The organism is Pantoea sp. B9002, from assembly GCF_013385945.1.
Taxonomy (GTDB): domain Bacteria; phylum Pseudomonadota; class Gammaproteobacteria; order Enterobacterales; family Enterobacteriaceae; genus Pantoea.
The window spans coordinates 57,090-172,432 of the sequence record NZ_JACAPA010000059.1 but is presented as its reverse complement, the minus strand read 5'-3'; the positions used below and the strand labels follow the sequence as shown (position 1 = coordinate 172,432).

The 115,343-nt window shown below is 57.4% G+C and carries 90 protein-coding genes, 3 tRNA genes and 1 other RNA gene (2 of these 94 cut by a window edge); 71 read left to right on the top strand and 23 right to left on the bottom strand.

Going from position 1 to position 115,343, the window contains the following annotated elements; genetic code table 11:
* Positions 1-1,108, top strand: the 3' portion of a protein-coding gene (serA, locus tag HX773_RS24030) for a phosphoglycerate dehydrogenase (protein WP_176973613.1). It extends 131 nt beyond the left edge of the window; 1,108 of the gene's 1,239 nt are visible here — the last part of the coding sequence; its start codon lies beyond the left edge, outside the window; its stop codon occupies positions 1,106-1,108.
* Positions 1,109-1,146: 38 nt separating this feature from the next.
* On the opposite strand, the gene HX773_RS24025 is transcribed toward serA, so the two are convergent.
* The 3 genes from HX773_RS24025 to zapA all read right to left on the bottom strand — a co-directional run bounded on the left by HX773_RS24025 (position 1,147) and on the right by zapA (position 2,370).
* Positions 1,147-1,743 carry a 5-formyltetrahydrofolate cyclo-ligase gene (locus tag HX773_RS24025; protein WP_176973612.1) on the bottom strand — a complete coding sequence of 199 codons (597 nt, stop codon included), beginning with the start codon at positions 1,741-1,743 and terminating at the stop codon, positions 1,147-1,149.
* Between the two features lie 74 nt (positions 1,744-1,817).
* Positions 1,818-2,001: non-coding RNA, 6S RNA (ssrS, locus tag HX773_RS24020), on the bottom strand.
* Between the two features lie 39 nt (positions 2,002-2,040).
* Positions 2,041-2,370, bottom strand: coding sequence for a cell division protein ZapA (gene zapA / locus HX773_RS24015; protein ID WP_007890288.1), 330 nt, complete (start codon positions 2,368-2,370; stop codon positions 2,041-2,043).
* 170 nt (positions 2,371-2,540) lie between these two features.
* Between zapA and HX773_RS24010 the strand changes: the two genes are divergently transcribed.
* From HX773_RS24010 to HX773_RS23970, 9 genes are all read left to right on the top strand, one after another.
* Positions 2,541-3,122, top strand: coding sequence for a YecA family protein (locus HX773_RS24010; RefSeq protein WP_176973611.1), 582 nt, complete (start codon positions 2,541-2,543; stop codon positions 3,120-3,122).
* Positions 3,123-3,172: 50 nt separating this feature from the next.
* The gene (gene pepP, locus HX773_RS24005; protein WP_101761949.1) at positions 3,173-4,495 is read left to right on the top strand and encodes a Xaa-Pro aminopeptidase; all 1,323 of its coding nucleotides are present in this window, start codon (positions 3,173-3,175) and stop codon (positions 4,493-4,495) included.
* A complete protein-coding gene (gene ubiH / locus HX773_RS24000) occupies positions 4,492-5,670 on the top strand; it encodes a 2-octaprenyl-6-methoxyphenyl hydroxylase (RefSeq protein ID WP_176973610.1) in 1,179 nt (392 codons plus the stop codon). The genes pepP and ubiH overlap by 4 nt, the downstream gene beginning before the upstream one ends.
* Before the next feature lie 20 nt (positions 5,671-5,690).
* Positions 5,691-6,893, top strand: coding sequence for an FAD-dependent 2-octaprenylphenol hydroxylase (ubiI, locus tag HX773_RS23995; protein ID WP_176973609.1), 1,203 nt, complete (start codon positions 5,691-5,693; stop codon positions 6,891-6,893).
* 545 nt (positions 6,894-7,438) lie between these two features.
* Entirely contained in the window at positions 7,439-8,536 is a 1,098-nt protein-coding gene (gene gcvT / locus HX773_RS23990) for a glycine cleavage system aminomethyltransferase GcvT (protein ID WP_176973608.1), read from the top strand.
* A 22-nt stretch (positions 8,537-8,558) separates the two neighbouring features.
* Positions 8,559-8,945 carry a glycine cleavage system protein GcvH gene (gcvH, locus tag HX773_RS23985; protein WP_064738103.1) on the top strand — a complete coding sequence of 129 codons (387 nt, stop codon included), beginning with the start codon at positions 8,559-8,561 and terminating at the stop codon, positions 8,943-8,945.
* A 99-nt stretch (positions 8,946-9,044) separates the two neighbouring features.
* On the top strand, positions 9,045-11,918 hold the full coding sequence (gene gcvP, locus HX773_RS23980; protein ID WP_176973607.1) for an aminomethyl-transferring glycine dehydrogenase: 2,874 nt from the start codon (positions 9,045-9,047) through the stop codon (positions 11,916-11,918).
* A gap of 184 nt (positions 11,919-12,102) precedes the next feature.
* A complete protein-coding gene (locus HX773_RS23975) occupies positions 12,103-12,846 on the top strand; it encodes an SDR family oxidoreductase (RefSeq protein ID WP_176973606.1) in 744 nt (247 codons plus the stop codon).
* Between the two features lie 245 nt (positions 12,847-13,091).
* Complete coding sequence (locus HX773_RS23970) at positions 13,092-13,745, top strand: hemolysin III family protein (protein WP_176973605.1); 654 nt, start codon at positions 13,092-13,094, stop codon at positions 13,743-13,745.
* Between the two features lie 60 nt (positions 13,746-13,805).
* Here the strand turns inward: HX773_RS23970 and ygfZ are convergent, their stop codons facing one another.
* Positions 13,806-14,789 (bottom strand): tRNA-modifying protein YgfZ, encoded by a 984-nt coding sequence (gene ygfZ / locus HX773_RS23965; protein ID WP_176973604.1) that lies wholly within the window; start codon positions 14,787-14,789, stop codon positions 13,806-13,808.
* A gap of 218 nt (positions 14,790-15,007) precedes the next feature.
* Between ygfZ and sdhE the strand changes: the two genes are divergently transcribed.
* Together sdhE and HX773_RS23955 are read left to right on the top strand one after the other, a co-directional pair.
* Positions 15,008-15,274, top strand: a complete 267-nt coding sequence (sdhE, locus tag HX773_RS23960) for an FAD assembly factor SdhE (protein ID WP_061719865.1) — start codon at positions 15,008-15,010, stop codon at positions 15,272-15,274.
* The gene (locus HX773_RS23955; protein ID WP_176973603.1) at positions 15,249-15,668 is read left to right on the top strand and encodes a protein YgfX; all 420 of its coding nucleotides are present in this window, start codon (positions 15,249-15,251) and stop codon (positions 15,666-15,668) included. Before sdhE ends, HX773_RS23955 begins: the two co-directional genes overlap by 26 nt.
* On the opposite strand, the gene fldB is transcribed toward HX773_RS23955, so the two are convergent.
* Positions 15,665-16,183 carry a flavodoxin FldB gene (gene fldB / locus HX773_RS23950; protein ID WP_176973602.1) on the bottom strand — a complete coding sequence of 173 codons (519 nt, stop codon included), beginning with the start codon at positions 16,181-16,183 and terminating at the stop codon, positions 15,665-15,667. The two genes, HX773_RS23955 and fldB, sit on opposite strands and share 4 nt — an antisense overlap.
* Positions 16,184-16,283: 100 nt before the next feature.
* On the opposite strand from fldB, the gene xerD reads away from it, so the two are divergent.
* The 3 genes from xerD to recJ are packed head-to-tail and all read left to right on the top strand — an operon-like array spanning position 16,284 to position 19,647.
* Entirely contained in the window at positions 16,284-17,177 is an 894-nt protein-coding gene (gene xerD, locus HX773_RS23945) for a site-specific tyrosine recombinase XerD (RefSeq protein ID WP_176973601.1), read from the top strand.
* A 22-nt stretch (positions 17,178-17,199) separates the two neighbouring features.
* Positions 17,200-17,913 carry a bifunctional protein-disulfide isomerase/oxidoreductase DsbC gene (dsbC, locus tag HX773_RS23940; RefSeq protein ID WP_176973600.1) on the top strand — a complete coding sequence of 238 codons (714 nt, stop codon included), beginning with the start codon at positions 17,200-17,202 and terminating at the stop codon, positions 17,911-17,913.
* A 6-nt stretch (positions 17,914-17,919) separates the two neighbouring features.
* Positions 17,920-19,647 (top strand): single-stranded-DNA-specific exonuclease RecJ, encoded by a 1,728-nt coding sequence (gene recJ, locus HX773_RS23935; protein WP_176973599.1) that lies wholly within the window; start codon positions 17,920-17,922, stop codon positions 19,645-19,647.
* A 100-nt stretch (positions 19,648-19,747) separates the two neighbouring features.
* On the opposite strand, the gene HX773_RS23930 is transcribed toward recJ, so the two are convergent.
* On the bottom strand, positions 19,748-22,510 hold the full coding sequence (locus HX773_RS23930; RefSeq protein WP_176973598.1) for an autotransporter domain-containing protein: 2,763 nt from the start codon (positions 22,508-22,510) through the stop codon (positions 19,748-19,750).
* Between the two features lie 554 nt (positions 22,511-23,064).
* On the opposite strand from HX773_RS23930, the gene prfB reads away from it, so the two are divergent.
* The 9 genes from prfB (at position 23,065) to HX773_RS23885 (ending at position 31,189) form a co-directional block, all read left to right on the top strand.
* A protein-coding gene (prfB, locus tag HX773_RS23925) for a peptide chain release factor 2 (RefSeq protein WP_110867985.1) occupies positions 23,065-24,163 on the top strand; the annotation gives its coding sequence in 2 pieces (ribosomal slippage) (positions 23,065-23,139 and positions 23,141-24,163; 1,098 coding nt in all).
* Positions 24,164-24,172: 9 nt separating this feature from the next.
* A complete protein-coding gene (gene lysS, locus HX773_RS23920; RefSeq protein ID WP_101761966.1) occupies positions 24,173-25,693 on the top strand; it encodes a lysine--tRNA ligase in 1,521 nt (506 codons plus the stop codon).
* Between the two features lie 274 nt (positions 25,694-25,967).
* Positions 25,968-26,819, top strand: coding sequence for a MurR/RpiR family transcriptional regulator (locus tag HX773_RS23915; RefSeq protein ID WP_176973597.1), 852 nt, complete (start codon positions 25,968-25,970; stop codon positions 26,817-26,819).
* Between the two features lie 263 nt (positions 26,820-27,082).
* The gene (locus tag HX773_RS23910) at positions 27,083-27,919 is read left to right on the top strand and encodes a transporter substrate-binding domain-containing protein (RefSeq protein WP_176973596.1); all 837 of its coding nucleotides are present in this window, start codon (positions 27,083-27,085) and stop codon (positions 27,917-27,919) included.
* A gap of 2 nt (positions 27,920-27,921) precedes the next feature.
* Positions 27,922-28,554, top strand: a complete 633-nt coding sequence (locus HX773_RS23905; protein WP_176973595.1) for a DUF1989 domain-containing protein — start codon at positions 27,922-27,924, stop codon at positions 28,552-28,554.
* Positions 28,538-29,185, top strand: coding sequence for an urea carboxylase-associated family protein (locus tag HX773_RS23900; protein ID WP_176973594.1), 648 nt, complete (start codon positions 28,538-28,540; stop codon positions 29,183-29,185). The genes HX773_RS23905 and HX773_RS23900 overlap by 17 nt, the downstream gene beginning before the upstream one ends.
* A gap of 3 nt (positions 29,186-29,188) precedes the next feature.
* The gene (locus HX773_RS23895; protein WP_176973593.1) at positions 29,189-29,839 is read left to right on the top strand and encodes an amino acid ABC transporter permease; all 651 of its coding nucleotides are present in this window, start codon (positions 29,189-29,191) and stop codon (positions 29,837-29,839) included.
* On the top strand, positions 29,839-30,504 hold the full coding sequence (locus tag HX773_RS23890) for an amino acid ABC transporter permease (protein ID WP_176973592.1): 666 nt from the start codon (positions 29,839-29,841) through the stop codon (positions 30,502-30,504). Before HX773_RS23895 ends, HX773_RS23890 begins: the two co-directional genes overlap by 1 nt.
* A gap of 13 nt (positions 30,505-30,517) precedes the next feature.
* On the top strand, positions 30,518-31,189 hold the full coding sequence (locus HX773_RS23885; RefSeq protein WP_176973591.1) for a DUF1989 domain-containing protein: 672 nt from the start codon (positions 30,518-30,520) through the stop codon (positions 31,187-31,189).
* A gap of 276 nt (positions 31,190-31,465) precedes the next feature.
* Here HX773_RS23885 and HX773_RS23880 read toward each other — a convergent pair whose 3' ends face one another.
* On the bottom strand, positions 31,466-32,092 hold the full coding sequence (locus HX773_RS23880) for a serine protease (protein ID WP_176973590.1): 627 nt from the start codon (positions 32,090-32,092) through the stop codon (positions 31,466-31,468).
* A gap of 362 nt (positions 32,093-32,454) precedes the next feature.
* On the opposite strand from HX773_RS23880, the gene HX773_RS23875 reads away from it, so the two are divergent.
* Positions 32,455-33,618 (top strand): MFS transporter, encoded by a 1,164-nt coding sequence (locus tag HX773_RS23875; protein ID WP_176973589.1) that lies wholly within the window; start codon positions 32,455-32,457, stop codon positions 33,616-33,618.
* Here the strand turns inward: HX773_RS23875 and HX773_RS23870 are convergent.
* A complete protein-coding gene (locus HX773_RS23870; protein ID WP_176973588.1) occupies positions 33,615-34,535 on the bottom strand; it encodes a LysR family transcriptional regulator in 921 nt (306 codons plus the stop codon). The two genes, HX773_RS23875 and HX773_RS23870, sit on opposite strands and share 4 nt — an antisense overlap.
* 110 nt (positions 34,536-34,645) lie before the next feature.
* Here HX773_RS23870 and lysA point away from each other — a divergent pair, with 110 nt between their 5' ends.
* Together lysA and HX773_RS23860 are read left to right on the top strand one after the other, a co-directional pair.
* Positions 34,646-35,899, top strand: a complete 1,254-nt coding sequence (gene lysA, locus HX773_RS23865) for a diaminopimelate decarboxylase (protein WP_176973587.1) — start codon at positions 34,646-34,648, stop codon at positions 35,897-35,899.
* Positions 35,899-36,348: a GNAT family N-acetyltransferase gene (locus HX773_RS23860; protein ID WP_176973586.1), complete on the top strand. Its 450-nt coding sequence runs from the start codon at positions 35,899-35,901 to the stop codon at positions 36,346-36,348. Before lysA ends, HX773_RS23860 begins: the two co-directional genes overlap by 1 nt.
* Positions 36,349-36,503: 155 nt before the next feature.
* Here the strand turns inward: HX773_RS23860 and galR are convergent, their stop codons facing one another.
* Entirely contained in the window at positions 36,504-37,505 is a 1,002-nt protein-coding gene (galR, locus tag HX773_RS23855) for an HTH-type transcriptional regulator GalR (RefSeq protein ID WP_176973585.1), read from the bottom strand.
* A 196-nt stretch (positions 37,506-37,701) separates the two neighbouring features.
* Here galR and HX773_RS23850 point away from each other — a divergent pair, with 196 nt between their 5' ends.
* The 12 genes from HX773_RS23850 (at position 37,702) to lplT (ending at position 61,205) form a co-directional block, all read left to right on the top strand.
* Positions 37,702-39,963 carry a molybdopterin-dependent oxidoreductase gene (locus HX773_RS23850; RefSeq protein WP_176973584.1) on the top strand — a complete coding sequence of 754 codons (2,262 nt, stop codon included), beginning with the start codon at positions 37,702-37,704 and terminating at the stop codon, positions 39,961-39,963.
* A gap of 273 nt (positions 39,964-40,236) precedes the next feature.
* Positions 40,237-41,967, top strand: coding sequence for a penicillin-binding transpeptidase domain-containing protein (locus HX773_RS23845; protein WP_061719881.1), 1,731 nt, complete (start codon positions 40,237-40,239; stop codon positions 41,965-41,967).
* Positions 41,968-42,372: 405 nt separating this feature from the next.
* Complete coding sequence (locus tag HX773_RS23840; protein ID WP_101761981.1) at positions 42,373-42,561, top strand: toxin-antitoxin system HicB family antitoxin; 189 nt, start codon at positions 42,373-42,375, stop codon at positions 42,559-42,561.
* A gap of 304 nt (positions 42,562-42,865) precedes the next feature.
* On the top strand, positions 42,866-44,002 hold the full coding sequence (locus HX773_RS23835; RefSeq protein ID WP_176973583.1) for an efflux RND transporter periplasmic adaptor subunit: 1,137 nt from the start codon (positions 42,866-42,868) through the stop codon (positions 44,000-44,002).
* A gap of 9 nt (positions 44,003-44,011) precedes the next feature.
* Positions 44,012-47,122 (top strand): efflux RND transporter permease subunit, encoded by a 3,111-nt coding sequence (locus tag HX773_RS23830; RefSeq protein WP_176973582.1) that lies wholly within the window; start codon positions 44,012-44,014, stop codon positions 47,120-47,122.
* A gap of 119 nt (positions 47,123-47,241) precedes the next feature.
* A complete protein-coding gene (locus HX773_RS23825; RefSeq protein ID WP_176973581.1) occupies positions 47,242-48,642 on the top strand; it encodes an efflux transporter outer membrane subunit in 1,401 nt (466 codons plus the stop codon).
* A 142-nt stretch (positions 48,643-48,784) separates the two neighbouring features.
* Positions 48,785-50,032, top strand: coding sequence for an MdtA/MuxA family multidrug efflux RND transporter periplasmic adaptor subunit (locus tag HX773_RS23820; RefSeq protein ID WP_176973580.1), 1,248 nt, complete (start codon positions 48,785-48,787; stop codon positions 50,030-50,032).
* Entirely contained in the window at positions 50,029-53,181 is a 3,153-nt protein-coding gene (locus HX773_RS23815; protein ID WP_176973579.1) for an MdtB/MuxB family multidrug efflux RND transporter permease subunit, read from the top strand. The genes HX773_RS23820 and HX773_RS23815 overlap by 4 nt, the downstream gene beginning before the upstream one ends.
* Positions 53,178-56,282 carry an efflux RND transporter permease subunit gene (locus tag HX773_RS23810; protein ID WP_176973578.1) on the top strand — a complete coding sequence of 1,035 codons (3,105 nt, stop codon included), beginning with the start codon at positions 53,178-53,180 and terminating at the stop codon, positions 56,280-56,282. Before HX773_RS23815 ends, HX773_RS23810 begins: the two co-directional genes overlap by 4 nt.
* A complete protein-coding gene (locus HX773_RS23805) occupies positions 56,283-57,677 on the top strand; it encodes an efflux transporter outer membrane subunit (RefSeq protein WP_176973577.1) in 1,395 nt (464 codons plus the stop codon).
* 190 nt (positions 57,678-57,867) lie between these two features.
* On the top strand, positions 57,868-60,018 hold the full coding sequence (gene aas / locus HX773_RS23800) for a bifunctional acyl-ACP--phospholipid O-acyltransferase/long-chain-fatty-acid--ACP ligase (RefSeq protein WP_176973576.1): 2,151 nt from the start codon (positions 57,868-57,870) through the stop codon (positions 60,016-60,018).
* Positions 60,015-61,205, top strand: coding sequence for a lysophospholipid transporter LplT (gene lplT / locus HX773_RS23795; RefSeq protein WP_176973575.1), 1,191 nt, complete (start codon positions 60,015-60,017; stop codon positions 61,203-61,205). The genes aas and lplT overlap by 4 nt, the downstream gene beginning before the upstream one ends.
* 120 nt (positions 61,206-61,325) lie before the next feature.
* Here the strand turns inward: lplT and HX773_RS23790 are convergent, their stop codons facing one another.
* From HX773_RS23790 to mutH, 3 genes are all read right to left on the bottom strand, one after another.
* On the bottom strand, positions 61,326-62,366 hold the full coding sequence (locus tag HX773_RS23790; protein WP_176973574.1) for an NADP(H)-dependent aldo-keto reductase: 1,041 nt from the start codon (positions 62,364-62,366) through the stop codon (positions 61,326-61,328).
* Positions 62,367-62,510: 144 nt separating this feature from the next.
* A complete protein-coding gene (locus HX773_RS23785) occupies positions 62,511-62,729 on the bottom strand; it encodes a YgdI/YgdR family lipoprotein (RefSeq protein ID WP_176973573.1) in 219 nt (72 codons plus the stop codon).
* A 104-nt stretch (positions 62,730-62,833) separates the two neighbouring features.
* Complete coding sequence (gene mutH, locus HX773_RS23780; protein ID WP_176973572.1) at positions 62,834-63,520, bottom strand: DNA mismatch repair endonuclease MutH; 687 nt, start codon at positions 63,518-63,520, stop codon at positions 62,834-62,836.
* A gap of 682 nt (positions 63,521-64,202) precedes the next feature.
* Between mutH and rppH the strand changes: the two genes are divergently transcribed.
* The 12 genes from rppH (at position 64,203) to recD (ending at position 82,488) form a co-directional block, all read left to right on the top strand.
* Positions 64,203-64,730 (top strand): RNA pyrophosphohydrolase, encoded by a 528-nt coding sequence (gene rppH, locus HX773_RS23775; protein WP_007890933.1) that lies wholly within the window; start codon positions 64,203-64,205, stop codon positions 64,728-64,730.
* A 12-nt stretch (positions 64,731-64,742) separates the two neighbouring features.
* The gene (gene ptsP, locus HX773_RS23770; protein ID WP_008109260.1) at positions 64,743-66,989 is read left to right on the top strand and encodes a phosphoenolpyruvate--protein phosphotransferase; all 2,247 of its coding nucleotides are present in this window, start codon (positions 64,743-64,745) and stop codon (positions 66,987-66,989) included.
* A gap of 94 nt (positions 66,990-67,083) precedes the next feature.
* On the top strand, positions 67,084-67,965 hold the full coding sequence (gene lgt, locus HX773_RS23765) for a prolipoprotein diacylglyceryl transferase (RefSeq protein ID WP_008109262.1): 882 nt from the start codon (positions 67,084-67,086) through the stop codon (positions 67,963-67,965).
* Positions 67,962-68,756 carry a thymidylate synthase gene (gene thyA / locus HX773_RS23760; protein ID WP_176973571.1) on the top strand — a complete coding sequence of 265 codons (795 nt, stop codon included), beginning with the start codon at positions 67,962-67,964 and terminating at the stop codon, positions 68,754-68,756. The genes lgt and thyA overlap by 4 nt, the downstream gene beginning before the upstream one ends.
* 212 nt (positions 68,757-68,968) lie before the next feature.
* A complete protein-coding gene (locus tag HX773_RS23755) occupies positions 68,969-69,439 on the top strand; it encodes a prepilin peptidase-dependent protein (protein ID WP_176973570.1) in 471 nt (156 codons plus the stop codon).
* Positions 69,430-69,969, top strand: coding sequence for a prepilin peptidase-dependent protein (locus HX773_RS23750; RefSeq protein WP_176973569.1), 540 nt, complete (start codon positions 69,430-69,432; stop codon positions 69,967-69,969). Before HX773_RS23755 ends, HX773_RS23750 begins: the two co-directional genes overlap by 10 nt.
* On the top strand, positions 69,966-70,388 hold the full coding sequence (locus HX773_RS23745) for a DUF2509 family protein (RefSeq protein WP_176973568.1): 423 nt from the start codon (positions 69,966-69,968) through the stop codon (positions 70,386-70,388). Before HX773_RS23750 ends, HX773_RS23745 begins: the two co-directional genes overlap by 4 nt.
* Positions 70,321-70,662 (top strand): prepilin-type N-terminal cleavage/methylation domain-containing protein, encoded by a 342-nt coding sequence (locus tag HX773_RS23740; RefSeq protein WP_110867962.1) that lies wholly within the window; start codon positions 70,321-70,323, stop codon positions 70,660-70,662. Before HX773_RS23745 ends, HX773_RS23740 begins: the two co-directional genes overlap by 68 nt.
* Before the next feature lie 69 nt (positions 70,663-70,731).
* Entirely contained in the window at positions 70,732-74,112 is a 3,381-nt protein-coding gene (gene recC / locus HX773_RS23735) for an exodeoxyribonuclease V subunit gamma (RefSeq protein WP_176973567.1), read from the top strand.
* Between the two features lie 107 nt (positions 74,113-74,219).
* On the top strand, positions 74,220-77,117 hold the full coding sequence (ptrA, locus tag HX773_RS23730) for a pitrilysin (protein WP_176973566.1): 2,898 nt from the start codon (positions 74,220-74,222) through the stop codon (positions 77,115-77,117).
* Positions 77,114-80,653, top strand: coding sequence for an exodeoxyribonuclease V subunit beta (gene recB / locus HX773_RS23725; RefSeq protein WP_176973565.1), 3,540 nt, complete (start codon positions 77,114-77,116; stop codon positions 80,651-80,653). Before ptrA ends, recB begins: the two co-directional genes overlap by 4 nt.
* Complete coding sequence (recD, locus tag HX773_RS23720; RefSeq protein ID WP_176973564.1) at positions 80,650-82,488, top strand: exodeoxyribonuclease V subunit alpha; 1,839 nt, start codon at positions 80,650-80,652, stop codon at positions 82,486-82,488. Before recB ends, recD begins: the two co-directional genes overlap by 4 nt.
* A gap of 155 nt (positions 82,489-82,643) precedes the next feature.
* Here recD and argA read toward each other — a convergent pair whose 3' ends face one another.
* Positions 82,644-83,972 carry an amino-acid N-acetyltransferase gene (argA, locus tag HX773_RS23715; protein WP_007891884.1) on the bottom strand — a complete coding sequence of 443 codons (1,329 nt, stop codon included), beginning with the start codon at positions 83,970-83,972 and terminating at the stop codon, positions 82,644-82,646.
* 233 nt (positions 83,973-84,205) lie between these two features.
* Between argA and amiC the strand changes: the two genes are divergently transcribed.
* Positions 84,206-85,441 (top strand): N-acetylmuramoyl-L-alanine amidase AmiC, encoded by a 1,236-nt coding sequence (amiC, locus tag HX773_RS23710; RefSeq protein WP_176973563.1) that lies wholly within the window; start codon positions 84,206-84,208, stop codon positions 85,439-85,441.
* A 73-nt stretch (positions 85,442-85,514) separates the two neighbouring features.
* Here amiC and HX773_RS23705 read toward each other — a convergent pair.
* From HX773_RS23705 to HX773_RS23695, 3 genes are all read right to left on the bottom strand, one after another.
* Positions 85,515-85,591 (bottom strand) — tRNA-Met (locus tag HX773_RS23705).
* 51 nt (positions 85,592-85,642) lie between these two features.
* Positions 85,643-85,719: transfer RNA gene (locus tag HX773_RS23700), tRNA-Met, on the bottom strand.
* Positions 85,720-85,772: 53 nt separating this feature from the next.
* Positions 85,773-85,849, bottom strand: a tRNA-Met gene (locus HX773_RS23695).
* A 204-nt stretch (positions 85,850-86,053) separates the two neighbouring features.
* Between HX773_RS23695 and mltA the strand changes: the two genes are divergently transcribed.
* The gene (gene mltA, locus HX773_RS23690) at positions 86,054-87,202 is read left to right on the top strand and encodes a murein transglycosylase A (RefSeq protein ID WP_176973562.1); all 1,149 of its coding nucleotides are present in this window, start codon (positions 86,054-86,056) and stop codon (positions 87,200-87,202) included.
* 28 nt (positions 87,203-87,230) lie between these two features.
* Complete coding sequence (tcdA, locus tag HX773_RS23685; RefSeq protein ID WP_176973561.1) at positions 87,231-88,037, top strand: tRNA cyclic N6-threonylcarbamoyladenosine(37) synthase TcdA; 807 nt, start codon at positions 87,231-87,233, stop codon at positions 88,035-88,037.
* On the opposite strand, the gene csdE is transcribed toward tcdA, so the two are convergent.
* Together csdE and csdA are read right to left on the bottom strand one after the other, a co-directional pair.
* On the bottom strand, positions 88,025-88,480 hold the full coding sequence (gene csdE, locus HX773_RS23680) for a cysteine desulfurase sulfur acceptor subunit CsdE (RefSeq protein WP_176973560.1): 456 nt from the start codon (positions 88,478-88,480) through the stop codon (positions 88,025-88,027). The two genes, tcdA and csdE, sit on opposite strands and share 13 nt — an antisense overlap.
* 4 nt (positions 88,481-88,484) lie before the next feature.
* Positions 88,485-89,690 carry a cysteine desulfurase CsdA gene (gene csdA, locus HX773_RS23675; RefSeq protein WP_176973622.1) on the bottom strand — a complete coding sequence of 402 codons (1,206 nt, stop codon included), beginning with the start codon at positions 89,688-89,690 and terminating at the stop codon, positions 88,485-88,487.
* Positions 89,691-89,896: 206 nt separating this feature from the next.
* Between csdA and HX773_RS23670 the strand changes: the two genes are divergently transcribed.
* The 4 genes from HX773_RS23670 to rlmM all read left to right on the top strand — a co-directional run bounded on the left by HX773_RS23670 (position 89,897) and on the right by rlmM (position 92,910).
* Positions 89,897-90,121, top strand: a complete 225-nt coding sequence (locus HX773_RS23670; RefSeq protein ID WP_008109575.1) for a YgdI/YgdR family lipoprotein — start codon at positions 89,897-89,899, stop codon at positions 90,119-90,121.
* A gap of 333 nt (positions 90,122-90,454) precedes the next feature.
* Positions 90,455-91,372 (top strand): transcriptional regulator GcvA, encoded by a 918-nt coding sequence (locus tag HX773_RS23665; RefSeq protein WP_154155407.1) that lies wholly within the window; start codon positions 90,455-90,457, stop codon positions 91,370-91,372.
* Positions 91,373-91,421: 49 nt separating this feature from the next.
* A complete protein-coding gene (locus tag HX773_RS23660; RefSeq protein ID WP_008109570.1) occupies positions 91,422-91,817 on the top strand; it encodes a DUF423 domain-containing protein in 396 nt (131 codons plus the stop codon).
* On the top strand, positions 91,810-92,910 hold the full coding sequence (gene rlmM / locus HX773_RS23655) for a 23S rRNA (cytidine(2498)-2'-O)-methyltransferase RlmM (protein WP_176973559.1): 1,101 nt from the start codon (positions 91,810-91,812) through the stop codon (positions 92,908-92,910). Before HX773_RS23660 ends, rlmM begins: the two co-directional genes overlap by 8 nt.
* A 245-nt stretch (positions 92,911-93,155) precedes the next feature.
* On the opposite strand, the gene xni is transcribed toward rlmM, so the two are convergent.
* The 3 genes from xni to queF all read right to left on the bottom strand — a co-directional run bounded on the left by xni (position 93,156) and on the right by queF (position 96,345).
* A complete protein-coding gene (gene xni, locus HX773_RS23650; RefSeq protein WP_176973558.1) occupies positions 93,156-93,914 on the bottom strand; it encodes a flap endonuclease Xni in 759 nt (252 codons plus the stop codon).
* A gap of 38 nt (positions 93,915-93,952) precedes the next feature.
* The gene (gene ppnN, locus HX773_RS23645) at positions 93,953-95,317 is read right to left on the bottom strand and encodes a nucleotide 5'-monophosphate nucleosidase PpnN (RefSeq protein WP_008101375.1); all 1,365 of its coding nucleotides are present in this window, start codon (positions 95,315-95,317) and stop codon (positions 93,953-93,955) included.
* Positions 95,318-95,499: 182 nt separating this feature from the next.
* Positions 95,500-96,345, bottom strand: coding sequence for an NADPH-dependent 7-cyano-7-deazaguanine reductase QueF (gene queF / locus HX773_RS23640; RefSeq protein ID WP_176973557.1), 846 nt, complete (start codon positions 96,343-96,345; stop codon positions 95,500-95,502).
* 62 nt (positions 96,346-96,407) lie between these two features.
* On the opposite strand from queF, the gene syd reads away from it, so the two are divergent.
* From syd to HX773_RS23620, 4 genes are all read left to right on the top strand, one after another.
* Entirely contained in the window at positions 96,408-96,956 is a 549-nt protein-coding gene (gene syd / locus HX773_RS23635) for a SecY-interacting protein (protein ID WP_176973556.1), read from the top strand.
* 592 nt (positions 96,957-97,548) lie between these two features.
* Entirely contained in the window at positions 97,549-97,875 is a 327-nt protein-coding gene (locus tag HX773_RS23630) for a YqcC family protein (RefSeq protein WP_176973555.1), read from the top strand.
* Entirely contained in the window at positions 97,875-98,654 is a 780-nt protein-coding gene (gene truC / locus HX773_RS23625; protein WP_176973554.1) for a tRNA pseudouridine(65) synthase TruC, read from the top strand. Before HX773_RS23630 ends, truC begins: the two co-directional genes overlap by 1 nt.
* A 12-nt stretch (positions 98,655-98,666) precedes the next feature.
* Positions 98,667-99,113 carry a flavodoxin gene (locus HX773_RS23620; RefSeq protein WP_176973553.1) on the top strand — a complete coding sequence of 149 codons (447 nt, stop codon included), beginning with the start codon at positions 98,667-98,669 and terminating at the stop codon, positions 99,111-99,113.
* Between the two features lie 70 nt (positions 99,114-99,183).
* Here the strand turns inward: HX773_RS23620 and garD are convergent, their stop codons facing one another.
* A complete protein-coding gene (gene garD / locus HX773_RS23615; RefSeq protein WP_176973552.1) occupies positions 99,184-100,743 on the bottom strand; it encodes a galactarate dehydratase in 1,560 nt (519 codons plus the stop codon).
* Between the two features lie 509 nt (positions 100,744-101,252).
* On the opposite strand from garD, the gene HX773_RS23610 reads away from it, so the two are divergent.
* The 6 genes from HX773_RS23610 to HX773_RS23585 all read left to right on the top strand — a co-directional run bounded on the left by HX773_RS23610 (position 101,253) and on the right by HX773_RS23585 (position 108,245).
* Positions 101,253-102,599 (top strand): MFS transporter, encoded by a 1,347-nt coding sequence (locus HX773_RS23610; RefSeq protein WP_008101389.1) that lies wholly within the window; start codon positions 101,253-101,255, stop codon positions 102,597-102,599.
* A gap of 9 nt (positions 102,600-102,608) precedes the next feature.
* Complete coding sequence (locus HX773_RS23605; RefSeq protein ID WP_176973551.1) at positions 102,609-103,949, top strand: enolase C-terminal domain-like protein; 1,341 nt, start codon at positions 102,609-102,611, stop codon at positions 103,947-103,949.
* A 16-nt stretch (positions 103,950-103,965) separates the two neighbouring features.
* Positions 103,966-105,297: a glucarate dehydratase gene (gene gudD / locus HX773_RS23600; RefSeq protein WP_110868303.1), complete on the top strand. Its 1,332-nt coding sequence runs from the start codon at positions 103,966-103,968 to the stop codon at positions 105,295-105,297.
* A gap of 52 nt (positions 105,298-105,349) precedes the next feature.
* Positions 105,350-106,117: a 2-dehydro-3-deoxyglucarate aldolase gene (gene garL, locus HX773_RS23595; protein WP_061719917.1), complete on the top strand. Its 768-nt coding sequence runs from the start codon at positions 105,350-105,352 to the stop codon at positions 106,115-106,117.
* Positions 106,118-106,136: 19 nt separating this feature from the next.
* A complete protein-coding gene (gene garR, locus HX773_RS23590) occupies positions 106,137-107,021 on the top strand; it encodes a 2-hydroxy-3-oxopropionate reductase (RefSeq protein ID WP_064738030.1) in 885 nt (294 codons plus the stop codon).
* Positions 107,022-107,105: 84 nt separating this feature from the next.
* The gene (locus HX773_RS23585; protein WP_176973550.1) at positions 107,106-108,245 is read left to right on the top strand and encodes a glycerate kinase; all 1,140 of its coding nucleotides are present in this window, start codon (positions 107,106-107,108) and stop codon (positions 108,243-108,245) included.
* A 95-nt stretch (positions 108,246-108,340) separates the two neighbouring features.
* Here HX773_RS23585 and barA read toward each other — a convergent pair whose 3' ends face one another.
* On the bottom strand, positions 108,341-111,070 hold the full coding sequence (gene barA / locus HX773_RS23580; RefSeq protein WP_176973549.1) for a two-component sensor histidine kinase BarA: 2,730 nt from the start codon (positions 111,068-111,070) through the stop codon (positions 108,341-108,343).
* A 90-nt stretch (positions 111,071-111,160) separates the two neighbouring features.
* On the opposite strand from barA, the gene rlmD reads away from it, so the two are divergent.
* The 3 genes from rlmD to mazG form a co-directional block, all read left to right on the top strand.
* Positions 111,161-112,477: a 23S rRNA (uracil(1939)-C(5))-methyltransferase RlmD gene (gene rlmD, locus HX773_RS23575; protein WP_176973548.1), complete on the top strand. Its 1,317-nt coding sequence runs from the start codon at positions 111,161-111,163 to the stop codon at positions 112,475-112,477.
* 32 nt (positions 112,478-112,509) lie between these two features.
* Positions 112,510-114,741, top strand: coding sequence for a GTP diphosphokinase (gene relA, locus HX773_RS23570; protein WP_176973547.1), 2,232 nt, complete (start codon positions 112,510-112,512; stop codon positions 114,739-114,741).
* Between the two features lie 111 nt (positions 114,742-114,852).
* Positions 114,853-115,343: the 5' portion of a nucleoside triphosphate pyrophosphohydrolase gene (mazG, locus tag HX773_RS23565; RefSeq protein WP_176973546.1), read on the top strand. Its footprint extends 301 nt past the window's final position; 491 of the gene's 792 nt are visible here — the first part of the coding sequence; its start codon is at positions 114,853-114,855; its stop codon lies beyond the right edge, outside the window.

Genomic DNA, 115,343 nt, shown 5'->3' with positions numbered 1-115,343 from the left:
GGAGTCGCTGAAATCCTCCATCCGCGATGCGCACTTCATTGGTATCCGTTCCCGTACCCAACTGACTGAAGAGATCTTTGCTGCTGCAGAAAAGCTGGTAGCAGTCGGCTGCTTCTGTATTGGTACTAACCAGGTTGATCTTGCTGCTGCGGCGAAACGCGGTGTTCCGGTGTTCAACGCGCCGTTCTCCAACACCCGTTCTGTTGCAGAGCTGGTGATTGGCGAAATGCTGCTGATGCTGCGTGGCATTCCGGAGGCCAACGCCAAAGCGCACCGTGGCATCTGGAATAAAGTCGCCAACGGTTCGTTCGAAGCACGCGGCAAGAAACTGGGCATCATCGGTTACGGCCATATCGGCATGCAGCTGGGTGTGCTGGCAGAAAGCCTCGGTATGCACGTGTTCTTCTACGATATCGAAAGCAAGCTGCCGCTCGGTAACGCGACTCAGGTGCGTCATCTCTCCGATCTACTCAATATGAGCGACGTAGTGAGCCTGCACGTTCCTGAAACGCAATCCACTCAGAACATGATTGGTGCGGAAGAGCTGGCGCTGATGAAGCCAGGCTCGCTGCTGATCAACGCCGCGCGCGGTACCGTGATCGATATTCCGGCGCTGTGTGATGCCCTGGCGAACAAACATCTGTCCGGTGCCGCCATCGACGTCTTCCCGGTTGAGCCTGCGACCAACAGCGATCCATTCAACTCTCCGTTATGCGAGTTCGATAACGTGATCCTGACGCCACACATTGGTGGTTCGACCCAGGAAGCGCAGGAAAACATCGGTATCGAAGTGGCTGGCAAGCTGGCGAAATACTCCGACAACGGTTCTACGCTGTCTGCGGTTAACTTCCCGGAAGTCTCGCTGCCGATGCACGCGGCAAGTGCTAGCCGCCTGCTGCACATCCATGAAAATCGTCCGGGTGTGCTGACCGCCATCAACCAAATTTTTGCCGAGCAGGGCATCAACATCGCCGCACAGTATCTGCAAACCACGCCTATTATGGGCTACGTGGTAATCGATATTGATGCTGAGCAGGATGCAGCGGATAAAGCGCTGCAGGCGATGAAGGCGATTCCGGGCACCATCCGCGCCCGTCTGCTGTACTGATTAAACAGGGCGCCATTGGCGCCCTTTGTTTTTCCTATTTACGCTTCCCATTGCCACAGTTTCGCTGGCGTCAGTATCGCGGGAAGCGGCACATCCCATGCGGCAACCGGCAGCGCTTCTACGCGCTGACAATCATGTGCGATGCCCACCGGAAGAAAACCATGCTGCTGCCAGTTTTGCAGCGTGCGATCGTAGAATCCGCCACCCATTCCCAAACGTTGACCGGCATGGTCAAACGCCACCAGCGGCACCAGCATCACATCTAATTGATCCAGCGTTGCCAGTTGCGTGATGTCTAAAGGCGGTTCCGGAATACGCAGCTTATTTGGCGTGAGTGACGTTTCTGGCGTGTAACGGATAAACAGCAGATTGCCAGGCGAGAAGGGATGAAGCACCGGTAAGTAAACCTGCTTTTTTTGCTGCCACAATTTGGCGATCAGCGGGCGGGTGTTGATCTCTCCATCGACAGACAAAAACAGTGCAATGCGTTGGGCATTGGCAATCGGCGCAATGTTGATAGCGTGTTCAGCCAACTGATCGGCGGCCTGTTCTTGTTGCTCAGACGTGAGATTGCGGCGCAAATGGCGCACATGCTGACGGATGTCTTGACGGTCGAGAAATGAGGGTGCTGACATGATATCCCCGGCAGATTGGGCTGTTGCCAGCCACTATATCATGCGAACCGGGGGATACAGATTGGAACTAAATGGAGATCTCCGAGATGCCGCCGCAGGCTGTAACCCTTGAACCCTTGGTTCAAGGTGAACATGCCGTCACAACTATTAGGCTTCTCGGACGGACCGAGCATGCGCACAAATTGTGGAGCGTCACATTCTGTTGGTATGAAATATCGGCTCAGGGGACTGGCCCGCTTGCAAACATCTCAGAGAAAATTTACTTCACCGTCACTCTAGCATGAGGACCATGAAGCTTTATTCAAAATTAGGGCCCTGGCGGTCAGTTATGCGACCTTGCTCTACTAACGCTTGTTCAATGGTCTGCTGCAGCATGCGGATACGTTGTTCCATGTTTGCTGCATAGTCGCGCGTCTTACCTTTCTCTTGTGCCAACTCGTGGCAGATGTTTAACGCGGCGATGAACACCAGTTGCTCTGTATTGGTGACTCTAGTGCGAACTTTTAAATCTTGCAACCGTTGATTGAGATCCTCTGCGGCCAGATTCAGCGCATCTTGCTGTTCAGGCGGGCAATTCACTCTCAACGAACGACCAAAAATTTGAATATCTACTGGTTGTGCAGACATGCCACCATCCTAACTGATTACTTCGATCGCATCTCCCTTACCGGTCAATGGGTTGGGAGGTGCGAAACTATATATACCCGAGTTATAAGTTACAACCCCTTTTCTGGAAACCCAGAGGCACCTGGTGGTAGCATAACACGAACTTATTCTGCCAACGACGACCAAAGCTTATGTCTTTACAGAACGCAACGCCGAGTTACAACACGCTGGCCGCGGCCCTTTCACAGCAGGGCGTGGGCATGACGCCAGCCGAAATGCACGGTCTCCTTTCCGGGATTCTGTGCGGCGGCAATCAGGATACCAGCTGGAAAACCATGGTTCACGATCTCACCAACGAAGGCATGGCGTTTTCGCAGAGCCTGTCTCAGCCGTTGCAGGCACTGCATGAAAGCCTGGCGACCACGCTGGAAGACGAAGGTTTTATGTTCCAGCTGATGTTGCCGGAGGACGATGACATCACGGTATTCGATCGCGCGGATGCGCTGGCCGGTTGGGTAAACCACTTCCTGCTCGGTTTGGGCGTCACGCAGCCGAAACTGGAGAAAGTGACCGGCGAAACCGGTGAAGCGATTGACGATCTGCGCACCATCGCACAACTTGGCTATGACGAAGATGAAGATCAGGAAGAGCTGGAGCAGTCACTTGAAGAGGTGATTGAGTACGTGCGCGTTGCCGCTCTGCTGTGCCACGACACCTTCACGCGTCCGCATCAGCCAACGGCACCAGAAGTACAAAAACCTACGTTACACTAAGCGCGTCAATGCGGGTGCGTTGTGGCCCGTCTTCAACAGGGAGTGCAAACATGATTACCTTGGATACGTTTCAACAACGTCGTCAGGCGCTGATTGCCCGCATGGCGCCAGGCAGTGCGGCGTTAATTTTTGCTGCACCTGAAGTGACGCGCAGCAACGACACCGAATACAGCTTTCGTCAAAACAGTGACTTCTGGTACTTCACCGGCTTTAACGAACCGCAGGCGCTGCTGGTATTAATCAAAAGTGATGATAAGCACAACCACAGTGTGCTGTTCAATCGCGTGCGTGACCTGACAGCCGAAATCTGGTTTGGTCGCCGCCTTGGTCAGGATGCCGCACCGGCGAAACTGGGTGTCGATCGTGCTTTGCCGTGGGATGACATCGGCGAGCAGTTGCATCAACTGCTTAACGGCCTGGATGTGGTTTACCACGCGCAGGGCGAATACGCAGAAGCAGATCAGCTGGTGTTCAGCGCGCTGGACAAACTGCGTCGCGGCTTCCGTCAAAACCTCAGCGCGCCCGACACGGTTACCGACTGGCGTCCGTGGGTGCACGACATGCGCCTGTTCAAAAGCGCAGAAGAGATTGAGATTCTGCGCCGCGCCGGCAAAATCAGCGCGCTGGCGCACACGCGAGCGATGCAAGCCTGTCGTCCGGGCATGTTCGAATATCAGCTGGAAGGCGAAATTCATCACGAATTCAATCGCCACGGCGCGCGTTTCCCCTCATACAACACCATTGTCGGTTCCGGCGAAAACGGCTGCATTTTGCATTACACCGAAAACGAATCGGAAATGCGCGATGGCGACTTAGTGCTGATCGACGCAGGCTGTGAATTCCACGGCTACGCCGGCGATATCACTCGCACCTTCCCGGTCAACGGCACCTTCAGCGAGCCGCAGCGCGCCATCTACGATATTGTGCTGGCTTCGCTCTACAAAGCGTTGTCGATGTTCCGTCCGGGCATCAGCATCCATGACGTCAACGACGAAGTGGTGCGCATTATGATTACCGGCCTCGTCGATCTCGGCATTCTGGATGGCAACATCGATACGCTGTTTGAAGAGCAGGCGCATCGTCCGTTCTTCATGCACGGTTTGAGTCATTGGTTGGGGCTGGATGTGCACGATGTCGGCCATTACGGCACGCCAAGCCGCGACCGCGTGCTCGAGCCGGGCATGGTGCTGACGGTTGAGCCTGGCTTGTATATCGCGCCAGATGCCAAAGTACCGCCACAATATCGCGGTATTGGCATTCGCATCGAAGATGACATCGTCATCACCGCCGACGGCAACGAAAATCTCACCGACAGCGTAGTGAAAGACGCCGACGCGATTGAAGCCTTGATGGCGGCGGCACGTCACGCATGAGCATTTTGATTGCCGGCGGCGGCATGACCGGTGCGACTCTGGCGCTGGCGATTTCACATCTGACGCAAGGCCAGCTGCCGGTTACCCTGATTGAGCGCAGCCAGCCCGACAGCCGCGCACATCCCGGCTTCGATGGACGCGCGATTGCCCTGGCGGCTGGCACCTGTCAGCAGTTAGCGGATATCGATCTGTGGCGCTCGCTGGCCGATTGCGCCACGCCTATCACCGATATTCACGTTTCCGATCGCGGTCATACCGGCTTCGTTTCGCTCAAAGCACAAGATCATCAGGTGCCCGCGCTCGGTCAAGTGGTCGAACTTTTTGATGTCGGCCAGCGGCTGTTTCAACGCCTACAGAAAGCGCCGGGCGTCACGCTGCGCTGCCCGGATCACGTTACCTCGGTAGCGCGCACCGCAGATAACGTGCAGGTCATGCTGAACAGCGGCGAAAAGTTGGAAGGCGCATTACTGGTGGCCGCCGATGGTTCGCGTTCACCTTTAGGCGCGTCCTGCGGCATCACCTGGCAGCGCGACGATTATCAGCAGTTGGCGGTTATCGCCAATGTGTCGACGCAGTTGCCGCATCAGGGCCACGCCTTTGAGCGCTTTACCGAACACGGCCCGCTGGCGCTGTTGCCGATGTCCGGCAACCGCATGTCGCTGGTGTGGTGCCACCCGCTTGAGGCGCAAGCAACGATTAAGCAGTGGGACGATGCGACCTTCCTGCAAGCACTGCAGCGCGCATTTGGCTGGCGTCTGGGACGCTTCACGCATACCGGTCAACGCGAGCATTATCCGCTGGCGCTGCAAACCGCCGAACGTCAGGTGACACATCGTCTGGCGCTGGTGGGCAACGCGGCACAAACGCTGCATCCGATTGCCGGACAAGGCTTCAATCTGGGTCTGCGCGATGTGATGTCGCTGGCGGAAACGCTGGCGGGCGCTTATCGTCAGCAGCAAGATCCCGGCAGTTTCGCGGTATTACAGCATTTTGCCGCGCGACGTCAGCCCGATCGTGCCGCCACTGTTGGCGTCACTGACGGTTTAGTCCGACTGTTTGCTAACCGCTATGCGCCGTTGGTAGCAGGACGAAATCTTGGGCTGGTGGCGATGGACCATCTGCCTTGGCTACGAAATCCACTTGCCGCGCGCACGCTCGGCTGGGTTAAGCGTTAAGCACGAATTAAGGGGCAGCAATGCAAACTTTTGATGTGGCAATTGCCGGAGGCGGCATGGTGGGTTTGGCCGTCGCCTGCGGACTACAAGGCAGCGGCTTACGCGTTGCCGTGCTGGAAAAAGCACCCGAGCCACAGTTTGATCCGGCGGCCAATGCGTCGATTCGCGTCTCCGCCATCAACGCTGCCAGCGAACGTCTGCTGCAAAAGCTCGATGTCTGGTCGAGCATTCTGGCGCTGCGCGCCAGCGCCTATCACGGCATGGAAGTGTGGGATCAGGACAGCTTCGGCTCGATCAGCTTTGATGACGAGCAGCAGGGTTTATCGCATCTCGGCCATATTGTTGAAAACGAAGTGATTCATAGCGCATTGTGGCAGCGCGCCAGTCAGAGCAGCGATATCACGCTGTTTGCTCCGGCGCAGCTGCAGCAAGTGGCGTTTGGCGACAACGAAGCCTTTATCACCCTGCAAGATGGCAGCATGATGAGCGCACGTTTGCTGGTGGCTGCCGACGGCGCGAATTCGTGGCTGCGCGACAAAGCGGATATCCCGCTGACCTTCTGGGATTACGAGCATCACGCGCTGGTGGCGAACATCCGCACCGATATGCCGCATGATGCCATTGCACGTCAGGTGTTCCACGGCGACGGTATTCTGGCATTCCTGCCGATGCAGGATCCGCACTTATGCTCGATTGTCTGGTCGCTCTCGCCGCAGGAAGCGGCGCGTGTGCAATCGATGCCGGAAGCGCTGTTCAATCAGCAGCTGTCGGTGGCGTTTGATATGCGTCTTGGCCTGTGTCAGGTCGAGAGCGAACGCAAAACCTTCCCGCTGACGGCGCGGTATGCGCGTAACTTTGCCGCGCACCGTTTGGCGCTGGTCGGCGATGCCGCCCACACCATCCATCCGCTGGCCGGGCAGGGCGTGAATCTTGGCTTTATGGATGCAGCTGAATTAATTGGTGAAATTCGTCGGCTACATCAGGAAGGCAAAGATATTGGTCAGCATCTCTATCTGCGTCGCTATGAGCGCAGCCGCAAGCACAGCGCAGCGATGATGCTGGCAGGAATGCAGGGTTTCCGTGAGCTGTTTGCCGGCACCCATCCCGCAAAAAAGCTGCTGCGTGATGTCGGCCTCAAGCTCGCCGATACCTTACCAGGCGTTAAACCACTGATGCTGAAACAGGCGATGGGGCTAAACGATCTCCCCAGCTGGATACGCTAATCACCTAAGCAAAAAATCCCAGGTGCGCATCAATGCGCGCCTCCCGCCAAATCCGTAGGGTCGCCATTCATGGCGACCGATTCACGCTTAACATCCGTAGGGTCGCCATTCATGGCGACTGTTCAACTGACACCCATTACGCCCAACTGGGCGCTATTTTTCTTCTCTGCACCGCAATAATGCAACGCTGCACCGTAATCGCGCCTCGTTTGATTTATTCTAATTTCACCCCTTAATTCGCATTAGATTAATTCATGCTATAGCCCTTTGCATGCCGGACCATTTCTTAATCCTGCGGCGTGTATTCCCTCAATTTGCTGCATGAAAGTAATTTAGTCGTATTTTGTGCGAGGCTAATCACAATAATGCAGTGATTTATGCTGAGCGCTGTTCGATGACTTGATGAAAGGTGGTAGTGTTTCGCCCTCGTTTTCCTCATGGTTAATTGCCGCATTAGGTGATAACTTCAGCACAAAGAGAACGTTTGCGTCAGCCGCTTTAGGCGACGCAGGCGCGTCACACTCACTTGTATTCACAGGATGGTTATGACTCAGCAAACGCCTCTATTCGAACAGCATCAGGCAAGCGGTGCGCGCATGGTGGACTTCCACGGTTGGATGATGCCGCTGCATTACGGCTCGCAAATGGATGAGCATCACGCGGTGCGTAACGATGCCGGCATGTTTGATGTTTCCCACATGACCATCGTCGATCTGCGCGGCGCACGTACCCGCGAATTCCTGCGCTATCTGCTGGCGAACGATGTCGCCAAGCTGACCCAGCCGGGCAAAGCCCTGTATACCGGCATGTTGAATGCCTCCGCTGGCGTCATTGATGATTTGATTGTTTACTTTATGAGCGAAGATTTCTTCCGTCTGGTGGTGAACTCCGCCACGCGTGAGAAAGATTTAGCCTGGATTAAACAGCATGCGCAGCCGTTTGGCGTGGAGCTGACCGAGCGTGACGATCTGGCGCTGATTGCGGTGCAAGGTCCAAACGCGCAGCAGAAAGCACAAACGCTGTTTAGCGCCGCTCAGCGTGATGCCGTTGCCGGCATGAAACCCTTCTTTGGCGTGCAGGCAGAAAACCTGTTTATCGCGACCACCGGTTACACCGGCGAAGCGGGTTATGAGATTGCCATGCCAGCGACTGAAGCCGCCGCATTCTGGCAGCAGCTGTTGGCCGCAGGCGTCAAACCGGCTGGTCTCGGTGCGCGTGACACGCTGCGTCTGGAAGCGGGCATGAATCTGTACGGTCAGGAGATGGATGAAGGCGTTTCGCCGCTCGCCGCCAATATGGGCTGGACCATCAGCTGGGAACCTGCCGATCGTGATTTCATTGGCCGTGATGCCCTGCAGGCGCAGCGCGAGCACGGCACCGAAAAGCTGGTTGGCCTGGTGATGACCGAAAAAGGGGTGTTGCGTAACGGGTTAACGGTGCGCTTCACCGATCAACAAGGTCAGCCGCAGCAAGGTATTATTACCAGTGGTTCCTTCTCACCAACCCTGGGTTACAGCATCGCGCTGGCGCGTGTGCCAGCCGGAATTGGTGAGCAGGCGATTGTGGAAATCCGCAACCGTGAAATGCCAGTGAAAGTCACTAAACCGATTTTTGTTCGCGCCGGTAAACCGGTCGCCCAGTAATTTTTTTCAGGAGAAATGGCCAATGAGCAATGTGCCAAGTGAATTGAAATACCGCGATAGCCACGAATGGGTCCGTAAAGAAGCCGACGGCACCTTCACTGTGGGTATCACCGAACACGCACAGGAACTGCTGGGCGATATGGTGTTTGTTGATCTGCCAGACGTCGGTGCCACCTTCGCGGCCGGTGATGACTGCGCCGTTGCGGAGTCGGTGAAAGCGGCTTCAGACATCTACGCGCCACTGAGCGGTGAGATTGTTGCCGTGAATGACCAGCTGGGCGATTCGCCAGAGCTGGTGAACAGCGCGCCGTACGCCGATGGTTGGCTGTTCCGCATCAAAGCCAGCGACGAATCAGAACTCGACGCGATGCTGGATGCCGATGCATACAAAGCCGCGATCGACGAGTAACCGGTAGTGGCAGAAGGTGGCGCGCTGCGTCACCTTCTTTTTTATCTGCCTGATTTAACGCCATTTTTGTAACCCAGCCCGATTCAGGATTCACTGCAAATGACCCAGACTCTCAGCCAGCTTGAACACAACGGTGCTTTCATTGAGCGCCACATCGGTCCTACGCCGGAACAACAGGCCTTAATGCTGGAAGCGATTGGTGCCAGTTCGCTCTCCTCATTAATCAGTTCTATCGTGCCTGCCGACATCCAGCTGCCAGGCCCGCCTGCAGTGGGCGACGCCGCGACCGAGCAGCAAGCGCTGGCAGAGCTGAAAGCCATTGCCAGTCAGAACCAACGCTACAAATCCTGGATCGGCATGGGCTACAGCGCGGTGATCACGCCGCCCGTCATCCTGCGCAATATGCTGGAAAATCCAGGCTGGTACACCGCGTATACGCCGTATCAGCCAGAAGTGTCGCAGGGTCGTCTTGAGGCGCTGCTCAACTTCCAAACCCTGACGCTGGATCTGACCGGGCTGGACATCGCTTCCGCGTCACTGCTGGACGAAGCGACCGCCGCTGCCGAAGCGATGGCGATGGCCAAGCGCGTCAGCAAACTGAAAACCGCCACCAAATTCTTCATCGCCAACGACATCCATCCACAGACGCTGGATGTGGTACGCACCCGCGCAGAAACCTTTGGTTTTGAACTGATTATTGATAGTGCTGACAAGGCGCTGGATCACGACGATCTGTTCGGCGTGTTGCTGCAACAGGTGGGTACGCACGGTGAAGTGCACGATTACCGCTCACTGATTGCCGAGCTGAAAAGCCGCAAAGTGGTGGTGAGCGTAGCCGCAGATTTCATGGCGCTGGTGCAGTTAGAAGCGCCAGGCAAGCAGGGTGCAGATATCGTCTTTGGTTCTGCCCAGCGTTTCGGCGTGCCGATGGGTTACGGCGGACCACACGCCGCGTTCTTCGCCAGCCGCGACGAGCATAAACGCTCGATGCCAGGCCGCATCATTGGTGTATCGCGCGATGCCGCCGGTAACACCGCGCTGCGCATGGCGATGCAAACCCGTGAGCAACATATTCGTCGTGAGAAAGCCAACTCCAACATCTGTACATCGCAGGTGCTGCTGGCGAATATCGCCGGTCTCTACGCGGTGTATCACGGTCCGGTTGGCCTGAAGCGCATTGCCTCACGTATTCACCGTCTGACCAGCATTCTGGCCGCGGGCCTGCAAAACGGTGGCCTGAAGCTGCGCCATAACAGCTGGTTCGATACGCTGACGGTTGAAGTGGCCGATAAAGCGGCGGTGCTGAACCGCGCGCAGAGCTTCGGCGTCAACCTGCGCAGCGATATCCACAATGCTGTCGGCATTACGCTGGATGAAACCACCGCACGTGAAGATGTGCTGGCGCTGTTCGCCATTCTGCTAGGCGATGCGCACGACCAGGACATTGATGCGCTGGATGCCGCCGTTGCAGCGGAAAACAGTGCGATTCCGGCTGGTCAGGTGCGTGAAAGCGCTTTCCTGACGCATCCGGTGTTCAACCGTCATCACAGCGAAACTGAGATGATGCGCTACATGCACAGCCTGGAGAAAAAGGATCTGGCGCTGAACCAGGCGATGATCCCACTCGGTTCGTGCACCATGAAACTCAACGCCGCGGCGGAAATGATTCCGATCACCTGGCCGGAATTTGCCGAGCTGCATCCGTTCTGCCCGGCTGAGCAGGCGTCGGGTTATCTGCAAATGATTGGCCAGCTGTCGCAATGGCTGGTGCAGCTGACCGGCTACGATGCGCTGTGCATGCAGCCCAACTCGGGTGCGCAGGGCGAATACGCCGGTCTGCTGGCGATTCGTCGTTACCACGAAAGTCGTAACGAAGGCGGCCGTAATGTTTGCCTGATCCCAAGCTCGGCGCATGGCACAAATCCGGCATCGGCGCAGATGGCGGGCATGTCAGTTGTGGTGGTGGCGTGTGATAAACAAGGCAACATCGATCTCGGCGATCTGCGTGAGAAAGCCGCACAGGTCGGTGAGCAGCTGTCGTGCATCATGGTGACCTATCCGTCAACGCACGGCGTTTATGAAGAAACCATCCGCGAAGTGTGCCAGATCGTGCATCAGCACGGCGGCCAGGTATATCTCGATGGCGCTAACATGAATGCGCAGGTCGGTATCACCACGCCAGGTTACATCGGCGCGGATGTATCGCACCTTAACCTGCACAAAACCTTCTGTATCCCGCACGGCGGTGGCGGTCCGGGTATGGGCCCAATCGGTGTGAAAGCGCATTTGGCTCCGTTCGTGCCAGGTCATAGCGTAGTGCAAATTGATGGCGTGCTGACACAGCAGGGCGCAGTTTCTGCCGCACCGTTTGGTAGCGCATCGATTCTGCCAATCAGCTGGATGTATATCCGCATGATGGGCGCAGAAGGTCTGAAGCAAGCGAGTTCAGTGGCGATCCTGAACGCCAACTACATTGCCAGCCGTCTGCAATCGGCCTATCCGATTCTGTACGCAGGCCGCGATGGCCGCGTGGCGCACGAATGTATTCTCGACATTCGTCCACTGAAAGAGCAGACCGGTATCAGCGAGCTGGATATTGCTAAACGTCTGATCGATTACGGTTTCCACGCGCCAACCATGTCATTCCCGGTTGCGGGAACGCTGATGGTTGAACCAACGGAATCGGAAAGCAAAATCGAGCTGGATCGCTTTATCGATGCGATGCTGGCTATCCGCATGGAAATCGATCGTGTTGCCGATGGCGAATGGCCGCTGGAAGATAACCCGCTGGTGAATGCACCGCACACGCAGACAGAAATCGTCGGCGACTGGGCGCATCCGTACACCCGCGAGCTGGCCGTATTCCCGGCCGGCAGCGCCAACAAATACTGGCCGACGGTGAAACGTCTGGATGATGTATTTGGCGATCGCAATGTATTCTGTTCGTGTGTACCAATGAGCGAATACCAATAATTTAGCCGTCATACTTTGAGCCACAGCGGCGTTGGCTGCGCTCATTCACCCCGGTCACTTACTGATGTAAGCTCCCGGGGATGAACGAACTTGCCGCCTTGCTGCATCTCAAATTATTTAGGCTAAAGTGACGGGTAGTATTTATGAAGGGCCGATTATTCGGCCCTTTTTATTGGAGGCAAAAATGGATCTGGCTTTGATTACCGGCGGCAGTCGCGGCATTGGGCGCGCAACCGCGTTATTGCTGGCGCAGGCGGGTTATCGCGTGGCGATCAACTATCGCCAGCGTGCAGCCGAAGCGGCAAGCGTGGTGGCAGAGATCGAAGCGCAGGGCGGCAATGCGTTTGCGCTGCAGGCCGATATTGCCGATGAAGCGCAGGTCATACGTATGTTTGCCGAATTGGATCAGCAAGAGGGCGCGCTGCGTGTGCTGGTGAATAATGCCGGTATTTTGTTTACCCAATGTCGGGTGGAAGATCTGGATGCCGAACGTATTCACCGCGTGTTCGCCACCAACGTCACCGGCACGTTCATCTGCTGTCGTGAGGCGGTGAAACGCATGGGCACGCATCATGGCGGCAAAGGTGGCGCCATCGTCAATGTGTCATCCGCCGCGTCACGTCTCGGTGCGCCAGGCGAATGTGTGGATTACGCCGCCTCAAAAGGGGCGATGGATACGCTGACCAAAGGGTTGTCGCTGGAAGTGGCATCGCAGGGCATTCGCGTCAACAGCGTGCGACCTGGCCTTATTTATACCGACATGCACGCCGATGGCGGCGAGCCGGGTCGAGTCGATCGCCTGGCGAGCGCATTGCCAATGGGACGCGGCGGTCAGGCCGAAGAGGTTGCTGCAGCGATTGTCTGGCTGGCGAGCGATGCCGCGTCTTACGTGACGGGCACCTTTATCGATGCGGCTGGTGGACGATAATTAACCAGGTTGGCATAAATGCCGCCCCTACAAAACCTGATCCGATTTTCGTCTAAACGTCGATCATTTACGCCTAAAACCCCCGTAGGGTCGCCATTCATGGCGACCGATTTAATCAAACTCGCGCCTGTCATACCCGCTCACAGATTTATTTTAGCGTACATGTGTACTCTGAAAATTATCCCGGTTACTCTGGTTGCTCAGAAATAGCACACTCGCTTTTTCCGTTGTTCAGGAATCACCTCATGGTACAAACCCCAGTTATTGCCCAGGGCTACTCATTGGCAGAAGAGATCGCCAATAGTATCAGCCACGGAATTGGCTGCATTTTCGGCATCATCGGCCTGGCGTTAATGTTGACACAAGCCGTTGAATCCCAAGCTAACGTTACCGCGATCACCAGTTACAGCCTGTATGGTGGCAGTATCATTTTGCTCTATCTCGCCTCAACGCTGTATCACGCCATTCCCCATCAAAAAGCCAAATACTGGCTGAAGAAATTCGACCACTGCGCCATCTATCTGTTGATTGCCGGCACTTACACGCCGTTCTTGCTGGTAGGGCTCAATTCGCCGCTGGCACAAGGCTTGATGGTGGTGATCTGGAGCCTGGCGCTGGCCGGTATTCTGTTTAAAATCGCCTTTGCCCACCGCTTTGAAGCGCTGTCGCTGGTGACCTATCTCGGTATGGGTTGGTTATCGCTGGTGGTGATTTATCAGCTGGCGATTAAGTTGTCGCCGGGGGGGATTTGGCTGCTGGCTGCCGGTGGGATTGTCTATTCGCTGGGGGTGATTTTCTACGTCTCGCGCCGTATTCCTTACAGTCACGCCATCTGGCACGGTTTTGTGCTCGGCGGTAGCGTGTTGCACTTCTGCGCGATTTATTTTTATGTGATGTAAGCTCGATACAGGTCGCCATGAATGGCGACCCTACGTGTTTAGTGCCGACCTGGCCCGCAATTATTCTGTCAATGAATACGGCAGTGGCTGAATGGTTAATTTGCCACTTTCGTCGCCTTCCACGCGCAATACGCTATCCGGCTCCAAATCGTTGTTCATCACCACCTGCACCCAAACGCTGCCGTCATCCAGCTGCACGCCGCTTAATACGGTGCCGGTGCGACGCCATTTATCGCCCATCTGCAGCTCCATCGAACCGCCAACCTCCGGCACTTTGCTGGCTTTACCCGCCAGCCAATAGAGTGCGCGTTTGTTCGCGCCGCGGAATTTGGCGCGTGCCACCATCTCCTGGCCGGTGTAGCAGCCTTTTTTGAAGCTGATGGCATCCAGCGCCTGCAGGTTAGTGGCTTGTGGAATCAACTGCGCGCTGGTGGCGCTTTCAATCACCGGAATGCCCGCTTCGATATCCAGCGCCAGCCATTGCAGGCTGTCGTTGAACTGCGCTTCGCCCGCCAGTTTCTCTTTCAACGCATTCGCCTGTTCTGGCGTGGTCACCAGCAGGAAACGCTCAGCTGGTTGGGCAAACCACAGCAGCGTGCTTTCACCTTGCTGTACTACCGGCGTTTCGGCATCCGGCAGCGTGCTGAACACGCCCGCCAGCGCGGCGCGCGCCTGGAAACCAGCAACGCCCAGCAGCACCGCTTCATCATCAGCGACGATGGTGACTTTGGCGAACACCGCGTATTTCTTCAGTTCGGTAAGCTGCTGCTCACGCAGGTTGCGACGCACCACGTAAGCGTAACCTTCGGTGCGATGGAACAGACGAATGTTGCTCCACATTTTGCCTTTGGCATCGCAGTGCGCGGCGGGACGATGCTGCGTCTCGCCCATCGCCGCGACATCCAGCGTCAGCTGACCTTGCAGATAAGACGTGCTGTCATTGCCCTGCACCTTAACCAGCGCCCATTCGTCGAGCGAAATCAGGGTTAAAGGCAGGCGTGACGATGCAGCAGGCTGGCGAGGTGGAAGGGTAAAAATCGACATGTCTCTTTCCTGATTAATGAGGTAATAGGTAGCAATGGTAAAAGAGCAGTGCGGCTTTGCAACCTGTTTACTGAATATGGCGCACAAATCGCGTGATACCCATTGCAAATTGGGGGATGTAATGCCGAGGCATTGCACAGGGATAACCACAGCGCCTGCAGCGAGAAAAAAAAGCAGGTACACTGAGCGCCACTGTTTTTAGTCATGGAACCCGAGACATGGAAATTAACGACAAAGCCCGCGTCCAATGGGCATGCCGCCGCGGCATGCTGGAGCTGGATATCGCTATCATGCCATTTTTCAAATTTGAATATGATTCGCTGGACGACACCGATAAGCAGGTTTTTATCGCGCTGTTAAAGAGTGACGATCCCGATCTGTTCAACTGGTTGATGAATCACGGTGAACCGGTTGATCCCGAGTTCAAACGCATGGTGAAACTGATTCAGCAGCGCAACCGTGAACGCGGTCCGGTGGCAATGTGATCTGCGAGCGTCACGCAGTGCGCGCGCACTGAATGTGACGCTCTCGCTGCTGTGCGCCGGTTTGCTGCTGGCGCTTGAGTGGCCTGACGTGTGGGCGTGGAGCAAAGCGCCGGTGTTAGTGCTGCTGCTGGCGGAGTGCTGGCGCAACGAGCGCCGTCTGGTGCAGCGCGTAGGTCGTCTGGCGCTGGACGTGAAGGGCAATTGGCTGTGGCGCGGCGTGCGCTGGCGAGCGGAACGCAGGGCGGATTGGTTGCCGTATGGCGTTTTGCTGGTGCTGCGCAATCAGCAGGGGAAACGCTGGCGGCTATGGTTAATGCATGACAACCTGCCGCCCGGTGAATGGCGCACGTTACGCGCCTGCTGTTTTCTGCGAGACGGGCAAACGCTGCCTTAAAGCAGCGCTGCGGTTTCCGTCAGAATCTGTTCGCACCACTGTTCGACGCGCTCATCGCTGAGTTCGAACTGGTTAACATCGTCGAGCGCCAGGCCGACAAACTGCGTGCCATCGGCGGTTAGCGGTTTTTTGCTGGTAAACTCATAGCCTTCCAGCGGCCAGTAACCCACAAACTGCACGCCCATCGGCTGCAACAGTTCGTGCAGCATGCCCAGCGCATCAAGGAACCATTCGGCGTATTCGCCCTGATCGCCCATGCCGTAAAGCGCCACGATTTTCCCGCGCAGATTCAGCCCGGGGATTTGCTGCCAAATCGCTTCCCAGTCTTCCTGTAACTCACCGAAATCCCACGTTGGAATGCCGAGGATCAGCAAATCGTACTGCTCCATCAGCGACGGATCGTCATCTTTCAGATTGTGCAGCGTGACTAATTCTTCACCGATAAAGTCGCGAATCTTTTCCGCTGTCATCTCGGTGTAACAGGTACTTGAACCGTAAAACAGACCAATATTCATGCAATTAATGCTCTGACAGAAACTGACACCGGGGCAATTGTACCAGAAGCAGGCTATTTTCAGGCATAATGAGCACGATTTCACACGGGCGGAGAGTACAGTGCAGGACAGCGATCTGATTGAACAGTTTCTGGATGCGCTTTGGATGGAGCGTAATCTGGCGCAGAACACGCTCTCGTCCTACCGGCAAGATCTGCACACCCTCACTGGCTGGCTGCATCACCACGATCGCACGCTCATCACGCTGGAAGCGCTGGATTTGCAGCAGTTTCTCGCTGAACGCGTCGAGGGCGGCTATAAAGCCACCAGTTCGGCGCGCACGCTCAGCGCCATCCGCCGCTTGTGCCAATATCTTTATCGCGAAAAGCTGCGCAGCGACGATCCCAGCGCGTTACTGTCAGCCCCAAAATTGCCGCAGCGCCTACCCAAAGATCTCAGCGAAAATCAGGTGGAACGGCTGCTGCAAGCGCCGAGCATTGATATTCCGCTTGAACTGCGCGACAAGGCGATGCTGGAACTGCTTTACGCCACCGGTTTGCGTGTGACGGAGCTGGTGAGTTTGACCATCAGCGATCTCAGTTTGCGTCAGGGCGTAGTGCGGGTGATCGGTAAGGGCAACAAAGAGCGCCTTGTGCCGTTAGGTGAAGAAGCGGTTTACTGGATTGAATATTATATGGAACATGGTCGGCCGTGGTTGCTCAATGGGCAAACGCTGGACGTGATGTTCCCCAGTCTGCGCGCGCAGCAAATGACGCGGCAGACCTTCTGGCATCGCATCAAACACTATGCGACGCTGGCCGGCATTGATAGCGAAAAGCTGTCGCCACACGTGTTACGCCACGCATTTGCCACACATTTACTGAACCATGGCGCGGATTTGCGCGTCGTACAGATGTTGCTGGGCCACAGCGACCTCTCGACCACTCAAATTTATACGCACGTCGCCACTGAGCGCCTGCGTCAGTTACATCAACAGCATCATCCGCGCGCTTGAGATGCGGTAACAAGGACTTAAGATGAAAAAGCAGCTAACGATGCTGGCTCTGCTGGTCAGTGCCTTCACTGGACTGGCGCATGCCGATGACAATGCCATTCAGCAAACGCTGAAAAAACTTGGTCTGGAAAAGGCGGAAATCCAGCCTTCACTGCTGCCGGGCATTAAAACCGTGCTGACCGAAAGCGGCGTGCTGTACGTATCTGAAGACGGCAAGCACATGATTCAGGGGCCGCTTTACGATGTCAGCGGCACCCAGCCGGTAAATGTCACCAATCAGTTGCTGGACAAAAAAGTATCCGCACTGGCGCCAGACATGATTGTCTACAAAGCGCCGAAAGAGCAGCACGTGATCACCGTGTTCACCGACATCACCTGCGGCTACTGCCGCAAGCTGCATGAGCAGATGGCCGACTACAACGCACTCGGCATCACCGTGCGCTATCTGGCCTTCCCGCGTGAAGGTCTGAATGGTCAGGTAGAAAAAGCCATGCGCGCCATCTGGTGCAGCGCCGATCGTAACAAAGCCTTCGATGCAGCGATGAAAGGCGATGCGCCGCAGATGGATGCACCGGCAACTTGCAAAATCAATATCGAGCAGCAGTACAAACTCGGCATCCTGTTTGGCATTCAGGGCACGCCAGCCATTCTCACTGATAGCGGCATGATGATTCCTGGCTATCAGGGACCGCAAGAGCTGAAGCAGGTGCTTGACGGCCAGAAGCGTGGCGGTTAACGCACAGTGATTCATTCTGTTGAATTACGTCGGCGCGAAGCCGAGACCGAAGCCAGCTTACCCGCTGATTTGCCCCCATTGCTGCGCCGCTTGTATCTGCAACGCGGCGTGAAACAGGCGCTGGAACTGGAACGCGGCGCTAAACATCTGCTGCCGTGGCAAACGCTGGGCGGCATCGAAGCCGCCGTAACGCTGCTGCATCAGATGCTGCTGGCGGGCAAACGCATTGTGGTGGTAGGCGATTTCGATGCCGATGGCGCCACCAGCACCGCGTTAACCGTGCTGGCGCTGCGCAGCCTCGGCGGTAACGTTGATTATCTGGTGCCAAACCGTTTCGAAGATGGCTACGGTTTGAGTCCGGAAGTGGTTGAGCAGGCTAAAGCGCGCGGTGCGGAGATGATCCTCACCGTCGATAACGGCATCTCATCACATGCCGGTGTGGATACCGCGCATCAGCACGGCATTCCGGTGCTGGTTACCGATCACCACTTGCCGGGCGAAACCTTGCCCGCCGCCGAAGCGATTGTGAACCCGAACCTCAACGACAGCGAATTCCCTTCACGTTCGCTGGCGGGTGTTGGCGTGGCCTTCTATCTGATGCTGGCGCTGCGTGCGCATCTGCGTCAGCAAAACTGGTTCAGTGATAGCCGCGCCGAGCCAAATCTGGCGGAACTGCTGGATCTGGTGGCGCTGGGCACCGTGGCCGATGTGGTGCCGCTGGATGCCAACAACCGCATTCTGGTGTGGCAAGGTTTGAGCCGTATCCGCGCAGGCAAATGCCGCGCCGGGATTCGTGCGCTGCTGGAGATTGCCAACCGTGATGCGCGTCAACTTGCTGCCAGCGATCTTGGTTTTGCCGTGGGTCCGCGCCTCAACGCCGCCGGTCGTCTGGATGATATGTCGGTTGGCGTGGCGTTGCTGCTCACCGAAGATATTTCCCAGGCGCGTATGCTGGCGAATGAACTTGATGCACTGAATCAGACGCGCAAAGAGATTGAGCAGGGCATGAAGAGCGAAGCGCTGGCGCTGTGCGATGAGCTGGAGCGTCAGCATACCGATCTGCCGCTGGGCCTGGCGTTCTACCATCCCGAGTGGCATCAGGGCGTGGTTGGAATTCTGGCGTCGCGGCTGAAAGAGCGCTTCCATCGCCCGGTGATCGCTTTCGCCCCCGCCGGAGACGGCACGCTGAAAGGTTCTGGCCGCTCAATTGCTGGTTTGCATCTGCGCGATGCGCTGGAGCGTCTCGACACGCTGTTCCCGGGTTTGATGATCAAATTTGGTGGTCACGCCATGGCGGCCGGATTGTCACTGGAAACCGCGAAGTACGAGGAGTTCCGTGAGCGATTTGCCGCGTTGATTGATGAGTGGCTGGATGGCGAAGCGTTGCAGGGCGTGATTTGGTCGGACGGCGAACTGCATGCGCAGGAGTTTACGCTGCACACCGCCGAAATGCTGCGCGAAGCCGGTCCGTGGGGCCAGGCGTTCCCGGAGCCAGTGTTTGACGGCAAGTTCAAGCTGCTACAACAGCGGTTAGTGGGCGAGCGGCATTTGAAAGTGATGGTCGAGCCGCTCGGCGGCGGCCCGCTGTTAGATGGAATTGCCTTCAACGTGGATACCACGCTGTGGCCAGACAGCAGCGTGCGTCAGGTGCAATTGGCCTACAAGCTGGATATCAACGAATACCGCGGCAATCGTTCGGTGCAGCTGATTATCGATCACATCTGGCCGATGTAGTTCACTACCAAAAACGCGCAATGAATTGCGCCGCTACCAAAATGTGCACGTATCCGTAGCGGCGCGATTTATCGCGCTCTGTTGACCTTTAAAATGTTTATCAGAAACTCACATCCACACCGCCGCGCAGCACTTTCTCGTCACCGCGATCGGCGAAGTGCTGATCGGCGCGCAGGAACAGGCGCGCGCGTGACGTCTGCGCCACATCCAACCGCACGCCTAACCACTGCGAACGGCGATCGAGCTGCATGCCGGGAATCGTAAAACGGTTCTGGTCATCGCCAAATCCGCCCCAGCGCGCGCTCACATCCATCGACGGATTGTTGAACGCGTACTGATATTCGCCATACAGACTCAGCATGCTCCACAAGCCAGCCGACCAATCCTGCCGTGCGCTGAGACTCAAACCGCTATATCCCACGCTGCGTCGATAGCTGTCGCCGTCGCCGCTCAGACCGAACGCGCTGCCTTTATCTTCAAACGCACCGGTATCCAGCCCGGTTTCACGCCAGCCGAGATAAGGTTCGAGGCGATAATTATCCTCAATCGTCCAGCGATAGCCGCTTTGCAGCGCCGCCTGCCAGCTGTTGCTGCTGGTGGTCGATGAGACCGGCGAAGCTTCATCCAGCAACACCAGACGCTTCAACTCATCGCGACCATGTTGATAGCTGAGATTGCCCTGCAGATACCATTCTGGCGTCAGATCGTAGCGGCCATACAGCATCGCACCTTGCAGGCGATTACGGCTGGTGCCGCCGGTTTGGTCGTAGGTGGAGTCGATCTGATTCTGCGTCCAGGCCACGCCCACGCGTAGACCGGAAACGCCTAAATCGCTATCCACGCCCAATGCGGTAAGCGTGTTGCGGTAATCGGTGCCGAGGTAGCCCGCTTGATCCAGTGAACCGCGCAGCTGACCGCTCTCCAGCCAGAAACCGTAACGATTGTCAGCGCTGGCATCGGCGATGCGGTTGCTCAACAGGCGGCTTTGATAATCCAGCGCGTTAAACAGCACCGCGTTACTGGAAGCGTGCGCCTGACCGGAAAGCGAATTGATGGCGGCCTGCGCACTGCTGGCATCCGCCAGCGCCTCAAACGCGCCGGCCGCGCCCAGCGCCGACTGCTGCGCACTGCTCAGCGATCCCTGTTGCTGCCAGCTATCCGCCACGCTAAATGCCTGCTCAAGATTCGCGGCCGTTTGCTGAGTGCTGGCGCCGTTCATGCCCAGCGCTGCCACTGCTGCTGCGGTGTTTTTACGCGTCAGCTGGCCGGTGACGCTGTTGGCGTTGTAGCTGACCGAACCATCAAGAAACACGCCAGTATTGACCTGACTGAACTGGCCACTGACGCCCGCATCGCTGGTCAGCAGCGTTTCCTGCTGTTTCACCACATAGGTCGATGACGGTGGCGCGAGGTTCAGCGTGCCGTCCAGCGTCGAATGACCCGCGACACGCAGCGGACTGTTCAGCGCGATATTCAGCACGCCATTGCTGCGTTGCTGGTAATCGCCTTGCACCTGCAAGCCGCCGTTGACCGATCCCTGATTGAGTAAGCTGCCGCCAATCACACCGCTGCCGCCCAGGGTGCCGCTGCCGCTGACGTTGGCACTGCCGGCAATCGCACCATCAATCAGCAACGTATTGGCTGCAACGCTGGTCTGGCCGAGGTAACTGTTGTTGGCGGTTAACTGCAGCACGCCGCCACTATTCGCGCCGTCGAGAATCAGGCCACGATCGCCGCTGATGGCATTCGAGAAGACATAGCTGCCCGCATCCAGGCTGGCGTGAAAATCATTGGCCCAGAACATTGCCGGACCGTTGAGCGCTTTTGCCTGGTTGAGATCGCCCCAGCCAAAGGTGTTGTTGTAAGGCCGTCCGTTGGCGCTATCCGCCGCGCCTGCGTAAGTATCGCTGCGATAAGTGGCGGTGGTCAGCAGCGTTTGTTGCAGGTTGTAGCCGCTCATCCACGGAAAGCGCTGCAACACTTGTGAAGCCGCCGCAGCGGCGCGCGGTGCGGCAAACGAGGTGCCGTAGCTACGCGCATTCACCCAGGTTCCATCGGCGTTCTGAAAGCGATAATCGGTGTATCCCGGCGCGCTCAGGCACCATGCGGCAGCGTTGCCGCAGGCATCAAACGGCCCGGTTAACGCCGCGCGGTTCGCCGTGTCGTATGAGGTGCTGTCCATCACGCCGGTGACGGCCAACATATTCTTTTGCAACGCGCTGTCCTGATAAATCAGCGGCAGCTGCGCATTAGGCGACGGTGTTGCGGTGCCGCCGTTGCCGGTGATCACCACCGCCAAACCGTTAGCCGCCGCAATCTCACGCATGCTTTGCACCAGCACCTGATAGTGCGGCTGCGCATCGGATAGCGCCTGCGCGGTAGTTAAGCGTTCGCTGGAGGCGTACGACATATTGAAAACCCGCACGCCCTGGCTCAGCAGGCCGCTCACTGCACGCGCGGTATCGTCGTATTGAAAGATATTGTTCTGCGATGCCTGCGCCACATACAGCGAGCTGCCCGGCGACAGGCCCAATAACGTTAGCGCCACCACGGTGCCATGACCGTTAATGCCCTGATTATCATTCAAACTGCTGCCGCCGCCGACGTAGCTGGTGAACTGCACGTTGGCGTAATTGATTTCACTGCGATCGGGCGATAATCCCGAATCAACAATGCCGACTTTGCTGGCATTGCCTGAAGCGCTGGGCTGGGCAGGCGTGGGTGGCACAGGCGTGCCGGCGGTGGGCGAGGTTGCCGCGCCACCACCGCCACCACCACCTCCGCCGCCACCGCAGGCAGCAAGTAACAAAGGCATTAACAAGGCAAGCAGGCGCGGTGAGGTGCGCAAACCGGGAATAAACATCGATACTCCTTCATGTCTCTCAGGACATGTTGTGCCCGCTCACGTTTACGGGCGCTGATTACTGTGTCATTCCCTGTCGAAGCTGCGCATTCCTGGCGATCGTGGTGACAAACGGTCTGGACGTTAGTGATGTCCATCGGGGGGATAGTCACTGAGCAAAATGATAAAAGGGCGCTAACAAATCGATAGGCTGAATATCAGCTGCTTAATGGCGTTATTTGAGACGCGTCTGCTTTCTTGCAGGAAATTTCTCACAAGGCAATTCTTAATGATTTATCTTTATAAATCATGATCTTTAATGACGTCTTTCAGCGCTAATTGCCCAATCTTTGCAGGAAAATTCCTAAGAAGGTTCTGAGGGTGAGGTGTTTACGGAGGCGTTTTGGAAAGCGTAACGAGTAAAGCTTTCCAAAAGGATGAGAACTTTTTTTCTCGCGGCGGATGCGCGCTCACTCAGGCCGCGTGCAATGCTACAAAGTGCGCACACTTTCGGGTAAACTAGCGCGTTAGTTTTTATCTCCTTTCACCGAATCGTCAAAAAAGACTGAAAAGCCATGTTTGAAATTAATCCGGTCAAAAATCGTATCCAGGACCTCAGTGAGCGCAGCGACGTTCTTCGGGGGTATCTTTGACTACGATGCCAAGAAAGAACGCCTCGAAGAAGTAAACGCCGAGCTGGAGCAGCCTGACGTCTGGAATGAACCTGAGCGCGCGCAAGCGCTGGGTAAAGAACGTGCTTCACTGGAAGCGGTGGTGGAAACCTTAGATCACATGACGCAAGGCCTGGAAGATGTGCAAGGCCTGCTGGATCTGGCGGTGGAAGCCGACGACGAAGAGACTTTCAACGAAGCGGTTGCCGAGCTTGATGCACTGGAAGTGAAGCTGGGCGAACTGGAATTCCGTCGTATGTTCTCAGGCGAATATGACAGCGCCGACTGCTACATGGATATTCAGGCCGGTTCCGGCGGCACCGAAGCGCAGGATTGGGCCAGCATGCTGCTGCGCATGTATCTGCGCTGGGCGGAAGCCAAAGGCTATAAAACCGAAATTATCGAAGAGTCAGACGGTGAAGTGGCCGGAACCAAATCCGCCACCATTAAAATCATCGGCGACTACGCGTTTGGCTGGCTGCGTACCGAAACCGGCGTTCATCGCCTGGTGCGTAAGAGCCCGTTCGATTCCGGCGGCCGTCGTCACACCTCATTCAGTTCGGTGTTTATCTACCCGGAAGTGGATGACAACATCGATATCGATATCAATCCCGCCGATCTGCGTATCGACGTTTACCGCGCCTCCGGTGCGGGCGGCCAGCACGTTAACAAAACCGAGTCTGCGGTGCGTATTACCCACTTGCCGACCAACATTGTGGTGCAGTGCCAGAACGACCGTTCACAGCACAAGAACAAAGATCAGGCCTTCAAGCAGTTACGCGCCAAGCTTTACGAATATGAGATGCAGAAGAAAAACGCGGACAAGCAGGCAGCGGAAGATAACAAATCTGATATCGGCTGGGGCAGCCAGATCCGTTCTTATGTTCTCGACGATTCACGCATCAAGGATCTGCGTACCAGCGTAGAAACCCGCAACACCCAAGCGGTGCTGGATGGCGATATCGATCGTTTTATTGAAGCAAGTTTAAAAGCAGGGCTATAAGGAACCGACATGTCTGAACAACAACCGCAGAGCGCTGATGCCGCCCTTGAGTTAAACAACGAACTGAAAGCGCGTCGCGAAAAACTCAGCGCGCTGCGTGAAAAAGGCGTGGCGTTTCCTAACGATTTCCGCCGCGATACCACGTCCGATGTGCTGCACGCCAGCTATGACGCGAAAGAGAATGAAGAGCTGGAAGCGCTGGGCGTTGAAGTGAGCGTGGCCGGTCGTATGATGACGCGCCGCATCATGGGTAAAGCGTCATTTGCGACCCTGCAGGATGTCGGCGGCCAGATTCAGATCTACGTCTCACGCGACGATCTGCCAGAAGGCGTCTACAACGAGCAGTTCAAGAAGTGGGATCTCGGCGATATCCTCGGTGCGCGCGGTAAGCTGTTCAAAACCAAAACCGGTGAGCTGTCGATCCACATCACTGAGCTGCGTCTGCTGACCAAAGCGCTGCGTCCGCTGCCGGACAAATTCCACGGCCTGGCCGATCAGGAAACCCGTTATCGTCAGCGTTATCTCGATCTGATCTCCAACGACGATTCGCGCAAAACCTTTAAAATTCGCTCACAAATCATGGCCGGCATTCGTCAGTTCATGGTTAACCGCGACTTTATGGAAGTGGAAACCCCGATGATGCAGGTGATTCCTGGCGGCGCGTCTGCGCGTCCGTTCATCACCCATCACAATGCGCTCGACATCGATATGTACCTGCGTATTGCGCCAGAACTGTATCTGAAGCGTCTGGTGGTTGGCGGTTTTGATCGCGTGTTCGAGATCAACCGTAACTTCCGTAACGAAGGGATTTCGCCACGCCATAACCCAGAGTTCACCATGATGGAACTCTATATGGCGTATGCGGATTACAAAGATCTGATCGAACTGACCGAAAGCCTGTTCCGTACGCTGGCGCAGGATGTGCTGGGCACCACGGAAGTGCCGTATGGCGATCACAGCTTCGATTTCGGTAAGCCTTTTGAGAAGCTCACCATGCGTGAAGCGATCAAGAAATACCGTCCGGAAACCGACCTGAGCGATCTGGAAGACTTCGATAAAGCGGTAGCGATTGCCCAATCGCTGCACATCAAAGTCGAGAAGAGCTGGGGCCTGGGCCGCGTCGTTACGGAGATCTTCGAAGAGACCGCTGAAGCGCACCTGATTCAGCCAACCTTCATCACCGAATACCCGGCTGAAGTGTCACCGCTGGCGCGTCGTAACGACGAGAACCCGGAAATCACCGACCGCTTTGAGTTCTTTATCGGCGGCCGTGAAATCGGTAACGGCTTCTCGGAGCTGAACGATGCAGAAGATCAGGCTGAGCGTTTCCTGCAGCAGGTGAATGCGAAAGAGTCTGGCGATGACGAAGCGATGTTCTACGACGAAGACTACGTCACCGCGCTGGAACACGGCCTGCCGCCAACCGCTGGTTTGGGCATTGGTATCGACCGTATGGTGATGCTGTTCACCAACAGCCACACCATCCGCGACGTGATCCTGTTCCCGGCACTGCGCCCGACCGGTAAGTAATACGGAGCTGCTGTCCCCCATCCCGGTCCGTGCTGGCTGTCCACGTCCTCGGTCCGTGCTGGTTGTCCCCCTCCTCGGTCCTCCCCCATAAATGGGGGAGGAAGATGCTGCTAAATGTTAGTTCTGAAGCTGCATGTGGCAGCGTCTCCTTCCCCCGCTAGCGGGGGAAGGCCGGGATGGGGGACAGCAAGCACTTCTCCCCCAACACAAAATTCCTGATGACAACCCGGCACGCTCTGTGCAGGATGGTTTTTTTCATTTTCAGGGAATCACCATGAGTGCAAAAGCGGCAACGTTAGAGGGCCGGATTCGTCAGCACTGGGATCAACTCTCCAGCCACGAGCAGCGACTTGCCGATGTGCTACTCGCCGCACCGGGCCAGTTAGCCATGAACACCGCCACCGAGCTGGCACACAGCGCGGGCGTGTCCAAAGCCACCACCACGCGCTTCTTCCGCCATCTCGGTTACGAAAGTTATGAAGCCGCACGTCGCCAGGCGCGTGACATGCAGAGCAGCGGTTCACCGCTCTATTTGCAACCGGCACCCAGCGCGTCGCCGTTGGCCAGCATCATGCAGCAGCATCTGGAAAAAGAGATCGCCAACCTGGTTAACAGCTATCGCACGCTGGACAGCGAACAGCTGCAGCAGGCGGTCAGCGCCATCAGCCAGGCGCGGCGCGTGGTGGTAATGGGTTGGCGCCACAGCCAAACCATCGCGCATCTGATCTATCGCGATCTGATCCATATTCACTCCGATGTGCGTCTGCTGCCGCGTCCCGGCGATTCGCTGGCGGAGCATATAGCGGCGTTGACCGCCGAGGATGTGGTGATCTGCGTTGGTCTGCGTCGGCGCATGCCCGCGCTGGAGGCGGCGATGAACGCGCTGGCCGAGCGCAACGTGCCGATGCTGTATATCGCCGACGTGCTCTCCGGCAAACCGGCGCGCCATGCGCAGTGGGTAATCCGCTGTCACACCGACAGCAGCCTGATCTTCGATAGCACCGCCGCGCTCTCCGGCGTGTGTAATCTGCTCTGTTCACTGGTGGCCCGACAAATGGGCAAAGCCAGCAACGATCATCTTGCGCAAATCGAAGCGCTGCACCAATCCCTCGACGAACTGGAATAATGCGCCGTGCTGGCGCAGGGTGCGCCAGAAAAATCACCAAAACGGTGCAATTTTGTCCAACTCTCGCCAAGACACTCATCCCCATCCTGCACCGAGTGAAATCATAGAAATTAAAAATAAAAAACAAGAAACAAATGTTTCCAGTTGATTTTATTAAACAAAGCTTAAGTTAGTTCTGGTTACCACTGCGCAGTGGTGAAAAAGCTGGCACAAAATGTGCTCAGTAGAAAAAGACATTTCACCAACACCAGGGAAACACCATAATGAAAAAAACAGCACTGCTGATTGCCGCACTTCTCTCCGTAGGCACCGTGGCGCAGGCGCAAGCCGACACGCTAGCCGACATCAAAAGCAGCGGCAAAATCACCGTCGGTATCGATCCAACCTTTCCTCCTTACGAATACACCGATGACAAAGGTGAGATCACCGGTTACAGCGTGGCGATCATGCAATCCTTCGCCAACGATCTCGGTGTGAAACTGGAGTTTCAGAAAACCGCCTTCAGCGGCATTCTGCCGGGCCTGATTTCGGGCTCCTTCAATGCCGAGGGTTCATCCCTGAACGTCACGGCGGATCGCGCGAAGAAAGTGCTGTTTACCGTGCCGTACAGCAAAACCGTCAACGGCGTGCTGGTGCGTGAAGCCGAGGCGAAAACCTTCAGCGGTAAAACCCTGAGTCCGGAAAGCTTGTCGGGTCTGCGCGGCGCGGTGAAAACCGCCAGTGTGCCAGAGCAGCTGCTGAAGGGTTTCAACGAGCAGTTGAAGAAAGAGGGTAAAAAACCGATCACCATCATCAACGTCGATTCACTCGATCAAACCGTCAGCACGCTGATGACCAAACGCGCCGACTTCGTTTATGACGACATCTCGGTACTGGCGCCGGTAGCAAAAAAATATGCCGGTAAAGTGGCGCAGGTCGGCGAAGTTGGCCCGTCGCAGTGGATGGGTTGGGCGACACGTAAGGAAGATGGCAGCCTGAACAAAGCCATTAGCGACCACATCCTGGCGATGCAGAAAGCGGGCGAACTGACCAGGCTGCAGCAGCAGTATCTCGGCACCACCTTTACCGTGCCCGCCAGCGACTTCATTCCGCAGGAGTAATTATGTGCCACTCCAACCTGACGGTGCCTGCCGGCTTTGGCAAAACCTTCCGCGTGCGCAAGGGCCAGTTTATTACCGTGATTGATAGTGAAGGGCAGCAGGCGGCCGATTTCGTCGCGGTCAATGCCGATGACCTGAACGAGAAACTGTCGCCGGTGCACACGCGTCAGCAGCTGCGCTCGCTGTTCTTCAAGCCGGGCGACGCGTTGTGGTCGAGTGAGAACCGCCCGATGCTGCGCATTCTTGCTGACAGCATCGGCATCCACGACGCCAACGTGCCGGCCTGCGATCGCACCCGTTTCAGCATCGATTTCGGTGTCGAAGGGCATCGCAATTGCGTGGATAACCTGCTGGAAGGGATGAAGGCGTTTGGCGTCACCTACTTCTCGCTGCCGGAGCCGTTCAACCTGTTCCAGAACGGCCCGGTTACCGCCGATGGCCGCATGGAAGTGACCGATCCCAACAGCAAAGCGGGCGATAGCATCACCTTTGAAGCGCTGTGCGATCTGATTTGTGCGGTCTCATCCTGCCCGCAGGACATCATTCCCGGCAACGGCCTGCAGGTGACGCCAATCGACATCCTGGTCAGCGACCATTTTCACGCTCAGGAGATGAATCATGCTGCTAATGCGTGAAAATTATCAGGAAACCGCCGTGCGTACGCTGGCTGAACCGGTGCCGGTTGCGCCGGGCAGCATCGGTTCGATTCGCGTGCTGCGCGGTCAGTTGCTGCGCATCACCGCTCAGGGCGACGGCGCGGTGGCTTCGCTGTTTGGCTTCAGCCTGGCCGATCCCGCCGTGTGGCTGTCGGTGCACCACACGCGGGTGTTCAGCAACAGCTACCTGCTCGGTTCCGGCATGCGTCTGGTGAATAACCGTCGCCGTCCGATGATGGTGCTGGGCAAAGATAGCGTGAAGCGTCACGACCTGTTGCTGCCGGCGTCCACCACGGCGTTTCTCGCTGAGCGCGGTTATCCGGGCGAAGGTTGCCTCGATGCGCTGCGCGGCGAGCTGGCGCGTCTGGGCATGGTGGTGCCGAAGCTGCCGGACCCCATCAACCTGTTTATGCACGTCAAGCTGACGCGGGAAGGCGAGATTCTGCCGGAAACCAACCTGACCAAAGCCGGTGACAGCATTACCTGTCGCGTGGTGGTGGACACGCAGTTCATCGTCTCCGCCTGCAACACCGGCATTGAGGGCAACGATCGTCCCGCGCCGCTGCTGCTGTCGGTGGCGGAAAACCTGCACGACTTTAACGCGGAGTAACGCATGGGGCTGGATCAACAGGTAGTGGCCGCGCTGCCGGAACTCGGACACGGCCTGCTGATGACGGTGGTGCTGACCGTGCTGGCGTCGTTAGTCAGCGTGGTGATGGGGCAGCTCGGTTGCTTCCTGCAGCTGCGTCGTGCCTGGATCTGGCGCGCCATCGGGCGTTTCTATGTCAGCGTGATGCGCGGAACGCCGGCGATTGTGCAGCTGTTTGTGGTGTTTTTCACCTTGCCGCGGCTGGGATTGGGCGGTCAGCCGATGCTGGCTGCGGTGATTGCCATTGGCCTCAACAGCGGCGCGTACGTGGCGGAAATCCTGCGCGTGAATCGCAGCCTGGTAACGCGCGGACAACTGGAAGCGTCGCGCACGCTGGGCCTGAGCCGCTTGTTGACGTGGTGGTACGTCATCAATCCACAGGTAATGCGCGCCAGTCTGCCGATGCTGGTGAATGAGTTCACCATTCTGCTGAAAACCACGCCGCTGGCGTCGGTGGTGGCGCTGACCGAACTGACCTACGCCGGACAGATCGTCATCGCCCGCACCTACGAAGCCACGCAGGTGCTGCTGCTGGTGGCGGCCGGTTATCTGCTGATCGCCATGCCGTTAATTGCGGCGGCGCGCCGTTTAGAAGCGAAACGGAGGTTGGCGTAATGGATTGGCAGGCAATTATCACCTCTTTGCCGTCGCTCGGTGACGGCCTGATCGCCACTTTGCAGCTCTGTCTGGTGGCGGCGCTCTGCTCGCTGCTGTGGGGCGCGCTGCTGGCCGTATTGCTGATGCGCGCCTCGCGGTTCTGGCTGCGTTTGCTCAATCTTTACAGCGGCTTAACCCTCGCACTGCCGCTGCTGGTGGTGATCTATCTGCTCTACTTTGTGCTGCCGGAATATGACATCACGCTGTCATCGCCGGTGGTGGGTGTGCTGGCATTGACGCTCTATTACGCGCCATACATTGCGCAGGTGATCCGCTCCGCCATTGATGCGCTGCCGCAAGGGCAGTGGGAAGCGTGCCGCGTGCTCGGCCTGAGCCGCAGCGAACAACTGCGCGACGTGGTGCTGCCGCAAACGCTGCCGCAGATGCTTTCGCCGCTGGTCGGGCTGATGATCGGTTTGATTAAAGACTCCGCGCTGCTGTCGATTGTCTCGGTGCAGGAGTTTATGTACGCCGCCAAACAGGCGATTTCGGATACCTACGCGCCGCTGGAGATCTATCTCACGGTGGCGCTCTGTTACTGGTTGCTCAACAGCGTCATCGACTGGCTGGCGCGCGGCCTTGAATCTCGCATGACGCGCTATCGTCGTGCCATGCAGCATTAATCAGGAGAACAACATGTCGGCTGAATTTCAGCATCGTGAAGCGATGACCATCCCGGCGCGCTACGGCAAAGCGGTGCGGCTGAAGCAAGGTGAAGCGGTACAGGTGATTAACCTGCACGGCACGCAGGTGGTGGATTGCTGGGCGTACAACGCTGAGGATGTGAGTGAATATATGTGTATGGAGGCGACGCGCGTGTGGAATCAGCGTCTCAATCCCAAAGTGGGTGACAGCTTTATCACCAGCCAGCGCCACCCGATTTTGACGCTGGTGGCGGATACCTCGCCAGGCGTGCACGACACCTTTATGGCGGCCTGCGACGCGCGTCGTTATGAGCTGCTCGGCTGCACCGAACCGCATCGCAACTGCCATGACAATCTGTTTGAAGGCATGCGTGAGTTGGGCGTAACGCTGCCGCATGGCAATCTTGCTTCGTTTAATATCTTTATGAATATTCAGGTTCAGCCGGATGGCATCACATTGAAGACGCTGCCGGTGGTGACGAAGCCGGGCGACTATATTGTGCTGCGCGCCGAGATGGACTGTTTTGTGGCGTTTTCCGCCTGTCCGCAGGATATCGTCAGCATTCAGGGGCAGGGCGACAACACCCCGCGCGATGCCGAGCTGCGTATTCTGACCAGCGGATTCCCGCAAGTGCAGTTGCAGGGGGCGTGGGTTCCGGCTTGATGGTGCATGCTGTCTTCGTGCACGCTGTCCCCCATCCCTGCCTTCCCCCATGAATGGGGGAAGGAGACGCTGCCACATGCCACTCCTAACTCGCATATTGCAGCATCTTCCTCCCCCATTTATGGGGGAGGACCGAGGAGGGGGACAGCCAGCACCGACCGAGGAGGGGGACAGCCAGCACCGACCGAGGAGGGGGACAGCCAGCACCGACCGAGGAGGGGGACAGCCAGCACCGACAGCCAGCACCGACCAGAATGGGGGACAGCAGGCACAATCCTAAGACTTCACCACCCCATCCAGCCACGCCTGAAACCGTGCATACGGCACATACAGCGCCACATTCTTAAACAGCGTCTTGCCGCTTTTATTGTCATCAATCTGGCTGCTGTAACCGACAATCACGCCCGCCAGCGTATCATCGCTGGCGTTATACACCGCGCCGCCGGACATGCCTTTCACCACGCCGGCATTGGCCGCCACCACCACACAGCTGGCTTTGTTCCAGTCATTCGCCAGCGTGGTATTGATCAGATTCTTGCCGCTCGACGCCACCGGCATCGCCGAAACAAAGCTGTAACCATACAGATTCACGTCGTCGCCGATATGGCTATTGCGGAACGGCGGCGGCAGATTGGCTTCGCTGTTTTTGTGGTACACCACAGCGATATCGCATTCGGGATGCCAGGCTTTCACCCGATAGAGCGAATACTTCGCCACGTGAGCCGCCGTCAGGCTGTATTCGGGCGTGAGAGGAATGGTGGTGCCAAGCGCACCAATGCCCAGCACCGTTGGAATGCCGGTGACGGTCATATCGACGCGTTTTGCTGCTTCTTTGCTGTATTCGTAATGCCCAACAGAGCAGCCGCTTAGGCAGCCAACCGTTAGCGCGATGAGCCATCGCATACGCTTTCCCCTCGATTTTTGACACCACATAACCGGGCAATCCATTGAGGTATCGGCAGTGCACGTCCATCCTTTACTGATTGATTTTGCGTCAAAAGCTGACTGGCTGTGATAACGATCACATCCTTTTCAAGCGTAGCGCGGAAACATCAATCTGTCTCAATGGTTAGTCAGTGACATTTTCGCGTGCGGGGATTATTGCTGCGGGCGCAAAATAGCCTTGCGGCGCGCGGGCTGGTTGGCATGGAAGGGCTATGCTTTAATAACAGTGTGACGCAGTTCAAATTTTAATAAGCGTCTGTTGTAACCGTACTGCGCTCGCAGTGCGGCCCGCCTGCAAAAAATTATTGGGAGAGTGTGTTATGCCTGTTGCATTACTGGCGCTGGCGCTGAGTGCGTTCGCCATCGGCACCACGGAATTCGTCATTATGGGATTGCTGCCCGAAGTGGCGGGCGATCTGCAAGTGACCATTCCTTCTGCGGGATGGCTGATCAGCGGTTACGCGCTGGGCGTCGCCATCGGCGCGCCGATCATGGCGTTGCTGACCGCCAAACTGCCGCGTAAACGTACTCTGATTTTGCTGATGATCATCTTTATCATCGGTAACGTGCTCTGTGCATTGGCCTACACCTACAACCTGCTGATGCTGGCGCGTGTGGTGACGGCGCTGTGTCACGGTGCGTTCTTCGGCATCGGCGCGGTGGTGGCAGCAAGCCTGGTCGCGCCGGGTAAACAAGCTTCTGCTGTGGCGCTGATGTTCACCGGCCTGACGCTGGCCAACGTGCTCGGCGTGCCGCTCGGCACCTGGTTTGGTCAGATGTTTGGCTGGCGCGCCACCTTCTGGGGCGTGGCGATCATCGGCATCTTGGCCTTTATCGCGCTGATTGTGAGCCTGCCGACCAACAAAGAAGAGAAGCCGGTGCATCTGGCGAGTGAAATCAGTGCGCTGGCCAACGGCAAACTGTGGCTGTCGCTGCTGATGACGGTGTTCTTTGCGGCGGCGATGTTTGCGCTGTTTAGCTACATTGCCCCGCTGCTGTTGCAGGTGACCGGCATCTCGGATCGTGGTGTCAGCTGGACGCTGTTCCTGATTGGCGCGGGTCTGACGGTCGGCAACATCCTCGGCGGCAAGCTGGCTGACTGGAAAGTGTCGTTCAGCCTGATCCTCAGCTTTGTGCTGATTGCGGTGTTCTCGCTGCTGTTCAGCTGGACCAGCCATGCGCTGTGGCTGGCGGAAATCACGCTGTTCCTGTGGGCGATGGCGACCTTCGCCACCGTGCCGGGCTTGCAGATTAACGTGGTACGCCACGGCAAAGATGCACCGAATCTGGTCTCCACGCTGAATATCTCCGCCTTTAACGTCGGCAATGCGCTCGGCGCGTGGGTCGGTGGCGCGGTGATCGAGAAAGGTTATGGCCTGACGTCAGTGCCGGTTGCCGCTGCTGCGCTCGCCGCGGTCGGCCTGGTGATCTGCCTGATCACCTTCCGCAAATCGGGCGGGCAGGGCAAAGCGGTCAACGCTTAAGCCAGCCGCTCGGCAATACGTTGTGGAAACGCGGCCACGTGCTGTTGCAGGTGGTCGCAGAAGTGATCGACCAGCGCCGAAGCCGGTCGATGCTGCGGCCGCACCAGACTCACGGTGAAAGGCACAGCAATACTGAAGCGACGCATCACCACACCGCTGTCGGCGTAATCCAGCGCTGTCAGCGGATTCACAATCGAAATCCCCACGCCCGCGCGCACCATCGCGCACACTGACGCCGCGCTGTGCGTCTCCAGCACCAGACGACGCTCCACATTCTGCTCATGAAACAGTGAATCCAGCAGCTGACGATAGCTATCGCTGCGCGACAGGCTGACGTAGTTTTCACCGTGGAAATCCTGCGGCGTCAGCACCTCGCGCTGACACAGCGGATGCTGTGGCGGCAGCACGCACACTTCGTCACAGGTCAGCAGCGGTAAGCGTTCGGTGCCCGCCGGAGCGTGTTGGGTTTCGGTCAGGCCGAGATCGTAACGCTGCGCCGAGAGCCACTCTTCCAGCAGCGGCGACTCCTGCGGAATGATATTCAGGCTGACCTGCGGATAGCGCTGAAGAAAGGGCTGCAGCAGCGGCGGCAACAGCGACTGCGAAAACACCGGCAGGCAGGCGATCGACAATTCGCCCTGACGAAACTGACGCAATCCTTCAGCGGCATCCATGATGCGATCCAGTCCGTACCACGAGCGCTGCACCTCTTCATACAGCCGCAAGCCTTGCACCGTCGGCTGCAGGCGGCCGCGCACCCGTTCGAACAGCTGCAGGCCGAGCTGCTGCTCCAGGCGCGCCAGTTCGCGGCTCACCGTGGGCTGCGAGGTATGCAGCAGCGTCGCCGCCTGCGTCAGGTTGCCGCTGGTCATCACCGCGTGAAAAATTTCGATATGTCGCCAGTTAATTTTTGCCATCATCTCCTCCGCTGATCCCATATCATATTTGTATAGATGTCGCTAAAAAAGATATTTTTCTGAATTGATGCGCTGTGGCTAAATAGCCTCAATGACACAGGAGAATTGACATGCCACGCCCACTCAACAACACCGAAACCGCGTTAACTGCCGCCAACTTACTGCCGCTGGCGCAGCGTTATGCCGGCCCATTCTGGGCTTACGATGCGGCGATTATTCAGCAGCGCATTGCACAACTCGGCGCCTTTGACGTGGTGCGTTTTGCACAGAAAGCCTGCTCCAATATCCACATTTTGCGTCTGATGCGCGCGGCGGGCGTCAAAGTCGATTCGGTGTCGCTGGGTGAAATCGAGCGTGCCATTGCCGCCGGTTATCAGCCGGGCGGCGAAGATATCGTCTTCACCGCTGATGTGTTCGATCAGCCAACGCTGACGCGCATCGCCGAGCTGAAAGTGCCGGTCAATGCCGGTTCGGTGGATATGCTGCATCAGTTGGGCGAGCTGTCGCCGGGCCACGCGGTGTGGCTGCGCATCAATCCTGGTTTTGGCCACGGTCACAGCCAGAAAACCAACACCGGCGGTGAGAACAGCAAACACGGCATCTGGCACAGCGATCTGCCGCTGGCGCTGGCGGCGATTCAGCAGCACGGCCTGCGTCTGGTCGGCCTGCATATGCATATCGGTTCCGGCGTGGATTACGGCCATTTGCAGCAAGTGTGTGACGCGATGGTCGATCAGGTGGTGGCGTTTGGTCAGGATCTCGAGGCGATTTCTGCCGGCGGTGGTCTGTCGATTCCGTATCGTTTTGGCGAAGAAGCCATTGATACCCAGCACTATTACGGCTTGTGGAACGGCGCGCGTGAGCGTATCGCCGCGCATCTCGGTCATGCGGTGAAACTGGAGATCGAGCCAGGTCGTTTCCTGGTTGCCGAATCGGGCGTGCTGGTGTCACAGGTGCGCGCAGTGAAAGAGATGGGCAGCCGTCACTTTGTGCTGGTCGATGCCGGTTTCAGCGATTTGATGCGTCCGTCAATGTACGGCAGCTATCACCATATTTCTCTGCTGCCGGTCGATGGCCGCACGCTGGGCGACGCCACTGTCGAGAGCGTGGTGGCCGGTCCGCTGTGTGAATCGGGCGACGTGTTCACGCAACTGGAAGGCGGCAAAGTGGAAACCCGCGCGCTGCCTGCGGCGCAGGTCGGCGATTATCTGGTGTTCCACGATACCGGCGCGTACGGCGCGTCGATGTCGTCGAACTACAACAGCCGTCCGCTGATTCCGGAAGTGCTGTTCGAGAATGGCGCGGCGCGTGAAATTCGTCGTGCGCAGACCATTCAGGAGCTGCTGGCGCTGGAGCTGATCTGATGAAGATCATCGCGCTCAGCGAAGTGCCGCATCACGCCACGCAGATCACCGATTGGCTGTGGCAGGCATTTGGCGACGGTACGTCGCGTGAGTTTTACCACAGCATTGTACGCAGCAGCCTCAACGGCGCCGATTTCCCGGTGACCTTTGTGGCACTTGATGGCGATATACCGCTCGGCACGGTGGGATTCTGGCGCTGCGATTTGATCAGCCGTCAGGATCTCACGCCGTGGGTCGCGGCGCTGTATGTTGAGGAATCGGCGCGCGGCCAGGGATTGAGCGAGGCGTTGCAGCAGCATGTGATCGCCTTCGCCGCTGAGCGCGGTTACGACAAGCTGTGGCTGTGGTCAACGTTTGGCGGTTATTACGAACGTTTTGGCTGGCAGTATCAGTGCGACGCGCTGGAGTTCCCGGATGTGCGGGTGAAGGTGTATTCGCGGGAGTTGTGATAGGTGCGTGCGCGTTGTCCCTCACCCCAGCCCTCTCCCGCAAGCGGGCGAGGGAGCAGCCCGAGCAAGCTGTGAATCTGAGGTTCACACCACCTAATCATTCCCTCTCCCGCTTGCGGGAGAGGGTTAGGGTGAGGGAAAGCGGGCACCTGGATTCAACCCGGCCCACTCACCGAATGCCGTCTTACCAGCGTGGGGCTAAACATATTGGTCACTTCCGGCATTTCGTTACCATTGGCTAGCGCCAGCGCCAGTTGCGCCGCCTGTTGCGCCATGGTGACAATCGGATAACGCACCGTCGTCAAACGCGGGCGCACATAGCGCGACACCAGCACATCATCGAAGCCAATCAGCGACATCTCTTCCGGCACGCGAATGCCGTTATCACTCAGCACCGCTAACGCACCGGCCGCCATCGAATCGTTGTAACAGGCTACCGCCGTGAACTGCTTGCCGCGTCCCATCAACTCGGTCATCGCCTGCTCGCCGCCCACTTCGTCTGGTTCGCCCCACGCCACCAAACGGTCATTACACGGCAAACTGTGCTCTTTCAGCGCGTCGTAATAGCCTTGCAGACGATCTTCGGCATCGGAAATGGTGTGAGTGGAACAGATAAAGGCGATTTGCGTATGGCCTTGCTGAATCAGATGGCGCGTTGCCAGCCACGCGCCGTAGCGGTCATCCAGCGCGATGCAGCGATGTTCAAAGCCTTTCAGCAGGCGATTCAGCAGCACCATGCCCGGCACCTGCTTCATCAGCATCTCTAAATCGTCGTCGGGGATTTTCTTGGCGTGCACCACTAATGCGGCGCAGCGATGGCGCATCAGTTGCTCAATCGCCTGACGCTCTTTTTGCTCATTATGGTAACCGTTACCAATCAGCAAAAAGTTGCCGGTCTGGCCCGCAACTTCATCCACCGCTTTGACCATCGCGCCAAAAAACGGATCAGAAACATCGCCCACCACTAACCCCAGGGTTTCGGTGGATTGCTGCGCCAGGGCGCGTGCGTTGGCGTTCGGGTGATACTGCAACTGCTCCATTGCCGCCGTAACGGCGAGGCGAGAACTCTCGCTGGCTTTGGGCGAATTATTGATGACGCGGGAGACGGTCGCAACCGACACCCCAGCCATTCGGGCAACATCCTTAATGGTAGCCATGCGATTATCGACATCCGGGAAAACGTTTACACATGCCACCAGTGTTACGGAAAACCCACCCTGTAGCAACCCGGCAGAATGCCAGCGCTGTCGCAAAAGCACGGAAAATCAGGCGCTCACAGCCGCGCTTTAGCTCGGTTACAGGCTCATGTTATGCTGCCAGACACGATTACACCTGCCTGCCGGACCTAAAACCATGAAAACTCGCGTGCCGCACCTGGCGCACTGGGGCGCATTCACTGCCGTCACCGAAAACGATCGCCTGATTGGCTGTGAACCGTTCTTCGCCGATGCCGATCCCTCGCCGATGCTCAACACCATTACTGAACTGGTCTATTCGGATAAGCGTATTCGCCAGCCGATGGTGCGCCGTTCATGGTTGAAGTCGCGGGAAAACAGCGATCGCACCTTGCGCGGTCGGGAAGATTTCGTGGCGGTGGATTGGGATACCGCGCTGGATTTGGTGGCGGAAGAGAATCGCCGCGTGCGCGATCGCTACGGCGCATCGGGCATTTTCAACGGCTCTTACGGCTGGTCATCGGCGGGACGCGTCAACCACGCGCGCACGCTGATCCGTCGCTTCTATTTTCAGGGCGGCGGCGGTGTCGACCAGCAAGGTAACTACAGCTGGGGCGCGGCGCAGTTCTTCCTGCCGTACGTGATTGGCACCTACATGCCGCTGACCGGCCGCGTCACCGATTGGCCGGAAGTGGTGCAGCATGCCGACATCTTTATCGCCTTCGGCGGCCTGGCGCTGAAAAACGCGCAGGTCGCATCCGGCGGCGCGGGGCAGCACAGCCTGAAACCGGCGCTGGAGCAGCTCAGCGCCAAAGGCACGCCGATCATCAACATCAGCCCGATGCGCGATGACTGCCCAGCGTTCGTCAATGCTGAGTGGATTCCGATTCGCCCGAACACCGACGTGGCGCTGATGCTGGCGCTGGGATATGAAATCACCCGACGTAACGCGCTGGATGAAAGCTTCCTCGCTAGTCACTGCACCGGCTGGCCGCAGCTGCGCGGCTATCTGCTCGGTGAAAGCGATGGCATCGCCAAAACGCCAGAGTGGGCCAGCAGTATTACCGGCATTCCGGCGGCGCGCATTGCTTTGCTGGCGCAGCAGCTGATTGGCAAACGCAGCTTTATTACCTGCTCCTATTCAGTTCAGCGCGCCCATCGCGGCGAGCAGCCGTACTGGATGATGATTGCGCTGTCATCGATGCTCGGTCAGCCGGGCTTGCCGGGCGGCGGTTTCTCCTTTGGTCACGGCTCGATGAACAGCGTCGGCAATCCGCGTCAGGATGGCCCGGCACCGATGATGAGCACCGGCCCGAATCCGGGCAATTTGTCGATTCCGGTGGCGCGCATCAGCGACATGCTGCTCAATCCCGGCCAGCCGTACGCATTCCAGGGCGAAACACAGCACTATCCGGATATCCATTTGGTGCACTGGGCGGGCGGCAATCCGTTCCATCATCATCAGCAGCTCAATCGTCTGGTAGAAGGCTGGCAGCGCCCGGATACCGTGATTGTGCAGGATATCGTCTGGACGCCGGCGGCGCAGATGGCGGATATCGTGTTGCCCGCCACCACCACGCTGGAGCGCAACGACATCGGCGGATCGTCGCGCGATCGCTTCGTGCTGGCGATGCATCAGGCGATCAAGCCGCAGCATCAGGCGCGCAATGATTTCGACATCTTCGCCGATATCGCCGATCGCCTCGGCTATCGTGATGTGTTCACCGAAGGGCGCAATGAGATGCAGTGGATTGAGCATCTGTATCAGCAGTGCGCGGTAGCGCATGCGCGCCGCGATATTCCGTTCCCGGAGTTTGGTGAATTCTGGGAGCGCGGGTTTGTCGAGATCCCCGAAGGCGGCAAGCCGTTCGTGTTTATGGATGATTTCCGCGCCAACCCAGAAACGCATCCGATTCAAACCGCCAGCGGTAAGATTGAGCTGTTCAGCCAGACCATCGCCGATTATCAGCTGGAGGATTTCGCCGGACATCCCGAGTGGCGCGAGCCGCAGGAGTGGCTGGGCGCGCCGCTCAGCGCGCAGTTCCCGCTGCATATGATCTCGATTCAGCCATCCGATCGACTGCACAGCCAGATGGATGCCACCGCCACGGTGCAAGCCAACAAAACCGCCGGCCATGAGACGCTGTATATGCATCCGCAGGATGCGGCAGCGCGTGATATTCAGGATGGCGATGAGATTGAGGTAAGCAACGCGCGCGGGCGCATGCTGGCCGGGGTGCGCCTGACCGACGGCTTAACGCCGGGCGTGGTGATCATCGCCACCGGCGCCTGGTTCGATCCTGGATTTGGTCGCGCCTGGCAGCCGTGGGATCGCGCCGGCAACCCGAATGTCCTGACATTGGATATCGGCACCTCGTCGTTAACGCAGGGCCCTAACGCCATGAGTTGCCTGGTGGAAATCAAAAAACATCTGATGTGAATGGGCAACGAATAATCTCATCGCTGGTTACATTTTGCCGGTAACTGTTGCGTTTAGGCGATGGTTTCCCAGCGTGCCGCCTTGCTACAGTCAGGGTCCCAGAGGTATTGATGGGTGAACATCAAAAAGTTTTCTTGATTACACCGACCTGCGCAGATGCGCAGGTTTTTTTTTGCTTAACGAATCGAAACACAGTTTTCCTGTCAACTCGCTTTACGTTTCTTTATAACTGCAAGCAATAAGCTTCAGATTCACTTACAGCAGCGGATTGCCATGCCTCCTATTAAAAAATTTCTGGGAAAAGACCAGATAAAAGCGCCCTTTAACCCGTTTCGTTTTCGCCTGATCTGCCTTGGCGTTTTCTGCTGTCTGGTGCTGTTGCTGATTTGCGTCGGTGACCTGCAGTTGATCAAGCATCCAATGCTGGAGCACGAAGCCGATCAGCGCTCGCTGCGTACCGTGACGCTGCCGACCAACCGCGGCACCTTGCTGGATCGCGACGGCCAGGCGTTAGCGCTGAGCGTTCCGGCGCGTGACATCATCGCCGACCCAATGCGCGTGCTGGAGGCGAATCCCGATTTCACCAGCGCCAAATGGGCTTATCTGGCGGCCGCGCTCAATCAGCGTCCGGAAGATCTGCGTGCGGCCATCACCGCCAACCCGAAAAAACGCTTCCTCTATCTGGGCCGCAAAATCGAACTCGGCATCGCCAAGGATATCGCCGAGCTGAAACTAAAAGGCATCAGCTCGGTGTATAACGACAGCCGCTTCTATCCGATGAGTGAAGCGGCTGCGCCGCTGATTGGTATCGTGGGGGCCGACAGCAACGGCCTGAACGGCATCGAGAAGGGCTTCGACCATGTGCTGCAGGGCGATCCGGGCAAAGAAGTTTATCGTCAGGACGGTGAAGGCAACATCATTGCGATGATCGATTACCAGCCGCCACAACAGCCGCCAACCGTGCAGCTCAGCATCGACAAGTTCGACCAATTCACGCTCTACAGCAAACTGCGCGACGGCGTGCTGCTTAACAAAGCGGATTCGGGCGCGGCGGTATTGGTGAAAATCGATACTGGCGAAATCCTGGCGATGGCTTCCTATCCGTCGTTCAACCCGAACAACTATGAAAACGCCACGCCGGCGCAGATGCGTAACTCGGCGATCAACGACAGCTACGAACCCGGCTCCACGGTGAAACCGCTGGTGGTGATGGAAGGGCTGGAGCGCCATCTGGTGCGCGCCGATTCAGTGATCGATACCACGCCGTACAGCGTCAACGGCCACTTAATTCGCGACGTTGGTCACTGGCCGCGCCTCACCATGACCGGCATCCTGCAGAAATCGAGTGACATCGGCGTCTCGCACATTGCGCTGGCGATGCCTGCTGAAGCGCTGGTTAACACCTATCAGGCGTTTGGCCTGGGTAAACCTACCGGGCTGGGATTGACCGGTGAGAGCGTGGGTTACTTCCCGCTGCACCGCGAGCGCTGGGCCGACATCGAACGCGCCACCTTCGCCTTTGGCTACGGCCTGCGCGTTACGCCGCTGCAGATTGCGCGTGAATACGCCACGCTCGGTTCGTACGGCGTCTATCGTCCGCTGTCGATCACCAAAGTAACGCCGCCGGTGTTAGGCAAACAGGTGGCGAATCCGCAGGTGGTGCAAACCGTAGTGCATATGCTGGAGAGCGACGTACTGCCGGGCGGCACCGGTGTGAGAGCGGCGGTGCCGGGTTATCGTCTGGCGACCAAAACCGGTACCGCAGAGAAGATGGGCACCAGCGGCAAGTACGATGGCGGTTATATCAACTACACCGCCGGCATCGCGCCTGCCAGCCACCCGGAAGTGGCGCTGGTGGTGATGATCAACCATCCCACCGCTGGCGATCACTTTGGTGGCTCGGTGGCGGCACCGATCTTCGGCAACATCATGGGCCCGGTCCTCAAGCACATGAACGTGGCACCGGATGCAATCTACAGCAAACCTTCCTCAGACAAATCTTAGTTAAATCAAAAGTGTAAGTGAGGTGTGGAGAATATTCACACCTCGTTTCACTTCCCCAAACACCGTTGCTTTTTGCACCTGTCTTTCACCGGCTCATCGGTGCGAGTATGGACATCCCAGAGGTATTGATGGGTGTGAAACAAGCTGCTTTGGCAGTACCCTGTTATTACACCGACCCACGCAGATGCGTGGGTTTTTTTTGCCTGTAATTTACTGCCGCGCGAACTCGCTCACACCTCTTGTCTGAGTCTTAACACTTCCCCGGCAACATAAAAATATCTGGTTGTGTAACCTGTCTGTAACGCACCGCGATGTCGCATTCCATGGCGGTTCGCTAGCCCCTTACGGTGTTGGTAGCGCTTTAGGGGGCGATTTTTTATTGCGATTCGTTGAGGCCAACCCGCGATGCCAAAAACCAAAGACCGCACGCCAAAAGGCGAGGGCCGCTCTTCGGCGTTTCAGTTACGTATTCACCCGGAGCTGCACGAGCAGCTGCGCAGTTTGACCGACGACGACAACGTTACGCTGTCGTGCTGGTTAAAAGAGCTGGCGCGCCGCGAGTTGAGACGTCGCGGCATAGAACCCAAAGGTTGAATCGGTTGTTATTGCGTGCACATAACCGTAGCGGCGCAATTCATTGCGCGCTTTTGATCTTTTCATCGATGTGAAAATGCGCAATAAATTGCGCCGCTACGGAATGTGCAATTCTTTATCCCACTGATCAATCCCGCGAAACGCTAAAAATCCCAACGATTTATGGCACGAAAGGTTTACCATTTTCCTTTGGAAAATATATTTTACGCAACCTTAACAACCCCGCTTATCCCGCCTCCCTACAATGGCTTTTTAGAGTCATTACCTTCGTGACTATTCCCTTCCTATCTTTTAGAGAACAACTATGCGCCTGAAACTTCTTTCTGCCAGCGTGGTGTTTTTACTGGCAGCCTGTGACCAGGGCGGAGCAAAGCCCGCCGCATCCGCCACCCCGCAAGTGGGCGTGGTCAATCTGAAAGCGCAACCCGTTACGCTTGTCAGCCAATTGCCAGGCCGCACCACGGCGGTGAGAACCGCGCAGGTGCGGCCGCAGGTGAGCGGCGTGATTGAAAAAATCCTGTTTACCGAGGGCGGTGAAGTGAAAGCCGGCCAGCCGCTGTATCAAATCGATCCGGCCACCTATAAAGCAGCCTACGACAAAGCCATGGCGACCTGGCAGAACGATGCGATGGTCGTGAAGCGCTATCAGCCGCTGGCCAACGCGCACGCCATCAGCCAGCAAACCTACGACGATGCGGTCGCCGCCGCGCGTGAAGCGCAGGCCGATGTGGAAACCGCCAAAGTGAATCTCGATTACACGCTGGTGAAAGCGCCGATCTCCGGCCACATCAGCCGCTCGCTGTATACCGCCGGTGCGCTGGTCACCAACGGGCAAACCGATTATCTCGCCACTATCACTCAGCTTGATCCGATCTATGTCGATGTCAGCGAATCCTCCACCGATCTGCTGCGCCTGCGCCGTGCGCTGGCCGACGGCAAAATCGCCAAAGTGGCCGACAACACCGCCGCCGTGGGCTTGTCGCTGGAAGATAACAGCCAGTACGCCGAGCAGGGCAAGCTGGCGTTCTCGGAAGTGAACGTCGATACCGCCACCGGCACCGTGGTGCTGCGCGCGGTATTCCCAAACCCGAATAACGAACTGCTGCCAGGCATGTACGTGCACGCCAGCTTCCCGCAGGGCATTCAGCAGCAAGGCATTCTGCTGCCGCAAGAGTCGATCATGCATGACACCAAAGGTCAGCCGTATGTCTTTGTGGTGAAAGGCGACAACACCATCGAGCAGCGCAGCATCCACACCGGCGAGATGATCAACGGAGAATGGCTGGTGACGTCGGGCTTGCAGCAAGGTGAAAACGTGGTGGTGAACAACCTGCAAAGCGTGCGCAGCGGGGTGAAAGTGACCACCACCGCCGCCAACACCAACGACACGCCATCCGCCAATGCGGTGAGTCTTTCGATGACTGACGCAGCAGCGCAATAAGGGGGCGGCATGTCGAAGTTTTTTATTGAACGTCCAATTTTCGCCTGGGTTATCGCGATTATCGTGATGCTGGTGGGCGCGATTGCCGCCATCAGTTTGCCGGTCAATCAATATCCCAACATCTCCGCGCCAGCGGTCTCCATTTCGGTAACTTATCCGGGTGCCAGCGCCGAAACCACGCAAAACACCGTGGTGCAGGTAATTGAGCAGCAGCTGAACGGTCTGGATGGTTTGCGCTATCTGGAGTCGAGCAGCGCCTCGGACGGCAGCGCGCAGATCATCGCCACCTTTAATCAGGGCATCAATCCCGATATCGCCCAGGTTCAGGTGCAAGATCGCGTGTCGCTGGCGGAGTCGCAGTTGCCCACCGATGTGACCCAGCAAGGCATCCGTATCCGTAAGTACCAGAAAAACTTCATGATGGTCATCGGGCTGATCTCCAAAGACGGCAAGCTGACCAACGGCGATCTGGCCGACATGCTGGTGTCGAAACTGGAAGATCCGATCTCGCGTACGCCGGGCGTCGGCGACTTCATGGTGCTGGGTTCCGAATACGCGATGCGCATCTGGCTCGATCCGGCCAGGCTATACAAATACAACCTGATGCCGAGCGATGTCACCACCGCGATTGATAATCAGAACGTGCAGGTATCGTCTGGTTCACTCGGCGGTTTGCCGACCATTCAGGGCGCGAAAACCGAGGCGACGATCCTCGGCAAAACCCGCTTCACCACCGTGAAGCAGTTTGAGAATGTGCTGCTGAAGGTGAACAGCGACGGCTCGCAGGTGCGGCTGAAAGATGTGGGTAGCGTGGCGCTCGGGCCGCAAAGTTACGGCATCGATGCCACCATGAACGGCAAACCGGCCGCCGGTATTGCGCTGCGCCTGGCAACCGGTGCCAACGAGCTGGATACCGCCAAAGCGGTGCGCCAAACCATCGCCGACCTGAAAGATTCGCTGCCGGATAACGTCGAGATCCAGTATCCGTACGACACCTCGCCGGTGGTCAGCGCCTCGATTGAAGAGGTGGTGAAAACGCTGATCGAAGCGGTGGTGCTGGTGTTCTTCGTGATGCTGATCTTCCTGCAAAACCTGCGCGCCACGTTGATCACCACGCTGGTGGTGCCGGTAGTGTTGCTGGGTACCTTCGGCATTCTGTCGGCGTTTGGTTACAGCATTAACACCCTCACCATGTTCGGGATGGTGCTGGCCATCGGGCTGCTGGTGGATGATGCCATTGTGGTGGTGGAGAACGTTGAGCGTGTGATGCACGAAGAGCATCTCGATCCAAAAGCCGCCACCATTAAGTCGATGCAGCAGATTCAGGGCGCGCTGTTTGGCATTGCGCTGGTGCTGTCGGCGGTGCTGCTGCCGATGGCGTTCTTCTCCGGATCGACCGGCGTGATTTACCGCCAGTTCTCGGTCACCATCGTCTCGGCGATGGCGCTGTCGGTGATCATGGCGCTGATCTTCACGCCTGCGCTGTGCGCCACCTTGCTGAAACCGGCGGCGGCGGAGCACAAAACCACCGGATTCGCCGGTTGGTTCAACCGCAAGTTCGACAGCGGGGCGATGCACTATACGCGCGGCGTCAGCAAAGTGATTTCCCGTCGCGGCCTGTTCCTGGTGATCTATCTGGTGATCGTCGGCGTGACGGGCTTTTTGTTCACCCGCGTACCAACCACCTTCCTGCCGGGCGAAGATCAGGGCTTGATGATGGTGCAGATTACGCTGCCGGTGAATTCGTCATCGCAGCGTACCCAACAGGTGATCAACGATCTCAACGCCTATCTGCAACAGAACGAAGCGTCGGTGGTGACCACCACCTTTGGCGTGGCGGGCTTTAACTTTGCCGGTCGCGGCCAGAGCAATGCGATGGCCTTTGTGCGCCTGAAAGATTGGGGCGACCGCACGCACAGCGGGCAAAGCGTGCAGGATCTGGCGAACCGCGTGATGGCGCACTTTGCCAACTATCAAAACGCCAAAATCTTCGCCATGGTGCCGCCAGCAGTGATGGAGCTGGGTAACGCCACCGGTTTCGATCTCTATCTGCAGGATACCGGCGCGCACAGTCATCAGCAGATGATGGATGCCGCCCATCATCTGATTACGCTGGCGAACAACGATCCGCATCTGGCGCAGGTACGTCTCAACGGGCTGGAAGATGAGCCGCAGTATCAGCTGGAGATCAATGATGAGAAGGCCAGCGCGCTCGGCCTGAGCATGACCGACATCAACAACACCTTGTCGGTGGCGTGGGGCTCCAGCTACATCGATCAGTTCATGTATAACGGCCGCGTGAAAGAGGTCTATCTGATGGGCAAAGCGGACTCACGCGTCACGCCGTCAGATCTCGACAAATGGTACTTCCGCAACAGCAGCGGCACCATGGTGCCATTCTCCGCCTTCGCCTCGGGCAAATGGGTGTACGGCTCGCCGCACTTTGAACGCTTTAACGGCTTAACCGCTGAAGAGATCCTCGGATCGCCCGCGCCGGGCCAAAGTACCGGTGAAGCGATGAAGGCGGTGGAGCAGCTGGCGAAGCAGCTGCCGCACGGTTTCCGCGTGCAGTGGTACGGCATTTCGTATGAGGAGCAGGCATCCGGCAGCCAAACCACGCAGCTCTATCTGATCTCGATTCTGGTGGTGTTCCTGTGTCTGGCGGCGCTGTACGAGAGCTGGTCGATTCCCTTCTCGGTGATCATGGTGGTGCCGCTCGGCATCCTTGGCACCATCAGCGCGGTGCTGCTGCGTGGCCTGCAGAACGATGTGTTCTTCCAGGTCGGCTTGCTGACCACCGTGGGGCTGGCGGCGAAGAACGCCATCCTGATCGTGGAGTTCGCCAAAGAGCTGCATGAGCGCGAGGGCAAAACGCTGGTGGAAGCGGCGGTGGAAGCGGCGCGGCTGCGTATCCGTCCAATCATCATGACCTCAATGGCGTTTATTCTCGGCGTGCTGCCGCTGACCATCTCCAACGGCGCGGGCGCAGGCAGCCAGCACTCGATTGGTACGGCGGTAGCGGGCGGGATGATCACCGCGACTTTCCTCGCCATTTTCTTTGTGCCGATGTTCTACGTGGTGGTTTCGCAGTTCTTTGCGCGTAAGAAAAAAGCATCTTAGCGGCGCAATTTATGCGCGATGAATCGCGCCGCTACGGAAGCGTGCACGTATTTGTAGCGGCGCAATTTATTGCGCTTACAGCATCTTGGGTAGACATAACAATGAAGAGATCGCTAACCATGAACCACAAGTTTTTCCAGCGCGCGTTATTACCGCTGGCGTTGGCATTGGCCGGTTGTACGCTGGCACCGCACTATCAACGCCCGGCGCTGCCGGTGGATGCTAAATACGATCAGGCGACGCCGGTCGGCAACGTCGCCGATTTGCCGTGGCAGAACTTCTTCACTGATGCCACGCTGCGCAACCTGATCCAGCTGTCGCTCGATAACAACCGCGACCTGCGCGTGGCGGCGCTGAATGTGCAAGAGGCGCAGCAGGGCGTCACGGTACAGCGCGCGGCAATGATGCCGTCGATCAATGCCACGGCCAGCCAGACTTCGGCGCATGAACCGGCCAATCTCTACAACACCAAAACCAGCGGCGCGGTGACCTATCACGAGCTGAACAGCGGCTTGAGTGTGACGTCGTGGGAGCTGGATTTCTTTGGCCGCCTGCAGAGCCTGAGCGATCAGGCGCAGGAAACCTATCTGTCGAGCGCCGCCACCGAACGCGCCACGCGCATTTCGCTGATCGCCGAAGTGGCGACGGCGTGGCTGACGCTGAGTTCGGATAACGATCTGCTGCATCTGGCGCAACACACCGCGCAAAGCCAGCAGGAATCGTATCGCCTGACCAAGCTCAGCTACGACGGCGGTGCCAGCAGCGATCAGGATCTGGCGCAGGCCGAAAGCACGGTGCGGGCGGCGCAGGCGGACGTGGCGAGTTACACGCGCCAGGTGCGGCAGGATGTGGATGCGCTGCGCTTGCTGGTCGGCACCGATCTGCCCGCCACGCTGCTGTCGCACGCCACGCTGGACGCCAACTGGCAGTTCCCGGCCACGCCGGCTGGCTTGCCGTCGGATCTGCTGACGCGTCGCCCGGACATCATGGCTGCGGAGCACACGCTGAAGGCGGCCAATGCCAATATCGGCGCGGCGCGTGCCGCCTTCTTCCCGAGCATCACGCTGACCGCGTCCGGCGGCTCCACCAGCAGCTCGCTCGGCAGCCTGCTGGGCGGCGGCACCGGCGCATGGTCATTCATGCCATCGATTAACCTGCCGATTTTTGACGGCGGTAAAAACCAGGCCAACCTGAATATCGCGCATATCGAGAAACGCATTGAAATTGCTGACTATGAGAAAGCAATCCAGACCGCGTTCAAAGAGGTGAATGATGCGCTGGCCGGTCAGGATACCTGGCAGGATCAGCTGACCGCGCTGCAACAGGAGGTTGGCGCCAATCAGCGCGACTACGACTATTCCGAATTGCGCTTCAAGCAAGGCGTAGACAATTATCTCAATGTGTTAGTGGCCCAGCGATCGCTTTACAGTTCGCAGCAGTCACTGATCAGCGCGCATCTGGGGCAGCTGAGCCAGAAAATCACCCTGTACAAGGCGTTAGGTGGCGGCTGGAAATCTTAACCGCCTTAACGAAACCCTTACGGTTCGCGTATGGAATTCGCGCGGGCATTCAACCGATAATGCGCGTAGTGATGATTTCCCCTTGAAATAATCCCCTGTTTTACAGGGGATTTTCCGTTTTCTGGCTAACCTGAAGATCCTGATGACTAACAACGCTTCCCGCTCCCCGTTTTCCCGCTGGCTGAAATGGCTCCTGTTATTGCTTGTGCTATTGATTGTGGCGGGCGTGATCTGGCGCGTAGTCGGTGGCCATGGCGGCATGCCGGGCGGCGGAAAACAGCCGGGCGCACGCGGCGGTCATCGCGGTGGCGCGGGTGGCCCGCCGGGCATGGCGATGATGATGGGCGGTGCCACGCTGGTACACAGCGGCGTCGCCAGCAGCGCGGATGTGCCGGAATACCTCAACGCGCTCGGCACGGTGATCCCCAACGCCAGCGTCACGGTCACCAGCCGCGTGGCCGGACAGCTGGAAAAAGTGTTCTTTACCGAAGGGCAGAAAGTCAGCGCCGGACAGCTGCTGGCGCAGATCGATCCGCGCAGCTATCAGGCGACGCTGGCGCAGTATCAGGGCGATCTCAATCAGAATCAGGCGTTGCTGAAAAGCGCGCAGTTAACGCTGGTGCGTTACCAGAAACTGGCGGCGCAGGATTCGCTGTCGCGCCAGGATCTCGATACCCAAACCGCCACCGTTGGGCAATACCAAGGCGCGGTCGCCGCTGATGAAGCGCAGATCGCCAGCGCTAAGCTGGATATCGACTACGCGCGCATCACTTCGCCAATCAGCGGTCGTGTCGGTTTGCGGCTGGTCGATCCTGGCAATATGGTGCAAACCACCGATACCACCGGCATTGTGGTCGTCACGCAAATGCAGCCTGCCGCCGTGACCTTTAGCGTGCCGCAGAGCAACATTCCGCAGCTGACCAAAGCGCTGCACGGCGAGCAAAGCCTGCCAGCGGTGGCGTTTGATCAGGACAACAGCACGCAGTTGGCGCAAGGCGCGGTCAAATTCATCAGTAACCAAATCGATACCGCCACCGGCACCATCGAGCTGAAAGCCAGCTTCGCGAATGAAGACGAAGCGCTGTTTGCCAATCAGTTTGTCAACCTGCGACTGCAAACCAACATCCTGAAAAATGTCACGGTGATCCCGGCGCAGGCGCTGCAACTCAGCAGCGACGGCAGCTTCGTGTTTGTTATCAATAAAGACAACACCGTGACGCGCAAAGCGGTCACCACCGGGCCAACGTTTGGTGAAGATCAGCAGGCGATCCTCAAAGGGGTGGAACCGGGCGATCGTCTGGTCACCGAAGGCATCGATCGCCTGACCAACGGCAGCAAAGTGCAGCTGGCTGATGCGCCGAAAACCACCGCGAGCGCCGAGGCCAAATGAATCCGTCTCGCCTGTTTATCCAGCGTCCGGTCGCCACCATTTTGCTGATGGTTGGCGTGCTGATCGCCGGTATCTTCTCCTACCGTTTTCTCTCCACCTCGGCGCTGCCGCAGGTGGATTACCCGACCATTCAGGTCACCACGCTCTATCCCGGCGCCAGCCCGGATGTGATGGCGTCGTCCGTCACCTCGCCGCTGGAGCGCCAGCTCGGTCAAATGGCCGGCCTGAGCCAGATGACCTCCACCAGCTCCGGCGGTTCGTCGATCGTTACGTTGAAATTCAGCCTCGATCTGTCGCTGGATGTCGCCGAGCAGGAAGTACAGGCGGCCATCAACGCCGCCAATAATTTGCTGCCGAGCGATCTGCCCAATCCGCCAACCTACAAAAAGGTCAATCCAGCCGATACCGCAGTGATTACGCTGGCGGTGAGTTCCGACACGCTGCCCCTGACGCAGGTGCAGGATCTGGTGAACACGCGCGTGGCGCTCAAGCTGTCGCAGATTAACGGCGTCGGCATGGTGACACTGGCGGGCGGCCATCAACCGGCGATCCGTGTGCAGATGGACCCGAAAGCGCTGGCGGCGCATCAGCTGTCGCTGGAGGACGTCAACACGCTGATCGGCAACAGCAACGTGAACGGCTCGAAAGGCGGCTTCGACGGCAAGTATCACTCGGTGACCATCGATGCCAACGATCAGCTGCGCACCGCCGATGAGTACGGCAATCTGATCATCACTTACCAAAACGGCGCGGCGCTGCGGCTGAAAGATATTGCGCATATCGAGCAGGGACCGGAGAACAGTTTCCAGTCGGCGTGGGCCAACAACAGCCCGGCGATTGTGATAAGCGTGCAGCGCCAGCCGGGTGCCAACGTGATTCAGGTGGTGGACAGCATCAAAGCGCAGCTGCCGAAGCTGCAGGCGGCGCTGCCGGACGGCGTCAAGATGAGCATTCTGTCGGATCGCACGCAAACCATTCGCGCCTCCATCAGCGACGTGCAGTTTGAGCTGATGCTGTCGGTAGCGCTGGTGGTGATGGTGACGTTCCTGTTCCTGCGCAACGTGGCGGCGACGCTGATTCCCAGCGTGGCGGTGCCGCTGTCGCTGATTGGCACCTTCGGCGTGATGTATCTGGCTGACTTCAGCCTGAATAACCTGTCGCTGATGGCGCTGACCATCGCCACCGGCTTCGTCATTGACGATGCGATTGTGGTGGTGGAGAACATTTCGCGGCGGCTGGAAGAGGGCGAAACGCCGATGCAGGCGGCGCTGAAAGGCTCGCAGCAGATTGGCTTCACCATCATCTCGCTGACCTTCTCGCTGATTGCGGTGCTGATTCCGCTGCTGTTTATGGGCGACGTGGTTGGGCGGCTGTTTCGCGAATTTGCCATCACGCTGGCGGTGTCGATTCTGGTGTCGATGGTGGTGTCGCTAACCCTGACGCCGATGCTGTGCGCTTATCTGTTGCAGCACATTCCGCCAGAAAAACAGTCGCGCTTCTCGCGTAAAGGCGGCGAACTGTTCGACAAGCTGGTTCGCGGCTACGACCGCATGCTGACGGTGGTGCTGAACCATCAGAAGCTGACGCTGCTGGTGGCGCTGGCGACCTTTGCGCTTACTGCGCTGCTCTACATCGCCATCCCGAAAGGCTTCTTCCCGACCCAGGATACCGGGCTGATTCAGGGCGTCACCGTGGCGTCGCAGGATGTGTCGTTTAGCGAGATGTCGAAGCGGCAGCAGGCGCTGGCGAAGGTGATTTTGCAAAATCCGTCGGTGGAGAGTTTGTCCTCAACCATCGGCATTGATGGCAGCAACACCAGCCTGAATAGCGGGCGCATCCAGATCAACCTCAAGTCGTTTGACCAGCGCGACGACAAAGCCGACGTGGTGATCAAACAGCTACAACAGGCGGCGCAGCAGGTGGCGGGCATTCAGCTCTATCTGCAACCGGCGCAGGATTTGACCGTTAACGATCAGGTGTCGCCGAGTCAGTATCAGTTCACGCTGGATGATGCCGACAGCGAAAACCTGGTGAGCTGGACGCCAAAAATGGTCGCTGCCTTGCAGCAGCGTCCGGAGTTTAACGGCGTGGTGAGCAACCTGCAGGATCAGGGCCGCGTCGCCTACGTCGAACTCAACCGCGATAAAGCGGCGCGCTACGGCATTACCGCCGCCGACGTCGATACCGCGTTGTATAACAGCTTCGGTCAGCGTCTGGTCTCCACCATCTTTACGCAGGCCAACCAGTATCGCGTGGTGCTGGAAGTGGCGCCGCAATATCAGCAATCGCCCGCCTCGTTTGATGATGTCTATCTGCCGGTAACCAGCGCTAGCAGCAGCACTTCCACCACGGATGACACCACCACAACCACCACCGGCATGGTGAAGCTCACGTCCATCGCCACCATTCACCAGCGCACCGGTTCGCTGATGCACATGCGCCTCAATCAGTTCCCGGCGGTGATGGTGTCGTTCAATCTCAATCAAGGCTATTCGCTGGAGGATGGGCAGAAGGCGATTGCCGCAGTGACGCAGCAGCTCAATCTGCCGTCGAGCATCACCTTGCGTTATCAGGGCGAAACCTCGGCGTTCCAGAGCGCCACCGGCAACACGCTGTGGCTGATTCTGGCAGCGTTGATCACCATGTACGTGGTGCTCGGCATTCTCTATGAGAGCTTTATCCATCCGGTGACCATTCTCTCGACGCTGCCGTCGGCGGCGGTCGGCGCGCTGTTGACGCTGCTACTGGCGGGTAGCGAGTTCAGCCTGATTGCGCTGATTGGCGTGATCCTGCTGATCGGTATCGTCAAGAAGAACGCGATTATGATGATCGACTTCGCGCTGGAGGCGGAAAACAAGCAGCACATGAGCGCGCGGGACGCGATTCATCAGGCGTGTTTGCTGCGCTTCCGCCCGATTCTGATGACCACCATGGCGGCGCTGCTCGGTGCGCTGCCGCTGATGCTGGCGTCCGGTTCCGGTGCCGAGCTGCGCCAGCCGCTCGGTCTGGTGATTGTTGGCGGTTTGATTGTCAGCCAGGTGCTGACGCTGTTCTCCACGCCGGTGATTTACCTGTGGTTTGATGGCATCGCGCAGCGCGGCAAGCGCTACATGCAGCGCAAGCAGCAGCAGGCGCGGGGCGAGCGATGAACTTAACCCGGCTGTTTATCTTCCGCCCGGTTGCCACGTTATTACTGACGCTGGCGATCCTGCTGCTGGGCGCGTTGGGCTATCGGCTGCTGCCGGTGGCGCCGCTGCCGCAGGTGGATTTCCCCACCATCATGGTCAGCGCCAGCCTGGCCGGTGCCAGCCCGGAAACCATGGCGGCAACCGTCGCCACGCCGCTGGAGCGTTCGCTGGGGCAGATCGCCGGTGTCACCGAAATGACCTCCAGCAGTTCGCAGGGATCGACCAGCGTGATTTTGCAGTTTGACCTCGATCGCGACATCAACGGCGCGGCGCGTGACGTGCAAGCGGCGATCAACGCCTCACGCAGTTTACTGCCGAGCGCCATGGAGTCGCTGCCGACCTATCGCAAAGCCAATCCATCCGATGCGCCGATTGTGATGCTGGCGCTGACTTCCGCCACGCGCACGCCGGGCGAACTCTACGATCTGGCCGAAAGCAAAATCGAGCAGGCGATGGGCCAGGTGAAAGGCGTGGGCGAAGTGTCGCTGATGGGCAGCGCCTTACCGGCGGTGCGAATCGATCTGCAGCCGCTGAAGCTGACGCAATATGGCATTTCGCTGGATACGGTGCGTAGCGCCATCGCCAACAGCACCAGCAATAAGCCAAAGGGCATTTTGCAGGGCAGCAGTCAGTCGTGGGTGGTGGACAGCAACGGCCAGTTGGATAAAGCCGCGCAGTATCAGGATCTGATCGTTACGTATAAAGAGGGCAAAGCGGTGCGGCTGCGTGATGTCGCCACCGTTTATGACTCCGTTGAAGATCAGTATCAGGCCGGTTTCCTCAACGCCATGCCATCGGTGATGGTGGGCATTAAGCGCCAGGCCGGTGCCAACATGCTCGACACCATTGATGCCATCAAAGCGCAGCTGCCGGCGCTGGAAAAAGATCTGCCCGCCGATACCCAGCTGAAAGTGGTGGTGGATCGCTCGCCGACGGTGCGCGCCTCGCTGTACGACACCGAAGAGACGCTGCTGGTGGCAATGCTGCTGGTGATCGCGGTGGTGTTTGTGTTTTTGCGCAACGTGCAGGCGGTGATTATCCCGGCGCTGGCGCTGCCGGTCTCGCTGATTGGCACCTGCGCGGTAATGTATTTGCTGGGTTACAGCCTCGATAACCTGTCGCTGATGGCGCTGATTATCGCCACCGGCTTTGTCGTCGATGACGCGATTGTGGTGCTGGAAAACATCACGCGCCATATCGAAGAAGGGCTCAGTCCGCTGCGTGCGGCGCTGCGTGGCGCGCAGGAAGTGAGTTTTACCGTGCTGTCGATGACCATGTCGCTGATTGCGGTGTTCATCCCGATTCTGCTGATGGGCAGCATCGTCGGGCGCTTGTTCCGCGAATTTGCTGTGACGCTGACGGTGTCGCTGCTGATCTCGATGTTTGTCTCGCTGAGCCTGACGCCGATGCTGTGCGCGCGTTTGCTCAAGCCAAAACCCAAAGTCACCAAACGGCCGCATCCGCTGTATCAGTTTATCGAAAACCAACTTAACGCGTTGCTGGCGGCTTACTCGCGCGGGTTAACCTGGGTGATGGCGCACCAAAAGCTGACGATGTTCAGCCTGGTGCTCACCGTGCTGCTGAACCTGTTTCTGTTCTCGGTGGTGCAGAAAGGCTTCTTCCCCAATCAGGATACCGGCCTGCTGATGGGCGCGCTGCGCGCCGATCAGAACATCTCCTTCCAGGCGATGAAGCCGAAAATGTTGCAGTTCACCAACATCATCCAGTCCGATCCGGCGGTGGAGAGCGTGATGTCGTCGATGGGCAGCGGCATGTTCGGCTCGCGCAACAGCGCCAACTTCTTTGTGCGCATGAAGGATTTTGACAAGCGCGATGCCACCGCCACCGAAGTGGCGAACCGCCTGAGTATGAAAACCAGCCACATCGCCGGCGCGCAGATGTTCCTGATGGCGGCGCAGGATCTGCACATCGGTGGACGTAGCGCCAACGCCACCTATCAATACAGCTTGCAGGCCGACGATCTCGATCTGCTGCGTGAGTGGACGCCCAAAGTGCAGGCGGCGCTGGCGGCGATCCCGCAGCTGAATAGCGTCGATTCTGATTCGCAAACCGGCGGTCAGGAAGTGGTGATCAACATCGATCGCGACCGCGCCCAACGGCTTGGCGTTAACGTGCAGATGCTCGACACCATGCTAAATAACGCCTTCAGCCAGCGCCAGGTCGCCACGCTCTATCACACGCTCAATCAGTATCATGTGGTGATGTCGCTGCAGGATAGCTACACGCGCGATCCGGCGATTCTGCAGCAGCTGTATGTGATTAACGACAGCGGCGATCGCGAGCCGCTCGCCGCGTTCGCCAGCTTTAAAGGCGGCAACGCGCCGCTGTCGGTGGCGCATCAGGGCCAATCCGCCACCAGCACCGTGGCGTTTAACCTCAACGATGGCGTGTCGCTGGAGCAGGCGCAGGCGCTGATTAAGCAGGCGATGGCGCAGCTCGGTTTACCTTCCACCATTCAGGCCGGTTTTGCCGGCACCGCCGCCGCATTCGCCCAGCTTACCGCCACCATGCCGTGGCTGATTATCGCGGCGCTGGCGGCGGTGTATATCGTGCTCGGCGTGCTGTATGAGAGTTACATCCATCCGATCACCATTCTCTCAACGCTGCCGTCGGCGGGCGTGGGCGCGCTGCTGTTGCTGCTGCTGACCAACACGCAGCTGACGGTGATCGCGCTGATCGGCATCATCCTGCTGATTGGTATCGTGAAAAAGAACGCCATCATGATGATCGATTTTGCGATTCACGCCGAACGCAGCAAAGGCATGACGCCGCAGCAGGCGATCACCCAAGCCTGTTTGATGCGTTTCCGGCCGATCATGATGACCACGCTGGCGGCGTTCTTCGGTGCGCTGCCGCTGGCGCTGGGCAGCGGCGGCGATGCCGACTTACGTAGCCCGCTGGGGCTGGCGATTGCCGGTGGTTTGGCGCTGAGCCAGTTGCTGACGCTGTTTACTACGCCGGTGGTTTATCTCTGGCTCGATCGTTTGAGCCGCGCCACGCAACGTCAGTGGCTGCGGTTGCGTCATGTGGAATCCCGATAGATGAAAATATCCCTGAAAATTACGCCGTTGCTCACCGTGATGCTGCTGGCAGGCTGCGCGGTTGGCCCCGATTATCAGCGCCCGAGCACGGCGATGCCGACCCATTTCAAAGAAGCCAAAGGCTGGACGCAGGCGACGCCGCAGGATGCAAACAGCAAAGGTGAATGGTGGCTGGTGTATCACGATGCCACGCTGGATAGCCTGCTGAAGCAGGTGAGCATCTCCAACCAGAACGTTGCCAGCTACGCCGCGCAGTACCGCGAAGCACAGGCGCTGGCTGGGCAATCACGCGCGGAGTTGTTGCCGTCGGTGGGCTACGACGCCAGCAGCACGCGCAGCGGCAGCCGCGCCAGCGCCACCGGACAGCGCAGCGTCAGCAACAGCCATGCCGCCGATCTCAGTGCCAGCTGGGAGCTGGATGTGTGGGGCAAACTGCGACGCACGCTGGAGGAGAACAACGCCAGCGCCGAAGCCAGCAAAGCCGAGCTGGCGAATATCACCCTGAGCGCGCAGTCCGAACTGGCGCAGGACTATTTCCAGCTGCGCATTATCGACGATAAAATCGCGCTCTATCAGCGCAGTATCGCGGCCTATCAGCGCTATCTGACGGTGATTCAAAACAAATACGCGGCGGGCAGCGAATCGCGCGCCACCTTAGCGCAGGCGCAGATGCAGCTGGAGAGCGCCCGTGCCTCGGCGCAGGATTACCAGTGGCAGCGTGCGCAGATGGAGCACGCCATTGCGCTGCTGCTGGGCCGCGCACCGGCGGATTTCTCCTTGCCGGTGGCGACGCTGGAGGCGGCGCTGCCTGCGATTCCAAACAGCGTGCCGTCGCAGCTGTTGCAGCGCCGTCCCGATATCGCCTATGCCGAGCGCAACGTGGCGGCGGCGAATGCGGCGGTCGGCGTGGCGATTGCCGGTTACTATCCCGACCTGACGCTGAGCGCCAGCGGCGGTGTGAGTTCATCGGCGATCAACAGCCTGTTCTCGCTGCCCAATCGCGTCTGGTCTTTGGGGCCGGAGCTGAGCGGTACGCTGTTAGATTTCGGAGCCACCTCAGCGAAAGTGGATCAGGCACGCGCCGCCTATGATGCCAGCGTCGCCAGCTATCGCCAGTCGGTGCTGACCGGCATGGGCGAAGTGGAGGATTATCTGGTGCAGCTGAACACCTTGCAGGGCGAAATCGCCGCGCAGCAGCGCGCCACCGACGCGGCGCAGGAATCCGCGCGCGTGACGCGCAATCAGTATGACGCCGGGATGATCGACTATCTCGACGTCGCCACCACCGAAAACAGCAGCCTGAGCGCGCAGCAGAGTTTGCTGTCGCTGCAGAGCACGCAGTGGGTCAGCAGCGTCGGTCTGATCGCAGCGCTGGGCGGCGGCTGGCAGCCATAAATCAGGTCAAAACAACGCGATAAATCGCGCCGCTACATAAGCGTGCACATTCCGTAGCGGCGCAATTTATTGCGCAATGTTGGTCGGGGCTAAAAATGTCAAACCAGCACGAATATCACCGCGCCACTTGTCGAAAATCCCCAGATCCTGCATCGTAAGAGCCATTTTTTACGAATGCTAAGGAGCTGGCATGTTACTGACCTTTTTCCGTTTTCTGTTCCGTGTGCTGTGGCGCGTGGAACTGCGCGGCGATCTCGCGGCGCTGCACAAAGAGAAAGTGCTGATTACCCCCAATCACATGTCGTTTCTGGATGGGGTTTTACTGGCGCTGTTTCTGCCGATCAAACCGGTGTTTGCGGTCTATTCATCAATCAGCGATCAATGGTTTATGCGTCTGCTGAAGCCGATTATCGACTTCGTTCCGCTCGATCCCACCAAGCCGATGTCGATCAAACATCTGGTGCGCATGATCAATCAGGGCCGTCCAGTGGTGATCTTCCCGGAAGGGCGCATCACCGTGACCGGATCGCTGATGAAGATCTACAGCGGCGCGGGCTTTGTGGCGGCGAAATCCGGTGCCACCGTGGTGCCAATGCGTATCGAAGGCGCGGAATATACGCCGTTCGGTCGTCTGGCGGGCGTGTTTAAACGCCGTCTGTTTCCGCGCATCACCTTAACGGTGCTGCCGCCAACGGTAATTCCGATGCCTGAAGCTAAGCGCGCGCGAGATCGCCGCACGCTGGCGGGCGAACACTTGCACCATGTGATGATGGAAGCCCGCATGGCGGTGCGTCCGCGTGAAACGCTGTTCGAAGCTTTCCTTAATGCGCGTCAGCGTTATGGGGCGATGAAGCCGTGCATCGAAGACGTCAACTTCAAACCGGATAGCTACACCGGTTTGCTGAAGAAAGCGCTCGGCGTGGGCCGCATTCTTGAGCGCTACAGCCAGCAAGGCGAATACGTCGGACTGCTGCTGCCGAACGCCACGGTGACGGCGGCGGCGATTCTCGGTGCGTCGCTGCGCGGCCGCGTTCCAGCCATGCTGAATTACACTGCGGGCGTCAACGGCATGCGCGCGGCGCTGACCGCTTCACAGGTCAAAACTGTGTTCACGTCGCGGCAGTTCCTCGAAAAAGGCAACCTGTGGCATTTGCCGCAAGGGCTGACTGAGGTGCAGTGGATCTATTTGGAAGATCTGAAAGATACCGTCACCTTGCAAGACAAGCTGTGGATTCTGGCGCATCTGCTGATGCCGCGTCGTGCGCAGGTTAAGCAGCAGCCAGAAGAGGCGGCGATGGTGCTGTTTACCTCCGGTTCGGAAGGTAATCCCAAGGGCGTAGTGCACTCGCATAAAAGCCTGCTGGCCAACGTTGAACAGATTCGTACCGTGGCGGATTTCACCCCGCGCGACCGCTTTATGTCGGCGCTACCGCTGTTCCATGCTTTCGGTTTAACCGTTGGCCTGTTTACCCCGCTGCTGACCGGCGCGCAGGTGTTTCTCTATCCGAGCCCGCTGCATTACCGCATCGTGCCGGAGCTGGTTTACGACCGTAACTGCACCGTGCTGTTTGGTACTTCAACCTTCCTCGGCAACTACGCGCGTTTCGCCAGCCCTTACGATTTTGCGCGTCTGCGCTATGTGGTGGCGGGCGCGGAGAAACTGCAGGAAGCGACGCGTCAGATCTACATGGAGAAATACGGCATCCGCATTCTTGAAGGCTACGGCGTGACGGAGTGCGCGCCGGTGGTGGCGATCAACGTGCCGATGGCGGCAAAAAATCACACCGTGGGCCGCATTCTGCCGGGCATGGATTCGCGTCTGATTTCGGTGCCGGGCATTGAGCAGGGCGGTCGCCTGCAGCTGCGCGGTCCAAACGTGATGAACGGTTATCTGCGCGTGGAGAATCCGGGCGTGCTGGAAGTGCCGGTCGCCGATAACGGCGAAGGCGAGATGGAAGCGGGCTGGTACGACACCGGCGATATCGTCAGCTTTGATGAAGGTGGTTTCTGCCAGATTCAGGGCCGTGCGAAACGCTTCGCCAAAATTGCCGGTGAGATGGTGTCGCTGGAGATTGTGGAGCAGATTGCGCTGAAAGCCTCTAACGAGAAACAGCATGCGGCGTCGCTGCGTCCGGACGGAAATCGTGGTGAAGCCTTGGTGCTGTTTACTACCGATAGCGAGTTGGGCCGCGACACGCTGCTGAAAGCCGCACGTGAGATTGGCGCGCCGGAACTGGCGGTGCCGCGTGATATCCGCGTGATGAAACAGCTGCCGATGCTGGGCAGCGGCAAACCGGACTATGTCAGCCTGAAGCAGCTGGCGGAAGAGGAGCAGGCATGAGCCAGGCGTTAAATAACGATGCACCGCTGTTATCGCGCAACATGCTGGCGGTGATTGTCGCGCAGTTCTTCTCGGCATTTGGCGACAACGCGCTGTTGTTCGCCACGCTGGCGCTGCTGAAAAATCAGTTCTATCCGGACTGGAGTCAGCCGATCCTGCAAATGCTGTTTGTCGCCACTTACATTCTGCTCGCGCCGTTCGTTGGACAGATGGCGGATAGCTTTGCCAAAGGTCGGGTAATGATGTTCGCCAACAGCCTTAAGCTGCTTGGCGCGCTGACCATCTGCCTCGGCTTCAATCCGTTCCTTGGCTATACGCTGGTGGGGATTGGCGCGGCATCCTATTCACCGGCTAAGTACGGCATCCTGACGGAGATCACCAGCGGTGAACGGCTGGTAAAAGCCAACGGCTTAATGGAAGGTTCGACCATTGCGGCGATTCTGCTGGGTTCGGTGGCGGGCGGTATTCTGGCGGACTGGAACCTGGTCGCCGCGCTGGTGGTGTGTGCCATGACCTATGCGATGGCGGTGGTGGCGAACATCTTTATTCCGCGCCTGACGGCGGCGCGTCCCGGCCAGAGCTGGCATTTTGGCGCGATGCTGCGCAGTTTTATCGCGGCCACTAAGCTGCTGTGGCGCAACGGCGAAACGCGCTTCTCGCTGCTCGGCACCAGCTTGTTCTGGGGCGCGGGCGTGACGCTGCGTTTCCTGCTGGTGCTGTGGGTGCCGGTGGCGCTCGGTATCAGCGACAACAAAACCCCAACCACGCTGAATGCAATGGTGGCGATTGGCATCGTGATTGGCGCGGCAGCGGCTGCGAAGCTGGTGACGCTGCAAACCGTGCGTCGCTGCATGCCAGCCGGTGTGCTGATTGGCGTGATGGTGGTGGTGTTCGCGTTGCAAACCAGCTTGTTGAATGCCTATCTGGTGCTGATGCTGATTGGTGCGCTGGGTGGTTTCTTCGTGGTGCCGCTCAATGCGCTGTTGCAGGAGCGTGGCAAGGCGTCCGTGGGTTCAGGCAACGCGATTGCGGTGCAGAATCTCGGTGAGAATACCGCAATGCTGCTGATGCTGGGATTGTATACCGTGGCGATTAAGCTGGGCGCGCCTGCAGTGGCGACCGGCGTCGGATTCGGCGCGATTTTCGCCGTGGCGATTGCGGTGTTGTGGTGGAAAGCGCGGAAATAGCAAAACGCATAGCGTCGTAGCGGCGCAATTTATTGCGCTGTGGCGAATGCCGCACAATGGGAAAAATGTGCGGCGTTTTTAAAGAGCGCGATAAATCGCGCCGCTACGGTGTGGTGCGATTTATGGCGCTGGATAGGTAAACTGGCGATGAATCGCTTCCAGTTCCTCTAACACATCGGCGTTCAGCGTCAGATTGAAACTCTCAACGTTAATCTTCAACTGCTCCAACGTGGTGGCGCCCAGCAAGGTGCTGGCGACAAACGGCTGTTGACGCACATACGCCAGCGCCATCTGCGACGGATCCATATTGTGCTTCTGCGCCAGCGCAACATAGGCAGCAATCGCCTGCTGTGACTGATCGCCGCTGTAGCGGGTAAAGCGACTAAACAGCGTATTGCGCGCACCGGCTGGTTTCGCACCGTTCAGGTATTTGCCACTCAACGTACCAAACGCCAGACTTGAATACGCCAGCAGCTCGACGCCTTCATGCTGGCTGATCTCCGCTAAACCGACCTCGAAGCTGCGGTTCAGCAGGCTGTACGGGTTCTGGATGGTAACGATACGCGGCAACTCATGTTTTTCAGCCAGCTGCAGGTAACGCATCACGCCCCACGCGGTTTCGTTCGACACGCCAATGTAGCGAATCTTACCGGCGCGCACCTGTTCGGTCAGCGCTTCCAGCGTTTCCAGCAGCGTCACCGGCACGCTGGAATCGGTGTATTGATAGCCCAGCTTGCCGAAGTAGTTGGTCTGACGCTGCGGCCAGTGCAGCTGATAGAGATCGAGATAATCGGTGTTCAGGCGTTTCAGGCTGGCATCCAGCGCTTCGCGGATGTTTTTGCGATCCAGCGCCTGATTCGGGCGAATCGACGCATCCGCGCCGCGTACCGGACCGGCCACTTTGCTGGCGAGGATGATTTTGTCACGGCTGCCGCGCTTCTTCAGCCAGCTACCAATGTATTGTTCGGTTAATCCCTGGGTTTCCGGGCGCGGCGGCACCGGATACATTTCCGCGGTATCAATCAAATTGATGCCACTGCTAACCGCGTAATCAAGCTGTGCGTGGGCGTCGGCTTCGCTGTTCTGCTCACCAAACGTCATGGTTCCAAGCCCCAGCTGACTCACTTCCAGCGTGCTATGGGGAATACGGTGATAGTGCATGTGCCGGCATCCTTTTTTCATTATGAAAGGGAATGTTGTGTCCTTTGGGACTATAGCGTGTGAAGCGGCGCGGAAGGAAGAGGGGAAAGTTCGGGAAATCGCCTGCACAAGGGGAAAACGCGTGCAGGCAGGGCAATTTGGCACTTAACGCTCAATGATGGTTGAAACCTCGTCACCATTGATCTGCATCTGATGGCCTTTCTCATCGGTGTACTGTACCAATCCGGTCTCTTTATCGATGGCGGGTTTGCCATCTGTCATGATCATGCGGCCATCTTTGGTCGCCATGACGTAATCACTGCTACAACCACTCAATAACAGCGTCACCAAGGTTAAACCTACTGCACTCACCAACCCTTTCATTCTTATCTCCTTCTCGCGACTTCAACAGCAAAAGTGTAGTAATAAATGCTTTCGTCGTTAGGAGTAATCGCATCATTCCTAAAATTATCGGCAGCAATATGCATTTACAGTAAAAAATGTCGCGCCAAAAGCGGACCGGTGAAGCTTTTCTTCAGATAAAAGCCGCGCGGTAGCGTCATGATCGGCTCGCCGTGTTCGCCAATCGCTTCAGTCAACGCTTTGCTGTTGGCGGCTTTAGGGCGGATTTGCAGCCAGGCACCGTGACGTGCGGTGATGCGCTCCACTTGGCCGAGCACAATCATATCCATCAACTCTTCCCAGTCTTCGCGCAGCTGCTGCTCCTCTTCTGCACTCGGACGCCACAGCAGCGGCGAACCGACGCGGCGCTCGGCTAACGGCAAGGCACGATCGCCTTCGATCGGGATCCACAGCACCCGCGCCAGTTTGTGCCGCACATGGCTGGTTTGCCAGGTCACGCCGCTATTGCCGGTTAACGGCGCGACGCACACGAAGGTGGTTTCCAGCGGCTTGCCCTGCGCATCCACCGGAATGGTTTTCAGCTCAATGCCGAGATGGGCGAAATCCTGCTCGGCTTTGCTGCCGGCGATGGCGCCCAGATGCAGTTCTAACAGCATGCCAACCCAGCCTTTGTCGCGTTTCAAATCTGCCGGAATCGGCAGGTTAATCTGCGCCGCCAGCGCGGCAAAGGTCTGTCCCGCCAGCTGCTGTGCGCGCTGCAGTAATTCCGCTTCGTTTTCAGGTGGCGATGGCAATAACGGTGAGGAGTGCATGCTAAAACTCACATTGGTTGAAGAGTGAACAGTAAACGCGAGCCGGGTTTGTCCACATGGCAGTTAGTTGAATAAAGGTGATAATAGCATGATTCAGCATGCTTTTTTATTCCAATAGAATCGGGCGATCCGATGATATGGCCAGGTTATCCCAGCTTGTTATCGACAATGAACAGGTGTTGAACCTAGTTATCCACAGAAAAGTGGGGTAACACCCCTTTCGCTGTACCCCTGTTTCCATTTACAGCCTTGACTTTCGCGTTTTGAACGCTTTTTTTCCTTTCTTTGGCCAGGTTTAGGGCATTCTCTGTGGATAAAAACGTCGGTGATGGATCTTTAACCGATCGAAAAAACTGAGCGGAGTATAACCGTGGATCCTGGTAAAGATTTAACGGTTAATAAGTTATATGACAATGAAAAATATGCTTTTTATTGCTGTTGTCATGTTGAGTAATGAGATTTATCCGAAGGGGTTATTCAATTCATTCCCGTGTTCTGCACAAAGCTATCCACAGAAAACGTGAATAAGATCGCCGATAAATGGGCCTCTCTGTTTATAACTTGGCTAATCTCTGTGAGTTATCCTGTTTTTATTCCGTCTGCGGCCCGCTATCCAGTGGTTTACCGCCTGTAAGGAGTGTGAAACAATCAGGCTATTCAAATTTAGCTTTGAGGTAGTCCAGTGATCGATGATGATGGCTACCGCCCGAATGTTGGTATCGTAATCTGTAACAGGCAAGGACAAGTGTTGTGGGCCAGGCGCTTTGGACAGCACTCCTGGCAATTTCCTCAGGGAGGCATCAATCCGGGTGAAACTGCTGAACAGGCGATGTATCGCGAACTGTTCGAAGAAGTGGGTTTACACCGCAAAGATGTTCGAATACTTGCTTCAACCCGAAACTGGTTACGCTACAAGTTGCCAAAACGTTTGGTGCGTTGGGACACAAAGCCGGTGTGTATCGGCCAGAAACAAAAGTGGTTTCTTCTGCAGTTGATGTGCAGTGACGCGGAAATCAATGTGCAGCACAGCAGCACGCCCGAGTTTGATGGTTGGCGCTGGGTTAGCTTCTGGTATCCGGTACGTCAGGTGGTCTCTTTCAAGCGCGATGTGTATCGCCGCGTGATGAAAGAATTCGCGGGCGTAGTGATGTCTATGCAGGAGAGTGCGGGGCAGCGTAATAACGCCGCCCAACGACGTAAAAGAGGATAGGCCACGCCCTTTATGCTCACTCAGTTACGCGAAATTGTAGAGAAAGTGGCGAGTGCTCCACGTCTGAATGAAGCACTCGACATTCTGGTAAACGAAATTTGCCTTGCGATGGAAACCGAGGTTTGCTCGGTTTATCTCGCCGATCACGATCGTCGTTGCTACTACCTGATGGCGACACGCGGGCTAAAAAAGCCGCGTGGTCGTACGGTCACGCTGGCGTTTGACGAAGGCATTGTTGGCCTCGTTGGACGCTTAGCCGAGCCGATCAACCTCGCCGACGCGCAAAGCCATCCCAGCTTTAAATACATTCCTTCTGTTAAAGAGGAGCGTTATCGCTCCTTCCTCGGCGTCCCGATTATCAGCCGCCGCCAGCTGCTTGGCGTGTTGGTTATCCAGCAGCGCGAACACCGTCAGTTTGATGAAAGCGAAGAGTCATTCCTCGTCACGCTCGCCACGCAAATGGCGGGATTGCTGTCGCAGTCGCAGCTCGGTCAACTGTTTGGTCAATTCCGTCAGACGCGGGTAAAAGCGATTGCCGCTGCGCCGGGCGTGGCGGTCGCGCCGGGTTGGGTGGATGAAACCCAGCCGCTGCTCGATCAGGTTTCCGCTGCGTCCACCCTTGACGTGCAGCGCGAACGCGAGCGTCTGGTGCTGGCGATGGGCGAGGCCGGCAACGAATTCCGCCGCTTCAGCAAACGCTTTGCTGCCAGCGTGCAGAAAGAGAGCGCGGCGATCTTCGATCTCTATTCGCACCTGCTCACCGATGCACGCCTGAAAAAAGATCTGTTTGATGAGATCGAGCGCGGATCGGTTGCGGAGTGGGCGGTTAAAACGGTGATCGAGAAGTTCGCCGAGCAGTTCGCCAACTTGCAGGATCAATATTTACGCGAGCGTGCCGGCGATTTGCGCGTGCTCGGTCAACGTCTGCTGTTCCACCTCGATGATTCCCTGGTCGGCACCAATGCCTGGCCGGAACGCTTCGTGTTAGTCGCTGATGAACTCACCGCCACCACGCTGGCTGAATTGCCGCAGGAGCGTCTGGCGGGCGTGGTGGTGCGCGACGGTGCCGCCAACTCGCATGCGGCGATTTTGACGCGCGCGATGGGTATTCCCACCGTGATGGGCGCCGATATCCTGCCGGCGCAGCTCAACAAACGCTTGCTGATTGTTGATGGTTATCGCGGCGAAGTGCTGATCGATCCGGAACCGGTGCTGGTGCAGGAGTATCAGCGTTTAATCAGCGAAGAGAACGCGCTGAGCAAAATGGCCGAAGGCGTGGTCGAGCAGCCCGGCGAGCTGAAAAGCGGTGAACGCATTCAGGTGATGCTGAATGCTGGTCTCAGCCCGGAACACGAGCAGGCGCTCGATAACTGGGTGGATGGCATCGGTCTGTACCGCACCGAAATTCCATTCATGCTGCACAACGGCTTCCCGTCCGAAGAGGAGCAGGTGGCGCAGTATCAGGGCATGTTGCAGCTGTTCTACGACAAACCGGTGACGCTGCGTACGCTGGATGTCGGCGCGGACAAACAGCTGCCGTATATGCCGATCAGCGAAGAGAATCCGTGCCTTGGCTGGCGTGGCATTCGCTTAACGCTCGATCAGCCGGAAATCTTCCTGGTGCAGGTGCGCGCGATGCTGCGCGCCAATGTGGCGTCTGGCAACCTGAGCATTCTGTTGCCGATGATCAGCCACATCGATGAGATCGATGATGCGCGTCGCCTGATCGATCGTGCCGGCCGCGAAGTGGAAGAGATGCTTGGCTATGTGATTCCCAAGCCGCGCATTGGCATCATGATTGAAGTGCCGTCGATGCTGTTTATGATCCCGCATCTGGCGGATCGCGTGGATTTCGTCTCCGTCGGCACCAACGATCTGACGCAATATCTGCTGGCGGTTGATCGCAACAACACGCGCGTGGCGAACCTGTATGATTCGCTGCATCCGGCGATGCTGCGGGCGCTGCACACCATTGCCAGCGAAGCCCGCCAGGCCAAACTGGAGCTCTGCTTGTGTGGTGAAATGGCCGGCGATCCAATGTGTGTCGCGCTGTTAGTGGGCATGGGATATCACCATCTCAGCATGAACGGCAAGAACGTGCCGCGGGTGAAATATCTGCTGCGCCATCTCGATTTTGAAGAGGCGCAGAAGCTCAGCGAGCATGGACTGGCCGCGCATACCGCCTCGGAAGTGCGCCATCTGGTCTCCACCTTTATGGAGCGCCGTGGTTTAGGCGGTTTGATTCGCGGCGGGCGTTAACGGTTACAACTTCACGACCTGTAAAAAAAGTGGCTGTGCTATCATGCGCAGCCTTTTATTGTCCCGTTTCAGGGCAGAAAAATGATGGTGAAAGATGACTGACGGCTACATTTCGTTTCCCCAATTCGATCCGGTAATTTTCTCTATCGGACCGGTTTCGCTTCACTGGTACGGCTTGATGTATCTGGTGGGCTTTGTATTTGCCATGTGGCTGGCGACGCGCCGAGCCAACAAACCTGGCAGCGGCTGGAAAAAAGAGGAAGTGGAAAACCTGCTGTATGCGGGCTTCCTCGGCGTATTCCTCGGTGGACGTATCGGCTATGTGTTGTTCTACAACCTGCCGCTGTTCCTTGAGAATCCGCTGTATCTGTTTAAGGTTTGGGATGGCGGCATGTCGTTCCACGGCGGCCTGATTGGTGTGATTGTGGTGATGCTGATCTTCGCACGCCGCACCAAGCGCACGTTCTTCCAGGTAGCGGATTTCATTGCCCCGCTGATCCCATTTGGTTTGGGTGCCGGTCGTCTCGGTAACTTCATCAACGGCGAACTGTGGGGCCGCGTGGCACCCGATTTCAAATACGCGATGTTGTTCCCCGGTTCACGCAGCGAAGATATCGCGCTGGCGGCCAATAATCCGCAGTACCAGGAGTTGCTGAACACCTACGGCGTGCTGCCGCGTCATGCGTCGCAACTGTATGAGCTGTGCCTCGAAGGCATTGTGCTGTTCATCATTCTCAACCTGTTTATTCGCAAGCCGCGTCCCATGGGCAGCGTCTCGGGCCTGTTCCTGATTGGCTACGGCGCATTCCGCATCATCGTGGAGTTCTTCCGTCAGCCGGATGCGCAGCTTGGCTTGTTTGAAGGCGGCGTCAGCATGGGACAGATTCTGTCGATCCCAATGATTCTGGCCGGTGTGATTATGATGATCTGGGCGTATCGTCGTCGCCCGCAGCAACAAACTCGTGAGGTAAAATGAAACAGTATCTGGACCTAATGCAACATGTGCTGAATGAAGGCGCAGAAAAGGCCGACCGCACCGGCACCGGCACGCTCTCCATCTTTGGCCACCAGATGCGTTTCAATTTGCAGGACGGTTTTCCGCTGGTCACCACCAAGAAAGTGCACCTGCGCTCCATCATTCATGAGCTGCTGTGGTTCCTGAAAGGTGAGACCAACATCGGTTACCTGAAAGAGAACAAGGTCACCATCTGGGACGAATGGGCAGATGAGAACGGCGATCTTGGCCCGGTGTACGGCAAGCAGTGGCGCAGCTGGGGCAGCGCCTCGGGTGAAGAGATTGATCAGATCAGTAAAGTGATTGAGCAGCTGAAGCGTGACCCGGATTCGCGTCGCATCATCGTCTCAGCGTGGAACGTGGGCGAACTGGATCAAATGGCTCTGGCGCCTTGCCACGCCTTCTTCCAGTTCTACGTGGCTAACGGCAAGCTCTCTTGCCAGCTCTATCAGCGCTCGTGCGATATCTTCCTTGGTCTGCCATTCAACATCGCCAGCTACGCGCTGCTGGTGCATATGGTGGCGCAGCAGTGCGATCTCGAGGTGGGCGATTTTGTCTGGACCGGTGGCGATACTCATCTGTACAGCAACCATTTAGAGCAGGCGCGCCTGCAATTGACGCGTGAGCCGCGTCCGTTGCCGAAGCTGGTGATCAAGCGTAAACCGGCCTCTATCTTCGATTATCAGTTCGATGATTTCGAGATTGAAGGCTACGATCCGCACCCAGCGATTAAAGCGCCTGTCGCAATTTAACAACACTCCGTAGGGTCGCCATTCATGGCGACCTCTACTCACCCGCACCTCAATTCTCACTGCATCTCACTCTCCAAATCGCACCTCAATTCTGAATCCGCCTCACAAAACGCTGTATCCCTCTGCATACCTCAACGATTTCCTGCGCAACGTTTCCCAACGCCGATTTCTCCCGCTTGTTCAACCTCATCCCAGTGGGCAGATTACCCGCCATGAACAGACACGATAACCACGGCTTCACCTTGCCCGAACTGTTATTGGTGATGGTGATCGCCGGCATACTTAGCGTCGGTGCGCTGCAAGGTTGGCAGCGCTGGCAGCAATATCAACAGCTGCGCGACAGCGTACTGCAACTGCAGGGATTTCTGCTGCGTTTGCGCGCCCATGCTAACTGGCACAACCGCGATCTCACGCTGTGGCTACAGAGCGGTGAAAACGGCTGTCTTGGCGCGGGACCTAAACCTGCAGAAGGTTGCGCATTGTCCTCGCGCTGGTTATTCAAACCGCCGCACGACAACGTGCGCCTTGTCGCCATCACCGGTGACGTCGGTTTTTACGGTCGGCGTGATGTCGCGCGTCCCGGCAGCATCGATCTCTCCAGTGCGGCGGGGCGCTGGCGCTTAATCATCTCCGCCAGAGCGCGCATCCGTGCCTGTCAGCCGGGAGAGAAAGGATGCGAATAGCGCAACGCGGATTCAGCCTGCTGGAGATGCTGATTGCCATGGCGATTGGCGCGGTGCTGATGATCAGCGTCGGGCGATTTTTACCGCTGCTGCTGGAGCAGAATCTGCGCCTGCAACAGCGCGTGCAGTTGCAACAGGAGCTGCAGCAGATCGCCAATACGCTGCAAAAAGCGCTGCGACGTGCCGGCTATTGCCACGGCCAGTGCAGCGGTTCGGCGCTAACACTCGCCGCCAGCGGCAGCTGCATGCTGCTGCGCTGGGATGAGAACAGCAACGGGCGCTGGGAAGGCGTGGGCCACAGCGAAAGTGACTATTACGGCTATCGGCTGCGCAGCGGACAGCTTGAAATGCAGCGTGGCGTGGATGAGTGCAACAGCAGCGGCTGGGAGAAACTCTCCGATCCGGCTTTTCTCACCATCGATGCCTTCAAGCTTGAACGGCAGGGAACGCGTCTGGTGCTGCAACTGGCGGGACACGCCAACAGCCAAAGCGTGGAGCTGGAAAGCTGGATAGAAGGAATCAATCTGTGAAGCAGCGCGGCAATAGCACGCTGGGCATGGTGCTGATGATGTTACTGATGGGCGGATTGACGCTACACGCCACGCGAACGCAGCTCTCACAAAGCATGGTGTTAGTGGCTGACGAGCAGTTGCACAGTCAGGATTTCTGGCAGGCGCAGGCGGCGTTAGCGTGGGGCGGCGTGCAAAACTGGGCGCAGGCCACCGGCTGGCAATGTCAGCAATGGACAGCAGAACAGTGGCAAAGCTGCCTGCTACGAATGGAGGATGACAATGCGTTGCTATCGGGACATGGAGAAGGGCGCGCGCTATGGCTCTATCGTTGGGTATCCATCCCCAACACGCAACCACAGCCGCAAGCGCATGGCTGGATCGATTACTGCCCGCTGTCGCAGCCGGCGCTGTGCCAGCCAGAAGCAGCAGGGCTTTAGCCTGGCGGAAACGCTGGTGGCGATGCTGTTGCTGGCGATGACCATCAGCACATTGCTGCAATATCATCGCGCGCTGGCGCTGGGTTTTAGCCAGCAGTGGCAGCAGCGTCAGGCGTGGCGCGTTGCCGGTCAGGCGTTGCTTGGACGTGACGTTGAGGGATGGCAGAGTCAGCGCCAGCAGCAGAGCCTGGCGGGCGGCTGCACGCTGGAGCGCGTCACGGTTACGGGACCACAGCAGCGTTCCGCCTCACTGGCGCAGCTCAATTGCCACTAGCGGTAGGCATCGCAGGTGATAAACGGTAGAGTGGCTCGGCTGCGTTGTTGTCTTGTGTTTAGGAGAAATATGTTCCGGGTCTATCACTCTAATCAGCTTGATCTGTTGAAAAATCTGGCAGGTATTCTGATTGAAAATCAACCGCTGGCCGATCCGCTGGCGGCTGAGCAGGTGCTGGTACAAAGCCCAGGCATGGCGCAGTGGCTGCAAATGGAACTGGCTAACAGTTTCGGCATTGCCGCCAACATTGATTTCCCGCTGCCTGCGAGCTTTATCTGGAACATGTTCGTCAAGGTGCTGCCCGATATTCCTGAAGAGAGCGCCTTCACCAAAGCCAGCATGAGCTGGAAGCTGATGCATCGCTTGCCGACCTTGCTGGAACAGGACGCTTTCCAGCCGCTGCGTCACTACCTCAATGACGACGACAACAAGCGCAAGCTGTATCAGCTCAGCGCCCGTGTTGCCGATCTGTTTGACCAATATCTGGTGTATCGCTCGGACTGGCTCAACAGCTGGGAGCGCGGTGAAATGATTGATGGCTTAGGTGAATCGCAGCAGTGGCAGGCGCCGCTGTGGTGCGATCTGGTCAATTTCACGGAAAGCCTCGGTCAGCCGATGTGGCATCGCGCCAACCTCTATGCGCGCTTTATCCAAAAGCTGGAACAGGCGCAAACGCCGCCGCCGGGCTTGCCGCAGCGCGTGTTTATTTGCGGTATCTCCGCGCTACCGCCGGTCTATCTGCAGGCGCTGGAAGCGCTGGGCCGTCACATTGATATCCATCTGCTGTTCACCAATCCCTGCCGTCACTATTGGGGCGACATTCAGGATTATGCCTTTTTGGCCAGGCTGCAAAGCCGCCAGCGCCGCCGCATACAATCGGATGAGCTACAGCCGCTGTTCCGCGATCCGGCTAGCGCGCCGGCATTGTTTAACGACATCGGCGAGCAGCAGCTGACCAATCCGCTGCTGGCGTCATGGGGCAAACTGGGGCGCGATAACCTGTTTCTGCTGAGCCAGATGGAGTCCGCCGCCAACGACATTGATGCCTTCGTCGAGATGCCTCAAGACAATCTACTGCACAGCTTGCAAGCGGATCTGCTCAATCTGGATGATAAAGCGGTCATTGGCCTCAACGCCGGTGAGCTGGCGAACAGCGCCGAAAAACGCCTGCTAGATCCTGAAGATCGCTCAATCACGCTGCAGGTGTGCCACAGCGCGCAGCGTGAAGTTGAAGTGCTGCAGGATCATCTGCTTACGCTGATGGAAGCCAACCCCGAACTCAAGCCACGCGACATCATCGTGATGGTGGCGGATATCGACAGCTACGCCCCTTTTATTCAGGCCGCTTTTGCCAGCGCGCCGAGCGAACGCTATTTGCCGTTCGCCATCTCCGACCGTCGCGCCAGTCAGGCGCATCCGGCGATTCTGGCGCTGCTCAGCTTGCTGTCGCTGCCTGAAAGTCGCTTCGCCTCCGAAGATGTGCTGGCGCTGCTTGAGGTTCCCGCATTGGCGCAGCGCTTCTCGGTGGATGAAAGCGGGCTGCGCCTGCTGCGCCGCTGGGTGATGGAATCCGGCATTCGCTGGGGATTGGATGATGCCAGCGTGGAAGCGCTGGCGCTGCCGGTAACCGGACAACACACCTGGCGCTTCGGCCTGCAGCGCATGCTGCTCGGCTATGCGTTGGAGAGCCGCAACGGCGACTGGCAAGGGATTCTGCCGTATGACGAATCCAGCGGTTTGATCGCTGAGCTGGCGGGTCATCTGGCTGAACTGCTATCGCGACTGGAAGAGTGGCGTGCGCGTCTGGCAGAAGAGCGCACGCTGGCGGAGTGGCAGCCGCTGTGTCGTGAGCTGATTGAGTGCTTCTTCAGCGGAGACGCCGAAAGTGAAGCCGCGCTGCTGCTGGTGGAAACGCAGTGGAAACAGATTATCGAGCAGGGCATGCAGGCGGCATATCAACAGCCGATTCCTGTTACGCTGCTGCGCGATGAGCTGCGTTCGCGCCTCGATCAACAGCGCATCAGCCAGCGTTTTCTTGCCGGTCCCATCAACTTCTGTACGCTGATGCCGATGCGTTCAATTCCCTTCAAAGTGGTGTGTTTGCTGGGCATGAACGATGGCGTCTATCCGCGCACCTTAGCGCCGCTTGGCTTCGACCTGATGCAGCAACAGATGCGCAAAGGCGACCGTAGCCGCCGCGATGATGACCGCTATCTGTTCCTCGAAGCGCTGATCTCGGCGCAGCAGCAGCTCTATATCAGTTACATCGGCCGGGCGATTCAGGACAACACGGAGCGCTATCCATCGGTATTAGTGAGCGAGCTGGTGGATTACCTGGGTCAAAGCTTCCGTTTGCCGGGTGATGAAGCGCTCGAACCCGATATCAGCGAGCAGCGCGTGCGCGAACATCTGCAAAAGCTGCATAGCCGCATGCCGTTTGCTGCGGAGAATTTCCAGCCGGGCGCACACGGGCAAAGCTTTGCTGCGGAGTGGTTGCCCGCGGCCACCGGTAGCGGCGTGGCACAGCCGGATTTTGTGCAGCCCTTGCTGCCTGCACCGTTAGAAACCTTGTCGCTGGAGCAACTGCTGCGCTTCTGGCGTCATCCGGTACGCGCCTGGTTCCAGCAGCGCTTGGGTGTGGCTTTCTGGATGGAAGAGAGCGAGCTGCCCAACAGCGAACCGTTCGCGCCTGACAGCCTCGAACGCTACCAAATCAACGCCCAATTGCTGAATACGCTGGTCAACGGTGACGATCCGGCGCAGCTGTATGCGCGTCACCGCGCCGCTGGCAATCTGCCTTATGGCGCGTTCGGGGAACTTTTCTGGCAGAGCCAGACCGAAGAGATGCAGGAAGTGGCCGCCGAGGTGAGTGGTCAACGCCAGCCCGCTGAAAGTTGGGAAATCAATCTGACGCTCGGCGCAGTGCAATTGACCGGCTGGCTGACGCAGGTGCAAGCTGATGGCCTGCTGCGCTGGCGTCCGGGCGTGCTGAACATGAATGATGGTCTGCTGTTATGGCTGGAACATCTGGTGTATTGCGCGTTGGGCGGCAGCGGTGAAAGCCGCATGTACGGTCGTAAGCAGAGTCACTGGCGCTTCGCGGCGCTGCCTGCTGAACAGGCGCTGTCGCTACTGCATGAGTATGTTGCGGGTTATCAGGCCGGATTAGTCCAGCCGCTGCTGCTACTGAATAAATCCGGCGGAGCCTGGCTGGAAGCCAGCTTTGATAGCAAGTCACAGCAGTTGCTGGAAGACGAAGCAACGCAGAAAAAGGCACTTAACAAATTGCTGCAAGCCTGGCAGGGTGGTTTCCAGGTGGAAGGCGAGGGCAGCGATCCCTATCTGCAACGCCTGAGTCGCTCATTGGACGATGAGGCCGTGCAGGCGATTACTGCCGCCGCACGCCAATGGTATTTGCCGGTGCGCCTGGCGCATCAAAATGATGAATAGCAATGGGATACGGCCTCGTTTGAGGTTGTTCCTGACACGATAAGAAAGTTTGTCTATTTCACCGCTGGGCACACAGCCAGCGGAAAAGGGTAACGTAAGGGGTTTAAATGCGGATTTACGCACGCTGGATTGGAGCGCTGCTGCTGAGCACGTTAGCGCTGAATGCCTTTGCCGATACCGATCGCGGCTGGCAAGCCATCAATGACACCATTCGTAAAAGCGATCACGATCCACGCAGTTACCAGGCGATTACGTTAAACAACGGCATGACCGTGCTGCTGGTCTCGGATGCCGAAGCGCCTAAATCCTTGGCGGCGCTGACCTTGCCGATCGGTTCGCTGGATGATCCTAATCAGCAACTGGGTCTGGCGCACTATCTCGAACACATGGTGTTAATGGGCTCAAAGCGTTATCCGCAGCCTGATAATCTCGCCGAATTCCTGAAAAAAAATGGCGGCAGCCATAATGCCAGCACCGCGTCATATCGCACGGCGTTCTATCTGGAAGTGGAAAACAGTGCATTGCAGCCCGCAGTCGATCGTCTGGCCGATGCGATTGCTGAACCGCTGCTCGATCCGGTTAATGCCGATCGTGAGCGTCATGCGGTTAATGCAGAACTGACCATGGCTCGCTCACGCGATGGCTTGCGCATGGCGCAGGTCGGCGCTGAAACTCTCAACCCGGCGCATCCCGGTTCGCGCTATTCCGGTGGCAACCTCGATACGTTAAGCGACAAGCCGGACAGCAAGTTGCATCAGGCGTTGACCGATTTTTATCACAGCCACTACTCCGCCAATCTGATGAAGGCGGTGATTTACAGCAACAAACCGCTGCCAGAGATGGCCGACATTGCGGCACAAACCTTTGGTCGGGTGGCTAATCATCAAACGACGGTGCCAGAGATTGACGTGCCGGTGGTGACCGACGCGCAGAAGGGCATCATTATCCATTACGTGCCCGCCCAGCCGCGCAAGCAATTAAAAATCGAGTTCCGCATCCCGAACAACAGCGGCCAGTTCCGCAGTAAAACCGATACGCTGATCAGTTACATTCTGGGCAATCGCAGTAAAAACACCCTCAACGACTGGCTGCAAAAGCAGGGGCTGGCGGATGGCGTCAGCGCCGGTGCTGACCCGATGACCGAGCGCAACAGCGGCGTCTTCGCTATCAGCGTGTCGTTAACCGACAAAGGTCTGGCGCAGCGCGATGAAGTGGTCGCTGCGGTGTTTAACTATCTCGATATGCTGCGCAGTAAAGGCATCAGCAAAGCGTACTTCGATGAAGTCTCCCACGTGCTGGCGCTGGATTTCCGTTACCCGTCGATTACCCGTGATATGGATTACATCGAGTGGCTGGTGGATACCATGCTGCGGGTGCCGGTTGAACACACGCTGGATGCACCTTATCTGGCCGATCAGTTCGATCCCGCCGCGATCAAAACGCGTCTCGATGAAATGACGCCGCAGAACGCGCGCATCTGGTACATCAGCCCGCAGGAGCCGCATAACAAAGAAGCCTACTTTGTGAATGCACCGTATCAGGTGGACAAAATCAGCGATGCCCAGTTCAGCGACTGGCAGCAACGCGCCGCGCAGCTCCAGCTGTCGATGCCCACGCTGAATCCCTATATACCGTCGGATTTCGCCATCATCCCCTCCGATGGCAAAACCTACGATCATCCGGTCGCCCTGACCAATGGCGACAGCATGCGTATTTACTGGATGCCAAGTCAGCAGTTTGCCAGCGAACCGAAAGCCGCTATCACCTTAGCGCTGCGCAACAAATCGGCGATCAGCGATGCGCGCCAACAGGTGCTGTTTGGGTTGAATGACTATCTCTCCAGCCTGGCGCTGGATGAATTGAATTCGCAGGCTTCGGTTGGCGGCATCAGTTTCTCCACCGGGGAAGATGATGGCATCGTGTTTAGCGCCAGCGGGTTTACCCAACGTCTGCCGGAATTGTTGAAGAAGCTGGTGGAAGGTTACGCCACCTTTACGCCGGACCAGCAGCAGCTGGAGCAGGCCAAATCCTGGTATCTGGATCGACTGGAAGCGGCAGAGAAGGGCAAAGCGTTTGAGCAGGCGATTCAGCCGATGCAGATGTTGTCGCAGCTGCCTTACACCCAACGTGAAACGCGCCGCAATCTGGTGAAAGACATCACGCTGAAAGAGGTCACCGATTACCGCGATGCGCTGATTCATCATGCAACGCCGGAGATGATGGTGGTGGGCAATCTCTCTGCGCAGCGCGTGAAACAGCTCGGCGATGAGCTGCAGCAACAGTTGCAGAGCGATGGTCACGGCTACTGGCACAGTGATTATGTGTCGGTGGATAAAGCGATCAAGGCCAATCTGCAGAAAGCCGGCAGCAGCACTGATTCGGCGCTGGCCGCGCTGTATGTGCCGTTGGGCTACAGCGAATATCAAAGCATGGCCAACAGCACCATGCTGAGCCAGATCGTTCAACCCTGGTTCTACAACCAGCTGCGCACCGAAGAGCAGCTCGGCTATGCGGTGTTTGCGTATCAAATGCCGATTGGACGCCAATGGGGCATCGGTTTCCTGCTGCAAAGTAACAGCAAGCAGCCGGCGTTTTTACTGCAACGCTTCCAGGCGTTTTATCCGCAGGCTGAACAGCGTCTGCGCAGCATGAAAGCGGAAGATTTCGCCCAGTATCAGCAGGCACTGATCAACGATATGAAGCAGCGTCCGCAAACGCTGGATGAAGAGGCGAACCGCTTTAACCGTGACTTTAAACGTCAGAACTTTGCCTTCGATACGCGTGAAAAAGCGATTGAGCAAATTCAGCAGCTGACGCCAGCCGGCCTGGCCGACTTCTTCCATCAGGCGGTTTTAGGGCAGCAAGGCATGGCGATGATTTCGCAGATTGGTGGCAGCCATGATGGCGCGACCAAAGATGACTACGCCCAACTGCCGGGCTGGACCACATGGGATGAGGTTCAGAAGCTGCAGCAATCGTTGCCCGTAAAGAGTGATGCGCAATGAGTCTGCTACCTGAATCGCTCAATCCTCTGACGCTGCCGCTGCGCGGTGAGCGTCTGATTGAGGCCTCAGCCGGGACCGGCAAAACCTTTACCATCGGTCTGCTCTATCTGCGGCTGCTGCTGGGATTGGGCGGACAACATGCTTATTCGCGTCCGCTGTCGGTAGAAGAGATTCTGGTGGTGACCTTTACCGAGGCCGCGACGGCTGAACTACGCGGGCGTATTCGCGCCAACATTCACGAGCTGCGGCTGGCCTGCCTGCGCGGCGTCAGTGGCAATCCGATGCTGATGCAGCTGCTGCAGGAGATTCCTCAGCCCGCCGATGCGGCCTCGCTGCTGCTGGCCGCTGAACGGCAGATGGATGAAGCCGCCATCTTCACCATCCACGGCTTCTGCCAGCGCATGCTGAATCTCAACGCCTTTGAGTCCGGCATGCTGTTTGAACAGCAGCTGATTGAGGATGAACAGCTGCTGCTGCGCCAGGCGACCGCCGATTTCTGGCGTCGTCACTGCTATCCGCTGACGCTGGATGTCGCGCGGGTGATTGTCAGCGAATGGAGCGGCCCGGAGCAGTTGCTTTCCACCTTGCGTCCGTGGTTGCAGGGCGAATCGCCCAGCCTGCGTCTGCCGCCTGCCGACAGTGAAACTCTGGCTTCGCGCCACAGCGAAAACCTCGCGCGTATCGCCGCGATGAAAGCGCAATGGCTGGCGGTGGGTGACGAAGTGCTGACGCTGGTGGGGCAATCTGACGTAGATAAGCGCAGCTATAGCAGCAAAAATTTGCCGGTTTGGGTCAACAAAGTCAGCTTTTGGGCGCAGAGCGAAACGCGTGATTATCAGGTGCCCGCCGAACTGGCGCGCTTCGGTCAGCGTATGCTCGAAGAGAAGACTAAAAAGGGCAATCCGCCGCATCACAGTGTGTTCGACGCCATCGATACTTTCCTTGCCCAGCCGCTGTCGCTGCGCGATCTGGTGATTGCGCGCGCGCTGGTAGAGGTGCGCGCTGCGGTGCGCAAAGAGAAGCGTCAGCAGGCACTGTTGGGTTTTGATGACCTGCTGAGCCGCCTCGACGAAGCACTGCAACAGCCGAGCGGTGAGCAACTGGCTCAGGCGATTCGCCAGCGTTTCCCGGTGGCGCTGATTGATGAGTTCCAGGATACCGATCCGCTGCAATACCGCATCTTCCGCACACTTTATATCAATCAGCCAGCGCATGCGCTGCTGCTGATTGGCGATCCCAAACAGGCGATTTACGCCTTTCGCGGCGCGGATATTTTTACCTACATCCGCGCGCGCAGCGAAGTCAGCGCGCACTACACGCTGGACACCAACTGGCGCTCGTCGCCCGCGATGGTCAACAGCGTCAACCAGCTGTTTGCGCGGCTTGACGCGCCCTTCCTGTTCGCTGAGATCCCGTTCCAGCCGGTGCAGTTCGCGCCGCCAAATCAGCAACTGTCACTCAGCATCGATCAGGTTGAGCAAGCGGCGTTACGCTTCTGGCTGCAGCCGGGCGAAGGCTGCAGCGTTGGGGATTATCAACAACGTATGGCGCAGCAGTGTGCGGCCGATATCAGTCATTGGTTGCAGGCCGGACAGCAGCAGCGCGCGTTGCTGGGCAAGGCGCCCAATTTGCGGCCGGTACAAGCCTCTGACATCACCGTGCTGGTGCGCAGCCGTAACGAAGCCAACCTGATTCGCGAAGCACTCAATCTGCTCGGTATTCCGTCGGTTTACCTGTCGAATCGCGACAGCGTTTACACCACGCCGGAAGCGCGTGAGCTGTTATGGCTGTTGCAGGCGGTACTGGCACCGGAGCAGGAGCGTATGCTGCGCACCGCGCTGGCAACTTCGCTGTTTGCCTTTGATGCCTCGCAGCTGGATGCGCTGGATCAGGATGCGCGCGGCTGGGATGAACTGGTTGATACCTTTGCCCGCTGGCAGCTGGTGTGGCAGCAGCGTGGCGTCTTGCCGATGCTGCGTGAGATGATGCTGGAGCGCCAGCTGGCGGAAAATCTGCTGGCATCGGAGAACGGCGAGCGTCGTCTGACGGATTTACTGCATCTCGGCGAACTGCTGCAGGAAGCGGCTGCGCAGCTCGATAGCCCGCATGCGCTGGTGCGTCATCTGGCACAGCAGATCGCGCGCCCGGATAGCCAATCTGCCAGCCAGCAGCTGCGTCTGGAGAGCGATCGCCATCTGGTGCAGATTGTCACCATCCACAAATCTAAAGGGCTGCAGTATCCGCTAGTGTGGCTGCCGTTCGCCGCCGGTTTCCGCGAGGCGGATACCGCGCTCTATCACGATCGTGAAAACTTTGACGCGGTACTGGATCTGCAAGCCGATGAGGAGAGCCTGGCGCTAGCCGAACAGGAGCGTCTGGCAGAGGATTTGCGCCTGCTCTACGTGGCGTTGACCCGTTCGATCTATCACTGCAGCGTCGGCGTGGCACCGCTGTTTCGTGGCACGCGCAAGAAAGAGGGCGAGAGCGATTTGCATAAAAGCGCGCTTGGTTTTCTGCTGCAACGTGGCGTAGCCGCAACGGCCGAACAGCTTGGCGCGTTATTACATGACATGGACGCGGCGGGGACCGATGTGGTGCTGGCCGAAGATATGCAGGCCGAGCGCTGGCAGGTTGAGGCGGTCGCCGATAGCGAGTTAGGCGCGCGAAGCGTAACGCGCGTGCTGGCCGATCCGTGGCGCGTCACCAGTTATTCCGGTTTGCAGCAGCACAGTTCTCATCGTCTGCTTGAGGTGATGCCGAATTTCGATGTGGAAGCGGCGGGCGAAGAGGATCGTGAAGAGGAAGGGGAAGCGGCGCTTACGCCACATCATTTCCCACGCGGTGCTGCGCCAGGAACCTTTTTGCATGAGCTGTTCGAATCGCTGGATTTCCCGCAGCCGCCTTCCGAGGAGAAGCTGGCGCAACATCTGCAGCAAAACGGCTATCCGCTGCACTGGCAGCCGATGCTCAGCGCGTGGATTACGCGCGTATTGAGCACGCCGCTTAACGCGCAGGGCATTCATCTGGCGCAGGTGCAGAGCAGCGATCGTTTGGTGGAGATGGCGTTCTATCTGCCAATTGACAACGTGCTGACCGCGCGTGAACTGAGCGCGTTAATTGCTCAGGATGCCTTATCGGCGCAGGCTCCACCGCTCGATTTCCGTCAGGTGCAGGGCATGTTAAAAGGCTTTATCGATCTGGTATTCCGCTGGCAGGGCAAATATTACCTGCTGGATTATAAATCCAACTGGCTCGGTGACAGCCATGAAGCTTACACGCCGCAGGCAATGGCGCAGGCGATGATCGACCACCGCTACGATTTGCAGTACCAGCTCTACACGCTGGCGCTGCACCGCTATTTACAACATCGCGTGCCGGATTACGATTATGAGCAGCATTTCGGCGGTGTGTTTTATCTCTTCCTGCGTGGCATGGACGGCAGCTCGCCAGACAACGGCGTGTTCCACACCCGTCCGACCTTCGATTTTGTTTCACAACTGGATAGCCTGTTTCGCGGGCCGGGAGCGACAGCATGAGCGGTATGACCGCGCTTTTAGCACAGGCGGCTGAGCTGCGTTTGCTGCGCTCGCTGGATGTCCAGTTCGCCCAACTGCTGGCTGATGACGAGCAACCGGCGCGTTTGCTGCTGGCGGCGTGCCTGAGCGCGGAAGCGGGAGATGGGCATGTCTGTTTGCCGTTATCACAGCTGAGCCGCGACAACCTGTTTAAAGGACGTCATGCGGAGCTGGCGCAGGCTATCTGGCAAGCGGCAGGCGAACCGCAGGATTGGCCGGCAATTTTAGCCGGCTGGTCGGCGCTGAGTAGCAGCGAGCAAGCGGCACCCATCGTGCTGAGCGAAGATCGTCTCTATCTGCATCGCCTTTGGCACAACGAAGGGCAGGTGGCGCGCTTCTTCCAGTCACAGTCAACAGCACAGCCTTTTGCGCCTGAACAGGTCAGGCAAGTGCTGGATCAGCTGTTTGGCAGCGAGCCGGATAACTGGCAGAAAATTGCGGCTGCGGTGGCGCTGACGCAGAAAACTGCGGTGATCTCGGGCGGTCCCGGCACCGGCAAAACCACTACGGTAGCGAAACTGCTGGCAGCGCTGATCCGTCTTAGCGAAGGCGCGCTACGTATTCAATTGGCTGCGCCGACCGGCAAAGCGGCGGCGCGCCTCACCGAATCGCTGGGCAAGGCGCTGCAAAAGCTGCCGGTCAGCGAGGCGGAACGGCAGCGCTTTCCCGCTGATGCCACCACGCTGCACCGCTTGTTAGGCGCGCAGCCTGAAACGCAGCGCCTGCGCTATCACGCCGGGAATCCGCTGCATCTGGATGTGCTGGTGGTGGATGAGGCCTCAATGGTCGATCTCGGCATGATGGCTAATCTGATTGCCGCATTGCCAGCGCAGGCGCGCGTGGTGTTCCTCGGCGATCGCGATCAGCTGGCGTCAGTGGAAGCGGGCGCGGTGCTCGGTGACATCTGTCGCTGTGCCGAAGCCGGTTACAGCCCGATGCGTGCTGCGCAGCTGAGCGAACTCACCGGCAGCCAGGTGGCAGGCATTGATGACATCAGCGCACCCGCCGTACGCGACGCGATTTGCCTGCTGCGTCAAAGCTACCGCTTTGACGCCAACTCCGGCATTGGCCAACTGGCCGCAGCGGTTAACGCCGGAGATGCAAAAGCGGTTGAAGCGGCATTCAAGGCTGGTTTCAGCGATATCACCCGTCAACCTTTGCAGGATGCGGATGCGTACCAGGCGATGCTGACGGAGATTGCCGCCGGTTATCAGCCGTTCCTGAAACTTATTAGCCAACGCGCTGATCCTGCTGAGATTATCGCGGCGTTTGGCCGTTATCAGCTGCTGTGCGCACTGCGTGAAGGGCCGTTTGGCGTGCAGGGACTGAATCAGCGTATTGAGCAGAAGCTGATGCAGCTGCAGCTGATTCGTCGTCCGACTGGCGGCAGTCGCTGGTATCAGGGACGTCCGGTGATGGTGACGCGCAACGACAGCGCGCTAGGGCTGTTTAACGGCGATATCGGCATTACGCTGTTTGATGAGGAAGGCCTGCTGAAGGTGTTCTTCCCGTTGCCGGATGGCAGCATCAAGGCGGTGCAACCGAGCCGATTGCCAACGCACGATACCGCGTGGGCGATGACGGTGCATAAATCGCAGGGTTCGGAGTTTGATCACACGGCGTTGGTGATGCCGGCGCAGTTTCTGCCGGTGTTAACGCGCGAACTGATTTATACCGCGATTACTCGCGCGCGTAAGCAGCTGACGTTGTACAGCGATGACGGCGTGTTCCGCCGCGCCGTGCAGTTGCGTACCCAGCGACGAAGCGGATTGCTGGAGCGGTTGAGCGGGGAGTAAGGCCGGTTGGCGTGAATGCCGTCATAGGGGATGGTGCGGTAATCGGCCAGGTCGGCATGAATGCCGACCCTACGGGAATGGTTTCGTATGGTCGATATGAACGGTTTTTGTAGGGTCGCCATTCATGGCGACCTTGCCAATCGCACCAACCGCACTTACCCCAAATCCGCCATCAGCACTTTTGAACGACGCTGATAATTATACATCTGCTTCTTGCTCTCTGGCAGAGACTCAATATCCACCGGCGTAAAACCACGTTCCTGGAACCAGTGAATGCTGCGCGTGGTTAACACAAACAGCTTCTTCAGTCCCATTTGCCTCGCCTGCAATGCCACACGATCCAACAACAATTCCCCGCGAGATGAACTGCGGTAATCCGGATGCACGGCAACGCACGCCATCTCGCCAATCTGCTCGTCTGGGAACGGATAGAGCGCGGCACAGGCGATGGTCAGGTTATCGCGCTGGATAATGGTGAACTTATCAATCTCCATCTCCAGCTGCTCACGGGAACGACGTACCAGAATCCCTTGCTGTTCCAGCGGGCGAATCAGTTCGAGAATACCGCCGATATCGTTGATGTTGGCGCGACGAATCTGCTCGGCCGACTCCATCACAATCTGGGTGCCGATACCGTCGCGCGAGAACAGTTCTTGCAGCAACGCACCATCTTCCTGATAGCTGATCAGGTGGCTGCGACGCACGCCGCTGCGGCAGGCTTTTACCGCACCACGCAAGAAACGTACGGTGCCGGAGAGGAAATCGCCGTCGCTCTCCATTTCGTCGATGCGCGCCTGGGCTTCGTTCGGGAACAGTTCAGAAATAATCGCGCCTTCGCGATTGGTCACGCCCTGTTCGGAGCAGAAACCAATCATCTTCTCGGCCTTCAATTTAATTGCCAGCTGCGTCGCCACTTCTTCTGACGTCAGGTTAAAACTCTCGCCGGTCACAGAAACCGCTACCGGACCGAGCAGCACAATCGCATCATTATCAAGCTGACGATGGATCGCTTCCTCATCAATACGACGAATACGGCCGCTGTGGCAGTAATCAACGCCATCATCCACGCCCAGCGGCTGCGCGATGATGAAGTTGCCGCTCACCACATTAATGTGCGCACCTTGCAGCGGCGTGTTGTTGAGGCTCATTGACAGACGCGCGGTGATATCCAGCTGTAAGCGACCGGCGGCCTGCTTTACCAGCTCAAGCGACTGCGCATCGGTAACACGCGTGTGTTTGTGGTAAATCGGTTCCAGCTGTTGCTGGGCCATGCTGGCGTCAATCTGCGGGCGCGCACCATAAACCACCACTAAGCGAATGCCGAGACTATGCAGCAGACCGATGTCATTAACGATGCTTGAGAAGTTCTCATGCTCGATGGCCTCGCCACCCAACATGATGACAAAGGTCTTGTCACGATGGGTATTTATATAGGGAACGGTATGGCGAAAACCCTGAACCAGTTCTGTACTGCGTTCCTTCACGGCAAAGCCCTCTGTGCATGTTTATTCGTAATTTTCGTATTTTTATGCTCTTTTGCCCCTTATTGCAAGCGCCGGGCCTGACGTTACTTTACGATTTTCCTGATGCAACACGCGCTAACAGACTGCATTATCTGGGTTTTCCGGCAAGACAAGACAATTCTCATCGAACAAAGTTTTCACTTTCTTGCCATCAAGTGACGATTTTTTAGACATTACACAGCAGTTGGAGCGGCATGTCCGAAGCTTTCACACGACGACGATTATTACAGGGCGCTGGCGCACTATTGATGCTGAGCGTCACGCGTACCGGGCTGGCTGCCAGCCAGCATATTGTGGCGGTGCGCATCTGGCCATCATCGACTTACTCCCGCGTTACACTGGAATCAAACGTTCCTCTCAAGTACCAACAGTTCACGCTGAGTAATCCCGATCGTCTGGTTATCGATATCGAAAATATGCACATTAATCCGGTCCTGAAAGGGGTCGATAAACTGGTGCGCGTGGACGATCCCTACATCAAAACTGCACGCGTCGGCCAGTTTAATGCCAGCACGGTGCGGCTGGTGCTGGAACTGAAGCGCAGCATTGCGCCCAAGACGTTCACATTGGCGCCGGTGGCAGGTATCAAGCATCGCTTAGTGGTCGATCTCTATCCTAGCCAGCAATCACGAGAAGAGGATCCGCTACTGGCATTACTGCAGGATTACAATCAGGGCGATCTTGAGCGCGATCAGCCGGTGCAGGCGGCACTGCCAGGGAAAGCGGGGCGCGACCGACCGATTATCATCATGATCGATCCCGGCCATGGCGGTGAAGATCCCGGCGCGCATGGCAAATACAAAACGCGTGAGAAAGATATCGTGTTGAAGATTGGTCGCTATCTGAAGGCGCTAATCGACAAAGAGCGCAACATGAAAGCCTACATGACGCGCAATGAGGATGTGTTCATCCCGCTGCGCGTCCGCGTGGCGAAAGCGCGTAAGCAGCGCGCGGATCTGTTTATCTCGATCCACGCCGATGCCTTCACCAGCCGGGCCGCGCGCGGTTCGTCGGTGTTTGCGCTCTCGACCAGCGGTGCTACCTCAGCGGCGGCACGCTTCCTCGCACAAACGCAGAATGAGGCCGATTTGATTGGCGGCGTCAGCATGAGCGGCGATCGCTATCTCGACCACACCATGTTCGACATGGTGCAGCGGCAAACCATCAGCGACAGCCTGAAGTTTGGTAAAGAGGTGCTGTCACGCATGGGGCATATTAATCACCTGCACAAGCGCACCGTCGATCAGGCGGGTTTCGCGGTACTGAAAGCGCCGGATATTCCTTCGATACTGGTGGAAACCGCGTTTATCAGTAACGTCGAAGAGGAGCGCAAGCTGCGCACGGCGCGTTATCAGCATCAGGTGGCTGAGGCGATTCTGCATGGGATTAAGGCGTATTTTGATAAGGGTGCGGCGCTGGCGCATCGCTGAGGAGGGCGGCAGCAATGCCGCTTTTTTCCGGACGGCAGAAACAAAAAAACACCCGTTAAGGTGTTTAAATGATTGGTTGCGGGGGCCGGATTTGAACCGACGACCTTCGGGTTATGAGCCCGACGAGCTACCAGGCTGCTCCACCCCGCGTCCGTCTGTCGCGTTAAGCGACTTTTCACATTGTATTCTTCTTAAGACAATTGGTTGCGGGGGCCGGATTTGAACCGACGACCTTCGGGTTATGAGCCCGACGAGCTACCAGGCTGCTCCACCCCGCGTCCGACTGACGCGTTACACGACACTTCACATTGTCTCTTCAGTTAAGAAGAATTGGTTGCGGGGGCCGGATTTGAACCGACGACCTTCGGGTTATGAGCCCGACGAGCTACCAGGCTGCTCCACCCCGCGTCCGTGGATGCGCACTATACTCTGGACGCGCGGCGATGCAACCCCTTTTTGAGACAAAACGCTAAATTTACAGCTAGTTGATGAATAAACTCGCCATTGGGTGAATTATTGTACAGATGTGAGCATGACCGCTTATGGCAGATTTCAATCTCTCTGCCCCTTTGCTATCGTCGCCGGGCAAACAATCGATAAAAAGAGAAGGTTATGAAAGGACATTGGGCGAAGTATGCACTTACTGGCGCATTTATCGCGCTGTTAGCGGGCTGTAGTTCTAAACCGACCGACCGCGGTCAACAGTATATAGATGGCAAGCTGGAGCAACCGCTTGGGCTGGTCAATCAACCGAATGCCAAAGGGCGTCCGGTGAATGGCAAAGACTTTGGCGATCAGGTGGTGCAGATTCAAACCGCCTCGTCTGGCCTGTTCGGGCGCAACAACGGCACTTACAGCGCCGTGCAAAACTGGCTGCTGTCCGGCGCTGATACGCGCCAGCTCAACCAGTTTGGTTTGAATGCTTATCAGATGGAAGGCACTGACAATTACGGCAACGTGCAGTTCACCGGCTACTACACGCCGGTTGTGGAAGCGCGTTATACCCGTCAGGGCGAGTTCCAGTATCCGATTTATCGTATGCCACCGCGTCCGCGTGGACAGAAACTGCCGAGCCGCGCTTCTATCTATAATGGCGGGCTCGACGATCGCTACATCATTGCCTACAGCAACTCGCTGATCGATAACTTCATGATGGATGTGCAGGGCAGCGGCTACGTTGATTTTGGTGATGGTCGTCCGCTGCGCTTCTTTGGCTACGGCGGCAAAAATGGCTGGGCTTATCACAGCATCGGTAAAGAGCTGATCGATCGCGGTGAAGTGAAGCGCGAAGATATGTCGATGCAGGCGATTCGTCAGTGGGCGCAAGAGCATTCGCCACAGGAAGTGCGTTCGGTGCTGGAAACCAACCAATCCTTTGTCTTCTTTAAACCGGAAGAGTATGTGCCGGTGCGCGGTGCCAGCGCGGTGCCGCTGATTGCCAAAGCATCCGTTGCCTCCGATCGTTCACTGATTCCGGCCGGAACCGTGCTGTTAGCCGAAGTGCCGCAGCTGAACGAGAAGGGCAAGTTCAATGGCAAATATGAGATGCGCCTGATGGTAGCGTTGGACGTGGGCGGCGCGATTAAAGGCCAGCACTTCGATATCTATCAGGGCGTTGGCCCGGATGCGGCGCATCTGGCCGGTTTCTACAACCATTATGGCCGCGTCTGGGTGCTGAAAGCCGCGCCGGGCACCGGTCAGCCGCTGTTTAGCAACCCACAAAATGGCAACAACGGTTCGCTGCTGTTAGGTTCTAATTAATGTCCTGTTTTCCCGGAAAGGTTTGGTTATGACAGTAGTAAGCGACGCCTGGCGACAACGTTTTGGCGGCACGGCGCGTCTCTATGGGCAGGACGCGCTGCAGCGTTTTGCCGACGCGCACTTTTGCGTGATCGGTATTGGCGGCGTGGGTTCGTGGGCAGCGGAAGCGTTAGCGCGCACCGGCATCGGTAAAATCACCCTGATTGATATGGACGATGTCTGCATCACCAATACTAATCGCCAGATTCACGCGCTGCAGGGCAAAGTAGGCCAGGCGAAGACCGAAGTGATGGCGGAACGTATGCGCGCCATCAATCCTGAATGCGAAGTGATCTGCATCGATGACTTCATCACGCCGGAAAATACCGCTGAACTGTTATCGGCGGGTTTTGACTACGTGATTGATGCGATTGACAGCGTGCGCCCCAAAGCCGCGTTGATTGCCTGGTGCCGTCGTAACAAGATCCCGCTGATAACCACCGGCGGCGCGGGCGGCCAGATCGATCCCACGCAGATCCAGGTGAGCGATCTGGCAAAAACCATTCAGGATCCGCTGGCGGCCAAGCTGCGTGAGAGATTGAAAGGGGATTTTAACGTGGTGAAGAACAGTAAAGGCAAGCTCGGCATCGACTGCGTATTCTCGACGGAAGCGTTGATGTATCCGCAGCCGGACGGCAGCGTGTGTACTTCACGCTCCACCGCAGAAGGCCCTAAACGCATGGATTGTGCCGCCGGATTTGGTGCGGCAACCATGGTTACCGCTACGTTCGGGTTTGTGGCGGTTTCTCACGCGTTGAAGAAGTTTCTGGCGAAGGCGGCGCGTCAAACGGCCTGAGCGTGCTGACGTGCCGCGCGCTGCACCGTATCTGCCAGCGCCTGTAAACCGCTGCTGCGCGACGCACTGAGCTGCGCGCGCAGACCTAACGTATCAAACAACGCCAGCGGATCTTGCAGCAGCAAGTCGGCTGGCGTTTTGCCTTCCACCGCCGTCAATAACACCGCCAGCAATCCGCGCACGATGCGTCCTTCGCTGTCGCCATAAAAGTGCAGCGTGCCGTTGTTCAGCAATTGGCTGCTGAGCCACACGCGATTTTCACAGCCCGTGAGTTCAATTTCCGGCGTCTTTAACTCTTCCGCTAACGCAGGCAGCTGGCGGCTGAGCTGGATCAGCTGGCGATAACGATCTTCCCACTGATGAAAATGGGTGAACTTTTCCGTCAGGCTGGCTGCGGTAATCAGATCGCCGAACGGATGCGGAGCGAGCAGAGTTGATGTCATGGGCTTATTCACTCAGTAAGTCGACGGCATGGCGCATGGCGCGCACCAGCGCATCCACGTCCTGCAAATTATTATAGGGGGCGAACGAGACGCGCAGCGTGCCCGTGACGCCAAGCGCCGCCATCAGCGGCTGCGCGCAGTGCTGCCCGGCGCGCAATGCGATGCCATGCTCGGCGAGCAGCGTGACGATATCGCTGTGATGAATGCCGGCAATATCAAACGCCAGCAGGCTGGCATTGCCACAGCGGAAGCTGCGAAAACCGGGGATCTCGCTCAGCTGCTCCTCGGCGAGGCTCGCCAGCTGCTGGCTCCACATTTCGGCTTTTTTGCCATCATGTTGCGCCAGCCACTGCAGCGCCGCACTCAAGCCTACCACGCCTGCAACGTTAGGCGTTCCGGCTTCAAAACGCCACGGCACCGGCTGCGGTGTGAAACCGTTAAAATCGACCTGCGTCAGCATTTTGCCGCCGCCTTGCCATGGATCCATCGCTTCCAGCAATTCCGCTTTGCCATACAGCACGCCAATGCCCATTGGGCCGTAAAGCTTATGGCCGGAAAAAGCATAGAAATCAATATCAAGTGCCTGTACATCCGGCGGACAATGCACCACGCCTTGTGCACCATCGACCATCACTTTGGCGCCGACGTCATGGGCTAAACGGATCGCCTGCGCCAGATCCGGACAGCCGCCGGTGACGTTCGACATCTGGCCAACGGCCAGCAAGCGGGTGCGTGAATTGAGCAGTGCTGGCAGCTGCGCGAGATCCGGCAAACGATCTTCGCCCAGCGGCCATTTCACCACTTTCGCGCCCGCCGCTTTTGCCACCATCAGCCACGGCACCAGATTGGCGTGATGTTCGGCTTCGCTAACCACGATTTCATCGCCAGCCTGCAGTCGCGGAGCCAGCCAACTGTTCGTCACCAGATTGATCGCTTCGGTGGTGCCGCGCGTCCAGACAATCTGCCGATCGTCCGCAGCATTGAGCCAGCGCGCCACTAATCCGCGCGCCTGTTCGTATTTTTCCGTTAATGCGCGTGCGGCAGCGAACTGGCTGCGATGCACGGTGCCAGCGCTTAAGCTGTAGAACTGTGCGGTTGCGTCGATCACCGCCTGCGGCTTGAGTGCAGTGGCCGCGCTATCAAGGTAGATTCCGGCATCGCTCAGCGCGGGAAACTGCTGGCGAAAGGCGCTTGGGGAAAACATGGTCATACTCAGCCCACTGTTAATCATGTTAGGACCAGGCTGAAAGCTGGCCCGTTGCCTGGCAAAGCTGGAAAAGCGCGTTATGCTATTTATTGCAAGGTTTGAACCGAAACCCGCATAACGCGTCGCTATTCATAGTCGATTTCACTGGCGCTACCTTTGGTGAGCGCATGCGGGTGGTTTAATGCAATCAATCTGCAAGGAGATAGAAGATGAATAAACTCACCGCAGTGCTGGCCGTGTGTACTCTGGCCTTTACCCTGTCCGCATGTTCCAGCAATTACGTGATGCACACTAACGATGGTCGCACCATCGTCGCCGATGGCAAACCTAAAGTTGATGACGAAACCGGTATGATCAGCTATCAGGATGCCAATGGCAATAAGCAGCAGATTAACCGCTCTGACGTCAAAGAGATGGTGGAGATGGGGCAGTAAAGACATAAAAAAAAGCACCGCAATTTGCGGTGCTATTTAAAATCACTATGGACAGGCAGGGTAAATCTACAGGAATTAAAAGCTTGATCTGCAAGCGTCAGATCAAAATGCAAACACAACATCACGACCACAAGCCAAAAGTTCTCCAAAAGTCTGCGATCTCTCGCACGTTTCCAGAAATCTTTTCGTTCCGGCTCAGGAAGTGCGGCAACTATAGGTATTTGCTGGAGCTTCCTCAACGGACAAATTATAATGTCTCGGATTAAAAAAACTAATACGTAGCGACTTTGTATAAGTTGAAGTATTACCTTGTCAATCCGGATACGGAAAACCATGTCTAAACGCCTTCCGCCGCTTAATGCTTTACGCGTCTTCGATGCTGCTGCCCGTCATTTGAGCTTCACCAAAGCCGCTGAAGAGCTGTTTGTTACCCAGGCTGCTGTCAGCCATCAGATCAAATCTCTGGAAGATTTCCTCGGTCTAAAGCTGTTTCGCCGGAGGAATCGTTCGCTTTTACTGACAGAAGAAGGTCAAAGCTACTATTTAGATATTAAGGAGATTTTCTCCGCCCTGAACGATGCGACGCGCAAGTTGCAAGCGCGCAGCGCTAAGGGTGCGCTGACCGTCAGTTTGCTGCCGAGTTTCGCCATTCAGTGGCTGGTGCCTCGCCTTTCCAGCTTTAATATGGCTTATCCGGGCATCGACGTGCGTATCCAGGCGGTGGACCGTGATGAGGAGAAATTGGCGGACGATGTCGACGTGGCGATTTTCTACGGTCGCGGCAATTGGCCAGGCCTGCGGGTTGAGAAATTGTATGCCGAATATTTGCTGCCGGTCTGCTCACCGATGTTGCTGACGGGTGATAATCCACTCAAATCGCCAGCCGATTTGGCGCACTGCACGCTACTGCATGATGCATCGCGCCGCGACTGGCAATCCTATACGCGTCAGCTGGGCGTGCAGCACATTAATGTGCAACAGGGCCCGATATTCAGCCACAGCGCCATGGTATTGCAGGCGGCGATTCATGGTCAGGGCGTGGCGCTGGCGAATAATGTGATGGCGCAGAGTGAAATTGAAGCCGGTCGTCTGGTGTGTCCTTTTAATGACGTATTGGTCAGTAAAAATGCTTTTTATCTGGTTTGTCATGACAGCCAGGCAGAACTGGGTAAAATAGCCGCCTTTCGTCAGTGGATCCTGGAAAAAGCGGCCAATGAACAAGAAAAATTCCGTTTTCGCTACGATCACTAATGCGTTGCTGGCTGCACAGTGATGTGCGCATTACCTTGAGGATTGTTTGATGTCCAGTCGTGCCATGTTTGTTTTTGCTGCCATTAGTGGATTTCTGCTAGTGGCGTTTGGTGCTTTCGGCGCGCATGTGCTGAGCAAATCGCTCGGCCCAGCCGAAATGGCGTGGATACATACCGGCCTGGAATATCAGGCGTATCACACGCTGGCGGTGATTGGCCTGGGTGCCGCTATGCTGCGTCGCGCCAATATCTGGTTTTACTGGAGTAGCGCCGCGATGGCGCTCGGTACCGTGTTGTTCAGTGGCAGCCTTTATTGTCTGGCGCTGTCGCACATGAAGTTTTGGGTTTTTGTTACGCCAGTGGGAGGCTTGTGCTTCCTTATTGGCTGGTTCTTGATGTTGATTGGCGCACTGCGTCTGAAACGAAAGGCAGATCGCCATGAATAAAGTTTTACTCTATTGCCGTCCGGGATTTGAGAAAGAGTGCGCGGCAGAAATCAGCGCTAAAGCCGCTGAGCGCGAGATTTACGGCTTTCCGCGCGTTAAAGATGACTCGGGTTACGTGTTGTATGAGTGCTATCAGCAGGAGGACGCTGAAAAGCTGATCCAAACGCTGCCGTTTGCCGAACTGATCTTTGCGCGTCAGATGCTGGTGGTGGGAGAGCTGCTGCGCGATCTGCCGCCAGAAGATCGCATCACGCCAATTGTCGGCATGCTGACCGGTGTGGTGGAGAAGGGCGGCGAATTGCGGGTTGAAGTGCCGGATACCAATGAAGCGAAAGAGCTCACCAAGTTCTGCCGTAAATTAACCGTGCCGCTGCGTGCCAGCCTGCGTGAAAGCAAAATCCTGCTTAATTACGAAACGCCGAAGCGTCCGGTGGTGCACGTGTTCTTTATTGCGCCGGGCACCTGTTACGTCGGCTATTCGCTGCCGGAAAACAACTCGCCGTTCTACATGGGCATTCCGCGTCTGAAATTCCCCTCCGATGCGCCGAGCCGTTCTACGCTCAAGCTGGAAGAGGCGTTTCACGTGTTTGTGCCTGCGGATGAGTGGGATGAGCGTTTAGGCAGCGGTATGTATGCCGTCGATCTCGGCGCTTGCCCTGGCGGCTGGACTTATCAACTGGTGAAGCGCAGCATGTGGGTTTTTGCGGTGGATAACGGCCCGATGGCACCAAGCCTGATGGATACCGGACAAGTCACGCACTGCCGCGAAGATGGTTTTAAATTCCGTCCGCCGCGTACCAATATCAGCTGGCTGGTGTGCGACATGGTGGAAAAACCGGTGCGCGTAGCGAGCCTGATGACCGAATGGCTGGTGAATGGCTGGTGCCGTGAGGCGATCTTCAACCTCAAACTGCCAATGAAAAAGCGCTACGAAGAAGTGACGCAGAACCTGGCGATGATTGATGACGCGCTGAAAGCGCAGGGCATTAATGCCCAGATTCAGGCGCGCCAGCTCTATCACGACCGCGAAGAAGTCACCGTTCACGTGCGTAGGCTGTGGGCGGCGGTTGGCGGCCGTCGCGACGAGCGCTAATCCTGCTTCATACTTTGCGCTACAGCGGTCCTGCTTCATACTTTGCACTACAGCGGCGTTGGCTGCGCTTGCTCGCCCCGGTCACATACTGATGTATGCTCCCGGGGACTCGCGCACTTGCCGCCTTGCTGTAATGCAAATTATTTCGCAGGACATTGTCGTAGGGTCGCCATTTATGGTGGCCTGGTGCGCATGAATGCGCACCCTACAAAACCGGGTCGTAGGGTCGCCATTTATGGCGACCGCTATTTCGTTTGATATCTCAATGTATTGAGATTGCCTTGCAATACCAAATCACGCTTTAACGTTGAAACTTTGCGGCACACTTCTGCCATTTCCCGCTGTTCCTGCAATTTTCCCTGCCACTTGCTCGGTACCTGATCCCATTGCTGATAGATCGCATCCAGCGAGCCAAACTGCATCAACAACTCGCGGGCGCTTTTCGGGCCAATGCCGGGCACGCCGGGAATTTTACTGCTGCTGATACCACACAATCCCCAGTAATCGGGCAACTGCGCGGGCGTCACGCCAAACTCTTGTTCGATAAAAGGCACATCTAGCCAGCGCTTCTGGAAATAGTCGCGAATACGAATATTGGGAGCCAGCAGCTGGCAGTAGCCTTTATCGGTAGAAACAATCGTTGCCTGATGACCGGCCTCAGCCATTTTCACCGCCAGCGTGGCGGCGAGATCGTCGGCTTCGTCTAAATCGGCCACCCAGCAGCTGACGCCTGCTGCGCGGAAGGCTTCCTGCAGCGCTGGCATCTCCAGATGCAAATCCTCCGGCATCGGCGGGCGACCGGCTTTGTAATCCGGCAATAATTGATGGCGCCAACCGGGCTGACGCTCATGGCTATCAAACACCGCCACCACATGCGTGGGCTGGGTATGTCCCAATAACTGATGCAAAGCGGCAACGCAGCTGTCGCGGCACGGCGATCCCTGAACGGCGTGCAGACGACGAATCAGATTGAGGGCATCAATGATAAGAAGATGAAACGACATAGCGATAGCGGCAGCCCGCAGGCTGCCTTCCTGATGGGTTATTTGATGATTTCGTAGCAAGGCGTGTAGGCGCTACCCGGCAGCTTCATGCGCTGCTGCGCGACAAAGCCCTGCAGCAGTTCGTCCATGCGGTGCATGAGATTGGCATCGCCGTGCAGTTTGTACGGGCCTTTCTCGCGAATTTCACGAATCCCGATCTCTTTCACGTTACCTGCCACAATACCGGAGAAGGCGCGACGCAGATCGGCTGCCAGCAGCTCGGCAGGCTGATCCGGGAATAGCTTCAGGTTTGCCATATTCTCGTGCGTCGGCAGGAAGGGCACCTGCAATTCAGGTGCGATACGAATCGACCAGTTGAAGCTGTAGGCATCGCCGGTTTCGCGGCGATACTCTTTCACCTGCGGCATGGCTTTTTTCATCAGACGCGCCACTTCAGCAGCATCATCAATGATGATTTTGTAGTGCTTGCGTGCAGCTTCGCCCAAGGTGTTGACGATGAAATCATCCAGCACGCGGAAGTAGTCAGCGCTCTCTTTGGGTCCGGTCAGAATCAGCGGTAGTACCTGATCGCTGTTGTGCGGATTCATCAGAATACCCAACAGATAAAGCAGCTCTTCCGCCGTGCCCACGCCGCCAGGGAAGATCACGATGCCGTGGGCAATGCGCACGAAGGCTTCTAGGCGTTTTTCGATATCCGGCATGATGATCAGCTCATTGACCAGCGGATTTGGTGGCTCTGCGGCAATGATTGAGGGTTCAGTCAGGCCGATAAAACGGCTGTCATGATAACGCTGCTGCGCATGACCCACCGCCGCACCTTTCATCGGTGCTTCCATCACGCCAGGCCCGCAACCGGTACAGATGTTGAGTTCGCGCAGGCCCATTTGCGTGCCTACGTTGCGGCAATATTGGTATTCCACCGCATTGATTGAGTGGCCGCCCCAGCACACCACGGTATTGGGATATTCGCCAATGTGCAGCGCACGCGCGTTACGCAGAATCGAGAACACCTGATTAGTGATATGCGCAGAGTCTTCCGGCTCATCGTTCTGGCAGCGTTCTGTTGCAGCCAGTTGTCCGTTTACAAACAGAATGTCGCGCAGTACGGCAAACAGGTTTGCCTGCAGCGAACGAATAATACGGCCATCAACAAACGCCTCTTCCGGCGGGTTGATCAGCTCCAGTTTCACACCGCGCTCACGGCGTAACACGTTGATATCGAAGTTTTCGAAACGTGAAAGCAATTCCTGGCTGCTGTCGGTTTGGCTACCGGAGTTGAGTACCGCAAGAGAACAGTTACGAAACAGTTGATAAAGGTCGCTGCTGGCGGTGCGCTTCAGCATGTCGACTTCAAGCTGGGAGAGCAGATCCATCGAGCCAAGCGGGCTGATATGTGTAATCAAGAGAACTCCTTTACACGCAAATGCGTGGCTGATGACGCTGCGCTTAACTTATTAACGCAGCGACGAAAATCCCTGGTCGCGCATGCTTCAATCGCGCCTGCAACAGAGTAACGTTGTCCGCCGTAAATGCTCAAGAGGAACCGCGCATCCGTGCTGCGGCCTGCGAGGCGTCTCGCAATCTGTTACTGGCGAACCAGGCGGGAAAATCCCGGAGAGAAGGGCACATTACTGCGCCACGGATTGATATCCAGACCGCCGCGTCTGGTGTAGCGTGCATAAACGCTCAAGGCTTCTGGCTGACAATAGCGCTGAACGTCGTTGAAAATACGCTCAACGCACTGCTCGTGAAACTCATTATGCTGACGGAATGAGATGAGATAACGCAGCAGCGCTTCACGATCGATACGCGGGCCTTTGTAGCGAATCATCACCGAGCCCCAATCGGGCTGATTGGTGATTAAGCAATTCGATTTCAGCAGATGGCTAACCAGCGTTTCTTCAACGATTTCGCGGCCTGCAGCCTGCGCGAGATAATCCGCATTGAAGGCGTAATCGTGGATTTCGATATCCTGCTCATCAATCACTTCGCCACTGAAGTGACCGATCGGCTGGCCTTCCACTTCGCTGAGACGAAACAGTGCCACGCTGACCTGACCCTTGGCGCAGGCGCTGAGATCGCGCTCCAGCGTCTGGCGCACTTCGCCCCAGTCGGCGAAAACGGTCTGATTAAAACTGTTAAGATAGAGCTTGAAACTCTTCGACTCGATCAGGTTTTGGCTGTCGGCGCGCAGCACCACTTCGCCCACCGCGACCTGCGGAACGCCTTTACTATTGAGCCAGGAGAGTTCGTACAGCGTCCAGATATCTGCGCCAGTAAACGGCAGATTATCGGGATACAGCCCAAGCGGCTCACGGTTCAGGCTGCGCGGCACGGATTGCAGCAGCGTGTTATCGTAGCGATCGACATAAGCCGTGGGCTTACCTAAGGTCAGGCCGCTTAATGCCTGATCCCGGTTTTCAGAAGACATAACGGTTACCACTAAATTTCATCAAAGTGGTTAAGTGTAACCTAACACCTGCGAGAATATGAATGATGCAGCAAACCGTAGATGCTCTGCGTGAGTTTACCGCCCGCTACGTTGAACATTGGCAGCAACAAACCGGACATTTTCCCGCCAGCGCCGAGCTGCTTGGCGTTCCCTCCGACTGTATTATCAGCACGCTGGATGACCGCGTGTTGTGGCAGCCACAGCCGTTTACTTTACCTGCCACGCTTGAAGCGGTGGAGCGCGCGCTGGATCTGCAACTCCAGCCGGAAATCAGTGCGTTTTACACCAGCCAATTTGCTGGTGATATGACGGCAACCTTTGAGCAGCAGCCGATTACCCTGCTGCAGGTATGGAGTGAAGCGGATTTCACCCGCCTGCAGGAAAACCTAATCGGTCATCTGGTTATGAAGCGCCGCTTAAGACAAGCGCCAACGCTGTTTATTGCCACCACCGACTCAGAGAATGATGTGATTGCGCTGTGCAATCTTACCGGTGAAGTCATTATTGAGGAGCCTGGCACTAAAAAGCGTGAAGTCCTGGCGCCATCCGTTAAGACATTTCTTAATGCTTTACAACCGGTTACTCAGTGATTTGCAGATTTTTAGGGTGCGTCTTGTGAGAGATCTCTCACGTTACGTGTGAGAGATCGCTAGATCATTGCGCAGACTTGCGGAAGCCCTAAATGTAAAAATATTGTGAATCATGAACTTATGGCATCAATCTGAAAATTAAGACAGGGCTTAATCCATTAACGCTTCTTACTGGCTTGTTATTGCGATGGTTTCTGGGAGAATAGTCACCACTGGCAGGATGCTGGGGATGAAGAGACGTTCAGGAGAATGTCAGCCATGAGGCAGGAGCGTAACGGAGTTTACGGCACAAGGAAGGCTTCAGGACGAAGCAGGAAGCTCAGGATTGAGTATAAAGGACACCTCCAGGACGGAGAATGAGAGCCACGCGGAATGTGGCGGGCCAGGATGCTAAGGACCAATGTCATGATGACAAGCGACGGAAAGCGCAGGAAAAGTTGTCATGGATGAGCAGGGAGCACAGCAGTAGCTGGAATGCTGCAAACGAAAACCGGGAGCACTGTAATCACAGTGCTCCCTTTTTTTATGCCATTTTTACGCCGGGCGTGACTGATGGTATGCTTGCCGCCCAATTTTTCTCTGGAGGTGGCGCATGTCGTCGCAAATGATTTTTCAGCGCCTGCAGCAGGTCGAAGCGGTGATGCGCGAACACGGCCATTGGCAGTCACAATCGCCCGAGGCGAACGCCTTCGCCAGTACCGAACCTTTCTGTCTCGATACCATGGAGCCGCTGCAATGGCTGCAATGGGTGTTGATGCCGCGTTTTTATGCGCTGCTCGAAAGCGGCGCGCCGTTACCGCAGAATTTTGCCATCGCACCTTATTATGAAGTCGCATTGCCAACCGACACGCCGGGCTATGCGACGTTATTGCTGACGCTCAACAAGTTTGATGCGTTATTCCAGGAACCCACCGCCTGATGCTCGAAATCCTTTATCAAGATGAGTGGCTGGTCGCCGTGAATAAGCCGGCCGGTTGGCTGGTGCATCGCAGCTGGCTCGATCGCAACGAAAAAGTGGTGGTGATGCAAACGGTGCGCGACCAGATTGGTCAGCATGTGTTCACCGTGCATCGCCTCGATCGCCCAACGTCTGGCGTGTTGCTGATGGCCTTATCCAGCGAAGTTGCCCATTTACTGGCGCAGCAGTTTGAACAGCATCAGATGCAGAAAACCTATCATGCGGTGCTGCGCGGCTGGCTGGAAGGCGGCGCGACGCTGGATTATCCGCTGGTGGAAGAGCTGGATAAGATTGCCGACAAATTCGCCACCCAGGAACCTGTTGCCCAACCGGCGGTAACGGATTACCAGGCGCTGGCACACGTTGAGATGCCGGTCGCCATCAGCCGTTATAACACCGCGCGTTATACGCTGGTGGAGATGGCGCCGCACACCGGGCGTAAACATCAGCTGCGTCGTCACATGGTGCATCTACGTCATCCGATTATTGGCGACAGCGCGCACGGCGATTTGCGCCAGAATCGCGGTGCGGCGGCACATTTTGGCCTTAATCGTCTGATGTTGCACGCCAGCGCACTCAGCTTTACCCATCCCGTTACCGGCGAGCCCTTAGTTATTCGCGCCGGGTTGGATCGCGTCTGGCAACAGATGCTTGAGCAGTTTGGCTGGCAGGATCAGATCCCTGATGTTCCGAGGGTTGAGTTTGCCAGTGATGCAGTCCAGGATAAGCCGACAGAATAAAGGAGCGGCAAGATGGCAAAGATTGGCATTTTTACAGGTACGGTTTACGGCAATGCGCTGCTGGTGGCGGAAGAAGCACAGACGGTGCTGGAAGAGCAGGGCCACGATGTGAAGGTGTTTGAAGATCCGTCGATGGCGGATTGGCAGGAATACAGCAAAGATGTGGTGCTGATTGTCACTTCAACCACCGGTCAGGGCGACTTCCCGGATAACATTGCCCGCCTGTATGTTGCGGTGCGCGATGAGCTGGGTTATCAGCCAGAATTGCGTTACGGTGTGATTGGCTTGGGTGACATCAGCTATGACAATTTCTGCGGTGCCGGTAAAACCTTCGATGCTACCTTGCAGGAGCAGAGCGCACAACGCGTCGGCGAGGTGCTGCTGGTGGATGCGACGGAAGATCCGGAGCCAGAATCAGTGACCTCACCTTGGGTGGAGAGCTGGGGTAAGTTGCTGTAATGAGTGAGGTCGCCATCAATGGCGACCCTACAGAAGCGTTGTAGGGTTGGCATTCATGCCAACCTGGTCATCACGTTACCGGCGCCGGATTAAACACCGCCAGCTGATTACGAATCCCCCAACGATCCGACCACGTCTGCTTGCGCCCGCTGGCAATATCCAGAATCAACTCAAACAGTCGCCATCCAACCTGTTCAATACTCTCTTCACCCGTGGCGATGGTCCCGGCATTAATATCCATCAAATCATGCCAGCGTTCAGCCAGCGCATTGCGCGTTGCCATCTTGATCACCGGAATGGCCGCCAAACCGTAAGGCGTGCCGCGTCCGGTGGTGAACACCTGCAAGGTAATGCCTGATGCCATCTGCTGCGTGCCACACACGAAATCGCTGGCTGGCGTGGCCGCGTAAATCAGCCCGCGTTTGGTGGGACGTTGTCCTGGCGACAACACTTCAACGATCGGGCTGCGACCTGACTTCGCAATCGAGCCCAGCGCTTTCTCCACCACATTCGCCAACCCGCCTTTTTTATTGCCCGGCGAAGGATTGGCGCTGCGATCGGTTTGGCCCTGGCTGAGGTAATCGTCATACCACGCCATCTCTTCCAGCAGCCGTTTGCCGACCTCTTCATCCACTACGCGCGGCGTCAGCAGATGGATAGCATCACGCACTTCGGTCACTTCCGAGAACATCACCGTTGCGCCGCAGCGCACCAGCAAATCAGAAGCAAATCCCACCGCGGGGTTCGCCGTTACGCCCGAGAAGGCGTCGCTGCCGCCGCACTGCGTGCCGATCACCAGCTCTGATGCCGGACAGGTTTCGCGCTGACGTTGATTGAGCTTTTTCAGATGGCGTTCGGCGACCTGCAGGATTTCATCCACCATCGCGCCGAAGCCCACCAGTCGCTCATCCTGCAACCGCACAATGTCATTGTCATCCAACGAAATTGCCTGCACGTCCGGTGTGCCGGTCAGCAGTCGTTCCGGCTGTAACTTCTCGCAGCCGAGGCTGACGATCATCACTTCGCCACCGAAATTAGGATTCAGTGCCAGGTTATGAATGGTGCGAATCGGCACCACCGCGGCGGGTGCATTGATTGCCACGCCGCAGCCATACAGATGATTCAGCGCCACCACGCCATCAACATTGGCATAGCGCGGCAGCAGATCACGCTCGATGATCTGCACCACATAATCCACCACGCCCGCTACGCAGTGAACGCTGGTGGTGATGCCGAGCAGGTTACGCGTGCCCACGCTGCCATCCGTGTTGCGATAGCCTTCGAAGGTATAACCTTCCAGCGGCGGCAGCGCAGGCGGCACATTGTTTGCCAGTGGCAAACTGTTGAGTGGCGGCGCTTCGGGCAGCGCCACCAGTGATTCTTCAATCCAGCTACCTTGTGGGATGGGACGCAGCGCGTAGCCAATCACTTCACCGTAGCGCAGGATCGCGCCCGCTTGCGGGATGTCGCTCAGCGCGACTTTATGTCCCTGCGGCACATGCTCAGTCAGTTGCAGTCCGTCGTCGAAACGGGTGCCGGACGGTAATCCCTGATTGTTGACCACGATCGCCACGTTATCGGCATCGTGCACTTTGATATAGAGCGGTTTTTCTGTCAGAGGACGGTTCATTGCTCACCTTCCAGTTCGTCGCACTGTACGTAGCAGCGCGGTTTAAAATACGTCCATCACGTCATCGTTTTTTGCCAGCCTCAGTATATGCAGGGGTATTTGCCGTATGCATTGTGCAACTGACTGGCTTTAAGGAGATTTATCAGGGGAATTTGGTTCGTTTATCCAAACACAAGTGAAGGGACTCACAAACTGTCGTTGACCTGTACGTTAACCAGGCAAAATCGGGAGGCAAAAAAGCGTTCCGTGAGCCACGCCGCAGCGTTATGTGCAGATGCCATAAAATCATTCTCATTCGCCCTTAATCCTCATGCGTTCTTCCAGTGTTTCGCCGCCAGGCTGTTCCTATACTGATTCTCGTTCTTCAACGTTAGGTTATTCGTCACGACGCATCATCGTATTGCCAAATATAAAAATCGCCGTGTTTAACCCGACATCATTCTGATACCCAACGCGATGTGTATGCAGTCAGAGTGGATGTAGCGTTCGCTATATTTCAGGAGTGCATCATGAATAGTTTCAGCCAGACAGCGGAAGCGGTGCAAAAGCGCACCAATGCCCGTTACTGGATTGTGGTGATGTTATTTATCGTCACCTCGTTCAACTACGGTGACCGCGCAACCATTTCGATTGCCGGTTCGGCGATGTCCAAAGATATCGGCCTCGATTCGGTCGGCCTGGGCTACATCTTCTCTGCCTTCTCATGGGCTTACGTTATTGGGCAGATTCCGGGCGGCTGGCTGCTCGACCGCTTCGGCTCAAAACGCGTCTACTTCTGGAGCATCTTCCTCTGGTCGCTGTTCACCTTGCTGCAGGGCTTCGTCGATCTGTTCAGCGGCTTCGGCATTATCATTTCGCTGTTCCTGTTGCGCTTCCTGGTCGGCCTGGCTGAAGCGCCATCCTTCCCCGGCAACAGCCGCATTGTTGCGGCCTGGTTCCCGGCGCAGGAGCGCGGCACCGCAGTCGCGATCTTTAACTCGGCGCAATACTTCGCCACGGTGATCTTCGCGCCGATCATGGGTTGGCTGGTCTCCGAAGTGGGCTGGGCGCACGTGTTCTGGTTCATGGGTGGATTGGGCATCATCCTCAGCTTTATCTGGCTGAAAGTGATCCACGATCCCACCGATCATCCGGGCGTTAACAAAGCCGAGCTGGAGTACATGGAGCAGGGCGGCGCGCTGATCAACATGGACGTCAAAAAGGATGACCGCAAAGTGAGCTGGAGCGAGAAGTGGTTCCAGATCAAACAGCTGCTGACTTCACGCATGATGCTGGGCATCTATCTCGGCCAATACTGCGTCAACGCCTTAACCTACTTCTTTATTACCTGGTTCCCAGTGTATCTGGTGCAAGCGCGCGGCATGTCGATTCTGAAGGCCGGCTTTATTGCCTCGATTCCCGCGGTGTGCGGCTTCCTCGGCGGCGTATTGGGCGGTGTAATTTCTGATTACCTGATGCGTAAAACCGGTTCGCTGAACATCGCGCGTAAAACGCCGATTGTGCTCGGCATGCTGCTCTCCATTTCGATGGTGATGTGTAATTACACCGACACCGAATGGGTTGTGGTGTTCTTTATGGCGCTGGCGTTCTTCGGCAAAGGCATTGGTGCGCTGGGTTGGGCGGTGATGGCAGATACCGCACCGAAAGAGATCAGCGGTTTGAGCGGCGGGTTGTTCAACATGTTCGGTAACTTCTCCGGCATCGTGACGCCAATTGCCATCGGTTACATCATCGCCACCAGCGGATCTTTCGAAGGCGCGCTGATTTATGTCGGTATCCATGCCTTTGTCGCCGCATTTAGCTTCCTGGTGATTGCCGGCGATATCAAACGCGTCGAACTGAAAACCAGGCCATAAGGACGGAATATGACTACGCAAAGCACGCCGGTCATCACCGAAATGCAGGTGATTCCGGTTGCCGGTTACGACAGCATGCTGCTCAACATCGGTGGCGCGCACAGCGCCTGCTTCACCCGCAATATCGTGGTGCTCACTGACAGCGCGGGACATACCGGCGTTGGTGAAGCCCCGGGCGGTGAAACCATCTATCAAACGCTGGTTGAGGCGATTCCGCAGGTGAAAGGTCAGCAGGTTGCCCGCATGAATCGTCTGGTGCAGCAGGTGCATAAAGGCAATCAGTCGGCGGATTTCGATACCTTCGGCAAAGGCGCGTGGACCTTCGAGCTGCGCGTCAATGCGGTGGCCGCGCTGGAAGCCGCGCTGCTCGATCTGCTCGGCCAATGCCTCGGCGTGCCGGTGGCGGAACTGCTCGGTCCGGGCCAGCAGCGCGATGAAGTCACGGTGCTCGGCTATCTGTTCTATCTCGGCGATCGTCGCAAAACCGATTTGCCCTATCTGACCGGCGAAAATGCCAGCCACGATTGGTATCACCTGCGCCATCAGGAGGCGCTGACGCCGGAATCCGTGGTACGGCTGGCGGAAGCGGCGCAGGACAAATACGGCTTCAAAGATTTCAAACTCAAAGGCGGCGTGCTGCCTGGCGAGCAGGAGATTGAGTCGGCAGCGGCGCTGAAAAAACGCTTCCCCGATGCGCGCATCACCGTCGATCCCAACGGTGCCTGGACGCTCGATGAAGCCATTCGCTTGTGTAAAGGCATGGGCGATGTGCTGACCTATGCCGAAGATCCGTGCGGTGCCGAGCAGGGCTATTCCGGTCGCGAAGTGATGGCCGAATTCCGCCGCGCGACGGGTTTGCCGGTCGCCACCAACATGATCGCCACCAACTGGCGTGAGATGAACCACGCGGTAATGCTCAATTCCGTCGATATCCCGCTGGCCGATCCGCACTTCTGGACGCTGAGCGGCGCGGTGCGCGTGGCGCAGCTGTGCGACGACTGGGGTCTGACGTGGGGCTGTCATTCCAACAACCACTTCGACATTTCGCTGGCGATGTTCACCCACGTAGGTGCAGCTGCACCGGGTAAACCGACCGCCATTGATACGCACTGGATTTGGCAGGAGGGCGATCAGCGCCTGACCAAAGAGCCGCTGCAGATCCGTAACGGCAAAATCGCCGTGCCGGATAAGCCGGGCCTCGGCGTCGAGCTGGATTGGGATCGCCTGCATCAGGCCAACGCTTTGTACAAATCGCTGCCAGCGGGCGCGCGTAATGACGCCACCGCGATGCAGTATCTGGTTCCCAATTGGTCATTCGACCGCAAGCGTCCGGCCTTCGGTCGCGGCTAAGTTTAAGGAGCAGGAAATGAGTCAGACACCGAAAATCACATCGCTGCAGGTCATTCCGGTGGCCGGTCACGACAGCATGTTGCTTAACCTGAGTGGCGCGCATTCGCCGTTTTTCACCCGCAATATCGTCATCATTAAAGACAATGCCGGACATACCGGCGTGGGTGAGATTCCGGGCGGCGAGAAGATTCGTCAGACGCTGGAAGATGCGGCGGCGCTGGTGGTGCAGAAAACCGTTGGCGAATACAAGAACATCCTCAATCTGGTGCGCAGCACCTTTGCCGACCGCGATTCCAGCGGGCGCGGCAACCAAACCTTTGATTTGCGTACCACCATTCACGTGGTCACTGGCATCGAAGCGGCGCTGCTCGATCTGCTGGGACAGCATTTAGGCGTGAACGTTGCCTCGCTGCTTGGCGATGGTCAGCAGCGCGACCGGGTAGAAATGCTCGGCTATCTGTTCTATGTCGGCGACCGTAAGAAAACCTCGCTGCCGTATCAGAGCCAGGAAAATGATAAATGCGATTGGTATCGCCTGCGCCACGAAGAAGCGCTGACGCCGGATACGGTGGTGCGCCTGGCGGAAGCAGCGTATGAGAAATATGGTTTTAACGATTTCAAACTGAAAGGCGGCGTGCTGCGCGGTGGCGAAGAGGCCGAAGCGGTGACGGCGCTGGCGAAGCGCTTCCCGCAGGCGCGTGTGACGCTCGATCCTAACGGCGCCTGGTCGCTGAACGAAGCGATTCTGCTCGGTAAGCAGCTAAAAGGCGTGCTGGCCTATGCGGAAGATCCGTGCGGCGCTGAGCAAGGCTATTCCGGTCGCGAAGTGATGGCGGAGTTCCGCCGCGCCACCGGCATGCCGACCGCGACCAACATGATCGCCACCGACTGGCGTCAGATGGGCCACACGCTGTCGCTGCAATCGGTCGATATCCCGCTGGCCGATCCGCACTTCTGGACGATGCAGGGTTCGGTGCGCGTGGCGCAGATGTGTCACGACTTCGGCCTGACGTGGGGCTCGCACTCTAACAACCACTTCGACATCTCGCTGGCGATGTTTACCCACGTTGCCGCCGCCGCACCGGGCGCGATTACCGCTATCGATACCCACTGGATTTGGCAGGAAGGCAATCAGCGCCTGACCAAAGAGCCGTTCCAGATTAAAGGCGGCATGGTGCAGGTGCCGCAAAAACCGGGTCTCGGCGTCGAGCTGGATATGGATCAGGTGATGCAGGCCAACGCGCTGTATCAGAAACACGGTTTGGGCGCGCGCGATGATGCGCAAGCCATGCAGTTCCTCGTACCGAACTGGACCTTTGATAACAAGCGTCCGTGCCTGGTGCGCTAACTTTTCCGGCTCCCCGCGCGGGAGCCTGCTGTGACCGACAGGAGTGAAGACAATGAGCAATGCCTGGCCGAACCCTTTTCGTCGCCGTTTGCTGGCAGGAGAAACCCTGATTGGCAGCTGGTGCGCGCTGGCTAATCCGCTAACCACCGAAGTGCTGGGCCTGGCGGGCTTTGACTGGCTGGTACTGGATGGCGAACACGCGCCAAACGACATCACCACCTTTGTGCCGCAGCTGATGGCGCTGAAGGGCAGCCACAGTGCGCCGGTGGTGCGTCCGCCGTGCAACGAACCGATCATCATCAAGCGCTTGCTGGATATCGGCTTCTACAACTTCCTGGTGCCGTTCGTGGAAACCGAGGAAGAGGCGATTCGCGCGGTCGCATCCACCCGCTATCCACCGGCTGGCATTCGCGGTGTCTCGGTTTCACACCGCAGTAACATGTACGGCACGCTGCCGGACTACAACAGCACCATTAACGACAACATCACGGTGCTGGTGCAGATCGAAACGCAACAGGCGGTGGACAATATCGATGCTATCGCCGCGGTGGATGGCGTTGATGGCATCTTCGTTGGGCCGGGCGATCTCTCGGCAGCGCTCGGCTATCTCGGCCAGCCTGCGCATCCCGAAGTATTGAAAGTGATTAAACACGTATTCGAACGCGCCAAAGCGGCGGGGAAACCGAGCGGCATTCTGGCGCCGGTGGAAGCCGATGCGCGCCGCTATCTGGAGTGGGGCGCCAGCTTTGTGGCGGTAGGCAGCGATCTGGGTGTGTTCCGTAACGCCACGCAGGCGCTGTGTGACAAATTTAAAAAATAACTGACTGAGAGGAAAGGCAATGAAAATTGGATTTATCGGCCTCGGCATCATGGGCAAACCGATGAGTAAAAACCTGGTGAAAGCCGGTTATTCGCTGGTGGTGCGCGACCATAATGTCAGCAACGAAGCAGAGCTGGTGGAGTTGGGCGCTACCGTGGCGAAGACGCCAAAAGAGGTAGCTGAACAGGTGGATGTGTTGATCACCATGGTTCCGAACTCGCCGCAGGTCAAAGAGGTGTGCCTCGGCGCTAACGGCATCATTGAAGGCGCGAAGCCGGGCCTGATTGTTATCGACATGAGTTCCATTGCGCCATTGGCCAGCCGAGAAGTGCATGATGCGCTGGCGGCGAAAGGCATAAAAATGCTCGATGCACCTGTCAGCGGCGGCGAGCCGAAAGCGATTGAGGGCACGCTGTCGGTGATGGTGGGCGGCGATAAAGCGGTGTTTGACCAGTGCTACGACATCATGAAAGCGATGGCGGGTTCGGTGGTACACACCGGCGACATTGGCGCGGGTAACGTCACCAAGCTGGCGAATCAGGTGATCGTGGCGCTCAACATCGCGGCGATGTCAGAAGCGCTGTCGCTAGCGACCAAAGCGGGCGTTAATCCTGAGCTGGTTTATCAGGCGATTCGTGGTGGCCTGGCGGGCAGCACCGTGCTGGATGCCAAAGCGCCGATGGTGCTGGATCGTAATTTCAAACCGGGCTTCCGTATCGATCTGCACATCAAAGATCTGGCGAATGCGCTGGATACCTCGCACGAGATTGGCGCGCATCTGCCGCTGACCGCCGCGGTGATGGAGATGATGCAGGCGCTGAAAGTGGACGGACAGGGCACTTCCGACCATAGCGCGCTGGCCTGCTATTATGAAAAATTAGCGAAAGTTGAGATCACCCGGTAGTGCAATCGTCCGGCGTCTGCGGATGCCGGGCGGCTCGCTGCCTTCGCAGGACGGATGTCCGTCATCAACCGCGCTGGATTGCCTATGAAAATTGTCATCGCACCGGATTCATATAAAGAGAGTTTATCCGCCCTGGAAGTGGCTTCGGCGATTGAAGCGGGATTCCGCGAGATCTTTCCTGAAGCTGACTACGTGAAAATACCGGTTGCCGACGGTGGCGAAGGCACGGTTGAAGCGATGGTGGCGGCAACGCAGGGAAACATTGTCCGGCTGACGGTTACTGGACCGCTCGGCAAGCCAGTGGAGGCGTTCTACGGTTTGTCAGGCGATGAGCGTACCGCGTTTATCGAAATGGCGGCGGCCAGCGGGCTGGAGTTAGTGCCTGCTGCACAGCGCGATCCGCTGATTACCACTTCGTTCGGTACCGGCGAGCTGATCAAAGATGCGCTCGATCGCGGTGTCGATCACATCATCATTGGCATTGGCGGCAGCGCCACCAACGATGGCGGTTCCGGCATGATGCAGGCGCTGGGCGCGCAGCTGCTGGATGAGCACGGCAAGCAAATCGCCTACGGCGGCGGTGCATTGCCGCAGCTGGCGCGCATCGATATCGAACAGCTGGATACGCGTATTAAGCAGTGCCGCTTTGAGGTGGCCTGCGATGTCAGTAATCCGCTCACCGGTGCAAAGGGCGCTTCGGCCATCTTTGGTCCGCAAAAAGGCGCGACGCCGCAGCTGGTGCAGCAACTGGACAAAGCACTGGAACATTACGCCACCCTGATTCATCGCGATCTGGATATTGATGTTTTACACATTGATGGCGGCGGCGCCGCGGGCGGCATGGGCGCGGCGCTGCATGCGTTTTGCCAGGCCGAGTTGCGCAGCGGTATTGAGATTGTTACTGAAGCCTTGGGCCTGGCCGAGCAGGTGAAAGATGCCGATCTGGTGATTACCGGCGAAGGGCGCATTGATAGCCAGAGCATTAACGGCAAGGTGCCGATTGGCGTGGCAAAGGTCGCGAAGCAGTTTGATAAGCCGGTGATTGGCATTGCCGGAAGTTTAACCGCGGATGTCGGCGTGGTGCATCAACACGGGCTGGATGCGGTGTTCAGCGTGCTGTTTAGCATCTGCACGTTGGATGACGCGCTGGCCAACGCGGCGCAGAACGTGCGCCTGACGGCGCGCAATGTGGCGGCGGTGATTAAAGTTGGGAAAGCGTGGTAAGCCTGGTCGCCATGAATGGCGACCCTACAAATGAGCACGCATAATGACGTCGTAGGGTCGGCATTTATGCCGACCTGGTCCATCACCGCACCGCACTAACCCAACGCCAACAACTTCCTCGCTTCTCGCGCCACATTCGCCATCTCATCGCTCAACTCCAGCAGCTCCGGCTCCAGCGCTTCGATATCGCTCTCCTGATGCAAACTCTTCTCCAGCTGCTGACACAGCTGCTTCAGGCGCGGCACGCCGCTGTAGCTGGCGCTGCCGTGCAGCTTGTGAATAATCTCGCGCAATCCCACCACATCATTACTCGCCATGGCACTCTCCACGCGCTCTTCCACTTCGGGCAAGAAATCCAGCAGCATTTGCAGCAAATCGCGGGCTAAATCGGGTTTATTGGCGGCCTGACGCAGTGCTAACGTCCAATCCAGCGACGGTGCCACTTCCGGCTGTTGCGGCTGCGGCGCGACCCGGTTCGGTGCGTAACGCTGCAGCAGCTGGCTCAGTTTGTCCTCGTCAATCGGCTTCGCCAGATAGTCATTCATGCCAGCGTTGATGAGCTGCGCACGTTCGCCATCGAGCGCATGCGCAGTAACGGCAACAATCGGTGTGGTGGCGTGCAGCGGCAGGCTGCGGATGATTTCGCTGGCGCGGATGCCATCGATATCCGGCATCTGAATGTCCATCAGGATCACGTCCAGCTTATGCAGGCGCGCCTGGCGAATCGCCTGCTCGGCGTTATCGCATAGAATGATGTGCTGCACCTGCTCCTCCAGCAGCGCGCCAATCAGTTTCAGGTTGGCGGGATTGTCATCCACCGCCATTACCGTCAGCGGCTGACGTGCGCCGCGCGGCAGCGCATCGCTTTGCCAGTCATGTAAGTCCAGCAGCATCGGCAACAAGCGCGTCAACGAAACCGGCTTGGCGATACAACCGGCGATGCCGCGCGCCCGCAAGTCGTCGGCAAACAGCATCATTTCACTCGGCAGCGCCAGCAGCACCGAATCGGCACGCGCATGCAGACGTTTAATCAACGCATCCGGCAGCGTCGCGGGATGCGGTTCGGTGACCGGCAAACCCATCAGCAGCAGCGGGAAGTGTGTATCGGGCATCTCATCCAGGCTGGAGAAGTGCTGCACCTGCAGCGGCGTGATGCTTAGCATCTCCTGCACCGCTTTCGCCACCGCCGGATGTGGCTCGATATAAGCCAGCGGCGTGGCGCGCAAATCATCCAGCATGCGCGGAATGGCTGGCGCGTTTGGATTGAGATCGAGATGAATATGCACCCAGAAGGTCGAACCCTGATTCGGGCGGCTGTGGAAGGCAATTTCGCCGCCCATTTCGCTCACCAGTTTCTGTGTGATCACTAACCCCAAACCGGTGCCGCCATGACGACGCGTAATGCTGGCATCGGCCTGACGGAACGCCTGGAACAGCTGCGACTGCTGCTGTTCGGAAATACCGATGCCGGTGTCATGCACCTGAATCTCCAGCTCGACGCGCGTGGTGCTGATGCTGCGCAGCTCAACGCGCAGATCGATATGACCGTGCTCGGTAAATTTAATCGCGTTGCCAATCAGGTTGATCATGATCTGCTGCAGGCGCAGCGGATCGCCAATCACATTGTCCGGTACCTGTTTTTCCAGGCACACGGTAATTTCCAGCCCTTTGTCATGGGCGGACGGCGCCAGCAGCACCAGCGTTTCATCCAGCGTGGCGCGCAGCGGGAACGGGATCGACTCCAGCACCAGCTTGCCGGCTTCCAGTTTCGAGAAATCGAGCACGTCATTGATGATGCTCAGCAGGTTATTCGCCGAACGCTCGATAGTGCTCATGTAGTCGCGCTGGTTGGTGCTCAGCCCGGTTTTTAGCATCTGACGGGTAAAGCCAATCACGCCGTTCAGTGGCGTACGCAGCTCATGCGACATGTTGGCGAGGAACTCCGATTTGATACGCGCCGCTTCCTGCGCGCGCTTCTTCGCCAGATCCAACTCCACGTTCTGAATCTCCAGCTGTTCCAGCGTTTCGCGCAGATCGTAAGTCGCCTGATCGATATTCTGCTGCATCTCTTCGTGATAGGCGGTGAGCGACATTGCCATCGCGTTGATGCCGTTTTTCAGAATGCTCAGCTCGCCCAGCATGTAGCCATCCACGCGACTGTCTAGCTGGCCGCGACGAATGCGGTCAACGGTGGTAACCATATTGCGAATCGGGCCGGTGACGTCGCGCATCAGGCGATAGGCAAACAGCATGGCGATGCACAGGCAGAACAGCAGCAGCAGCGTGGCGACAAACACCTCTTTGTACTGCTCGAGCCGCACCGATTGCAGATCTAGCTCGATCGCCACATAACCCAGCGGATTCCCGGCAGGTTTGGCATCTTCGCCCGGCAACTCATCCACCGAATAGCGTTCAGAGATGATCGGCGTGCGCAGAATCATAATCGTGCCTTGCCGCTCCACCGAGACACCATCTTCCAGCGTGGAGATGTCCTCTTTTTGCAGCAGCGCCAGATTCTGATTGTTATTCGAGGTGACGTAGACGTGATTGTTGTTGTCGAAAATGGTGATGGCACGGACAATATTGGAGTGGCGGCGATGTAGCAGGCTCACTAACTCGCGAATCGCATCGCGGTTGTGCCACGTCATGCCGTATTCACTGGAGACCGCCAGCGGTTCGATGATGTTCGCCCCCGCGTCGTGCACCTGATGCTGTAATTCGTTGTAGCGGTGAACCACAAAGAAGGTACTGAGCAGCAGGCCAATCATCAGCGTTGGCGCCAGTATCAAAATCATCATTCGCGCCCGCAGGCTGTATTTGGTCATAATTGTGGCCTGGCGACTCCTGGCATTTTTTCCCTGTGCAAGCGCGGTTAACGGCTGCACACCCAATTTAAGTAGAGATTTCACAATACTATGGCGCAATTTTACTCTGCAAAACAGCGTGTGACGACGAAGGCGCGCATATCCGTCACCATCGAAGACCTCGATCCTTTCGGACAAGGTGTTGCGCGCCATAAAGGCAAGGCGATGTTTGTCAGCGGTGCGCTACCCGGTGAACAGGCGGAAGTGACGGTGTTCGAGGATAAAAGCAAATACGCGCGCGCCAAAGCGAACACGATTCTCAATCCCAGCCCACAGCGGGAAAAACCGCGCTGCGTCCATTTTGGCGTGTGCGGCGGCTGCCAGCAGCAACATGCCTCGGTGGCTTTGCAGCAGGAGAGCAAAGCGCGCGCCTTGAGCCGCATGTTAAGCCGCGAAGCGCCGCTGCCGGTGAAGGTTGATGAGATCATCAGCGGCAGCGCGTGGGGCTATCGTCGTCGGGCGCGTTTAGGGTTGCAGTGGCAGCCAAAACAGCAGCGCCTGCAAATGGGATTCCGCCAGGCCGCCAGCAACGATCTGGTTGAACTGAAGCAATGCCCGGTTTTGGTGCCCGAACTTGAAGCGTTACTGCAGCCGTTGCACCAGTGTCTCAGTGATTTACAGGCGGTTAAACGCTTGGGCCACGTTGAGTTGGTGCTGGCGGATAATGGCCCGCTGATGGTGCTGCGTCATCTTGATGCATTATCTGCCGGCGACCGCGCAAAACTGGAACGCTTTTCGCATGAGCAGCAACTGTCGCTCTATCTGGCTGATGGCAGTGAAAGTTTGCAGGCGCTGAATGCGCGCGAACCTTTTTATCACTCGTTGAATTTGCCGCTATCCTTTAGCCCGCAGAATTTTATTCAGGTCAACGATGGTGTGAATCAGCAGATGGTCGCCAAAGCCATCGCATGGCTGGATTTGCAGCCAGAGGATCGTGTGCTGGATTTGTTCTGTGGCATGGGAAACTTCACTTTGCCGCTAGGAAAATTCGTACAAAATGCTGTAGGTGTGGAGGGCGTTGCAGCATTAGTGCAGCAGGCAGCGTATAATGCTGAGCAGAATAATCTCAAGAATGTTCGCTTTTTCCAGCATAACCTGGAGGAAGATGTATCGCGTCAGCCGTGGGCGACGCAGGGATTTAACAAGGTGTTACTGGATCCAGCGCGTGCTGGGGCCGCGGGCGTGATGGCGCATGTGGTTAAACTTGCACCAGAACGTGTGGTCTATGTTTCCTGTAACCCTACAACGCTGGCGCGTGACAGTCAGACATTGCTGTCAGCGGGCTACCATTTGGAAAGGGTCGCGATGCTGGATATGTTCCCCCATACCAGTCATCTCGAATCCATGGTGCTGTTTAGCAAAGCATAAGCGATGTCCACATCGCTGTGGCAGGAGAGGATATGGTTGCGGTTAGAAGTGCGCATTTAAATACGGCGGGCGAATTTGCCCTCGACCAGTGGATCGCCAGTTTAAGTATCAACAATCCGCAATCCTGTCAGCGACTGGCGGATGCGTGGCGCTACTGTGAAGCCGAAACGCACAACCATCCTGATCAAGCTCTGCTGCTGTGGCGCGGTATTGAGATGGTGGAAATTCTCACCATGCTCAGCATGGACATCGACAGCCTGCGCGCGGCGCTGCTGTTCCCGCTCGCCAACGCCGATGTGGTGAGCGAAGAGGATCTCGAAAAAGCCTTTGGCAAAGAGATTGTGATGTTGGTGCACGGCGTGCGCGACATGGATGCCATTCGCCAGCTGAAAGCGATTCACAACGATTCGATGGCCTCCGAGCAGGTGGATAACGTGCGCCGCATGCTGCTGGCGATGGTGGAAGATTTCCGCTGCGTGGTCATCAAGCTGGCGGAACGTATCGCCCATCTGCGTGAAATGAAAGACGCGCCAGAAGATGAGCGCGTGCTCGCGGCGAAAGAGAGCACCAATATCTACGCGCCGCTGGCCAACCGTCTCGGTATCGGCCAGCTCAAATGGGAGCTGGAAGATTACTGCTTCCGCTATCTGCATCCCGATGAATACAAACGCATCGCTAAGCTGCTGCACGAGCGCCGTATCGATCGCGAAGGCTATATCGAAAGCTTTGTCGCCAACCTGCGCGCCGAGATGCAGAAAGAGGGCGTGCGTGCCGAAGTGTATGGTCGTCCGAAACACATCTACAGCATCTGGCGCAAGATGCAGAAGAAGTCGTTAGCGTTCGATGAGCTGTTTGACGTGCGCGCGGTGCGTATCGTGGCGGAACGTCTGCAGGATTGTTACGGCGCGCTTGGTACGGTGCATACGCTGTTTCGCCATCTGCCGAGTGAGTTTGACGATTACGTTGCCAATCCCAAGCCTAACGGCTATCAATCGATTCATACCGTGGTGCTCGGTCCACAGGGCAAAACGGTGGAAATCCAGATTCGTACGCGCCAGATGCACGAAGATGCCGAACTGGGCGTCGCCGCACACTGGAAGTACAAAGAAGGTCCAACTTCCAGCAATGCGCGCGGCGCGGCGGGACATGAAGGACGCATCGCCTGGCTGCGTAAGCTGATTACCTGGCAGGAAGAGATGGCCGATTCCGGCGAGATGCTGGAAGAGGTGCGCAGCCAGGTGTTTGACGACCGCGTGTATGTGTTTACCCCGAAAGGTGACGTGGTCGATCTGCCGGCGGGTTCAACGCCGCTCGACTTCGCCTACCACATTCACAGCGATATCGGTCACCGCTGCATTGGCGCCAAAATCAGCGGGCGCATCGTGCCGTTTACCTATCAGTTGCAGATGGGCGATCAGATTGAAGTGATCACCCAGAAGCAGCCAAACCCAAGCCGCGACTGGCTGAACCCGAATCTCGGCTATATCACCACCAGCCGTGGACGCTCGAAAATTCACGCCTGGTTCCGCAAACAGGATCGTGACAAAAATATCATTGCTGGCCGTCAGATCCTCGAAAGCGAGCTGAATCAGATGGATATCAGCATGCGCGAAGCGGAAAAACTGCTGCTGCCGCGCTATAACGTCAGTTCGCAGGATGAGCTGCTGGCGATGATTGGCGGCGGTGATATTCGCCTCAATCAGATGGTGAATTTCCTGCAGGGCAAGCTCAATAAGCCGAGCGCCGAAGAGGAAGATCGCGAGGCGCTGCGCCTGCTGACGCAGAAGTCACATGCACCGTCAGCGCGCAAAGAGAGCGGTCGCGTGGTGGTGGAAGGCGTGGGTAATCTGCTGCACCACATCGCCCGCTGCTGCCAGCCGATTCCTGGCGACGATATTGTGGGCTTTATCACTCAGGGGCGCGGCATCTCGATTCACCGCGCCGACTGCGACCAGTTAACCGAACTGATTTCGCACGCACCGGAACGTATCGTTGATGCGGTGTGGGGTGAGGATTACTCCAGCGGTTACTCGCTGGTGGTGCGCGTCACCGCCAACGATCGTAGCGGCCTGCTGCGCGATATCACTACTATTCTGGCTAACGAGAAGGTCAATGTGCTCGGCGTCTCCAGCCGCAGCGACACCAAAAAACAGCTGGCGACCATTGATATGGATATTGAGATCTATAACCAGCAAGTGCTTGGCCGCGTGCTGGCGCGCCTTAATCAGGTGCCGGATATTATCGACGCGCGCCGTTTGCACTGATTTAGAGCCGTTTGTCCCCCATCCCGACCTTCCCCCGCTCGCGGGGGAAGGAGACGCTGCCGTATGCGACATCGGCGCAGCTCTCCCTAAATTTTCCCAAAGGATCCTCTCATGACGCCCTTAAACCGCCTGCTCACCATCATGCAAACCTTGCGCGACCCGGAGCGCGGCTGCCCGTGGGATCGTCAGCAAACCTTCGCTTCGATCGCGCCCTACACGCTGGAAGAAACCTACGAAGTGATCGATGCCATTCAGCGTGAAGATTTTGCCGATCTGCGCGGTGAACTTGGCGATCTGCTGTTTCAGGTGGTGTTCTACGCACAGATGGCCGATGAGCAGCAGCGCTTTAATTTCGATGACATCTGCAACGCCATCAGCGACAAACTTGAGCGCCGTCATCCGCACATTTTTGGCGATGTTCAGGCTGCAACCAGCGAAGAAGTGCTGAAAAACTGGGAAGCCATCAAGCACAGCGAGCGCGCAGAAAAATCGCAGCACTCCGCGCTGGACGACATCCCTAAAGCGCTGCCGGCATTAATGCGCGCGCACAAAATTCAGAAGCGTTGCAGCACGGTGGGCTTCGACTGGAATAATATTGGCCC

Bases quoted from the DNA above. Each gene is read 5' to 3' on its own strand.
- rlmM (WP_176973559.1), top strand. From the start codon at position 91,810: ATGAATAAAGTTTTACTCTATTGCCGTCCGGGATTTGAGAAAGAGTGC.
- recC (WP_176973567.1), top strand. From the start codon at position 70,732: ATGTTCCGGGTCTATCACTCTAATCAGCTTGATCTGTTGAAAAATCTG.
- aas (WP_176973576.1), top strand. From the start codon at position 57,868: ATGTTACTGACCTTTTTCCGTTTTCTGTTCCGTGTGCTGTGGCGCGTG.
- lysS (WP_101761966.1), top strand. From the start codon at position 24,173: ATGTCTGAACAACAACCGCAGAGCGCTGATGCCGCCCTTGAGTTAAAC.
- HX773_RS23610 (WP_008101389.1), top strand. From the start codon at position 101,253: ATGAATAGTTTCAGCCAGACAGCGGAAGCGGTGCAAAAGCGCACCAAT.
- garR (WP_064738030.1), top strand. From the start codon at position 106,137: ATGAAAATTGGATTTATCGGCCTCGGCATCATGGGCAAACCGATGAGT.
- mutH (WP_176973572.1), bottom strand. From the start codon at position 63,520: ATGCACTCCTCACCGTTATTGCCATCGCCACCTGAAAACGAAGCGGAA.
- HX773_RS23870 (WP_176973588.1), bottom strand. From the start codon at position 34,535: ATGGCAAAAATTAACTGGCGACATATCGAAATTTTTCACGCGGTGATG.
- dsbC (WP_176973600.1), top strand. From the start codon at position 17,200: ATGAAAAAGCAGCTAACGATGCTGGCTCTGCTGGTCAGTGCCTTCACT.
- HX773_RS23785 (WP_176973573.1), bottom strand. From the start codon at position 62,729: ATGAAAGGGTTGGTGAGTGCAGTAGGTTTAACCTTGGTGACGCTGTTA.
- ygfZ (WP_176973604.1), bottom strand. From the start codon at position 14,789: ATGTCGATTTTTACCCTTCCACCTCGCCAGCCTGCTGCATCGTCACGC.
- garL (WP_061719917.1), top strand. From the start codon at position 105,350: ATGAGCAATGCCTGGCCGAACCCTTTTCGTCGCCGTTTGCTGGCAGGA.
- HX773_RS23820 (WP_176973580.1), top strand. From the start codon at position 48,785: ATGACTAACAACGCTTCCCGCTCCCCGTTTTCCCGCTGGCTGAAATGG.
- csdE (WP_176973560.1), bottom strand. From the start codon at position 88,480: ATGACATCAACTCTGCTCGCTCCGCATCCGTTCGGCGATCTGATTACC.
- lgt (WP_008109262.1), top strand. From the start codon at position 67,084: ATGACTGACGGCTACATTTCGTTTCCCCAATTCGATCCGGTAATTTTC.
- HX773_RS23975 (WP_176973606.1), top strand. From the start codon at position 12,103: ATGGATCTGGCTTTGATTACCGGCGGCAGTCGCGGCATTGGGCGCGCA.
- HX773_RS23875 (WP_176973589.1), top strand. From the start codon at position 32,455: ATGCCTGTTGCATTACTGGCGCTGGCGCTGAGTGCGTTCGCCATCGGC.
- HX773_RS23805 (WP_176973577.1), top strand. From the start codon at position 56,283: ATGAAAATATCCCTGAAAATTACGCCGTTGCTCACCGTGATGCTGCTG.
- ptsP (WP_008109260.1), top strand. From the start codon at position 64,743: ATGCTCACTCAGTTACGCGAAATTGTAGAGAAAGTGGCGAGTGCTCCA.
- gcvT (WP_176973608.1), top strand. From the start codon at position 7,439: ATGACTCAGCAAACGCCTCTATTCGAACAGCATCAGGCAAGCGGTGCG.
- rlmD (WP_176973548.1), top strand. From the start codon at position 111,161: ATGGCGCAATTTTACTCTGCAAAACAGCGTGTGACGACGAAGGCGCGC.
- ubiH (WP_176973610.1), top strand. From the start codon at position 4,492: ATGAGCATTTTGATTGCCGGCGGCGGCATGACCGGTGCGACTCTGGCG.
- ptrA (WP_176973566.1), top strand. From the start codon at position 74,220: ATGCGGATTTACGCACGCTGGATTGGAGCGCTGCTGCTGAGCACGTTA.
- barA (WP_176973549.1), bottom strand. From the start codon at position 111,070: ATGACCAAATACAGCCTGCGGGCGCGAATGATGATTTTGATACTGGCG.
- HX773_RS23630 (WP_176973555.1), top strand. From the start codon at position 97,549: ATGTCGTCGCAAATGATTTTTCAGCGCCTGCAGCAGGTCGAAGCGGTG.
- pepP (WP_101761949.1), top strand. From the start codon at position 3,173: ATGATTACCTTGGATACGTTTCAACAACGTCGTCAGGCGCTGATTGCC.
- HX773_RS23900 (WP_176973594.1), top strand. From the start codon at position 28,538: ATGCTGCTAATGCGTGAAAATTATCAGGAAACCGCCGTGCGTACGCTG.
- HX773_RS23810 (WP_176973578.1), top strand. From the start codon at position 53,178: ATGAACTTAACCCGGCTGTTTATCTTCCGCCCGGTTGCCACGTTATTA.
- recB (WP_176973565.1), top strand. From the start codon at position 77,114: ATGAGTCTGCTACCTGAATCGCTCAATCCTCTGACGCTGCCGCTGCGC.
- HX773_RS23910 (WP_176973596.1), top strand. From the start codon at position 27,083: ATGAAAAAAACAGCACTGCTGATTGCCGCACTTCTCTCCGTAGGCACC.
- relA (WP_176973547.1), top strand. From the start codon at position 112,510: ATGGTTGCGGTTAGAAGTGCGCATTTAAATACGGCGGGCGAATTTGCC.
- HX773_RS23970 (WP_176973605.1), top strand. From the start codon at position 13,092: ATGGTACAAACCCCAGTTATTGCCCAGGGCTACTCATTGGCAGAAGAG.
- HX773_RS23755 (WP_176973570.1), top strand. From the start codon at position 68,969: ATGAACAGACACGATAACCACGGCTTCACCTTGCCCGAACTGTTATTG.
- HX773_RS23815 (WP_176973579.1), top strand. From the start codon at position 50,029: ATGAATCCGTCTCGCCTGTTTATCCAGCGTCCGGTCGCCACCATTTTG.
- HX773_RS23790 (WP_176973574.1), bottom strand. From the start codon at position 62,366: ATGCACTATCACCGTATTCCCCATAGCACGCTGGAAGTGAGTCAGCTG.
- HX773_RS23660 (WP_008109570.1), top strand. From the start codon at position 91,422: ATGTCCAGTCGTGCCATGTTTGTTTTTGCTGCCATTAGTGGATTTCTG.
- HX773_RS23830 (WP_176973582.1), top strand. From the start codon at position 44,012: ATGTCGAAGTTTTTTATTGAACGTCCAATTTTCGCCTGGGTTATCGCG.
- garD (WP_176973552.1), bottom strand. From the start codon at position 100,743: ATGAACCGTCCTCTGACAGAAAAACCGCTCTATATCAAAGTGCACGAT.
- lplT (WP_176973575.1), top strand. From the start codon at position 60,015: ATGAGCCAGGCGTTAAATAACGATGCACCGCTGTTATCGCGCAACATG.
- gudD (WP_110868303.1), top strand. From the start codon at position 103,966: ATGAGTCAGACACCGAAAATCACATCGCTGCAGGTCATTCCGGTGGCC.
- lysA (WP_176973587.1), top strand. From the start codon at position 34,646: ATGCCACGCCCACTCAACAACACCGAAACCGCGTTAACTGCCGCCAAC.
- gcvH (WP_064738103.1), top strand. From the start codon at position 8,559: ATGAGCAATGTGCCAAGTGAATTGAAATACCGCGATAGCCACGAATGG.
- thyA (WP_176973571.1), top strand. From the start codon at position 67,962: ATGAAACAGTATCTGGACCTAATGCAACATGTGCTGAATGAAGGCGCA.
- HX773_RS23835 (WP_176973583.1), top strand. From the start codon at position 42,866: ATGCGCCTGAAACTTCTTTCTGCCAGCGTGGTGTTTTTACTGGCAGCC.
- tcdA (WP_176973561.1), top strand. From the start codon at position 87,231: ATGACAGTAGTAAGCGACGCCTGGCGACAACGTTTTGGCGGCACGGCG.
- HX773_RS24025 (WP_176973612.1), bottom strand. From the start codon at position 1,743: ATGTCAGCACCCTCATTTCTCGACCGTCAAGACATCCGTCAGCATGTG.
- HX773_RS23905 (WP_176973595.1), top strand. From the start codon at position 27,922: ATGTGCCACTCCAACCTGACGGTGCCTGCCGGCTTTGGCAAAACCTTC.
- HX773_RS23585 (WP_176973550.1), top strand. From the start codon at position 107,106: ATGAAAATTGTCATCGCACCGGATTCATATAAAGAGAGTTTATCCGCC.
- HX773_RS23860 (WP_176973586.1), top strand. From the start codon at position 35,899: ATGAAGATCATCGCGCTCAGCGAAGTGCCGCATCACGCCACGCAGATC.
- queF (WP_176973557.1), bottom strand. From the start codon at position 96,345: ATGTCTTCTGAAAACCGGGATCAGGCATTAAGCGGCCTGACCTTAGGT.
- sdhE (WP_061719865.1), top strand. From the start codon at position 15,008: ATGGAAATTAACGACAAAGCCCGCGTCCAATGGGCATGCCGCCGCGGC.
- HX773_RS23850 (WP_176973584.1), top strand. From the start codon at position 37,702: ATGAAAACTCGCGTGCCGCACCTGGCGCACTGGGGCGCATTCACTGCC.
- gcvP (WP_176973607.1), top strand. From the start codon at position 9,045: ATGACCCAGACTCTCAGCCAGCTTGAACACAACGGTGCTTTCATTGAG.
- HX773_RS23665 (WP_154155407.1), top strand. From the start codon at position 90,455: ATGTCTAAACGCCTTCCGCCGCTTAATGCTTTACGCGTCTTCGATGCT.
- HX773_RS23885 (WP_176973591.1), top strand. From the start codon at position 30,518: ATGTCGGCTGAATTTCAGCATCGTGAAGCGATGACCATCCCGGCGCGC.
- HX773_RS23890 (WP_176973592.1), top strand. From the start codon at position 29,839: ATGGATTGGCAGGCAATTATCACCTCTTTGCCGTCGCTCGGTGACGGC.
- ubiI (WP_176973609.1), top strand. From the start codon at position 5,691: ATGCAAACTTTTGATGTGGCAATTGCCGGAGGCGGCATGGTGGGTTTG.
- truC (WP_176973554.1), top strand. From the start codon at position 97,875: ATGCTCGAAATCCTTTATCAAGATGAGTGGCTGGTCGCCGTGAATAAG.
- HX773_RS23740 (WP_110867962.1), top strand. From the start codon at position 70,321: ATGGCTGGATCGATTACTGCCCGCTGTCGCAGCCGGCGCTGTGCCAGC.
- HX773_RS23670 (WP_008109575.1), top strand. From the start codon at position 89,897: ATGAATAAACTCACCGCAGTGCTGGCCGTGTGTACTCTGGCCTTTACC.
- galR (WP_176973585.1), bottom strand. From the start codon at position 37,505: ATGGCTACCATTAAGGATGTTGCCCGAATGGCTGGGGTGTCGGTTGCG.
- mltA (WP_176973562.1), top strand. From the start codon at position 86,054: ATGAAAGGACATTGGGCGAAGTATGCACTTACTGGCGCATTTATCGCG.
- HX773_RS23840 (WP_101761981.1), top strand. From the start codon at position 42,373: ATGCCAAAAACCAAAGACCGCACGCCAAAAGGCGAGGGCCGCTCTTCG.
- fldB (WP_176973602.1), bottom strand. From the start codon at position 16,183: ATGAATATTGGTCTGTTTTACGGTTCAAGTACCTGTTACACCGAGATG.
- zapA (WP_007890288.1), bottom strand. From the start codon at position 2,370: ATGTCTGCACAACCAGTAGATATTCAAATTTTTGGTCGTTCGTTGAGA.
- HX773_RS23895 (WP_176973593.1), top strand. From the start codon at position 29,189: ATGGGGCTGGATCAACAGGTAGTGGCCGCGCTGCCGGAACTCGGACAC.
- HX773_RS23845 (WP_061719881.1), top strand. From the start codon at position 40,237: ATGCCTCCTATTAAAAAATTTCTGGGAAAAGACCAGATAAAAGCGCCC.
- xni (WP_176973558.1), bottom strand. From the start codon at position 93,914: ATGTCGTTTCATCTTCTTATCATTGATGCCCTCAATCTGATTCGTCGT.
- syd (WP_176973556.1), top strand. From the start codon at position 96,408: ATGATGCAGCAAACCGTAGATGCTCTGCGTGAGTTTACCGCCCGCTAC.
- HX773_RS23605 (WP_176973551.1), top strand. From the start codon at position 102,609: ATGACTACGCAAAGCACGCCGGTCATCACCGAAATGCAGGTGATTCCG.
- HX773_RS23930 (WP_176973598.1), bottom strand. From the start codon at position 22,510: ATGTTTATTCCCGGTTTGCGCACCTCACCGCGCCTGCTTGCCTTGTTA.
- HX773_RS23825 (WP_176973581.1), top strand. From the start codon at position 47,242: ATGAACCACAAGTTTTTCCAGCGCGCGTTATTACCGCTGGCGTTGGCA.
- recD (WP_176973564.1), top strand. From the start codon at position 80,650: ATGAGCGGTATGACCGCGCTTTTAGCACAGGCGGCTGAGCTGCGTTTG.
- amiC (WP_176973563.1), top strand. From the start codon at position 84,206: ATGTCCGAAGCTTTCACACGACGACGATTATTACAGGGCGCTGGCGCA.
- HX773_RS23750 (WP_176973569.1), top strand. From the start codon at position 69,430: ATGCGAATAGCGCAACGCGGATTCAGCCTGCTGGAGATGCTGATTGCC.
- HX773_RS23915 (WP_176973597.1), top strand. From the start codon at position 25,968: ATGAGTGCAAAAGCGGCAACGTTAGAGGGCCGGATTCGTCAGCACTGG.
- HX773_RS23620 (WP_176973553.1), top strand. From the start codon at position 98,667: ATGGCAAAGATTGGCATTTTTACAGGTACGGTTTACGGCAATGCGCTG.
- csdA (WP_176973622.1), bottom strand. From the start codon at position 89,690: ATGACCATGTTTTCCCCAAGCGCCTTTCGCCAGCAGTTTCCCGCGCTG.
- HX773_RS24010 (WP_176973611.1), top strand. From the start codon at position 2,541: ATGTCTTTACAGAACGCAACGCCGAGTTACAACACGCTGGCCGCGGCC.
- HX773_RS23880 (WP_176973590.1), bottom strand. From the start codon at position 32,092: ATGCGATGGCTCATCGCGCTAACGGTTGGCTGCCTAAGCGGCTGCTCT.